General features: G+C 71.5%; 97 protein-coding genes, 1 tRNA gene and 2 pseudogenes (2 of these 100 running past the window's edge). 61 read left to right on the forward strand and 39 right to left on the reverse strand.

Going from position 1 to position 115,343, the window contains the following annotated elements; genetic code table 11:
• From QTQ03_RS23930 to QTQ03_RS23940, 3 genes are all read left to right on the forward strand, one after another.
• A protein-coding gene (locus tag QTQ03_RS23930) for an aggregation-promoting factor C-terminal-like domain-containing protein (RefSeq protein ID WP_289279996.1) crosses the window boundary here: on the forward strand, positions 1 to 226 show its 3' end. The gene continues 461 nt to the left of window position 1, outside the view; the window shows 226 of its 687 coding nt (coding positions 462–687); the start codon falls outside the window, past its left edge; the stop codon is at positions 224 to 226.
• 113 nt (positions 227 to 339) lie between these two features.
• Positions 340 to 990, forward strand: coding sequence for a rhomboid family intramembrane serine protease (locus QTQ03_RS23935; protein ID WP_289279997.1), 651 nt, complete (start codon positions 340 to 342; stop codon positions 988 to 990).
• Positions 991 to 1,106: 116 nt separating this feature from the next.
• Positions 1,107 to 2,075, forward strand: a complete 969-nt coding sequence (locus tag QTQ03_RS23940) for an NAD(P)/FAD-dependent oxidoreductase (RefSeq protein ID WP_289279998.1) — start codon at positions 1,107 to 1,109, stop codon at positions 2,073 to 2,075.
• Between the two features lie 103 nt (positions 2,076 to 2,178).
• On the opposite strand, the gene QTQ03_RS23945 is transcribed toward QTQ03_RS23940, so the two are convergent.
• Together QTQ03_RS23945 and glpX are read right to left on the reverse strand one after the other, a co-directional pair.
• Positions 2,179 to 3,138, reverse strand: a complete 960-nt coding sequence (locus QTQ03_RS23945; RefSeq protein ID WP_289279999.1) for a DMT family transporter — start codon at positions 3,136 to 3,138, stop codon at positions 2,179 to 2,181.
• A complete protein-coding gene (glpX, locus tag QTQ03_RS23950) occupies positions 3,135 to 4,166 on the reverse strand; it encodes a class II fructose-bisphosphatase (RefSeq protein ID WP_289280000.1) in 1,032 nt (343 codons plus the stop codon). The genes QTQ03_RS23945 and glpX overlap by 4 nt, the downstream gene beginning before the upstream one ends.
• Positions 4,167 to 4,324: 158 nt before the next feature.
• On the opposite strand from glpX, the gene QTQ03_RS23955 reads away from it, so the two are divergent.
• The gene (locus tag QTQ03_RS23955) at positions 4,325 to 5,059 is read left to right on the forward strand and encodes a DUF4245 domain-containing protein (RefSeq protein ID WP_289280001.1); all 735 of its coding nucleotides are present in this window, start codon (positions 4,325 to 4,327) and stop codon (positions 5,057 to 5,059) included.
• Positions 5,060 to 5,157: 98 nt separating this feature from the next.
• Complete coding sequence (locus QTQ03_RS23960) at positions 5,158 to 5,958, forward strand: hypothetical protein (RefSeq protein WP_289280002.1); 801 nt, start codon at positions 5,158 to 5,160, stop codon at positions 5,956 to 5,958.
• A 164-nt stretch (positions 5,959 to 6,122) separates the two neighbouring features.
• On the opposite strand, the gene QTQ03_RS23965 is transcribed toward QTQ03_RS23960, so the two are convergent.
• Positions 6,123 to 6,338: an exodeoxyribonuclease VII small subunit gene (locus QTQ03_RS23965; RefSeq protein ID WP_289280003.1), complete on the reverse strand. Its 216-nt coding sequence runs from the start codon at positions 6,336 to 6,338 to the stop codon at positions 6,123 to 6,125.
• A 116-nt stretch (positions 6,339 to 6,454) separates the two neighbouring features.
• Positions 6,455 to 7,621, reverse strand: a complete 1,167-nt coding sequence (gene xseA, locus QTQ03_RS23970; RefSeq protein ID WP_353890645.1) for an exodeoxyribonuclease VII large subunit — start codon at positions 7,619 to 7,621, stop codon at positions 6,455 to 6,457.
• 247 nt (positions 7,622 to 7,868) lie between these two features.
• Here xseA and QTQ03_RS23975 point away from each other — a divergent pair, with 247 nt between their 5' ends.
• Together QTQ03_RS23975 and QTQ03_RS23980 are read left to right on the forward strand one after the other, a co-directional pair.
• Entirely contained in the window at positions 7,869 to 8,855 is a 987-nt protein-coding gene (locus tag QTQ03_RS23975; RefSeq protein ID WP_289280005.1) for a 4-hydroxy-3-methylbut-2-enyl diphosphate reductase, read from the forward strand.
• 81 nt (positions 8,856 to 8,936) lie between these two features.
• Positions 8,937 to 9,395, forward strand: coding sequence for a hypothetical protein (locus QTQ03_RS23980; protein ID WP_289280006.1), 459 nt, complete (start codon positions 8,937 to 8,939; stop codon positions 9,393 to 9,395).
• Positions 9,396 to 9,538: 143 nt separating this feature from the next.
• On the opposite strand, the gene QTQ03_RS23985 is transcribed toward QTQ03_RS23980, so the two are convergent.
• The 3 genes from QTQ03_RS23985 to ppc all read right to left on the reverse strand — a co-directional run bounded on the left by QTQ03_RS23985 (position 9,539) and on the right by ppc (position 17,017).
• Positions 9,539 to 12,805, reverse strand: coding sequence for a S8 family serine peptidase (locus QTQ03_RS23985; RefSeq protein WP_289280007.1), 3,267 nt, complete (start codon positions 12,803 to 12,805; stop codon positions 9,539 to 9,541).
• Positions 12,806 to 12,979: 174 nt separating this feature from the next.
• Complete coding sequence (locus QTQ03_RS23990; RefSeq protein ID WP_289280008.1) at positions 12,980 to 14,125, reverse strand: DNA recombination protein RmuC; 1,146 nt, start codon at positions 14,123 to 14,125, stop codon at positions 12,980 to 12,982.
• Positions 14,126 to 14,230: 105 nt separating this feature from the next.
• Complete coding sequence (gene ppc / locus QTQ03_RS23995; RefSeq protein WP_289280009.1) at positions 14,231 to 17,017, reverse strand: phosphoenolpyruvate carboxylase; 2,787 nt, start codon at positions 17,015 to 17,017, stop codon at positions 14,231 to 14,233.
• 343 nt (positions 17,018 to 17,360) lie between these two features.
• On the opposite strand from ppc, the gene mfd reads away from it, so the two are divergent.
• The 9 genes from mfd (at position 17,361) to QTQ03_RS24040 (ending at position 28,896) form a co-directional block, all read left to right on the forward strand.
• Positions 17,361 to 21,023, forward strand: coding sequence for a transcription-repair coupling factor (gene mfd / locus QTQ03_RS24000; RefSeq protein WP_289280010.1), 3,663 nt, complete (start codon positions 17,361 to 17,363; stop codon positions 21,021 to 21,023).
• Between the two features lie 65 nt (positions 21,024 to 21,088).
• Entirely contained in the window at positions 21,089 to 21,886 is a 798-nt protein-coding gene (locus tag QTQ03_RS24005) for a hypothetical protein (RefSeq protein WP_289280011.1), read from the forward strand.
• Positions 21,887 to 21,888: 2 nt separating this feature from the next.
• A complete protein-coding gene (locus QTQ03_RS24010) occupies positions 21,889 to 22,878 on the forward strand; it encodes a nucleoside triphosphate pyrophosphohydrolase (RefSeq protein WP_289280012.1) in 990 nt (329 codons plus the stop codon).
• Between the two features lie 81 nt (positions 22,879 to 22,959).
• A complete protein-coding gene (locus QTQ03_RS24015; RefSeq protein WP_289280013.1) occupies positions 22,960 to 24,579 on the forward strand; it encodes a DUF885 domain-containing protein in 1,620 nt (539 codons plus the stop codon).
• A gap of 171 nt (positions 24,580 to 24,750) precedes the next feature.
• Positions 24,751 to 26,034 carry a phosphopyruvate hydratase gene (gene eno / locus QTQ03_RS24020; RefSeq protein ID WP_289280014.1) on the forward strand — a complete coding sequence of 428 codons (1,284 nt, stop codon included), beginning with the start codon at positions 24,751 to 24,753 and terminating at the stop codon, positions 26,032 to 26,034.
• A gap of 31 nt (positions 26,035 to 26,065) precedes the next feature.
• Positions 26,066 to 26,698, forward strand: coding sequence for an FtsB family cell division protein (locus QTQ03_RS24025; RefSeq protein WP_289280015.1), 633 nt, complete (start codon positions 26,066 to 26,068; stop codon positions 26,696 to 26,698).
• 37 nt (positions 26,699 to 26,735) lie between these two features.
• Positions 26,736 to 27,293: a DUF501 domain-containing protein gene (locus QTQ03_RS24030; protein WP_289280016.1), complete on the forward strand. Its 558-nt coding sequence runs from the start codon at positions 26,736 to 26,738 to the stop codon at positions 27,291 to 27,293.
• A gap of 1 nt (position 27,294) precedes the next feature.
• Positions 27,295 to 27,807: an amino-acid N-acetyltransferase gene (locus QTQ03_RS24035; RefSeq protein ID WP_289280017.1), complete on the forward strand. Its 513-nt coding sequence runs from the start codon at positions 27,295 to 27,297 to the stop codon at positions 27,805 to 27,807.
• A 159-nt stretch (positions 27,808 to 27,966) separates the two neighbouring features.
• Positions 27,967 to 28,896 carry a Ppx/GppA phosphatase family protein gene (locus QTQ03_RS24040; RefSeq protein ID WP_289280966.1) on the forward strand — a complete coding sequence of 310 codons (930 nt, stop codon included), beginning with the start codon at positions 27,967 to 27,969 and terminating at the stop codon, positions 28,894 to 28,896.
• 123 nt (positions 28,897 to 29,019) lie between these two features.
• On the opposite strand, the gene QTQ03_RS24045 is transcribed toward QTQ03_RS24040, so the two are convergent.
• Together QTQ03_RS24045 and QTQ03_RS24050 are read right to left on the reverse strand one after the other, a co-directional pair.
• On the reverse strand, positions 29,020 to 29,214 hold the full coding sequence (locus QTQ03_RS24045) for a DUF397 domain-containing protein (protein WP_289280018.1): 195 nt from the start codon (positions 29,212 to 29,214) through the stop codon (positions 29,020 to 29,022).
• Positions 29,202 to 29,948: a DUF5753 domain-containing protein gene (locus tag QTQ03_RS24050; protein ID WP_289280019.1), complete on the reverse strand. Its 747-nt coding sequence runs from the start codon at positions 29,946 to 29,948 to the stop codon at positions 29,202 to 29,204. The genes QTQ03_RS24045 and QTQ03_RS24050 overlap by 13 nt, the downstream gene beginning before the upstream one ends.
• 208 nt (positions 29,949 to 30,156) lie before the next feature.
• Here QTQ03_RS24050 and QTQ03_RS24055 point away from each other — a divergent pair, with 208 nt between their 5' ends.
• The 11 genes from QTQ03_RS24055 (at position 30,157) to QTQ03_RS24105 (ending at position 39,144) form a co-directional block, all read left to right on the forward strand.
• Positions 30,157 to 30,378 (forward strand): hypothetical protein, encoded by a 222-nt coding sequence (locus tag QTQ03_RS24055; RefSeq protein ID WP_289280020.1) that lies wholly within the window; start codon positions 30,157 to 30,159, stop codon positions 30,376 to 30,378.
• Positions 30,378 to 30,587, forward strand: coding sequence for a hypothetical protein (locus tag QTQ03_RS24060; protein WP_289280021.1), 210 nt, complete (start codon positions 30,378 to 30,380; stop codon positions 30,585 to 30,587). The genes QTQ03_RS24055 and QTQ03_RS24060 overlap by 1 nt, the downstream gene beginning before the upstream one ends.
• 407 nt (positions 30,588 to 30,994) lie before the next feature.
• Positions 30,995 to 31,471 (forward strand): LppU/SCO3897 family protein, encoded by a 477-nt coding sequence (locus QTQ03_RS24065; RefSeq protein WP_289280022.1) that lies wholly within the window; start codon positions 30,995 to 30,997, stop codon positions 31,469 to 31,471.
• A 200-nt stretch (positions 31,472 to 31,671) separates the two neighbouring features.
• The gene (locus QTQ03_RS24070) at positions 31,672 to 32,358 is read left to right on the forward strand and encodes a dienelactone hydrolase family protein (RefSeq protein ID WP_289280023.1); all 687 of its coding nucleotides are present in this window, start codon (positions 31,672 to 31,674) and stop codon (positions 32,356 to 32,358) included.
• Positions 32,351 to 33,091, forward strand: coding sequence for a uracil-DNA glycosylase (locus QTQ03_RS24075; protein WP_289280024.1), 741 nt, complete (start codon positions 32,351 to 32,353; stop codon positions 33,089 to 33,091). The genes QTQ03_RS24070 and QTQ03_RS24075 overlap by 8 nt, the downstream gene beginning before the upstream one ends.
• Positions 33,092 to 33,170: 79 nt before the next feature.
• On the forward strand, positions 33,171 to 33,911 hold the full coding sequence (locus QTQ03_RS24080) for a DUF4129 domain-containing protein (protein WP_289280025.1): 741 nt from the start codon (positions 33,171 to 33,173) through the stop codon (positions 33,909 to 33,911).
• A gap of 67 nt (positions 33,912 to 33,978) precedes the next feature.
• Complete coding sequence (locus QTQ03_RS24085) at positions 33,979 to 34,551, forward strand: DUF7269 family protein (protein ID WP_289280026.1); 573 nt, start codon at positions 33,979 to 33,981, stop codon at positions 34,549 to 34,551.
• Positions 34,548 to 35,558 (forward strand): AAA family ATPase, encoded by a 1,011-nt coding sequence (locus tag QTQ03_RS24090; RefSeq protein ID WP_289280027.1) that lies wholly within the window; start codon positions 34,548 to 34,550, stop codon positions 35,556 to 35,558. The genes QTQ03_RS24085 and QTQ03_RS24090 overlap by 4 nt, the downstream gene beginning before the upstream one ends.
• A complete protein-coding gene (locus QTQ03_RS24095) occupies positions 35,555 to 36,973 on the forward strand; it encodes a DUF58 domain-containing protein (RefSeq protein ID WP_289280028.1) in 1,419 nt (472 codons plus the stop codon). Before QTQ03_RS24090 ends, QTQ03_RS24095 begins: the two co-directional genes overlap by 4 nt.
• 176 nt (positions 36,974 to 37,149) lie before the next feature.
• Entirely contained in the window at positions 37,150 to 37,710 is a 561-nt protein-coding gene (locus QTQ03_RS24100; RefSeq protein ID WP_289280967.1) for a hypothetical protein, read from the forward strand.
• A 102-nt stretch (positions 37,711 to 37,812) separates the two neighbouring features.
• Complete coding sequence (locus QTQ03_RS24105) at positions 37,813 to 39,144, forward strand: NAD(P)/FAD-dependent oxidoreductase (RefSeq protein WP_289280029.1); 1,332 nt, start codon at positions 37,813 to 37,815, stop codon at positions 39,142 to 39,144.
• A gap of 91 nt (positions 39,145 to 39,235) precedes the next feature.
• Here QTQ03_RS24105 and QTQ03_RS24110 read toward each other — a convergent pair whose 3' ends face one another.
• Positions 39,236 to 41,119, reverse strand: a complete 1,884-nt coding sequence (locus QTQ03_RS24110) for a hypothetical protein (RefSeq protein WP_289280030.1) — start codon at positions 41,117 to 41,119, stop codon at positions 39,236 to 39,238.
• Between the two features lie 148 nt (positions 41,120 to 41,267).
• Here QTQ03_RS24110 and QTQ03_RS24115 point away from each other — a divergent pair.
• The 7 genes from QTQ03_RS24115 to QTQ03_RS24145 all read left to right on the forward strand — a co-directional run bounded on the left by QTQ03_RS24115 (position 41,268) and on the right by QTQ03_RS24145 (position 48,182).
• Positions 41,268 to 41,348 (forward strand) — tRNA-Leu (locus tag QTQ03_RS24115).
• A gap of 258 nt (positions 41,349 to 41,606) precedes the next feature.
• Complete coding sequence (locus QTQ03_RS24120) at positions 41,607 to 42,305, forward strand: response regulator transcription factor (RefSeq protein WP_289280031.1); 699 nt, start codon at positions 41,607 to 41,609, stop codon at positions 42,303 to 42,305.
• 6 nt (positions 42,306 to 42,311) lie between these two features.
• Positions 42,312 to 43,736, forward strand: coding sequence for a sensor histidine kinase (locus QTQ03_RS24125; protein ID WP_289280032.1), 1,425 nt, complete (start codon positions 42,312 to 42,314; stop codon positions 43,734 to 43,736).
• Positions 43,737 to 43,827: 91 nt separating this feature from the next.
• Positions 43,828 to 44,565 carry an LmeA family phospholipid-binding protein gene (locus QTQ03_RS24130; RefSeq protein ID WP_289280033.1) on the forward strand — a complete coding sequence of 246 codons (738 nt, stop codon included), beginning with the start codon at positions 43,828 to 43,830 and terminating at the stop codon, positions 44,563 to 44,565.
• A gap of 32 nt (positions 44,566 to 44,597) precedes the next feature.
• Positions 44,598 to 46,823, forward strand: a complete 2,226-nt coding sequence (locus QTQ03_RS24135) for an MMPL family transporter (RefSeq protein WP_289280034.1) — start codon at positions 44,598 to 44,600, stop codon at positions 46,821 to 46,823.
• A gap of 44 nt (positions 46,824 to 46,867) precedes the next feature.
• Entirely contained in the window at positions 46,868 to 47,683 is an 816-nt protein-coding gene (locus QTQ03_RS24140) for a Bax inhibitor-1/YccA family protein (RefSeq protein ID WP_289280035.1), read from the forward strand.
• Between the two features lie 178 nt (positions 47,684 to 47,861).
• A complete protein-coding gene (locus tag QTQ03_RS24145) occupies positions 47,862 to 48,182 on the forward strand; it encodes a hypothetical protein (protein WP_289280036.1) in 321 nt (106 codons plus the stop codon).
• 332 nt (positions 48,183 to 48,514) lie between these two features.
• Here the strand turns inward: QTQ03_RS24145 and QTQ03_RS24150 are convergent, their stop codons facing one another.
• From QTQ03_RS24150 to QTQ03_RS24160, 3 genes and pseudogenes are all read right to left on the reverse strand, one after another.
• On the reverse strand, positions 48,515 to 49,777 hold the full coding sequence (locus tag QTQ03_RS24150; protein WP_289280037.1) for an acetyl-CoA C-acetyltransferase: 1,263 nt from the start codon (positions 49,775 to 49,777) through the stop codon (positions 48,515 to 48,517).
• 276 nt (positions 49,778 to 50,053) lie between these two features.
• Positions 50,054 to 50,857, reverse strand: a complete 804-nt coding sequence (locus QTQ03_RS24155) for an SGNH/GDSL hydrolase family protein (protein WP_289280038.1) — start codon at positions 50,855 to 50,857, stop codon at positions 50,054 to 50,056.
• Positions 50,854 to 51,941 (reverse strand): annotated as a pseudogene (locus QTQ03_RS24160) (SGNH/GDSL hydrolase family protein). Before QTQ03_RS24160 ends, QTQ03_RS24155 begins: the two are co-directional and overlap by 4 nt.
• A 150-nt stretch (positions 51,942 to 52,091) precedes the next feature.
• On the opposite strand from QTQ03_RS24160, the pseudogene QTQ03_RS24165 reads away from it, so the two are divergent.
• Both QTQ03_RS24165 and QTQ03_RS24170 read left to right on the forward strand, forming a co-directional pair.
• Positions 52,092 to 52,447: pseudogene (locus QTQ03_RS24165) on the forward strand (YkvA family protein).
• Between the two features lie 77 nt (positions 52,448 to 52,524).
• The gene (locus QTQ03_RS24170; RefSeq protein WP_289280040.1) at positions 52,525 to 53,895 is read left to right on the forward strand and encodes a cystathionine beta-synthase; all 1,371 of its coding nucleotides are present in this window, start codon (positions 52,525 to 52,527) and stop codon (positions 53,893 to 53,895) included.
• 482 nt (positions 53,896 to 54,377) lie between these two features.
• On the opposite strand, the gene QTQ03_RS24175 is transcribed toward QTQ03_RS24170, so the two are convergent.
• The 7 genes from QTQ03_RS24175 to QTQ03_RS24205 all read right to left on the reverse strand — a co-directional run bounded on the left by QTQ03_RS24175 (position 54,378) and on the right by QTQ03_RS24205 (position 63,126).
• Complete coding sequence (locus QTQ03_RS24175) at positions 54,378 to 54,887, reverse strand: GNAT family N-acetyltransferase (RefSeq protein ID WP_289280041.1); 510 nt, start codon at positions 54,885 to 54,887, stop codon at positions 54,378 to 54,380.
• Complete coding sequence (locus QTQ03_RS24180; protein WP_289280042.1) at positions 54,884 to 55,813, reverse strand: ribonuclease Z; 930 nt, start codon at positions 55,811 to 55,813, stop codon at positions 54,884 to 54,886. The genes QTQ03_RS24175 and QTQ03_RS24180 overlap by 4 nt, the downstream gene beginning before the upstream one ends.
• A 599-nt stretch (positions 55,814 to 56,412) precedes the next feature.
• Positions 56,413 to 57,606, reverse strand: coding sequence for an osmoprotectant NAGGN system M42 family peptidase (locus tag QTQ03_RS24185; RefSeq protein ID WP_289280043.1), 1,194 nt, complete (start codon positions 57,604 to 57,606; stop codon positions 56,413 to 56,415).
• The gene (gene ngg / locus QTQ03_RS24190) at positions 57,603 to 59,429 is read right to left on the reverse strand and encodes an N-acetylglutaminylglutamine synthetase (protein WP_289280044.1); all 1,827 of its coding nucleotides are present in this window, start codon (positions 59,427 to 59,429) and stop codon (positions 57,603 to 57,605) included. The genes QTQ03_RS24185 and ngg overlap by 4 nt, the downstream gene beginning before the upstream one ends.
• A gap of 2 nt (positions 59,430 to 59,431) precedes the next feature.
• Positions 59,432 to 61,216 (reverse strand): N-acetylglutaminylglutamine amidotransferase, encoded by a 1,785-nt coding sequence (locus QTQ03_RS24195; RefSeq protein ID WP_289280045.1) that lies wholly within the window; start codon positions 61,214 to 61,216, stop codon positions 59,432 to 59,434.
• A gap of 627 nt (positions 61,217 to 61,843) precedes the next feature.
• Positions 61,844 to 62,770, reverse strand: coding sequence for an IS3 family transposase (locus tag QTQ03_RS24200; protein ID WP_289277269.1), 927 nt, complete (start codon positions 62,768 to 62,770; stop codon positions 61,844 to 61,846).
• Positions 62,767 to 63,126, reverse strand: a complete 360-nt coding sequence (locus QTQ03_RS24205; RefSeq protein WP_289277270.1) for a transposase — start codon at positions 63,124 to 63,126, stop codon at positions 62,767 to 62,769. The genes QTQ03_RS24200 and QTQ03_RS24205 overlap by 4 nt, the downstream gene beginning before the upstream one ends.
• Positions 63,127 to 64,075: 949 nt before the next feature.
• Here QTQ03_RS24205 and QTQ03_RS24210 point away from each other — a divergent pair.
• From QTQ03_RS24210 to QTQ03_RS24220, 3 genes are all read left to right on the forward strand, one after another.
• Positions 64,076 to 67,318 (forward strand): DNRLRE domain-containing protein, encoded by a 3,243-nt coding sequence (locus tag QTQ03_RS24210; protein ID WP_289280046.1) that lies wholly within the window; start codon positions 64,076 to 64,078, stop codon positions 67,316 to 67,318.
• Positions 67,319 to 67,408: 90 nt separating this feature from the next.
• Positions 67,409 to 69,295, forward strand: coding sequence for an RHS repeat-associated core domain-containing protein (locus QTQ03_RS24215; protein WP_289280047.1), 1,887 nt, complete (start codon positions 67,409 to 67,411; stop codon positions 69,293 to 69,295).
• A gap of 9 nt (positions 69,296 to 69,304) precedes the next feature.
• Complete coding sequence (locus tag QTQ03_RS24220; protein ID WP_289280048.1) at positions 69,305 to 69,490, forward strand: hypothetical protein; 186 nt, start codon at positions 69,305 to 69,307, stop codon at positions 69,488 to 69,490.
• A 276-nt stretch (positions 69,491 to 69,766) separates the two neighbouring features.
• On the opposite strand, the gene QTQ03_RS30775 is transcribed toward QTQ03_RS24220, so the two are convergent.
• From QTQ03_RS30775 to QTQ03_RS24235, 3 genes are all read right to left on the reverse strand, one after another.
• Positions 69,767 to 69,991, reverse strand: coding sequence for a hypothetical protein (locus QTQ03_RS30775; protein WP_502889816.1), 225 nt, complete (start codon positions 69,989 to 69,991; stop codon positions 69,767 to 69,769).
• Between the two features lie 268 nt (positions 69,992 to 70,259).
• The gene (locus tag QTQ03_RS24230; RefSeq protein ID WP_502889817.1) at positions 70,260 to 70,586 is read right to left on the reverse strand and encodes a transposase family protein; all 327 of its coding nucleotides are present in this window, start codon (positions 70,584 to 70,586) and stop codon (positions 70,260 to 70,262) included.
• A gap of 51 nt (positions 70,587 to 70,637) precedes the next feature.
• Positions 70,638 to 71,102 carry a transposase family protein gene (locus tag QTQ03_RS24235; RefSeq protein ID WP_289279197.1) on the reverse strand — a complete coding sequence of 155 codons (465 nt, stop codon included), beginning with the start codon at positions 71,100 to 71,102 and terminating at the stop codon, positions 70,638 to 70,640.
• A gap of 509 nt (positions 71,103 to 71,611) precedes the next feature.
• On the opposite strand from QTQ03_RS24235, the gene QTQ03_RS24240 reads away from it, so the two are divergent.
• Both QTQ03_RS24240 and ltrA read left to right on the forward strand, forming a co-directional pair.
• A complete protein-coding gene (locus QTQ03_RS24240; RefSeq protein WP_289280660.1) occupies positions 71,612 to 73,045 on the forward strand; it encodes an ISKra4 family transposase in 1,434 nt (477 codons plus the stop codon).
• 461 nt (positions 73,046 to 73,506) lie between these two features.
• Positions 73,507 to 74,751, forward strand: a complete 1,245-nt coding sequence (ltrA, locus tag QTQ03_RS24245; protein ID WP_289280049.1) for a group II intron reverse transcriptase/maturase — start codon at positions 73,507 to 73,509, stop codon at positions 74,749 to 74,751.
• Positions 74,752 to 74,786: 35 nt separating this feature from the next.
• Here the strand turns inward: ltrA and QTQ03_RS24250 are convergent, their stop codons facing one another.
• The 4 genes from QTQ03_RS24250 to QTQ03_RS24265 all read right to left on the reverse strand — a co-directional run bounded on the left by QTQ03_RS24250 (position 74,787) and on the right by QTQ03_RS24265 (position 77,129).
• On the reverse strand, positions 74,787 to 75,899 hold the full coding sequence (locus QTQ03_RS24250) for a reverse transcriptase/maturase family protein (RefSeq protein ID WP_289280050.1): 1,113 nt from the start codon (positions 75,897 to 75,899) through the stop codon (positions 74,787 to 74,789).
• 288 nt (positions 75,900 to 76,187) lie between these two features.
• Positions 76,188 to 76,787: a transposase gene (locus tag QTQ03_RS24255; RefSeq protein ID WP_353890613.1), complete on the reverse strand. Its 600-nt coding sequence runs from the start codon at positions 76,785 to 76,787 to the stop codon at positions 76,188 to 76,190.
• Positions 76,684 to 76,992, reverse strand: a complete 309-nt coding sequence (locus QTQ03_RS24260; RefSeq protein ID WP_289281040.1) for a hypothetical protein — start codon at positions 76,990 to 76,992, stop codon at positions 76,684 to 76,686. Before QTQ03_RS24260 ends, QTQ03_RS24255 begins: the two co-directional genes overlap by 104 nt.
• Positions 76,914 to 77,129, reverse strand: a complete 216-nt coding sequence (locus tag QTQ03_RS24265) for a transposase family protein (protein WP_289280052.1) — start codon at positions 77,127 to 77,129, stop codon at positions 76,914 to 76,916. Before QTQ03_RS24265 ends, QTQ03_RS24260 begins: the two co-directional genes overlap by 79 nt.
• Before the next feature lie 617 nt (positions 77,130 to 77,746).
• Between QTQ03_RS24265 and QTQ03_RS24270 the strand changes: the two genes are divergently transcribed.
• Complete coding sequence (locus tag QTQ03_RS24270; RefSeq protein WP_289277638.1) at positions 77,747 to 78,952, forward strand: IS110 family RNA-guided transposase; 1,206 nt, start codon at positions 77,747 to 77,749, stop codon at positions 78,950 to 78,952.
• Between the two features lie 110 nt (positions 78,953 to 79,062).
• Here the strand turns inward: QTQ03_RS24270 and QTQ03_RS24275 are convergent, their stop codons facing one another.
• Positions 79,063 to 80,130 carry a helix-turn-helix domain-containing protein gene (locus tag QTQ03_RS24275; RefSeq protein WP_289280053.1) on the reverse strand — a complete coding sequence of 356 codons (1,068 nt, stop codon included), beginning with the start codon at positions 80,128 to 80,130 and terminating at the stop codon, positions 79,063 to 79,065.
• A 191-nt stretch (positions 80,131 to 80,321) separates the two neighbouring features.
• On the opposite strand from QTQ03_RS24275, the gene QTQ03_RS24280 reads away from it, so the two are divergent.
• Genes QTQ03_RS24280 through QTQ03_RS24290 form a run of 3 tightly spaced genes read left to right on the forward strand, consistent with a single transcriptional unit; the run spans position 80,322 to position 80,931 of the window.
• Positions 80,322 to 80,543: a hypothetical protein gene (locus tag QTQ03_RS24280; protein WP_289280054.1), complete on the forward strand. Its 222-nt coding sequence runs from the start codon at positions 80,322 to 80,324 to the stop codon at positions 80,541 to 80,543.
• The gene (locus QTQ03_RS24285; protein ID WP_289280055.1) at positions 80,543 to 80,752 is read left to right on the forward strand and encodes a hypothetical protein; all 210 of its coding nucleotides are present in this window, start codon (positions 80,543 to 80,545) and stop codon (positions 80,750 to 80,752) included. The genes QTQ03_RS24280 and QTQ03_RS24285 overlap by 1 nt, the downstream gene beginning before the upstream one ends.
• Complete coding sequence (locus QTQ03_RS24290) at positions 80,749 to 80,931, forward strand: hypothetical protein (protein ID WP_289280056.1); 183 nt, start codon at positions 80,749 to 80,751, stop codon at positions 80,929 to 80,931. Before QTQ03_RS24285 ends, QTQ03_RS24290 begins: the two co-directional genes overlap by 4 nt.
• 281 nt (positions 80,932 to 81,212) lie before the next feature.
• Here QTQ03_RS24290 and msrA read toward each other — a convergent pair whose 3' ends face one another.
• Positions 81,213 to 81,875 (reverse strand): peptide-methionine (S)-S-oxide reductase MsrA, encoded by a 663-nt coding sequence (gene msrA, locus QTQ03_RS24295; RefSeq protein WP_289280057.1) that lies wholly within the window; start codon positions 81,873 to 81,875, stop codon positions 81,213 to 81,215.
• 212 nt (positions 81,876 to 82,087) lie between these two features.
• On the opposite strand from msrA, the gene QTQ03_RS24300 reads away from it, so the two are divergent.
• The gene (locus QTQ03_RS24300; RefSeq protein ID WP_289280058.1) at positions 82,088 to 82,606 is read left to right on the forward strand and encodes a GNAT family N-acetyltransferase; all 519 of its coding nucleotides are present in this window, start codon (positions 82,088 to 82,090) and stop codon (positions 82,604 to 82,606) included.
• 63 nt (positions 82,607 to 82,669) lie between these two features.
• On the opposite strand, the gene QTQ03_RS24305 is transcribed toward QTQ03_RS24300, so the two are convergent.
• Positions 82,670 to 83,080, reverse strand: coding sequence for an HIT family protein (locus QTQ03_RS24305; RefSeq protein WP_289280059.1), 411 nt, complete (start codon positions 83,078 to 83,080; stop codon positions 82,670 to 82,672).
• 111 nt (positions 83,081 to 83,191) lie between these two features.
• On the opposite strand from QTQ03_RS24305, the gene QTQ03_RS24310 reads away from it, so the two are divergent.
• From QTQ03_RS24310 to ilvA, 3 genes are all read left to right on the forward strand, one after another.
• Positions 83,192 to 84,334, forward strand: coding sequence for a cystathionine gamma-synthase (locus tag QTQ03_RS24310; protein WP_289280060.1), 1,143 nt, complete (start codon positions 83,192 to 83,194; stop codon positions 84,332 to 84,334).
• A 16-nt stretch (positions 84,335 to 84,350) separates the two neighbouring features.
• Positions 84,351 to 85,760, forward strand: coding sequence for an amidase (locus QTQ03_RS24315; RefSeq protein ID WP_289280061.1), 1,410 nt, complete (start codon positions 84,351 to 84,353; stop codon positions 85,758 to 85,760).
• 86 nt (positions 85,761 to 85,846) lie between these two features.
• Positions 85,847 to 87,067, forward strand: coding sequence for a threonine ammonia-lyase (gene ilvA / locus QTQ03_RS24320; RefSeq protein WP_289280968.1), 1,221 nt, complete (start codon positions 85,847 to 85,849; stop codon positions 87,065 to 87,067).
• A gap of 121 nt (positions 87,068 to 87,188) precedes the next feature.
• Here ilvA and greA read toward each other — a convergent pair whose 3' ends face one another.
• Together greA and QTQ03_RS24330 are read right to left on the reverse strand one after the other, a co-directional pair.
• Positions 87,189 to 87,686 (reverse strand): transcription elongation factor GreA, encoded by a 498-nt coding sequence (gene greA / locus QTQ03_RS24325; protein ID WP_289280062.1) that lies wholly within the window; start codon positions 87,684 to 87,686, stop codon positions 87,189 to 87,191.
• 138 nt (positions 87,687 to 87,824) lie between these two features.
• On the reverse strand, positions 87,825 to 88,259 hold the full coding sequence (locus QTQ03_RS24330) for a DUF4307 domain-containing protein (protein WP_289280063.1): 435 nt from the start codon (positions 88,257 to 88,259) through the stop codon (positions 87,825 to 87,827).
• Between the two features lie 214 nt (positions 88,260 to 88,473).
• Between QTQ03_RS24330 and mca the strand changes: the two genes are divergently transcribed.
• The 6 genes from mca to purE all read left to right on the forward strand — a co-directional run bounded on the left by mca (position 88,474) and on the right by purE (position 96,444).
• Positions 88,474 to 89,355 (forward strand): mycothiol conjugate amidase Mca, encoded by an 882-nt coding sequence (mca, locus tag QTQ03_RS24335; RefSeq protein ID WP_289280064.1) that lies wholly within the window; start codon positions 88,474 to 88,476, stop codon positions 89,353 to 89,355.
• A gap of 48 nt (positions 89,356 to 89,403) precedes the next feature.
• Positions 89,404 to 89,697 carry a hypothetical protein gene (locus tag QTQ03_RS24340; protein WP_289280065.1) on the forward strand — a complete coding sequence of 98 codons (294 nt, stop codon included), beginning with the start codon at positions 89,404 to 89,406 and terminating at the stop codon, positions 89,695 to 89,697.
• Positions 89,698 to 89,875: 178 nt separating this feature from the next.
• Positions 89,876 to 92,401, forward strand: a complete 2,526-nt coding sequence (locus tag QTQ03_RS24345; RefSeq protein WP_289280066.1) for a putative bifunctional diguanylate cyclase/phosphodiesterase — start codon at positions 89,876 to 89,878, stop codon at positions 92,399 to 92,401.
• Positions 92,402 to 92,588: 187 nt separating this feature from the next.
• On the forward strand, positions 92,589 to 94,643 hold the full coding sequence (locus tag QTQ03_RS24350; protein WP_289280067.1) for a thioredoxin domain-containing protein: 2,055 nt from the start codon (positions 92,589 to 92,591) through the stop codon (positions 94,641 to 94,643).
• 75 nt (positions 94,644 to 94,718) lie between these two features.
• A complete protein-coding gene (locus QTQ03_RS24355) occupies positions 94,719 to 95,912 on the forward strand; it encodes a 5-(carboxyamino)imidazole ribonucleotide synthase (protein WP_289280068.1) in 1,194 nt (397 codons plus the stop codon).
• Positions 95,913 to 95,952: 40 nt separating this feature from the next.
• Complete coding sequence (gene purE, locus QTQ03_RS24360) at positions 95,953 to 96,444, forward strand: 5-(carboxyamino)imidazole ribonucleotide mutase (protein WP_289280069.1); 492 nt, start codon at positions 95,953 to 95,955, stop codon at positions 96,442 to 96,444.
• A 113-nt stretch (positions 96,445 to 96,557) separates the two neighbouring features.
• Here purE and QTQ03_RS24365 read toward each other — a convergent pair whose 3' ends face one another.
• Positions 96,558 to 101,519 carry an SCO7613 C-terminal domain-containing membrane protein gene (locus tag QTQ03_RS24365; protein WP_289280070.1) on the reverse strand — a complete coding sequence of 1,654 codons (4,962 nt, stop codon included), beginning with the start codon at positions 101,517 to 101,519 and terminating at the stop codon, positions 96,558 to 96,560.
• 160 nt (positions 101,520 to 101,679) lie between these two features.
• Complete coding sequence (locus QTQ03_RS24370) at positions 101,680 to 103,107, reverse strand: UDP-glucose dehydrogenase family protein (RefSeq protein ID WP_289280071.1); 1,428 nt, start codon at positions 103,105 to 103,107, stop codon at positions 101,680 to 101,682.
• A gap of 246 nt (positions 103,108 to 103,353) precedes the next feature.
• Between QTQ03_RS24370 and QTQ03_RS24375 the strand changes: the two genes are divergently transcribed.
• On the forward strand, positions 103,354 to 104,517 hold the full coding sequence (locus tag QTQ03_RS24375) for an acyl-CoA dehydrogenase family protein (RefSeq protein WP_289280072.1): 1,164 nt from the start codon (positions 103,354 to 103,356) through the stop codon (positions 104,515 to 104,517).
• A 247-nt stretch (positions 104,518 to 104,764) separates the two neighbouring features.
• Here QTQ03_RS24375 and QTQ03_RS24380 read toward each other — a convergent pair whose 3' ends face one another.
• Positions 104,765 to 105,406: a hypothetical protein gene (locus tag QTQ03_RS24380; RefSeq protein WP_289280073.1), complete on the reverse strand. Its 642-nt coding sequence runs from the start codon at positions 105,404 to 105,406 to the stop codon at positions 104,765 to 104,767.
• Between the two features lie 337 nt (positions 105,407 to 105,743).
• Here QTQ03_RS24380 and QTQ03_RS24385 point away from each other — a divergent pair, with 337 nt between their 5' ends.
• Positions 105,744 to 107,732 (forward strand): acetoacetate--CoA ligase, encoded by a 1,989-nt coding sequence (locus QTQ03_RS24385; protein ID WP_289280074.1) that lies wholly within the window; start codon positions 105,744 to 105,746, stop codon positions 107,730 to 107,732.
• A gap of 92 nt (positions 107,733 to 107,824) precedes the next feature.
• On the opposite strand, the gene QTQ03_RS24390 is transcribed toward QTQ03_RS24385, so the two are convergent.
• On the reverse strand, positions 107,825 to 108,514 hold the full coding sequence (locus QTQ03_RS24390; protein WP_289280075.1) for a TIGR03089 family protein: 690 nt from the start codon (positions 108,512 to 108,514) through the stop codon (positions 107,825 to 107,827).
• 153 nt (positions 108,515 to 108,667) lie between these two features.
• Between QTQ03_RS24390 and QTQ03_RS24395 the strand changes: the two genes are divergently transcribed.
• Positions 108,668 to 109,813 carry a glycosyltransferase family 4 protein gene (locus QTQ03_RS24395; RefSeq protein WP_289280076.1) on the forward strand — a complete coding sequence of 382 codons (1,146 nt, stop codon included), beginning with the start codon at positions 108,668 to 108,670 and terminating at the stop codon, positions 109,811 to 109,813.
• A gap of 60 nt (positions 109,814 to 109,873) precedes the next feature.
• The gene (locus QTQ03_RS24400) at positions 109,874 to 110,965 is read left to right on the forward strand and encodes a mannose-1-phosphate guanylyltransferase (protein WP_289280077.1); all 1,092 of its coding nucleotides are present in this window, start codon (positions 109,874 to 109,876) and stop codon (positions 110,963 to 110,965) included.
• Here QTQ03_RS24400 and QTQ03_RS24405 read toward each other — a convergent pair.
• Complete coding sequence (locus QTQ03_RS24405) at positions 110,934 to 111,533, reverse strand: NUDIX hydrolase (protein ID WP_289280078.1); 600 nt, start codon at positions 111,531 to 111,533, stop codon at positions 110,934 to 110,936. The two genes, QTQ03_RS24400 and QTQ03_RS24405, sit on opposite strands and share 32 nt — an antisense overlap.
• A gap of 67 nt (positions 111,534 to 111,600) precedes the next feature.
• Between QTQ03_RS24405 and QTQ03_RS24410 the strand changes: the two genes are divergently transcribed.
• Positions 111,601 to 112,638, forward strand: coding sequence for a hypothetical protein (locus tag QTQ03_RS24410; RefSeq protein ID WP_289280079.1), 1,038 nt, complete (start codon positions 111,601 to 111,603; stop codon positions 112,636 to 112,638).
• Between the two features lie 157 nt (positions 112,639 to 112,795).
• Here QTQ03_RS24410 and QTQ03_RS24415 read toward each other — a convergent pair whose 3' ends face one another.
• Together QTQ03_RS24415 and cofD are read right to left on the reverse strand one after the other, a co-directional pair.
• On the reverse strand, positions 112,796 to 113,884 hold the full coding sequence (locus QTQ03_RS24415) for a coenzyme F420-0:L-glutamate ligase (protein WP_289280080.1): 1,089 nt from the start codon (positions 113,882 to 113,884) through the stop codon (positions 112,796 to 112,798).
• Positions 113,881 to 114,828: a 2-phospho-L-lactate transferase gene (cofD, locus tag QTQ03_RS24420; protein WP_289280081.1), complete on the reverse strand. Its 948-nt coding sequence runs from the start codon at positions 114,826 to 114,828 to the stop codon at positions 113,881 to 113,883. The genes QTQ03_RS24415 and cofD overlap by 4 nt, the downstream gene beginning before the upstream one ends.
• 98 nt (positions 114,829 to 114,926) lie before the next feature.
• Between cofD and QTQ03_RS24425 the strand changes: the two genes are divergently transcribed.
• Positions 114,927 to 115,343, forward strand: the beginning of a protein-coding gene (locus tag QTQ03_RS24425; protein ID WP_289280082.1) for a hypothetical protein. 504 nt of this gene lie beyond the right edge of the window; the window shows 417 of its 921 coding nt (coding positions 1–417); the start codon lies at positions 114,927 to 114,929; the stop codon falls past the right edge of the window.

Here is a 115,343-nt window from a genome sequence, read left to right on the forward strand (position 1 = left end):
CAAGCTCTGGACCAAGGAGAGCGGCTGGAACCACAAGGCCCGCAACTCGTCCTCCGGGGCGTACGGGATCCCGCAGGCGCTGCCCGGCAGCAAGATGGGCTCGGTGGCGGGCGACTGGCAGACCAATCCGGCCACCCAGATCGAGTGGGGCCTCGGATACATCAAGGGCCGGTACGGCACCCCGTGTAAAGCCTGGGGCCACTCGCAGAACGTCGGCTGGTACTGATCGGCAGTCGGTGATGGCGGGGTGGGATCGACCACACCCCGCCATCCGCTGTTTCGCCCAGTTGCACCGCCCTCGGGTGGCGGCTGTGGCTATCACCTGATAGCTGTTGACAGGTGACCCTGCTCCCGGGAGGCGGCGACCCGCACCGGTTCGGCACCGAGGCGTTCTACGCGGCACTCGGCCGGGCCTTCGTCGCCATGTGCGCGGTGGTGCCGTTTCTGTTCCTCATCGAGGCTGTCGACCAGGGCTTGGCGTTCGGGTTCGACCCGGCGGCCGGCATCATCCCGAGGCGGATCGAGGGTCTTGACGGGATCTTCTTCTCGCCGTTCCTGCACCACGGCTTCGACCACCTCTACAGCAACAGCGTCCCGCTGATCCTGCTCGGCACGTTCGTGCTCGCCGCGGGAGCCCGCCGGTTCCTCTGGTCCACGCTGGTCATCGTGCTGGTCAGTGGGCTCGGTGTCTGGTTCACCGGTTCACCCAACTCCGTGGTCGTCGGCGCGAGCGGGGTCATCTTCGGCTACCTGGGCATCCTGCTCACCCGCGGGATCGTCGAGCGGAGTTGGTGGAACTTCGCGGTCTTCCTGCTCGTCGGTCTGCTCTACGGCTGGCAGCTCATCGGCATCCTGCCCATCGACGAGCGGATCTCCTGGCAGGGGCACCTCTTCGGGCTGCTGGGCGGGGTCGTCGCCGCGATCGTCTTTCGGCGGCGGCCGGACGTCGGTGGCCCGTACCACTCCGAGTCGACACTCACCCTGCCCTGAACTGCCGCGACACCCCGCGGTGCCGGTGCGGGATGCCCTTGCCTGACCGCCGCTTCGCCTCTACCGTCAGAAGATCAGTACCCGTTGATCCGTGAACGGAAAGCGACGGTACGCTCATGCGCGAGGTCGATGTCGCGGTGATCGGGGCCGGGCCCACCGGCCTCTTCGCGGCGTACTATGCCGGGTTCCGTGGACTCTCGGTCGCGGTGGTCGACGCGTTGCCGGAGCCCGGTGGCCAGATCACCGCGATGTACCCGGAGAAGCTGATCCAGGATGTCGCCGGCCTCCCGGCGATCAAGGGGCGGGATCTGGTGGCCAACCTGGTCGCCCAGGCGGCCCCGTTCGACCCGCTTTACCTGCTCGGCACCCGGGCGGAGAAGCTCTCCTACGCCGACGGTCGGCCGGTGCTCGGCCTCGCCGGGGGTGAGCAGCTCGTCTGCGGAGCCGTCCTGATCACGGGCGGCCTGGGCAGCTTCACACCCCGTCCGCTGCCGGTCGCGGAGCACTTCGTCGGCGGCGGCATCGTCTACTTCGTCCCGCAGCCGGCCGATCTCGCCGACCGGGACGTCCTCATCGTCGGCGGTGGCGACTCCGCATTCGACTGGGCGCTGACCCTCCAGCCACTGGCCCGCTCGGTGACCCTCGTGCATCGCCGGGAGAAGTTCCGGGCACACGCCGCCACCGTCGCCCGGGTGCTGGATCTACCGGTTCGGGTCGTGGTGAACGCCGAGGTCACGAAGCTGCACGGCGACGGCGCGGTGTCCGGAGCCGAGATCACCGTGCGGGGTGCCGAGGCGGAGTTGCTGCCGGTCGACACCGTCGTCGCGGCGCTCGGCTTCACCGCTGACCTCGGCCCGATCGCTGAGTGGGGGCTGCGCCTGGATCGTCGGCACGTGGTGGTGGACAGCACGATGGCGACCAACCTGCGGCGGGTCTTCGCCGCAGGGGACATCACCGAGTACCCGGGCAAGGTCCGGCTGATCGCCACCGGCTTCGGCGAGGCCGCCACGGCGGTGAACAACGCGGCCGTGGTGATCGACCCGACGGCGCACCTGTTCCCGGGTCACTCCTCCGACGGCACCTGAGCTACGCCGGGTCGTGGCCGCGACGACACGCGCCGCGGGGACGGTACGGGGGGTGGGGAGCGACCCGTCCAGTGCGCGAGGCGTCAGTACGGGCCATTCCTGACTACTTCTTCCACGCGGTGACGAGGACGGCGACCAGGGCTAGCGCCGCACCCAGCAGGGTGGTCGGGCCCGGCTGCGAGGCCGCGGTCGGCAGCAGCACGTCCAGCAGGACCGCGCCGACCACCTGGCCGGCGATGGCGGCGAGCCCGAGCAGCAGGACACCGGTGAAGCGGACGATGGCGGCGGCGATCGCGATGAAGACGATCCCGATCGGGCCGCCCAGATAGAGCCACGGCTCGGTGGGTAGCGCCCCGGCGGGGAGCCCGCGGGCTGCCACGTCGACCGCGAACACGGCCAACAGGGCCAACGTACCTACCGTGAAGTTGACCAGTGTGGCGGTCAGGGCGGTGCCGGCGGCCCGGGCGACCCGCCCGTTGACTGCCTGCTGCCAGGCGACACCCATCCCGGCGAGCAGCGGTAGCAGGGCGAGCGCCAGGGCGCCCGGGTCGCCGAGCCGGCCGCTGACCGCCAGCACGACCGCGAGCACGGTGAGCATCGCCCCGCCCAGGCGCCGGAGCGTCACCGGCTGTCGACCCGTCGGACCGAGCCCGGCCCGGTCGACGGCGAGGCTGCTGCCGGACTGTCCGGCGACCACGGCCACGGTGAACACGGCGACGCCGAGGGTGCCGATCGTGAGCCCCTGCGTCGCCACCAGGAACGCCCCGCAGACCCCGCCGAGGCACTGCCAAGGGCGAAGGGTTCCCGTCGCGAGCGCCCGCCGCACCGCGACCAGGCCGCGCCGTCCGCGTGGGCTGGCGGGGACCAGCACCAGCAGCACCAGCAGGCCCACGCCGAACGAAACCACCGCGGCGGCGATCCCGTCGGCGAGGCGTACGCCCAGCTCACCGTTGATCCGGGACTGCACGGTCACGGCGACCCCGGAGGCGGTCGCGAGGCCCACGCCGGTGATCCGGCGGGTCGCCGACGAGGTCGGCCGGACCGTCGTCCCGGCGGCGCTCACTCCTGCTCGGCCAGAGGCCGGCCGTCGAAGTCAACCGCCGAGTAGAGTGCCAGCTTCTCCAGCCGGTGGTACGAGTCGATCACCCGGATCGTGCCACTCTTGGACCGCATCACGATCGACTGGGTGTAGGCCCCGCCGGCCCGGTAGCGCACCCCACGCAGCAGGTCGCCCGAGGTGATCCCGGTGGCGACGAAGAAGCAGTTGTCCCCGGTCACCAGGTCGTCGGTGGTGAGTACCCGGTCCAGGTCGTGCCCGGCCGCGAGGGCCCTTTCCCGCTCCTGGTCGTCCCGCGGCCAGAGCCTGGCCTGCATCATCCCGCCCATGCACTTGAGTGCGCACGCGGCGGTGATCCCCTCCGGGGTGCCGCCGATGCCCATCAGCACGTCGACGTCGGACTCGCCCCGCGCCGCGGCGATGGCGCCCGCGATGTCGCCGTCGGAGATGAAACGGATACCCGCCCCAGCGCGCCGGATCTGGGCGATCAGGTCGTCGTGCCGGGGCCGGTCCAGGACGCAGACCGTGATCTCGGACAGGTCCGTGCCCTTGACCTTGGCCATCCGCCGCAGGTTCTCGGCGACGCCGGCGGTGATGTCCACCACGTCGGCGTAGACCGGGCCGACCGCGAGCTTCTCCATGTAGAACACGGCGCTGGGGTCGAACATCGCCCCCCGCTCCGCCACCGCCAGCACGGCCAGGGCGTTCGGCATGCCCTTGCTCATCAGTGTGGTGCCGTCGATCGGGTCGACCGCCACGTCGACCTCCGGCCCGGTCCCGTCACCGACTCCTTCGCCGTTGAAGAGCATCGGGGCGTTGTCCTTCTCGCCTTCGCCGATCACCACGACGCCGCGCATCGGAATCGAGTTGATCAGCTTGCGCATGGCGTCGACGGCGGCCCCGTCGCCGCCCTCCTTGTCCCCCCGGCCGACCCACCGGCCGGCGGCCATCGCCGCGGCCTCGGTGACCCGGACGAGGTCGAGGGCGAGGTTGCGGTCCAGGTTCTGTGGGCTCCGTGTCCTGGTGTTCGTCATGACGGCTCCTCCTCGCGACGGTGCGGGGTGGCCCGGCAGGGCGTGGCGTCGCCGCTACCAGCTTCGGGACTGATCCTCACACGATCGTCGGGCGCGCGTGGTGGCGGGGCGGTGATGGGCCGGATACGGGCTGATCGGGCGGCTGCGAAGATGTCGGGGTGGAACCCGCACAGCCTGCTGACCGCGAACCCGCCCACCGGACACCGCCGGAAGGCCAGCCCCCGGTCGACCCGGTGCCTGCCGGGGCTGATCCGGCCGCACCGGTCCCCCCGGGGGAGCCGGCCCTGGTCGAGTCCGCTGACAGCGCGGCGAGGACGCCCGGCGAGGGGGGCGGGGCAGTGGAGACCGGCGAGCACCCCGCCCCTCCCCCCGCGGCCGACGCGGGTCGTTCGGAGCGCTCGCCGAAGGACATGGCGATCTCACTGCTCGTGCTCCTGGTCCCGATCGCCCTGCTGCTCGCCTTCTACCGGGGCTTCCTGGGCGGCGACCAGCCGGCCGTGGTCGACCCGGCGCCGGCGCTGGACTCGGCGCGGGCGGCGAACGCCTTCCCGGTGACTCAGCCGGAGGGTCTGGGCGACGGCTGGCGAGTCGTCAACGCCGGCTTCCGGACGACCGAGGGCGGGGCAACGTTGCGGCTGGGGTACCTGACCCCCGAGGGGCGGGGCGCCCAGGTGGTGCAGAGTGACGTGCCGGCGGAGCGGCTGCTGCCCGCCGAACTGACCGACGAGGGGCAGCCGCAGGGCCAGACGGATCTCGGCGGGCGCACCTGGCAGCTCTATACGGCCCGGGGCAACGAGCAGGCGTTGGTGCTGCTGGAACCGGACCGTACGGTGATCGTGGTCGGCGACGCACGGGACAACGAGCTACGGACACTGGCCGGATCGCTGCGCTGAGCGCGCCCACACGTGTCGGTGGCATCGGTTAGTCTGCCCCGGTCCGATGTCCGGCGGATCCGTCCGCCGTGCGACCTCTGTTCCGGAGAGAGACGACTGTGAACATTCGACGGTGGAGCGTCGGCGTCCTCGCCGCCACCCTGATCGTCCCCGGGCTCGCGGCCTGTGACTCCGGCTCCGGCGAGCCGGGCGTCGCCGCCAGTTCGGCCGCGTCCGCCGACCTCAAGGAGGTGCTGCTGGCCGCCACCAAGGAAATCGAGAAGGGTAACTTCGCCTACACTATCGCCGGGGATGGCCTGACCGGCAAGGGCCTGGTGCACAAGCCCAGCAACAGCGCCACGTTGAGCGTCAGTGTCGACGACGGCTCCGGTAACACGTTCGCCATGGACCTGATCCACATCGCGCCGGACAGCTGGGTGAGGGTGGACTTCGGCGAGCTGGCCGCGAGCGTCCCCGCCCTGGCTCAACTGAAGGACAAGTACCAGCACCTCGACCAGACCAAGATCAAAAATTCCGACTCGCTCGGTCTCAACCTGGACGAGGGCGTCGATCCGGCCGGCGCCGACGCGCTGCTCAGAGCGGTCGCCGACGTGCGGAAAACGGGCGAGGGAACGTACACCGGCACGCTGGACGCCTCCGGCGTGACCGAGTCGAGCGCTCTGGACAGCGACCTGGTCAAGGCCCTGGGCGACCAGGCCAAGGCGCTGTCGTTCACCGCGAAGCTGGACTCCGCGGGACGGCTCGTCGAGCTGGTTGTCCCGGTGCCGGCCGCCGGGGAGAGTAAGGCGCACGACGTCAAAATCACCTACGCCGACTACGGTGCTGCCACGGCGGCCCAGAAGCCGCCGGCGGACCAGGTCATCGACGCGTCCGACCAGACCTACGAGATGTTCCGGTAGGGAGGACCTCGCGGGGGCCGAGGGGCAGCCGGGGCGCTCCTCGGCCCGATTCCGCCCAACCGTCCGACGACGGCTGGACCGCCCGCGGCCCGACCTGCAGATCGCGGGGGCGGAACGGTCCTGGCGGTCCGGACGACGTGCCCGCCGACGGCTGGCTGACGGCGTCAGGAGTCCGTGGGGTCCTGTCGGGCGGCGTCGAGGCGGGCACGGGCGCCGTCCAGCCACGCCTGGCAGACCCTGGCCAGCTTCTCGCCGCGCTCCCAGAGCGCCAGCGACTCCTCCAACGTGGTTCCACCGGCCTCCAGCCGCTCGACCACCGACGCCAGCTCGGCGCGGGCCTGCTCGTAACTGAGCCGCTCGTCCTTCGTCTCGTCAATCATCGGCCCCCATCCCACCACACGCCGCGACCGGTCCGCCGCGCGCCGCCGGTGTCGCCGACACCCGGCCACGGTCGCGGCGACCGCAGCGCGAGGGTGGCCGGGTGTCGGCTCGGCGGTCAGCCGTCCACGGTGGCGGCCAGCTCGCCGTCGGTGAGGCGTACCCGCAGCGCGTCGCCCGTGACGACCTCCGACGCCGCGCGGACGACGTGGCCGTCGGCGCGCTGCACGATCGCGTATCCGCGGTCGAGGGTCGCGGCGGGGGAGAGGGCGCGCAAACGGGCCAGCGTGTGTCGCAGTTCGTCGCCGGCGGCGGCGAGCCGGTGGTCGAGACACCGGACGGCCCGCTGGCGTAACCCGGTCACCTCGGTGGACCGCTGCTCGACCAGCACCTGCGGCCGGGACAGCACCGGTCGGGACCGGAGCAGGTCGAGCCGGTGCGACTCCCGGTCGACCAGGTTGTGTACCGCCCGCTCCAGCCGGGACCGGGCCTGACCGATGAGTCGGACCTCCTCGGCGAGGTCGGGGACCACCCGCTTGGCCGCGTCGGTCGGGGTCGACGCACGGATGTCGGCGACATGGTCGAGCAGCGGTGCGTCGGTCTCGTGGCCGATCGCGCTGACCACGGGTGTGTGACAGGCGAACACCGCTCGGCACAGTGCCTCGTCCGAGAACGGCAGCAGGTCCTCGATGCCGCCGCCGCCCCGGGCGATGACGATCACGTCGACCGTCGGGTCGGCGTCCAGCACCCTGAGCGCGTCGACGATCTGCGGCACGGCGCTCGGCCCCTGCACCGCCACGTTGACCGTGCGAAACGCCACCGCCGGCCAGCGGCGGCGGGCGTTGGTGAGCACGTCCCGTTCGGCGGCGCTGGCGCGACCGGTGATCAGCCCGACCCGGCCCGGCAGGAACGGTGGTCGACGTTTGCGCGCCCGGTCGAAGAGCCCCTCGGCGGCGAGCAGCTTCTTCAGCTTCTCCAGCCGGGCCAGCAGCTCACCCAGGCCGACCTGGCGGATCTCGTCGGCACGCAGGCTCAGGGTGCCCCGGGCCGCGTAGAACTCGGGCCGGGCGCGCAGCACCACCCGGGCGCCCTCGCGCAGCTCCGGCGCGCCGGAGTCGAGGACGTCCCGATTGGTGGTGACGGTCAGGCTCAGGTCGGCCGACGGGTCGCGCAGCGTGAGGAAGACAGTGCTTGCCCCGGGCCGGCGGCTGATCTGCGTCACCTGCCCGTCCACCCACACCCAGCCCAGCCGCGCGATCCAGGCGCTGATCTTCTGGCTGACCACCCGGACCGGCCACGGCTCCTCGGACGTGCTCTTGCCGGCCGTCTCCCGCGCATCCACCCGCCCACCCTAGTCCCGCCCCCGCATTGATCATGATCGCACCGCGCTGGCCGAGCAGGAGCAGATCGTCGGGGCGGACCAAGGGCGCCGCCCTGATACCCGCCGCTGAGCCGGTTCCCCGGCGGCAGCCTCCGCGCTCGGGTGCGGTCACAGCCGCTGCCGACGCGGGACCGGCACGTACGATGGGCGGGTGACTGAGGCTGAAACGACGTCCCGGACCGGTAAGCGTGTGCTCCTGGCGAAGCCCCGCGGCTACTGCGCGGGTGTCGACCGGGCGGTGCAGACCGTCGAGGAGGCGCTCAAGCTCTACGGCACGCCGATCTACGTCCGCAAGCAGATCGTGCACAACAAGCACGTGGTGCGGACCCTGGAGGCCAAGGGCGCGATCTTCGTGGAGGAGAACGAGGAGGTGCCCGAGGGCGCAACCGTGGTCTTCTCCGCGCACGGCGTCGCCCCGGAGGTGTACGAGCAGGCGAAGGCGCGCTCGCTGAAAGCGATCGACGCGACGTGCCCGCTGGTCACGAAGGTGCATCAGGAGGCGAAGCGGTTCGCCGCCGAGGACTACGACATCCTGCTGATCGGCCACGAGGGGCACGAGGAGGTCATCGGCACCTCCGGCGAGGCACCCGAGCACATCCAGCTCGTCGACGGCCCGGAGGACGCTGACAAGATCACCGTTCGCGACCCGAACAGGGTGGTCTGGCTCTCCCAGACCACCCTGTCGGTGGACGAGACGCTGGAGACGGTGGCCCGGTTGAAGAAGCGGCTGCCGATGCTCCAGTCGCCGCCGAGCGACGACATCTGCTACGCCACCAGCAACCGGCAGCACGTGGTCAAGGAGATCGCGCCGGACTGCGACGTGATGATCGTCGTCGGTTCGCGGAACTCGTCGAACTCGGTGCGCCTGGTCGAGGTGGCCCTCGACGCGGGTGCCCGCGCCGGTTACCTGGTCGACTTCGCCGACGAGATCGACGACACCTGGCTCGAGGGTGCGCGTACCGTCGGCCTGACCTCGGGTGCCAGCGTCCCCGACGACCTGGTCCAGGACGTGCTCGCCCACCTCGCGGCCCGTGGCTTCACCGACGTCGAGGAGGTGGTGACCGCCAACGAGCGGCTGACCTTCTCGCTGCCGCAGGAGCTCAAGCGGGACATGAAGGCCGCGGCGGCCCGGGGCTGATTCGGTGGCGGGCGGAACGGGGACGTGCGCGGCTGGGGTTCGGTCGGGAACGCCGGGCGCGCGCGGTACGTCAAAGTCGCTATGAGGACCTTTCGGCTCGCCGTCCCGGCGCTGGCCGTCTGCCTGGCGCTCGGCGCCTGCGGCGGCCAGGGTACGGGTGACGGCTCTCTAGATCAGACGGGAGCGGCGCCGATGACCACTCCGTTCGACCCGGACCCGACCACCCCCGGCACCGTGCCGTCGACCGGCCCGGGTGATCCCATCGAGAAGACCGCTCCGGTGGCCCCGCCGCCGTCGAAGCGCACCGGCGGTCCCACCCTGCCACCACCGGTCGGGGCCGCCACCCTGAGCGGGCGGGTCGAAGCCGGAGTGGAGCCCGGTTGCCTGCTGCTCGACGGTCATCTGCTGGTTGGCGGTCCCCGCGACGTGCTGACCGCCGGCGCGACGGTAACCGTGACCGGCAAGATCGAGCCCGACATGGTGACCACCTGTCAGCAGGGTATCCCGTTCCTGGTGGAGACGGCGGCCCGGAAGGGCTGACGCGGTATCCGCCGGTTCGGCTCCCTCGCCGGCCGCGTCGTCGTGGGTTCCGCCGGAGCGCCGGGTGCGGCGTGCGGTGTCGAGTCGACGGACAGGAGCCCGCCCCCGCGGCCGGGGACGGGCTCCTGTCGTGCCGCGGATGGTCAGTTCACCGCGCCGATGGCAACGCCGCCACGGCCGACGACCGCACCCTCCGACGTCACCACGGTCAACTCACCGTAGAGCTCCCGGCCGGCGACCGAGGTGGACTGGGCGGTCACCGACCCCGTGAGGGAAGCGGTGGCGCCGTGCCCCAGCGTGAGCGGGGTCGACGACGTCGTCAGGGTGCCGAGCGCCGGGGCGGAGAACGAGTCCCGGTAGTCGTACGCCGTGCTGCCGCCGGCACCGTCCACCGCGTACCCGTCGACGACGACCCGGTAGGTGCCCGGTGTCGGGTTGTTCAGGGTCACCGCCTCTTCCGAGTCGCCGTCGGCGGAGTAACCGACCCGGTCGGCGCCCAGGAAGACGTACAGGTCCAGGTCGGCGGCCGCGTTCTCCGGGTTGCCGATCCGGGCCGTGAACTGGGTCGCGCCGGCCGGAACCTCCACCAGGAACTCCTCCGAGCCGCCCTCGGCGATGGTGGGCCGCTCGGTGTGGACGCTGGAGAGCGGGCCGCCCTGGCCGGTCACGGCGACCGGGCCGAAGGTGTTGGTCAGGTCCCAGCTGACCGGGGTCGGCACCCCGGAGTCGACTGCCGGCAGCTCGACCACGGCCGGCTCGACCGCGACGCCCTGCACCCGCGCCTGGAGCTGGAACGGGTTGTTCAGCGAGGGTGAGGTGCGCCGGGACTCCACCTCGATCTCCCAGACGCCCGGAATCGGGTTCTCGTAGTCCCGCTCCTGCGGCTTGCAGACGGCGGCGTCGGAGAAGTTGGTGTAGCAGTTTCGGCTGGAGGTGCTCTCCACCGGCACGCCGTACGGGTTGAAGGCGATGAACCGGGTCTGCGAGGCGGTGGCGATGCCGGCGAGGTTCACCTGCAGTGCCCCGGCTCCGGGCGGCACCGTGACGAAGTACGAGGTGGAGCCGTTCCGTTCGACCGAGCCCTCGGCGGAGAACGAGTACGCCGGCTTGCGGACGTCGTTGCCGGCCACCACGACGGCGGACACCTCGAAGTCGATGACGCGGGTGGCCGGGTCGTCGATCGTCACGATCGTGCCGTGCGCGCCGGCGCTCTTCGGCTTGGCGGTGACCCTGAGGGTGACCGTCTTGTTCAGCGGCAGCGCGATGGTCCTCGGTGCCTTGAAGGTCCCGTCGTTGCCGCGCAGACCGACGGTGTGCTTGACCTTGCCGGCCGGTCCGGTGGTGCGGGTCAGCTTGACCTGGTAGGTCTTCGACCGGCCGATCTTGTGACCGCCGTCGGCGGAGCCACAGCGGTTGTACACGCCGGTACCCCGGTTCGGGGTGGTGAGCTGGTCGGAGAGCACCGTGCAGACCGGGGCGTCGGAGACGTACGAGCGGGTCTCGACGCCCTTGCGCAGCAGCTTCCAGGCCCCCGCCACGTTGAACATGCCGTAGCCCTGGCCGTAGGTCGGGACGCCCTTGATCGGCTTGGCCGAGCTGTAGATCGCCCGACGCAGCATCGCCGGCGTGACGCCCTTGGCGGTCGCCTTGGCGGCCGACAGGAGCAGCGCGGCGGCGCCGGCGGCCTGTGGGGACGCCATCGAGGTGCCGTTGAACATCCCGTAGCCCGGCGGAAGGGCGTATCCGGCCTCGGCGACCGCGCTGCCGTCCTGCCAGACCGGCGTGGTGGAGATGGCCGAGCCCGGGGCGGCGATGTTGGGCTTGGCGCCGCCGTCCTCGCGCGGGCCGCGGGAGGAGAAGTTGAACAGGGCGTTCCTGGTCTTCACCGCCGAGCCGTAGTTCGCCAGCCAGGTGGCCTTGCTGACGCTGGCGGCGACGCTGACCACGTCGGACGAGGCCGACGGGTCGCCGATGGTGTTGACGCCGGGCCCACTGTTGCCGGCGGAGATGAACATCTGCACGCCGTAGGTGTTGATCAGGTTGTTGTACAGCTCGGCGCGGGCGTTGTTGCCGTCGTTGAGCGCAGGCAGGCCACCGATCGACATGTTGATCACGTCGACGCCACGGTTGATCACCAGGTCGGCCATGCCGGTGGTGAGTGCGGCGTAGGTGCAGCCGCCACCCCACGAGCAGGCGCGGGCGGAGACGATCTTGGCGCCGGGCGCCGCACCGTCGAACGCGTCGTTACCCAGCATGTCGTTGGCGGCGGTGATGCCGGCGACGTGGGTGCCGTGCGCGCCCTCGATGATCCCGATGTTGACGAAGTCGGCCGTCGTTCCGACGTAAGGACCGCCGTAGGGGCTCATGTCGACGTCTTCGCGGTACTCGACCACGAACGCCATCTGCTCGCGGACCGCGGTCGACGGGTTGTCGGTACCGAAGTGGCCGACGTCGAACTTCTCCCGGTACGGCCGCATCACGGTCTCGTCGGTGAAGTCCCGGTCCAGGTCGACGTCCACCAGGATGTCGTTGGTGGCGGGGTTGTAGAGCACGCCCCACACGTCGGACTGGTCGCCATCGCGGTTGACGTCACCGCCCGGCTCGCTGCCCGCGGTGATCGACTCACGGAAGGTGCTGAAGCGGTAGGTGCCCTCCGGGGCTGTCCACGACACGCCCGCAGCGCTGAAGGAGGGACCCGTCACCTCGGTCAGCATCGGGCGCCAGGTGGGGTCCTCGTACGGGCTGGTGGCGGTGACCCAGTCGACGATCTTCCGCTCGCCGGTGGTGGTCTGCTGGAGCGCCGGGTGGTCGAGGTCCACGCCGGAGTCCATGATACCGATGGTCACGCCACGGCCGTCCCACTCCGGGTGCTGGGAAACGAACTTGACCGCGCCGGTCTCGTGGGTCGGCATGTACGGGTTGGCGGCGCGGGTGTCCGCACCCGGACCGCTGAGGGTCGCGCCCTGCCGGGCCGACCTACGGCCGGACGGGGCCGCCTCCGGCCGCGGGTCGGGCCGCTGGATCGTCTCGTCCAGGTCGACCGCGGCGACACCGGGCAGGGTGGCGGCCTTGACCACCTTCTCGGTGGGTACCGTCGCCAGCACGTAGCCGATCGTGTCGTATCGCTCGGTGACCGCGGCGCCGAGACCCTTCAGGTCGTCGGCGACGTCCTTGGCCTCACCCTTTTCGGTTGCGACGATGAGGGTGACGGTGGGGCTCTTCTTCGCTTCCGCCTCGGCGAGCAGCTTGGCGTCGTGGGCGCCGAGCACTTCGACGGGGGTCGCGTCGGGTGCGGCAGGTGCGGCACTCGCCGTGGCGGCGCCGCCCGCGACGGTCACGGCACTGGCTGCCACGACCGACGCGAAGAGCGCGGCGGAGGTACGCCGGCTCAGCTTTCGGGTTTTACTCACGTTCTCTTCCTCCAGAGAACAGGGCCCTCAGATGCAGGGCACGCGTGAGCGAAATCCTTCGGTGTATCGATGGCCGGTGTCACTATCGGAGAGTTCGTTGTGACCACTTCGTGATGTGCCAGGACGCTTAGTGTCATAGGCAACCGCCGGTAGCGGACAGTGAGTGAACATTCGTCAACTCTCCGGCTCCAGCAGCTCCGGGGCCTGCGGCTGGCGGGGGGCCACCTCCACCTGCGCGGGCGCGGCCAACTGCTCGTCGGAGACGCCCAACTCGGCGAGCTTGCGCGCGCTGACCAGCACCCGCGCCTCCAACGAGCCCACCGCCCGGTTGTACGCGGTGACCGCCCCGCCGAGCGCCGACCCCAGCCGGCCGACGTGATCGCCCAACGTGGACAGCCGGCCGTACAGCTCCCGCGCGAGCGAGTGCACCGCCACCGCGTTGCGCGCCAACGCCTCCTGTCGCCATGAGTAGGCGACCGTGCGCAGCAGGGCGACCAGGGTCGCCGGCGTCGCGAGGACCACGTTGCGGGCGAACGCGTGCTCCAGCAGGGTCGGGTCGCGCTGCAACGCGACGTCGAGGAACGGGTCCGCCGGCACGAACAGCACCACGAACTCCGGTGCCTGGTCGAACGCCGCCCAGTACGACTTGGCGGCCAGCGCGTCGACGTGGGCGCGCAGGTGCTTCGCGTGCGCGTCCAGGTGGGCGTCCCGGCCACGCTCGTCGCGCGCCTCCATCGCCGTCAGGTAAGCCTCGAACGGTGCCTTCGCGTCGACCACCACCGACCGGCCGCCGTGCAGCCGCACCACCAGGTCGGGACGGACCACCTGGTGGTCGGTCGCGGCCGTGACCTGCTCCGCGAAGTCGCAGTGCGCCAACAGGCCGGCCGCCTCGACGATGCGGCGCAGCTGGTGTTCACCCCACCGGCCGCGGACCTGGGGCGCCCGCAGCGCCGCCACGAGCTGCTTGGTCTCGGTGCGCAACTCGCCCGAGACGGTGCTCATCGCGCGGACCTGCTCGCGCAGCTCGGCGTACGCGTCGACCCGGTCCCGTTCCAGCTCGGCGACCCGCTGCTCGTACCGTCGCAGGGTCTCGTGCAACGGCGCCACCGCGCGGGCGACCGCCTCCTGGGACTGGGCGGTGGCCTCGTAGCTGAGCGCCCGCATGGACTGCGCCAGCCGGCCCTCGCCCTCCCGGTTGGCGGCAATGGTGGCCGCCAACCGTGCGATCTCCGGGGCGGAGCGGACCCGGGCGGCGTACCACCCGACCGCGCCGCCCGCCGCGAGGCAGACAACCACCACGGCCAGTGTCGAGAAATCCACCGACCGAGCGTGCCAGAACCGGAGCGCGGGAGCGACCGGGCGCGGCCCGGTCGCCGGGGGAAAATCCGGAACAGCCAGGTCCCCGCCTGCCGCTGGCGACGCTGCTCAGCCGGTGTTGCGCATGCCGGCGGCGATGCCGTTGACCGTGGTGAGCAGCGCTCGCTCCAGCGCGGTACCGTCGCTCGGCGCGCGCCGAGCGCCCGGGGCGGTGGCCACCGCCCGGCCGGCCGCACCCGAGTCCCGGTACTGCCGTAGCAGCGCCACCTGAAGATGGTGCAGCGGCTCCAGGTAGGTGTCACGGACGGCGAGGGTGCGCTGGAGCACCGGGGAGTTCTCCAGCAGGTCCGGCGAGGCGGTCACCGCGAGGACCTCACGCCTGGTCAGCTCATACTCCTGCTCGATCTGGCGGAAGATCGGGTGCAGCTTCTTCGGCACCAGCGTCTCCACGTACCGGCGGGCGATCGTCAGATCGGTCTTGGTGAGCATCATCTCGACGTTCGACAGGAACGTCCGGAAGAAGTGCCAGCTACGGTGCATCTCGGCGAGCACGTCCGCGAGGCCGGCCTCGCGGGCGGCCGCCAGGCCGGACCCGACCCCGAACCAGCCGGGAATGATCTGCCGGGTCTGGGTCCAGCCGAAAACCCACGGGATGGCGCGCAGCCCGGCCAGGCCCGCTCCGGTGTTCGGTCGCTTCGCTGGCCGGGAGCCGATGTTCAGCGCGCCCAGCAGCTCGGTCGGGGTGGCGGCCCAGAAATACTCGGGCAGGTCCGGCTCCTCGACCAGCGACCGGTACGACCGGTACGCCGCCTCGCTGACCACGTCCATGGTCGCGTCCCAGCGCTCCAGCATCTCGGCGGGCTGCCGGGGCGCGGTGTGCAGCAGGGTCGACTGGAGCACCGCGGCGACGGTCAGCTCCAGGTTCTCCCGGGCCAGCGCCGGCAGGGTGTACTTGTCCGAGATCACCTCGCCCTGCTCGGTCACCTTGATCTCGCCGTCGAGCGTCCCGTACGGCTGGGCCAGGATCGCGTCGTGCGTCGGCCCACCACCCCGGCCGACCGTGCCGCCCCGGCCGTGGAAGAGCCGCAGGTGCACGCCGTGCCGGGCGGCCACGTCACGTAGCGCCCGCTGCGCCCGGTGGATGGACCACTGACTGGTGGTGATGCCGGCCTCCTTGTTGGAGTCGGAGTAGCCGAGCATCACCTCCTGCACGTCCCCGCGGGCCGCCACCAGCGCCCGGTACGCCGGCAGCGAGAGCAACTCGTCCAGCAGGTCGCCGCCGGCGTTCAGTTCGGCGGGGGTTTCCAGCAGCGGCACGAAGCCGATCCGGGCCCGGTCGGTGTGCACGTCGACCAGGCCGGCCTCACGGGCCAATACGACCGCGGCGAGCACGTCGTCCACGCCCAGGGTCATCGAGATGATGTACGACTCGACGACTTCCTGGCCGAACCGGTCCTGTGCCTCCCGGATCGTGCCGAAGACGTCGAATGTCCGGCGGGCCGACGCGGTCAGTGGGGTGTCCAGCGTGGACAACGGTCGACGGCCGGTCAGCTCGTCGGCGAGCAGCTTGGTGCGCTCCAGCCGGGTGAGCGCCGGGTAGTCGGCGACCTCGCCGACGGCGGCGAAGAGCTGGGCCAGCACCTCGTGGTGCTGGTCGGCATGCTCCCGGATGTCCATGGTGGCGAGGTGCAGGCCGAACGCGGAGACCGTGCGGATGGTCGACGCGAGCCGGCCCACAGCGGTGAGCTGGCCGGAGTTGCGGGCCAGTGAGGCGCGCAGCAGCTCCAGGTCGGCGATCAACTCGGCGGACCCGCGGTAGTCGCGCCCCGGCACGTGCGCGGTGCCCTGCCGCAGCCGCAGCCGGGTGTTGGCGAGCTTCGCCTTCACACAGCGGGCCTTGAGCCGGTACGGTTCCTCGGCGTTGACCCGGCGGAATCGGGGCGCCACCTCGGGCAACGCGTCGAGGTCGGTGGCGAGGCTGGCGGAGAGGTCCAGCGACACCCCGCGCAGCCGCCGGGAGACGGAGACCTCGTTGATCAGATGGTCCATCGCCTTCTCGGTGGCCGCGATGCCGTGCTCGTGCTGGATGGTCAGCACCTCGCGGGTCACCGTCGGGGTGACGAACGGGTTGCCGTCCCGGTCGCCGCCGATCCAGGTGCCGAAGGTCAGCGGCCGGGCGGTCGGCGAGGTTTCCACGCCGAGCATGCGCAGCGTTTCGGCGAGGTCGTCGAGCACCTGCGGCGCGGCCTCGGCGTACAGGTCCCGCAGGTAGTAGATGGCGTTGCGCGCCTCGTCGGTCGGATCCGGTCGGTCCAGCCGCAGCTCGTCGGTCTGCCACATCAGGTCGAGCAGCTCGGCGAGGCGGCGGTTGGCCGGGCCCTCGTCGCTCGCCCCGTACAGGATCGCGTTGGTCGTCTCGGCATCGAGTTCGTCGGCGATCGCGCGGAGCTTCGACAGGATCGAGCGGCGGGCGGCCTCGGTCGGGTGAGCGGTGAAGACCGGCCGGACCGCGAGGCGGCGGGCCGCCGTGGCGATCTCCTCGGCGGGCACGCCCCGCTCGGCGATCATTTTGGCGGCCTGGTCCAGCCAGCCGCCCTGGATCGCGCGGCGACGGCGTAGGTCCCGAGCGCGGTGGACCTGCTCGGTGATGTTGGCCAGGTGGAAGTATGTGGAAAACGCGCGGGCCAGCTTCGTGCCGGTGCTGACGTCCAGCCCGGCGAGCTGTTGCGCCGCCTTCGGCGCGTCCGCGCGGACCTGGGCGCGGATGTCCTCGACAAGGTCGAGCAGGGGCCGACCCTCCTGGCGCGCGAGGGTCTGCCCGAGCAGGGTGCCGAGCCGGCGGATGTCGGCGCGCAGGGCGGCGTCGGGGCCGTCATGGTCATGCTGGTCGGTCACGGTGCGCTCCTTACGTGAGTACGAAGGACAGCGCTGTCCGACTCCTGGATGATATCCGCGTGGCCCCGAATGTAAGGAGGGACCCGTGCTAACCCCCTGTGTTGTGTCCAGGTCCCTGTCCGACATCTTCAGACATCTGTGCTGCTCCCGCCGGTCGGGCGGCCCGGCGTCCTCGGCAGCCGGGAAAGGCGGTGGCGTTGATCACGCCGATCTGGCCGAACGCCCGTTCGGGCCACCGGGGCCGGCTTCGATCGTCTCCGGCGAGAGATAGTGTCGACCGGTGTACCCCTCGTCCAGCCGGAACGAGGGGTGATCGTCGTGCCGCCGCCCTGGAAGTGATCATATGCTCACCGGACTCTTCGCCGCCGCTCTGGCCGACCCGGCCCTCGCCCGGGCCCGGGACCTGGCGCGATCCGGTGCGGCCCAGGTCGACGGGCTCGACCTGACCGCCCCGCCGGCGCTGCGCCCGTTCGCGGTCGCGGCCGTGGCAGCCGACCCGGACAGCGGCGACGGCGGGCTCGGGGGCGGCGCGGGCCGGCCGGTGCTCGCGGTCACCGCCACCAGCCGGGAGGCCGACGACCTCGTCTCGGGGCTGGGTAACCTGCTCCCGCCGGAACAGGTGGCTGTCTTCCCCTCCTGGGAGACGCTGCCGCACGAGCGGCTCTCCCCACGCTCCGACACGGTCGGCCGACGGCTGGCCGTGCTGCGCCGGCTGGCCCACCCCGAGTCGACCGACGCGCACGGCCGCACCGGCCCGCTGCGGGTGGTCGTCGCCCCGGTCCGCTCGCTGCTGCAACCGCAGCTCAAGGGCCTCGGCGACCTGGAGCCGGTGCGGCTGGCCGCCGGTGTCGAGGCCGATCTCGAACAGGTCTCCCGCCGACTTGCCGACCTGGCGTACGCCCGGGTCGACCTGGTCACCAAGCGCGGCGAGTTCGCGGTGCGCGGCGGCATCCTCGACGTGTTTCCGCCCACCGACGAGCACCCTTCCCGGGTTGAGTTCTGGGGCGACGAAGTCGAGGAGATCCGTACCTTCGCCGTCGCCGACCAGCGCACCATCGAGCAGGTTCCGCAGCTCTGGGCGCCGCCGTGCCGGGAACTGCTGCTGACCCCGTCGGTGCGCGAGCGCGCCGCCGTCCTCGCGCAGGAGCACCCGGAGCTGGCCGAGATCCTCGACAAGCTCGCCGAGGGCATCCCGGTCGAGGGCATGGAGTCGCTCGCCCCGGCGCTGATCGGCGTGGACTCGATGGAGCTTCTGCTGGACACCATGCCGGCCGGCACCCACGTGCTGCTCTGCGACCCGGAGCGCATCCGCACCCGGGCGCACGACCTGGTCCGGACCTCGGAGGAGTTCCTTCAGGCCAGTTGGGCCGCGGCTGCCGTGGGTGGCGCGGCCCCGGTCGACCTCGGCGCCGCCGCGTTCCGGAGCCTCGCCAACATCCGCACCGCCGCCCGCGTCCTGGACCAGCCCTGGTGGACGGTGTCGCCGTTCGGGCTGGCCGAGCCGGTCGCCGCGCCGGCGCGGCAACCGTGGGAGGACGAGCCGGTCGAGGCCGACGTCACCCCGGACGACGCGATCGCGGTGACCCTGGCGGCCCAGCCCGCGCCGCTCTACCACGGCGAGACCGCCCGGGTGGTCGAGGACCTCAAGCGCTGGGCCGGCGAGGGTTGGTCGATCGCGTTGGTCTTCGCGGGGCACGGCCCCGCCCAGCGGGCTGTCGAGGTGCTGCGCGACGCCGGCCTGGGCGCGCGGATGAGCGAGGAGGTGCCCACCGCGCCCGCCCCCGGGGAGCTGCTGGTCACCTGCGGGTCGCTGACCGGCGGCTTCGTCGACGAGGCGTCCCGGTTCGTGCTGCTCACCGGGGACGACCTCACCGGTGGCCGGGGCACCTCGACCCGGGACATGCGCAAAATGCCGAGCCGGCGGCGCAACACCATCGACCCGCTTGAGCTGAGAGCCGGCGACCACGTGGTGCACGAGCAGCACGGCATCGGCCGCTACGTCGAGCTGGTGCAGCGCACCGTCAACGGTGCCAGCCGGGAGTACCTGGTCATCGAGTACGCCCCGAGTAAGCGCGGCCAGCCCGGCGACCGGCTCTTCGTCCCCACCGACCAGCTCGACCAGCTCTCCCGCTACGTCGGCGGTGAGCAGCCCGCCCTGCACAAGATGGGTGGCTCGGACTGGCAGAAGTCCAAGGCCCGCGCCCGCAAGGCGGTCAAGGAGATCGCCGCCCAGCTGATCCAGCTCTATGCCGCCCGCAGGGCGTCCAAGGGGCACACCTTCGGGCCGGACACCCCGTGGCAGCGGGAGCTGGAGGACGCCTTCCCCTGGCAGGAGACGCCCGACCAGCTTGCCGCCATCGAGGAGGTCAAGCGGGACATGGAGCAGACCGTCCCGATGGACCGGTTGATCTGCGGCGACGTCGGGTACGGCAAGACCGAGATCGCCGTTCGCGCGGCGTTCAAGGCGGTGCAGGACGGCAAGCAGGTGGCGGTGCTGGTGCCCACCACGTTGCTGGTGCAGCAGCACTACAACACGTTCGCCGAGCGGATGAGCCAGTTCCCGGTGACCATCCGGCAGCTGTCCCGGTTCCAGACGCCGAGGGAGGCCGAGCAGACCCTGGCGATGGTCGCCGACGGCACCGCCGACATCGTCATCGGCACCCACCGGCTGCTTCAGGCGGCCACCCGGTTCAAGTCCCTCGGCCTGGTCATCGTCGACGAGGAGCAGCGCTTCGGCGTCGAGCACAAGGAACACCTGAAGGCCATGCGGGCCGCCGTCGACGTGCTCAGCATGTCGGCCACCCCGATTCCCCGGACCCTGGAGATGGCGATCACCGGCATCCGGGAGATGTCCACCATCGCCACCCCGCCGGAGGAGCGGCACCCGGTGCTCACCGCGGTCGGGGCGTACGACGAGCGGCAGGTGGCCGCCGCCGTCCACCGTGAGCTGCTCCGCGACGGTCAGGTCTTCTACCTGCACAACCGGGTCGAGTCGATCGAGCGGGCGGCGCGGAAGCTGCGCGAGCTGGTGCCCGAGGCGCGGGTCGCGGTGGCGCACGGCCAGCTGGGCGAGGAGGCCCTGGAGAAGGTGATGGTCGGCTTCTGGGAGAAGGAGTTCGACGTCCTGGTCTGCACCACGATCGTGGAGTCCGGCATCGACATCCCGAACGCCAACACCCTGATCGTGGAACGCGCCGACCTGCTCGGCCTGGCACAGCTGCACCAGATCCGCGGACGGGTGGGCCGGGGCCGGGAGCGGGCGTACGCCTACTTCCTCTACCCGCCGGACAAGCCGCTCACCGAGCACGCGCACGAGCGGTTGGCCACCATCGCCCAGCACACCGAGTTGGGCGCCGGCATGTACGTGGCGATGAAGGACCTGGAGATCCGGGGCGCCGGCAACCTGCTCGGCGGCGAGCAGTCCGGCCACATCGAGGGGGTCGGCTTCGACCTGTACGTGCGGATGGTCGGCGAGGCGGTGCAGGCGTTCAAGGGCGAGCGCCCGGAGGAGGAGGCCGAGGTCAAGGTCGACCTGCCGGTGGACGCGCACCTGCCGCACGACTACGTCGGCGTGGAACGGCTGCGGCTGGAGATGTACCGCAAGCTCGCCGAGGCTCGCGACGAGGAGCGGCTGCGCGAGGTGGTCGCCGAAATGACCGACCGGTACGGCGAGCCGCCGGCCTCGGTGCAGAACCTGGTGGCGGTGGCCCGGTTCCGGCTGCTGGCCCGCCGCTACGGACTGACCGACGTTTCCATGCAGGGCAAGCACATCCGGTTCGGCCCGCTGCCGCTGCCCGACTCGAAGCAGCTGCGGCTCAAGCGCTACCACCCGGATTCGGTCTACAAGCAGGCGCTGGACCAGGTCAGCGTGCCCCGGCCGAGCACCCGGCGAGTCGGCGGCGAGCCGCTGCGCGACCAGGCGTTGCTGGAGTGGTGTGCCCAACTGCTCAAGGATGTGCTGGGGGACCCGGAGGTGGCTCAGCCGGCCGGGGCGGGTGCCCGGTGAGCCGGGGTTCGGCGAGGCGTGGGTGGCGTCACAGCCGGGCAGGGCGGCGTGAGAGAGTGACCGGCATGCGCGCTCGCCGTCTTGTCGCCGCCGCCAGCGTCGCGGCCCTCGCTGTCAGCTCTCTCGCCGGCTGCGGCCGGTCCGCGCCTGATGTCGCCGCGTACGTGGGTGAAACCACGTACCCGCTGAGCCGCGTCGATGCCATCTACGAGGACGCCCAGTCGACGTTCGAGGAGGTGGTGCGCCAGGAGGCGGTCCGGGCGGGGGGCACCCCGTCGCCGGAGCAACTGCGTGCCGACGTGACCCGGCAGGACGTGGTCAACCTGTTGGTCAGCCTCGAGCTGGGGCGGCGGATCGTCGCGGCGAAGAACATCCAGGTGCCCGACCAGATCAGCCCGGAACAGCTCCAGCAGCAGCTGCGGGTGCCGGCCGCCGCCGAGTACACCCGGCTGTGGGGCGAGTGGGCCGACATGTCGCAGGTGCTCAGCCAGCAGCTCCCGGCGGGGGAGCTGAGCGACGATGCGGTGATGGCCGTGTACCGGGCGCTGCAGCAGCCGGCGGGGCTGGAGCCGGGCATGAGCGTGGAGCAGGTCCGGCAGCTCTTCGGTGACGGTGGCTTCGTCCGCGCTGGTGCCGCGCTCAGCGTCGCCCTCCAGGAGGAGGCGGAACGGGCGAGTACGTCGATCAACCCGCGCTACCAGCCGATCGGCGTGCCGTCCGTGGTCAGCAACGGCCAAGCGCTGATCTTCTACTCGTTGCCGTACATCGACACGGATGGCCCGGTCACCGACATCTCCACCCCCGAGCCGCTGCCGTCGGTCGAGCCGACCGGCGCCGACGCGACCGAGCCGGTCGCCGGCTGACCATGTCGGCGCGGATCGTCCTGCTGGTCACCTCGCCCCGCCTGCCAGCCGGCCTGCTCACGGCGGCCGCCTGGGACGTCGTCCGTCGGCACCCGGTGCTGACCGGGGCGGAGAGCGAGCTGGCGACGGCGCTCCGCGCGGCGGGCGCCGAGGTGACCCTGGTCGACGGCCCGGCCACCCAGGCGTTGCTGGACACGGTCGCCGCCCACGGCACCGCGGTCTGGCTCGCCGGCCCGACCGGCGACGAGTCCCTCGCCCGGGAGCTGGGCCTGCGGTTGGCACGCCAGCCGGGGCTCGCCGAGCTGGAGCTGATGTACGGCTCGTGGGATCCGCCCGGTGCCCGGTTGCTCGACGCGGTGGCGGTGATGGACCGTCTGGCCTCACCCGGCGGTGACCCGTGGAAGCGGGCGCAGACCCACCGCAGCCTCGCCGGCTTCCTGCTGGAGGAGTGTTACGAGGCGTACGACGCGATCAGCGCCGGGGACACCGACGCGTTGCGTGAGGAACTGGGGGACGTGCTGCTCCAGGTGGTGCTCCACGCCCGGCTCGCCGAGGAACGTCCCGAGGGGGAGCGGTGGACCGTCGACGACGTGGCCGGTGGCCTGGTGGACAAGATGGTCCGGCGTAACCCGCACGTCTTCGCGGGTGAGCAGGCGGGCACGCTGGAGGAGATCGAGGCTAGCTGGGAGCGGATCAAGCGGGCCGAGAAGGCACGCGACTCGGTGCTGGACGGCATCGCCATGAGCCAGCCCGCTCTCGCCCTGGCCGCCAAGATTCTCGACCGGGCCGCCCGGGTCGGCTTGGCGGTCCCACCCCCGCTGGCCGATTCGCAGGTCGACCCGGAGGCCCGTCTCGGTGCCAGCCTCCTCGCCACGGTCGCGGCGGCCCGCGAGGCGGAACTCGACCCTGAGGCGGCCCTCCGCCGCGCCACCCTGGCCTACGCCGAAGCGGTCCGGGCCGCCGAACGCGCTGCCCTGTCCGACTCGCATTGATCATTATGTGACGGGTGGGCAGGGCCCGCCACCGGCTACCTGATCGGTCGGCGGCCGGGCGGTGATCGGTAGGGTTCTCCCATGCAGGAGTTCACGGGGTTGGCCGAACGGGTCGTCGAAGCGCTGCTTGCGTCGTGGCCGGGAGTGGCCACCGCGGCGGGGGACCATCGGTACGACGACCGGTTGCCGGACCTGTCTGCTGATGCTGTCGCCGCTGACCGGGCGATGTTGCGGGACGCCGCTGACGCGTTGTCCGAGGTGGACGATGATGCTCTCGACGTCGACGACCGGGTGGACCACGCCCTGCTGACCGCCCTGGTGGACCGGGGGCTGTTCGAGTCAGACGAGATCCGTTCGCACGAGTGGGATCCGCTGCGGCACAATCCGGGCGGGCTGCTGTACGCGCTCGTCGCCCGCCCGTACGCCCCGGTCGAGGTCCGGCTGGACAGCCTGGCCGGCCGGCTGGCGGCCGTACCGGACGCCCTCGCCACCGCGCGGGCGACCTTGCGGGACATGCCGCGGATCCACGCCGAGACGGCGGTCGTCCAGTTCACCGGCACCGCGGCGCTGATCCGGGACGAGGTGCCGGTGTTGCTCGACGCGGCGCCCACCCGGCACGACCGGGTCGCGCCGGCCGCCGCCGGGGCGATCGCCGCCGTCGAGGAGTTCGTGGCGTGGCTGCGCGCCGGCCTTGCCGCCGACGCCGGGCCCGGCCGGGACCCCCGCCTGGGGCGCCGTCGCTGGGAGGCCCGGCTGTGGCACACGCTCGACACCGAGCTGGGCGCCGCCGAGATTCAGCGCCGTGCCTGGGCGAACCTGGACCGCGTCACCGAGGAGATCCGAGCGGCGGCCGTCGAGCTGGTCGGCGGCCCGGCCGACGACGAGACGGTGCGCCGGGCACTGGATCTGCTCGCCGCCGAGCACCCGGACGACCACACGATCGTCGACCTCGCCTCGATCACGCTCGACGAGGCGGCGGGTTTCGTTCGTGCCCACGACCTGGTGAGCCTGGTCGACGACTCGTGCGTGATCCAGGTGATGCCGGAGTTCGCCCGGGGCGTGGCGGCGGCGTACTGCGACTCGCCGGGCGCCCTGGAGTCGGCGGACGTGCCGACCTTCTACTGCATCGCACCCACCCCGACGGACTGGCCGGCGCACCGGGTCGAGTCGTTCTACCGCGAGTACAACGACCACATGATCCGCAACCTCACCGTGCACGAGGCGATGCCCGGACACTTCCTTCAGCTCGCGCACGCCCGTCGGCATGTCGGCAACACCCGGGTCCGGGCGCTGGCCCGGTCCGGCCCGTTCATCGAGGGCTGGGCGGTCTACGCGGAGGAGCTGATGGCCGCCCGCGGCTTCGGTGGCGTGCCGGTGCGGTTGCAGCAGCTCAAGATGCAGCTGCGGATGACCATCAACGCCCTGCTCGACCAGCTCGTGCACGGCGACGGAGTCACCGAGGAGGACGCGATGGCGCTGATGACCGGGCGCGGCTTCCAGGAGGAGGGGGAGGCCGCCGGCAAGTGGCGTCGCGCGCTGCTCACCTCGACGCAACTGTCCACGTACTTCGTTGGCTACAGCGAGGTGGCTGAGATCGCCGCGGCTCGTCCTGACGGCGTGTCCGTCCGGGACTGGCACGACGCGATGCTCGCCCACGACTGCCCACCCCCGCGCCACCTGCGCGCTCTGCTGGGGGTGTAGGGAACGGATCGGCCGGTTCGGCCACGAGGCGGTGGGCGTGGCGGCCGGCCCCGGGCGCGCCGGGCGACGCGCCGCGACCTGCCGCCGCCCGATACGCTGCGTGCAACACCTGCCCCAGCCGCACCGTCGCGGCCCACACCGGACCGGCACACACAAACGAGGAGCGACTCAGTGGCAACCATCGAGGGAATCGTCGCCCGGGAGATCCTTGACTCGCGGGGCAACCCGACGGTCGAGGTCGAGGTCGGGCTCGACGACGGCACGATCGCCCGCGCCGCGGTGCCCTCCGGCGCCTCCACGGGCGCCTTCGAGGCAATCGAGCTGCGTGACGGTGACACCGACCGCTACCAGGGCAAGGGCGTCGAGAAGGCGGTCTCGAACATCGAGGACAAGATCGTCGACGAGCTGGTCGGGTACGAGGCCAGCGAGCAGCGGCTGATCGACCAGAAGATGCTCGACGTCGACGGCACCGACAACAAGAGCGAGTTGGGGGCGAACGCGATCCTGGGCGTCTCCCTGGCCGTGGCGAAGGCGGCCGCCGGCAGCGCCGAGCTGAGCCTCTTCCGCTACCTCGGCGGGCCGAACGCGCACCTACTGCCGGTGCCGATGATGAACATCCTCAACGGCGGCGCGCACGCCGACTCCAACGTCGACATCCAGGAGTTCATGATCGCGCCGATCGGAGCGCCCAGCTTCCGCGAGGCGCTCCGCTCCGGGGCGGAGGTCTACCAGGCGCTGAAGTCGGTGTTGAAGAAGAAGGACCTGTCCACCGGGCTCGGTGACGAGGGCGGCTTCGCACCGAACCTGCCGACCAACGCCGCCGCGCTGGACCTGATCGCCGAGGCGGTCGAGAAGGCCGGCTACCGGCTTGGCACGGACATCGTCTTCGCGCTGGACGTCGCCGCGACGGAGTTCTTCGAAAACGGTACCTACACCTTCGAGGGGGCCGCGAAGTCCGCCGAGGAGATGAGCAGCTACTACACCAAGCTCGCCGACGGGTACCCGATCGTGTCGATCGAGGACCCGCTGGCGGAGGACGACTGGTCTGGCTGGCAGACGCTCACCGCGTCCCTCGGCGACCGGATCCAGATCGTCGGCGACGACTTGTTCGTCACCAACCCGCAGCGCATCGCCCGGGGCATCGCCGAGAACGCCGCCAACGCCGTCCTGGTGAAGGTCAACCAGATCGGGTCGCTCACCGAGACCCTGGACGCGGTGGACCTCGCGCATCGGGCCGGCTTCACGTGCATGATGAGCCACCGCTCCGGCGAGACGGAGGACACCACCATCGCCGACCTGGCCGTCGCCACCGGCTGTGGCCAGATCAAGACCGGCGCGCCGGCTCGCTCCGACCGGGTCGCCAAGTACAACCAGCTGCTGCGGATCGAGGAGGAACTGGCCGACGCGGCGCGGTACGCCGGGGCGGGGGCCTTCCCGCGTTACCGTTCGGCCTGACCGACGCGAGGCCTTGGGGAGGGGTGTGAGGATGCAGCAGCGCCGCACGCCGGGTGGTCAGCGTCCCGCCCGTCGGCCGGCTCGGACCGGCCGGCCGGTCCGAGCCCGTGGTGCCCGGCCGGTCGGGGAGGGCAGCGGGCGCGCCGAGTCGCGGGCGACCGCCGGTCGCGCTCCGAGCGCGGCCCGGCCCACCGAGGGCGTCCGCTCGGCGAACCGGCCGGCCGCCCGGCGGGCGGCCGGCGGCGGTGTCAAGCGGCTCTCCGCACCCCACCCCCGACACTTCACCGGGCGTGCCACCGTGCTGTTCGCGGTGCTGATCGCGCTCGCCCTGGGTTACACCTACCCAGTCCGGGTGTACCTTGACCAGCAGGCCGACATCGCCCGGATGGAGGCCGCCCAGGCGGCCCAACGGGCGGAGATCGAGAAGCTGGCCGACAAGGCCGCCAAGTGGCAGGACGAGAAGTACATCGAGGCCAAGGCTCGGGAACGGTTCTTCATGGGTCGTCCCGGCGAAAAGATCATGGTGGTGCTGCGCGACCCGGACGGTGCCGCCCGGGACGCCGGCCGGCCCGCCGGCGCGGCCGATCCGGGCGCTTCCGATCCCTGGTACGACACGCTCTGGTCGAGCGTGGCGGCCGCCAACGGAGACCGGCCCGACGCCTGAATTCCGGATGAACCGCGCCGACCGAGGAATGAGCAGCGTGACAGTCGTACCACCGCAGGAGCCGGCGGCGGCCTCCGTGCCCCTGCCGCAGCGGGAGCCGTCCACCGAGGCCGACCTGGCCGCCGTGGCCGCCCAACTCGGACGTCCACCCAGGGGGACCCGGGCGGTGGCCCACCGGTGCCCGTGCGGCCTGCCCGACGTGGTGGAGACGACGCCGCGCCTGGCTGACGGCACGCCCTTCCCGACGTTGTTCTATCTGACCTGTCCCCGCGCGACGGCCGCGTGCAGCCGGCTGGAGTCGGCCGGGCTGATGAAGGAGATGGCGGATCGGCTCGCGGAGGATCCGGAGCTGGCCGCGCACTACCGGGCCGCGCACGAGGACTACCTGGCCCGGAGGGAGTCGATCGACCAGGTGCCGGAGATCGCCGGTATCTCGGCCGGTGGGATGCCGGGCCGGGTGAAGTGCCTGCACGTGCACCTCGGGCACGCGCTCGGCGCCGGACCGGGGGTCAACCCGTTCGGCGACGAGACGCTGGGGCTGGTCGAGCCGTGGTGGGCCGCCGGGCGGTGCGTGGACGTGCCGGCGGGCGAATGAGATGACCGCCGCTGACGAGATCGTGGTGCGGCGCGCCCGGACGACCGATGTCCGTGGCATCCGACGCCTGGTCGACACGTACACGGACGACCGGCGGCTGCTGGGCAAGGCGACCGTCACGCTCTACGAGGACGTGCAGGATTTCCGGGTCGCGGTCGCGCCGGACGGCACGGTGATCGGCTGCGGGGCGCTGCACGTCCTGTGGGAGGACCTGGCCGAGATCCGTACGGTCGCCGTCGACCCGGCCTGCCGTGGCCGCAAGATCGGCCAACGGATCGTCGGCGGCCTGATCGACGAGGCCCGGGAACTCGGCGTGGCGCGGATCTTCGTGCTCACCTTCGAGACGAGCTTCTTCGGCTCGTTCGGGTTCACGGAGATCGACGGGGCGCCGGTGCCGCAGCTGGTCTACGAGCAGTTGCTGCGCTCGTACGACGAGGGTGTCGCCGAGTTCCTCGACCTGGAACGGGTCAAGCCGAACACCCTCGGCAACACTCGGATGCTGCTGCGCCTCTGACCGCCTCGCCGCCCGTCCGGGTGTGTCTGATTCCCCCGTCCCGACGCGCCTGATGATCGTTTGCTGCCGTGCCGGTCGTGTCGGACCTTCGGGGCCGGCGCGCCGTCGTCTGATCGGGCGCATCCGGCCTGCCGTAGGGTTGCGGGCGTGACGACGCGCGTGGCCGCCATCGACTGCGGGACAAACTCGGTCCGCCTGCTGGTCGCCGACCTGCCCGACCCGGGCGCGGGCCCCAACGTCCCGCTGGTCGACGTGAGCCGCCGGATGGAGATCGTCCGGTTGGGCCAGGGCGTGGACCGCACCGGCCGGCTGGCCCCGGAGGCGATCGAGCGCACCCGGGTGGCGCTCGCCAGCTACGCCGTCGAGATCGAGAAGCTGGCTGCCGAGCGGGTCCGGATGTGTGCCACCTCGGCCACCCGGGACGCCGCGAACGCCACCGACTTCCGGGTCATGGTGGAGGAAACTCTCGGCGTCTCCCCGGAGGTGGTGACCGGGGAGGAGGAGGCGCGGCTCTCCTTCACGGGCGCGGTGCGCGGGCTGCCCGCTGACGCGCGGGAGCCGTACCTGGTGGTCGACATCGGCGGCGGCTCGACCGAGTTCGTCGTCGGCACCCGCGCCGGCGGCGTCCACGCCGCGATCTCCGTGGACATCGGGTGCGTCCGGATGACCGAGCGGCACCTGCACGGTGACCCGCCCGGCGTGGACGAGATCGCCGCCGCCCGGGCGGACATCGCGGTCGCGGTGGACCGCGCGCTCGACGCGGTGCCGGGCCGGGAGGCAGCCACGCTCGTCGGGCTCGCCGGGTCGGTCACCACCGTCGTCGCGATCGCCCAGGGCCTGACGGAGTACGACCCGGACCGCATCCACCACGCGAGGGTGTCCTACGACGCCGTGGCCGACGTGACGGCCGACCTGCTGGCGAAGACCCGGGACGAGCGGCTGGCGATCCCGGTGATGCACCCGGGCCGGGCCGACGTGATCGGCGCCGGCGCCCTGGTCCTCCGGGTGATCATGGAACGTGCCGGCATGGACTCGGTGGTCGCCTCCGAGCACGACATCCTCGACGGCATCTGCTACAGCATGCCGTAGCACGTCGGTCACCGTTGCCCCCGGTGCGGCTGGCTGTGCCGGCCCTGTGAACGCGACGAAACCCCCGACCTGCCTGTGAAGGAAGGTCGAGGGTTTCCGTCGTTCGGGTAGCGCCTCGGCGGGCTACTTGCCCGCCGCGGTGAACGTGACGAAGGCCTGCCACGCCGCCGGGCCGAACACCAGCGCCGGGCCGGCCGGGTCCTTCGAGTCCCGGACGCCCACGACGCCGGGCAGGTTGTCGGCAACTTCGACGCACGCCCCACCATTGGAGCTGCTGCGGGTGCTCTTGCGCCACTGGGCGCCGGTCAAGTTAGCCATGATCGCGCTCTCAGGAATCCGATGGTCTGGTTGCGCGGAAGCGCTACCGATCTCACGGTATCCCAGACAGCCCAGAGCGGAGCAACGTCATTCGTGATGCGCCCGGCCGCCTGATCGTCCAGGTAGCCGACGTCGTCGCCGTCCGCTGTCGTGGCGATCACGAACGGTCCTGCTTGGCCGGGGTGCAAGCCTGCGTCAAGCGGTAGCACGTGCACCATGACGTTAGGTCGTTCCGCCAACGCCACAAGGTGGTCGAGCTGGGGTCCCATGACCTTTGGGTCGCCGCGGCGCAGTGCGGCCTCGTCGATCACGAAGACTGACAGTGGCGGTCGGGGGCGGTCGAATACTGCCGCCTGCCGCTGTAGCCGGGTGCCGATGTGGTGCTCGACATCGGCCACCAAAGGACCGCTGCTGAGGACGGCTCGGGCGTACTCCTCGGTTTGCAGCAGCCCCGGCAGCACGGCCGATTCATACCACCGCAGCCCGGCGGCCTCCCGTTCGATCTCTGTCCACGGCCGGAACCAGGCGGGCTCCCTTCGTCTCTGTGCGTCCGGCCAGAGGTCCTCCATGTCCCGTTTGAGGATCTCGGCCACGTGGGCACGATGTCGCGTCTGTGGTACCCGGTCCTGGCTCACCCACCGCGCCACCGTCTTCGGGTCAACCCCTACCTGAGCGGCAAGACTGTCGGCGGTCTCTCCCACCTCAGCCATTGCGATCTGGACAGCTCGATTCATCCCGCTACCCCAAAGCGATGGTCCCGAATGTCTTAGGCGCATAGTGCTACGCGGTGTTACTGCTCCACAACCCCGACGACAGTGCTCTGTAGGCGGCGCGAGCCGGTCGCGGGACCCGAACCCCACCGGTCGCGCTGTCGGGGCCGCCCCCGTCCAGGGGTGCGAGCGGGGGCGGCCCTGTCCACGTCCACCGATCGGGAGTCACGCCATGCCAACAGCCGTAGTGCGGCTACCGCAGCGACAGCGCCGGGTGGCGCTGGCGGATGCGCTGAAACCGGGGCGCCAGGTGGCAGGCCGCCGGGTGTCCGAAGGGGAACTGGAGGGGCTGCTGTCTGGTGGGCGCGCTGTCGGCCGGGCACGCGTCGGCTGTCCGCCACAGCTCGACGATGACGTTCTCGTGGCTGTGCTGGCGGGACTGCGGGCGCTGTGATGGCCGACGACACCGAACCTGGTGAGGTGCGCGCCTACCACGACCCGCATGGCGCACCGCCGGTTCCGGACGGTGACCGGGTATGCCCGCCGGCGCGGCCGTCGGACCGGCCCACGGATGCGCCGCCGGTAACGGCCAGACAAAAGGTGTTGGCGACGGCCGTGGTGCTGATCGTTGTTGCCGCCATCGTGATCAGGGTCTTGCGGTGACAGACGGGCAGCCGGGGCCGGTGACGGTTGACCGGTGGTGGCGAACCCTCGAGGAGCACAGGTCGCGCGACGGCCGCTGTCCGACGTGTCGCACCGAGAAGCGGTGTCGGACCTGGGGGGAGGCGTTCGGGGAACTGGTCGCTCACGACCTGCTTCATCTCGGAGCGCCACCACCACCGGTAGACGACCGGTCGCACGCGACGGCAGGCGGACCACAAGAAGAGGACCATGGCACTGGTGGCATGGAAGAAGCCGGATCCTGCTCAGCTCCGCCCATGCAGGAGTTCCTCCCGGGACCTGGCTGGCTTCCTGGGAAATGGCTGAACGGATGAGGCTTCCGGGGCAGCGGGCGGTGCTGATGATCGTTACGGTGTCGTCCGCACCCCGACCCCTTGGAAGGAAATTTCGTGTCAGAGCAGGTCGCACCGCCCCCCACGCCGGACGCCGCCCAGCCCGGCATCCAGGCGCCACCGCCGGTCGAGCAGCCGGCGAAGAAGTCCGGTGGCAAGAAAGCGCTCGGCATCGTCGGCGCGATCGTCGCGTTCCTGGTGATCGCCGGTCTCAAGCTCGGCGTCGCTTCGGCGATCGGGAATTTCTTCGACACGGACGCGACGGCCGACGCGAAGGCCGGCGACTGCATCGCCGAGCTGCCTGAGGTGACCGGCGCCGAGCAGGAGCGGGTCGACGGCGCCAAGGTGGTCGAGTGCACCGCCACCGACGCCGCGTTTGCGGTGGTCGGCCGGGTCGACGGCCAGACCGAGGCGCAGGCCCGCGAAGGCACGGCGTGCGACCAGTTCTTCAAGGAGGGCGAGGAGGGGTACATCTTCTCCAGCATCGAACCGGGCAAGACCGGCTACGTGCTCTGCCTGACCAAGAAGGCCTGAGCGACCCCTCGGGCGAGATCGACGGCGGCGCGGTGACCACCCGCGCCGCCGTTGTCGTACCCGAATCGACCGAGGACCGAACAGGAGGTGAATGCCACTTCTCCGCTGTCTTCCCGGCGCGGTCACGGCGTGGGAGGCTACCGGCACGTAGGACCACTGGGCGACCAGCCAACGATGACTGACCGCTAGGAGGAAGACCGATGGGTGAGATGGTGACCTACCGGAGCAACGGTGGTACGGGCGAGGGATATCTCGCGATACCGTCCGGTGGTGCGGCCAGCCCGGCGGTCATCGTCATCCAGGACTGGTGGGGCCTGGTGCCCCACGTCCGGGCGGTCGTGGACCGGTTCGCCGAATCCGGCTTCGTCGCCCTCGCCCCGGACCTTCGGCACGGCGGGCCGGCCAGCAAGCCGGACGAGTCGTGGCAGATGGTGAACAGCGTCCAGCTGGACGAGGCCGCCGCGGACGTCGCCGGCGCGGCCGACTACCTGGCCAGCCGTCGCGAGGTCGCCGGCAAGATCGGCTGTGCCGGTTTCTCCGCCGGCGCCAGCCTGGCTCTCTGGGCCGCCACCCGCACAGAGCGGATCGTGGCGACCGCCGCCTTCTATCCCCGGTTGCCCTGGGAGGGGATGCGTCCGGAGTGGACCGACTACGCGGGCAAGGCCGCGGTCATCCACTGCTCGGAGGCGGACGGTACCTCGGCCGCCGAGGGCGTGCGGACGGTCCGCCGGGCCGTCGAGACGGCCGGCGGCAGCTGCCAGACGTACGACTACCCGGGCACCGCGCACGCCTTCTTCAACGAGGACCGGCCGGAGAGCTTCGACCAGCGCGCCGCCGCCACCGCCTGGGCCCGCACCCTCGAACTCTTCCGGGCCAGGCTTGGCTGAGCCCCGTACCCCCGCAGAGGTCGCCGCCCGCGCCGGTCGGGCGACCGACCTGGCCGACCTCGACGGCGTGGTGAGCGACTGCTTTGCCTGCGCCCGGCTGGTCGCCTGGCGGGAGCAGGTCGCCCGCACCCGCCGGGCAGCCTTCCGGGACCAGGAGTACTGGGGTCGCCCGGTGCCGGGCTTCGGCGACCCGGCGGCCCGTATCGCCGTCCTCGGCCTCGCTCCCGCCGCACACGGCGGAAACCGCACCGGCCGCATCTTCACCGGCGACCGCTCGGGCGACGTCCTCTTCGCCGCCCTGCATCGGGCCGGCCTGGCGAACCAGCCGACCAGCGTCGCCGCCGACGACGGGCTGACCCTGCGGGACACCCGGATCTTCGCGGCGGTGCGCTGCGCGCCGCCGGTCAACAAGCCCACCCCGGCCGAGCGGGACACCTGCGCGCCGTGGCTGCACCGCGAGGTCACGCTGATCCGACCGACCCTGCGCGTCGTGGTCGCGCTGGGCGCGTTCGCGTGGGCCGCTTGGTGGCCGGCCCTGAACCAGGTGTATAGTGTGCGCCCGCCCAGCCCGCGACCGGCATTCACGCATGGGGCACACTGGTCCGCAACGGCCGCACCGGAGCTGCTGGGTTGCTACCACGTCAGCCAGCAGAACACCTTCACCGGGCGGCTGACACCAGAGATGCTGGACGAGGTGTTCGCCCGGGCGAAGAGACTGGCCGGGGTGAAGTAGAGGCTGCGGGGCGGTGGCGATGACGAACGGGACGCACCGGCCCGTGCGGTTCGCCTTGGCGACGGCGAGGTAGGTCGGGATGGACCTCAGCGTGCTCCGCAGGTGGTGGCCGGTCACGGCGGTCGCTCTTCTGCTCGCCGTGGCCGCGGTCACGGCCGCGCACTCGTCGCTCGGCGCCAGCCGCATCCCACCGGCCGCGGAGAACGTGCCCTTCGTGCCCGAGTATCCGACGACCGAACCGAGACCATCGATCCCGGCCGAACCGCGGGACGCGGCGGACGCGACGCGGGCCCAGATCCCGTCGTGGATCGCCACGGCGGCGCTGGTGCTGCTCGGTCTCGCCCTGGTCGCCGCGTTCGGCTACCTCGCCGTGACCCTGGCCCGGGGCGCGGTGCGACGGGTCACCCGGCGGCTCCCCGCGCAGCGGCCCGCGCGCGCTCCGGCGGCAGACACCGCCCAAGAGGTGGTCGCCGCACTCGACGCCGGTCTGGTTGACCTGGACGACGCCGACACGGACCCGCGGACGGCGGTCATCGCCTGCTGGGTGCGCCTCGAGGAGGCCGCCGCTGGTGCCGGCGTGCCCCGGCTCGCCGGGGACACCCCCACCGACCTGGTGACCCGTCTGCTGCGCGGCGACCCGGCGGCGGATGTCCCGGCCATCGCCAGCGCCGACGTGCTGGCCGAGTTCGCCCACGTCTTCCGCGAGGCGCGGTACGCGACCCGGCCCGTGGACGAGCACACCCGAGATCAGGCCCGGGCCGCCCTGCGGCGGCTCCGGGGCGAACTGGCCGGCGTCGTGCCGGCGGGGGTGGGGGAATGAGCGAGCGGATCGTCGGTCCCGGTGTCCGGGCATCCGGTACCGGCGGCGAACGCGGCGAGGCGTCGGGATGAGCGGCACGAGCATCGACGACCTGCTCACCGCCGAGGAGGACGGGCCGTCCCGTCGGCCGCGCTCCGGCAGGCGGTCCGGGCAGGTGCTGCGGGCGGTTCTCGCGGTGGCCGCCGCCGTGGTCGTCCTGGCCGCCGGTCTCCGTGTGCTGGGTCTGCAGGTGTCGCCGCTGGTCCTGGTGGCCGCGGTGGCCGCCCTGATCGCGGTGCGCCGGGTCGTCAGTTCCCTGGCGCCGCCCCGGTCGGCCGCCCGAACGGCCCCGAAGGCAGGCCGAAGCGCCGGCGGCCCAGGCACCGGGGACGCGCTGCGCACCGCGATCAATGGGTGGGAACGGCCGCTGGACTGGGCGTCGGGCGACCGCGAGCGGTTCGCCGAGCGGATCCTGCCCCGCCTCGGTGAGTTGACCGACGAACGCCTGCGTCAGCGCCACGGCCTGACCCGCGACTCCGATCCGGCCCGGGCCCGGGCCTTGCTGGGGGAGCCGCTGTGGACGTTCCTCGCCGCACCGTCCCGCCGCACTCCGTCGCCGCGTGCCCTCGCGGCGATCGTCGCCGAACTGGAGAAAATATGAACGACGTGTCCCGGACCATGCCCCCCACCGAGGTCGGTCACCTCGCCCGGGCGGTGCTGGGCGCGGTCGGCGAGGTCGTGGTCGGCAAGCGGGAGGCGCTGGAGCTGGTGCTCGCCGGTATCCTGGCCGGCGGCCACGTACTGCTGGAGGATCTGCCCGGCCTGGGTAAGACGTTGACCGCCCGCACCTTCGCGCAGGCGCTCGGGCTGGACTTCCGCCGCCTTCAGTTCACCCCCGACCTGCTGCCGGCCGATGTGACCGGCTCCTTCCTGTACGACCAGCGCACCGGCGACTTCACGTTCCGGGCCGGCCCGGTCTTCACCAACCTCCTGCTCGCCGACGAGATCAACCGCACCCCGCCGAAGACCCAGTCGGCGCTGCTGGAGGCCATGCAGGAGAAGCAGGTCTCGGTCGAGGGCGTGACATACCGGCTGGACGAGCCCTTCCACGTGCTCGCCACGGCGAACCCGGTCGAGTACGAGGGCACCTACCCGCTGCCGGAGGCACAGCTGGACCGTTTCCTGCTCCGGGTCTCCTTCGGCTACCCCGAACACGAGGAGGAGTGGGAGGTGCTGCGCCGCCGGATGGCCCGTCGCCGCGAGGAGGCGGTGATCAAACCGGTCGTGGACGCCGCTACCCTGCGCGCCATGCAGGCCGCACTGGAAGACGTGGTGGTGGAGGACTCGGTGGGGCGGTACATGGTCGCCCTGACCGCGGCCACCCGGGAGCACCCGTCGGTGCTGGTCGGCGCCTCGCCGCGCGGGTCGCTGGCGCTGCTTCTGCTGGCCCGGGTCCGTGCCGTGACGGCGGGCCGCGACTTCGTCGTACCGGAGGACGTCAAGGACGTGGCGGTGCCGGCACTCGCCCACCGCATCACGCTACGCCCGGAGATGTGGCTGCGCCGGGTGGATCCGTCCTTCGTGGTTGGTGAGGTGCTGGCCGGCACCCCGGCCCCGACCAGCGGCGCCCTGCCCAGCTACGCCGCCGGCCGGTCCGGGCATCCATGAGCCGTTCCGCCCCGCCGCCGTCCTCGCTGGACCCGCCTGTCGTGCCGCCACCGGTGGAGCCGGAGTCCGGGTGGGCGCCGACGCCCGCGCTGGGCCGGGCCGTGCTGCTCACCGGGTTGCTGCTGGTCGCCGGTGTCCTGCTGGGCCGGGTCGACCTGATCGTGCTGGCCGCGCCGTTCGCGCTCGGCACCGCGTACGCGCTGCGCCGCCGGCCCGCTGCGGCGCCCCAAATCTGGATCTCCACCGACGACGATCATCTGGTCGAGGGCGGCGAGTGCGATGGCAGGGTCAGCGTCGGCAACCCGGACCTCGTCGGGTACGACGTGGCGGTGCTGCGCACCCGCGTGTCGCCCTGGCTGCGGGTCGAGCGGGCCATGTTCGCCGGCGTCACCGTCGCCACCGCCGGCGAGCGGATCGCGTCCGCGGTGGACCGCCCGTTCGTGACCTCGGTGTCGCCCGACTCGGCGGTCGACCTGGAGTTGACCGGCACCGCCCGGCGGTGGGGACGCCATCCGCTCGGCCCGGCCGGTGTTCGGGTGGCCGTCGCGCACGGTCTGCTGGTGTCCCGGGCGGTGATCGTGGAACCGGCCCGGGTCCGGGTCTACCCGGCGACCGAACCGTTCGACGCGGTCGAGGCGATGCCCCGGGCCGCCGGGCTGGTGGGGGCGCACCACTCCCGCCGGCCGGGCGAGGGCGGCGAGTTGGCGGGTGTCCGCGTCTTCGCCCCGGGGGACCGGCTCCGCCGGATCGACTGGCGGGTCTCGCTGCGGGCTCGGCAACTGCACGTGGCGGCGACGCTCTCCGACCGGGACGCCGAGGTGGTGGTGCTGCTGGACGTCCTGGCGGAGGCGGGCGCGTCCGGCGGGGTCGCCGGTGCGGCGTCGGTGCTGGACACCACCGTCCGGAGCGCCGCGGCGATCGCCGAGCACTACCTGCATCGGGGGGACCGGGTGGCTCTCCAGGAGTACGGTCCCGCCGCCCGCCGGCTTCGTCCCGGCACCGGTCGGCGGCACTACCTGACCGTGCTGGAGTGGCTGCTGGACGTCGAGGGGGGAAACTCACCGCACGAGCCGTACGAGTTCGCGTTCGGCACCCACATGATCTCGCCCGACGCGTTGGCGGTCGTCCTCACCCCGCTGCTCGACGAGCGGTCCGCGCAGATGCTCGCGCGGCTCGCCCGCTCCGGCCGGTTCGTGGTGGCGGTGGACACCCTGCCAGCCGAACTGCCGATGCCGAAGGATCGGGGCTGGGCCGAGGTGGCGTACCGGCTGTGGCGGTTGGACCGGGACACCATGATCGAGCAGTTGCGCGAGCACGGCGTGCCGGTGGTGCGCTGGGCCGGCGCGGGCAGCCTGGACCAGGTGCTGCGGGACGTGGCCCGGCTGGCGGTGGCCCCGCGGGCGGGGGCCAGGTGAGCGCGAGGAACGTAGCGCAGCGGAGTCCCGCAGTCGGGAACGACGGTGGGTTCGGGTGAGCGCGAGGAACGTAGCGCAGCGGAGTCCCGCAGTCGGGAACGACGGTGGGTTCGGGTGAGCGCGAGGAACGTAGCGCAGCGGAGTCCCGCAGTCGGGAACGAAGGTGGGTTCGGGTGATTGATACCGTGATCGGGCGGATTCGGGCGATCCGGTCGGCTGCGGCCCGGGTCGGGCCGGTGCCGCTGCTGGTGCGGGCCGGGATCTTTCTCACCGCCCTGCTCGGGCTGGTGCTCGCGTACCCGTCCGAGGTGCTGCTTGGGCGTCCCTTGGTGGCGTTGCTGCTGGTGGCGCTGTTGCCTGCGCTTTCGCCGCGGCGGATATGGCCGAGCTTCGCCGTGCTGGTCGCAGCTGCGGGCTGGCTGGTCGCCACCGACGGCTACGGCCGGCCGATCGCGCTGTGGCGGCTGCTCGCCGTGGCGACGCTGCTCTATCTCACGCACACGCTGTGCGCGCTCGCCGCGGTGTTGCCCTACGACGCGGTCGTCGACCCGGGGCTGGTCCTCCGGTGGCTGCTGCGGGCCGGTGCGGTGATCCTGGGCGCCGCGGTGCTGGGCGTCCTCCTGGTGGAGTTGTCCGGGGCCGGCGGTGCGCCGGGTATCCAGGCGGCGACGGTGGCCGGCCTGGTGGTCGCGGCCGCGGTGACGGCGTTGTTGGGGTGGCTGCTGCGTCGGCCCTGACCCGGGTGGATGCGGGGTTACGCAGGTCACAGCGGTTGTGCTCCGTCACATCGAAGGGCCGCGCCCGGGATTAGCCGAGCCGCCCGGGGAAAGATAGTTGATGTGAATCCGAAGCGGATCCTTGTGGTGGGTGCCGGACACGTCGGCCTGTATGCCGCGTTGCGCCTGTCGAAGAAGCTCAGCTCGCGTGAGGCTGAGGTCGTCGTGGTGGACCCTCAGCCTCACATGACCTACCAGCCCTTCCTGCCGGAAGCGGCGGCAGGCAACATCTCGCCCCGGCACTCCGTGGTGCCGCTGCGGCGTGAGTTGCGCAAGTGCAAGGTCCTCGCGGGCGCGGTGACCCGGATCGATCACGCCAACCGGACCGCGGTGGTGCAGCCGATCGTCGGCCCGACCCGCGAGATCCGGTACGACCACGTCGTGGTCGCCCCCGGTTCCGTCTCGCGGACGCTGCCGATTCCCGGCCTGCACGAGCACGGCATCGGCTTCAAGACCATCGGTGAGGCCATCTACCTCCGCAACCACGTGCTGGACCGGTTGGACGTGGCCGCAGCCACCGAGGACCCGCGGGTCCGCCGGAGCGCCCTGACGTTCGTCTTCGTCGGCGGCGGGTACGCCGGCATCGAGGCGCTCGCCGAGATGGAGGACATGGCCCGGGACGCCCTGCGCTACTACCCGGAGCTGGAGCCGACGGACATGCGCTGGGTGCTGGTCGAGGCCACCCAGCGGGTGTTGCCCGAGGTCGGTCGGGACATGGGTGCCTACACGGTGCAGCAGCTGCTCAAGCGGAACATGGACATCCGGCTGGACACGCGCCTGGAATCCTGCGTCGACGGGGTGGTGAAGCTGTCCGACGGCGACAGCTTCCGCGCGGACACCATTGTCTGGACGGCCGGCGTGAAGCCGTCGCCGATGTTGGACGCCACCGACTTCCCGCGCGACGCGCGGCGTCGGGTCACCTGCGTGCCGACTCTGCAGATCGTCGACGGTGACCGGGTCGTGGAGGGCGCGTGGAGCGCCGGTGACTGCGCCGCGGTGCCGGACCTGACCAAGGAACCGGGCAACTACTGCTCGCCGAGCGCCCAGCACGCGGTGCGCCAGGCGACCCGGATGGCCGACAACATCGTCAACGTCGTCCGCGGCCGGGAACCGGTGAACTATCAGCACAAGCACGCCGGCAGCGTGGCCAGCCTCGGGCTGTACAAGGGCGTCGCGCAGGTCTACGGCGTCAAGATGAAGGGCTGGCCCGCCTGGTTCATGCACCGGACGTACCACATGAGCCGGATTCCGTCGTTCAACCGGAAAGTCCGGGTTGTGGTCGACTGGTCGCTGGCGTTCTTCCTCAAGCGTGAGGTGGTCGCCCTGGGCCAGCTGCACGACCCACGGGAGGAGTTCGCCGAAGCCTCCCAGCCGGTCGGCGCCGGCTCGCGCTGAATGTGGGAAGGGTCCCGCTGAATCTGGGGAGGTCCCGCCAACCGCGGGCGTATCCGCGGGGAGGGGTTTTGTCCCGGTTCTCGGGGCGTTGTCAGACCCGCCAGATCCAGACGTCGTCGATCCGCGTCGACGGGCCGTAGAGCTGTTCCAGCGTCCCGCGCAGCTGGTCCGCGTGCCGGGTTTCGACGGCCAGTACCACGCACGACGCGCGCCAGAAGTGCACGTCCTCGGCGGCCTGCCGGCGCTCTCGCTCATCGACGACCGGCCGGAGTCCCCGCTTGGCCACCCCCTCCAGCAGGAGGGCGGTGGGCCGCCGGGCGGCTCCCATCACCGCCGACCCGTTCCGGCCGTACGGCCCGATGAAGAACCCTTCCGGCATGCCGAACGCGGCGTCGGCGGCGGTGGCCCAGCGCATCGGCCACGGCTCCCCGGGCGTGGCGAGCGGCACCGGCACCAGCACTCCGCCCGGTGGAACGCACTGGCGCCAGTGCCCGGCGGTGATGAACGCCGGGACCGACGGTCGCTCGGCGGTCGGCAGCGGGAGTGGGAACAGCGGCAACAGGGCTGCCCCGACCGTCGCGGGGACCCACCTCCGGGCCCGGCCGTCGACGCTCAGCGCCCGGTCGACCGCCAGCACCAGCACCGTGGCGATCAGCGGGAGCGCCGCGAGCGCGAACCGCGTCGGCAGCGCGCCGTCCACCACCGGCAGGCCGGCGAGCAGGGCGTACGGCGCGGGCAGCGCGGTGCGGTTCCCGTCGACGACCACCTGCGGACCGAGTGACAACGCGCCGGTCACGAGGGCGCCGACGACGCACGCCACCACCAGTCGGCGACGGCCCAGCCAGAGCGCGCAGGCAGCGGTGACCAGCAGCAGCGGCCAGCCGAGGAAGCTGTTGTACTCCGCCGGCCCGGTGGTTAGCCGCGCGGACCCCTCCGCGCCGAGCAGCGACAGCGGCGACACCGCCCACCAGCTGCGCAGATCCGCTGAGAAGTAGTGTGGGTCGAACATTCCGGCGGTGACCCCCTGCGGGCCGGCGAACTGGAACCACAGCGGCCAGGCGAGCAGGAGCAGGGCGGCGCCGCTGGCGAGTAGCATCCCGCCGACGAAGCCGGGCAACGCCCGGCGGGCCCGGTTCCGGTCGGTCACGGCGTACGTGATCGCGGTCACCAGCAGGGTGAGCGCGGTGAGGAAGAGCACCTCCTCGCCGACGAAGACCTGGACGCTCACCACCGCCGCGAGGCCCACCGCCGACGTGAGGATCCGCCGGTCCGGCCCCGGGCCCGATCCGTTGGTGGTGGGGACGGCGGTGCCGACTGCCGGGACGGTGGCGGTGGGGTCGGCGGTCGCAGGATCGGCGGCTCGGAGCAGGCGGACCACCAGCCAGACGATCACCGGGACCAGCCACTGCGCGGTCATGTGCAGGTGGCTGTTGGTCTGCGACACCATGCCGGGACCGAATCCGCACAGTGTGCCGCCCACCAGGGCGGCGGCCGACCGAACCCGCAGCGTTCGGGTGTAGAGCAGGTACCAGGCGACGGCGGTACCAGCGAGGTTCGCCCCGGCCAGCAGGGCAAAGGTGACCGGTGCGCCGAACAGGAGGGTGACCGGGGCCAGCGGCACCCCGAGGGCGATCACCGTCGTGTTGGTCATCAGGTTCACGCCGTCGGGCGCGTTCAACCGGTCGGTGAGCAGGCTGAAGTCACCGAGCAGCGCTCGGGCGTCGACGGCCAGGAACCACTCGTAGAGGGCCTGGTCCTCGGGGTTGAGCGACAGGACGCGCGCCCCGGGATCGGGCCAGAGTCCGTGGGTGAGCCAGCCGGCCAGCGCCAGGAACAACAGCGCGACGGCGAGATCGACGCGGCGGCGGGCGAGCGCGGTCGGCAGCCGGGCCAGCCGGTGTCGGAGCGAGCGCCGGAGACCGCGGCGAGCAGTGTGCTGGACGGCATCGGGGGCAGTAGGGGCTGCGCTGCTCACGGCCTCGACCCTAGTGCCGGCAGGGCGCCGGGGTACGCCCGGCCGCCGAGGACCCGCTACGGTGACACTGCACCAGATGTGTCGAGCGGGTCGGCGGCGCACGCCGCGCCGGAGCTCCGGTCCGTTGGCGGACGCGTCGGTGTCACCGGCCCGGGTGGTGGAACGGCAGACACGGCCGCCTTAAAAGCGGCTGCCGCAAGGCGTGCGGGTTCGATTCCCGCCCCGGGCACGCACCGCATCCGCAACGGAGACCACGGACGCCACAGCAGGATGGCCGGCAGTCCGGCGACGCCAAGAACGCCGTGACGGTGGCGCCGGCTCCGACGGCCGATCCCGGTACCCCGCGACCGGCGAGGGCACGGGCCGGCGTTCAGCGGGGGTGGCCGTGCCGGCCCGACGGCGTGCGAGGAGCGGCAGCGCGGCCACCCGCGGTGGATTCCCAGCCTGCTCTCATCCTTCTCCCATCCGCGGATGGTGTCATCGGTACGTGGGCAGGGCTGACCGGATCCTGGTCGTCGACGACCAGCCGAACATCGTCGACATGCTGACGACCGTGCTCGAGTTCCACGGTTTTCTGGTCAGCACGGCGGCGACGGCGGCGCAGGCACGAGCCCTGGTCGAGGCCGAGCGGCCCGATCTCGTCGTGCTCGACGTGCTGCTGCCGGACGGGGACGGATTCGAGCTGTGCCGCCAGCTGCGGGCGGACGGCCACCGATTCGGCATCGTGTTCCTGACCGCCCGCGACGCGCGCCGGGACATGGTGTCCGGGCTCACCTTCGGTGGCGACGACTACGTCACCAAGCCGTTCGCCATGGACGAGCTGCTGGCGCGGATCCGGGCGGTGCTACGACGCGTCGGCGCGGCCGAGCCCGGCAGCGCGTCCCCGGTGCTGCGCCACGCCGACCTCGAACTGGACGAGGACACCCTGATGGTGCACCGCGCCGGCCGGCCCGTTCCGTTGTCGCCGACCGAGTTCAAGTTGCTGCGTTACCTGATGAGCAACGCGGGACGGGTGCTGTCGCGTACCCAGATCCTGGAAGCGGTGTGGAGCTACGACTTCCGGGGTGAGTCGAACGTGGTGGACACCTACATCGGCTACCTCCGCCGTAAGCTCGACCCGCTCGGCGAACCGCTGATCGTCACGCACCGTGGGTTCGGCTACGCACTACGCGCACCGGGACGGTGACGGCCGGTGGCCGGGCGGCGGTGGGCTGGGCGGATGTCGCTACGCCGGTCGACCATGCTCAGCGTCGTGGCGCTCACCTGCGCCGCTCTCGTGGTGACCGGTGTGACCAGTGCGCTGGCGTTGCGGAGTAACCTGCTGGCGCGCCTCGACGCCCAGCTCCTCGCGGCGGCGGCCGTGATCGGGCAGCGGGGCCAACTCGTCGCCGGCGCTGGCTCCGATTGGACGCAGGTGGTGCGGTCGGCGGTGGCGCCGACGGAGTTCCTGGTGGAGGTCCGCCGCCCCGACGGCGGGCTGTCCCGGTTCGCCAGCACCACCGAGCTCCCGCCCCGCCCGCTGCTGGACCGGGCACCGGTGCCGCCCGGCGGCGGACGCTCGGCGTTGACGACGGTGACCACCGGCGCCGGCGAACGGTACCGGGTGGTAACGGTCGAGGTGAACGGCGCGGTGGCGCTGGTCGGCCTGCCGATGCGCCCGGTCGAGGAGACGGTGCTCCGGCTGGTCCGGATCGAGGTGGTGGTGTCGGCGGTTGTGGTGCTGCTGCTGGCGATCCTGGCCCGCTGGCTCGTCGCCTCCCGTCTGCGGCCGCTGGACCACATCGAGCGGACCGCGGCGGCGATCGCCGCTGGCGACCTGGACCGGCGGGTGCCGATCGAGGACGATCCGGACCGGTTGCGCCGGACCGAGGTGGGCCGGCTGACCCTGGCGGTCAACGGGATGCTGGCCCGCATCCATGTGGCGATGGCCGCTCGGGCTCGCTCGGAGGAGCGGATGCGGGCGTTCGTCGCCGACGCATCGCACGAGCTGCGGACACCGCTGACCTCGATCCGTGGCTACGCGCACCTGCTGCGGACCGGGGTGGTGGACCCGGCCGGTCGGCCCGACGTGCTCAACCGCGTCGACGACGAGGCCATCCGGATGAGCAGGATCGTCAACGACCTGCTGTTCCTGGCCCAGCTCGACGCCGAGCCGGCGCTGCGGCGTGAGCCGGTCGACCTCGCGGTGATCGCCCGCGACGCGGTCGCCGACGCGTTGGCCGTCGAACCGGACCGGCAGCTCGCGCTGGACGCGCCCGCGCACCTGGACGTGCTCGGGGACGGCGATGCCCTGCGTCAGGTGATGGCCAACCTGCTCGGTAACGTTCGGGCCCACACCCCCGCCGACTCGTCGGCCACTGTTTCGGTGCGCCGATCGGCGGGTGTGGTCCGGGTGGCGGTCGCCGACACCGGCCCGGGGATGTCGCCGGAGGCGGCAGGGCGGGCCTTCGACCGGTTCTTCCGCGCCGACACCGGTCGCAGCCGGACCGACGGTAGTGGTCTGGGCCTGGCCATCGTCGCCGAGGCCATCCGGGCGATGGGCGGAAAGGTCGGCGTCGACAGCGTCCTCGGCCGGGGCACCACGGTCTGGTTCACCATCCGCACACCGGATTCATGACGAACTCACATCCAGCTCTCGTCAAGCTCACGGCGTCGTCGAGTGGACTGGGCCGATGCGTTTGTGGCGACCCCGCTCACGGCGGGCATGGATGGTGACCCTCGCGGTGGCTGCCGGTGCCGCCGTACCGGTCGTGGCCGACCGGGGTGCGGCCGTGGCCGCCGAGCACCGGCTGGCGGCACGGATCGCGTGCGCCGTCGGGCTGACCGAGCGACCCGAGGTGTCGGTGCGGGGAGTGCCGTTCCTGACGCAGGCGCTGGCCGGGTCCTTCGAGAACGTCTCGGTGTCGGTGCGGGACCTGCGCCGGCCCGAGATCACCCTCACCGAGGTGGCGGCCGATCTGCGCGATGTCACCGCGCCGTCCGGTCTGCTGACCGGGGGAAGCGGGCCGCACGAGGTGCGCCTCGGTGCCGTCGAGGCTCAGGTGACGATCGGGTACGACCAGCTGCCCGCGGCCGACCGCGATCTCCGGCTGCGGGGCGGCGAGGCCGGGCTGGTCGTCGCCGACACCACGGCGCAGGTGTTCGGCCAGAACGTGCCGGTCACCGTGTACGCCGAGCCGGTGCTGACCGACGGGGTGCTGCGAATGGTCCCGGTCGAGGTCGAGCTGATGGGTCTGCGTACCTCCACCGACCGGCTGCCGCGTCAACTCGCCGGGCAGCGGCCGATCGAGCGCGAGCTGCCCGACCTGCCGGCGGGCCTACGCTGGACCCAGGCCGTCGCGACCGAGCACGGCCTGCGCCTCGAGCTGTCCGGTCAGGATCTCGCGGCGACCGTCGGTGCCGGCGGCCGACCGACAACCTCGTCCGACTGTGGGGGGAATGCGTGAGCAGCGTGGCAGAAGGACGCGTCCACCGGGCGATGACCCGGGTGGGTTCGCTGGCCGTCCGGCATCCGTGGGCGGTGATCGCGGCGTGGCTGGTGGCCGCCGCCCTCGTTGCTGCCGCGGTGGTCGGGTTCGGCCGACCGACAGCGGAGGACGTGGTCGTACCCGGCAGCGCCGGGCAGACCGGCCGGGAACTGTTGGACGAGCACTTCGCCGGTGCCGGTGACGCCACTGGAAGAATCATCCTGCGGGTCGACAGTGGTCGCCTGGACGACGCGGCCAACGCCGCGGCGATCAGCGCCGCCGCCGCTGACGTCACCGACGTCGCGCACGTGGTCGAGGTGACGCCGCCAGGCACCGGCACGATCAGCGCCGACGGCCGGACCGGCTATGTCACCGTGCGGTTCGACCTCGGCCCCCGCGACGTCACGCCCCAGCTGGCCGACGAGGTGATCGACGCCGCCGGTGACCTCCGCGACGCGGGCATCGAGACGGTTCCGGGCGGAGCTCTCGCCGTTCCGCGGGCTGAGACACGCACCAGCGAGCTGCTCGGCCTCGGTGTGGCGGCCATCGTCATGATCCTCGCCTTCGGCGGGCTGGTCGCCGCCGGCCTACCGCTGATCACCGCCTTGATCACCCTGGTGTGCGGGGTAGGGCTGATCGGTCTGGCCGGTCACCTCACCGGCATGCCGTCCGTCGCCGGCACGCTCGCGACCATGATCGGCCTCGGCGTCGGCATCGACTATGCGCTGTTCATCATCACCAGGTATCGAGACCTGCTCGCCGAGCGGAACGAGCCCGGACCGGCGATCGTGGCCGCGATCGGCACGTCCGGCAGCGCCGTGCTCTTCGCCGGCGGCACCGTCGTCGTCGCCCTCGGCGGCCTGGCCATCGCCGGCGTACCGATCCTGGCCACCCTGGGCTGGACGGCCGGCCTCGTCGTCCTGCTCGCCGTGGCGGCCGCCACCACCCTGCTGCCGGCGCTGCTGGCGGTGCTCGGGCACCGTGTCAACGCGCTACGGGTGGTCAGCCGGCGCGACCGCGGCCTGGACCGGTCCGGGTGGGGACGGCTAGCCGGCCGGGTCATTCGCCGTCCCGGGCGGTACGCGGTCGGCACCGCCGTGCTCCTCGCCGCCCTCGCCGCTCCGGCGGCCGGCCTGCAACTGGGCCAGACCGACCCAGGCGACGAGCCGCCCGGAAGTCCGGCCCGCACCGGATACGACCTGATGGCCGAGGGCTTCGGCCCCGGTGCCAACGGTCCCCTCACCGTCGTCGCCGAACTCGATCACCCCGCCGCTGGCCCGGATGACGCCCGGCTGACCGAGCTCAGCCAGCTGGTGACCGGCACGGCTGGCGTCGCGGTCGTGCAGCCGGTGCGCCTGTCGGCCGACGGGGAACTGGCATCGCTGCAGGTCCAGCCGGCCACCGCGCCGAGCGACCCGGCGACCGTCGACACGGTCCGGGCGCTGCGGTCGACCACCGTCGACGGGATGAGCGTGCACGTCACGGGCCAGACCGCCATCCGCGCCGATCTCGGCGACCGGGTGTCCGAGCGGATGCCGTGGGTCATCGCGACCGTCGTGGCGCTGTCGGCGGTGCTGCTGCTGTTCGCGTTCCGGGCGCCGGTCCTGGCGCTCAAGGCCGCCGTCATGAACCTGCTGTCGGTCGGCGCGGCATACGGCGCGTTGACCGCTGTGTTCAGCTGGGGTTGGGGGGTCGGCCTCACCGGCCTCGATGGTCCGGTGCCGGTCGAGGCGTACGTGCCGATGATGCTGTTCGCGCTGTTGTTCGGGCTGTCGATGGACTACGAGGTGTTTCTGCTCACCGCAGTGCGGGAGAGTTGGCTCGCCACCGGCGACAACCGACAGGCGGTGCGGACCGGGCTCGCCGCCACCGGCCGGGTCATCACGTCCGCCGCGCTGATCATGGTGTGCGTCTTCGCCAGCTTTGTGCTGAACCCCAACCCGGTGGTGAAGATGTTCGGCCTGGGTATGGCGGTCGCCATCGCCGTCGACGCCACAATCATTCGTGGCCTGCTGGTCCCGGCCACCATGGCCCTGCTCGGCCGGGCGAACTGGTGGATGCCGCGCCGACGCCGTGCCGGGGTCACGTCCGCGGCCGGGCTGACCGGTGGCGCCTTCTCCGACCGACCGGTGGAGTCGCGACGACCCCAAGATCACGATTCGGCCTCGGATCCTGAGGTTCTCAGCCATCACTCAGCGCTGCCATCTCCACCGGCTGCCCCGGACGTCTATCCTTGAGCCTGCACGGTGACGTGCAACGACCCCCTGAGGGAGGCCTGACAGTGAAGACCTCGAACCCGGTGCTCGCCCGGCTCGGCCAGGCGGCCGAGCGCGAGCGCGCCGCCGGGTACGCCCCGACCGGGCCGTATGGACAGCCCGGCTACCCCCAGCAATACCCGACGCAGGCTGGTTACCCGGCCGCCCCGCCGACCGTCAACACCATGTCCGTCGACGACGTGGTTGTGAAGACCGTCACCCTGCTCGGTGTCCTCGGCGTCACCGCGGCAGCCGCGTGGATGTTGATTCCGGACGCGCTGCTCGGCGTCGCCTGGATCGGTGCCGCGATGGTCGGCCTGGTGCTCGGCCTGATCATCTCGTTCTCCCGGATGGCGAATCCGGCATTGGTCGTCGCGTACGCCCTCGTCGAGGGCGTCCTCGTCGGAGCGGTCAGTAAATACTTCGAGACGCTGTACGAGGGCATCGTCCTGCAGGCCGTGGTGGCCAGCTTCGGCGTGTTCTTCCTGATGGCCATGCTCTACAAGGCGAAGGTCATCCGCGCCACACCGAAGTTCGTCAAGGGCATGATCGCCGTGATGGCCGGCCTCTTCGCGGTTATCATGATCAACCTGGTGCTGTCGCTCTTCGGCATCAACACCGGCCTGCGGGACGGCAGCCCGCTGGCGATCGGCTTCAGCCTGGTGGTGATCGTCGTGGCGGCGCTCAGCTTCGTGTTGAGCTTCAAGGAGGTCGAGGACGGCGTCCGGATGGGCCTGCCGCAGCGCTACTCCTGGGTCGCCGCGTTCGGCATCCTGGTGAGCCTCGTCTGGCTCTACATCGAGATCCTGCGCCTGCTCAGCTACTTCCAGGGCGACGACTGACCATCGCCCATCCCAACGGCAGACGCCCGGCTCCGCTCCGAGGGGCCGGGCGTCTGCCGTCCACCCCCGTCCACCCCGCGATCTTGCCGCACGGCCCGGGGCACGACCCGCCCCGACCGGGCAAACGGCGACCAGGACTGCGCGGTCGCGAGACGGGCGGCGGCGTAGACTCCGCCGGGTGAGTGAACCGGCGGAGCTGGCGCGGGCCGTGGAGCTGCTCGTGCGGCAGACAGGGCACTGGCAGCAGCCGCGGTGGGCCGCCGCCACCGGCGGCAACGCCTCCCGGGCGGACCTGGTGCACCGCCTGGTGCAAGAGATCGCCAATCTCGCCGCCGACGCCGAGGGCCAACCGCGCCGCACCGTTCCCCGCCTGGACAACGACCTCGTCCTGCCCGACCAGTTGTGCGTCGTCACCGCGGACCTCGTCGCCAACGACCCCCCGGCGCAGACGCTTGCCCGGGCCACCAGCGAGGTCAGCGCCATCCGCGCCGCGCTCTGAGCCCTGGGCCGCGGATCGTCGCGTCCCGCGGCGGACAGCCCGAGCCGGGCGCCCCGACAGGGCCGGTGGGGCGAGACGACTCCGGGTCTCCGGGACTGCCCGCCCCACGTCCGGCGAGGGCCCACACGTTTGGGTTTCGCGCTGCTGCTGTAGTTCTACACACGGTCGGGCCGGTTCCCGCGGCGGGCCCGGTCGCGTCGGTGGACATACCCGGCGCGACGTGACCGGATCGGGGACGACGACCTCCCGTGTCAGGGCCGGTCGGCGCCAGGAACCGGATTCCGGTGCGCCACGGCCCGCCGGCCCGGGCGGCAAGCCGTGGCGCGGGACGGTCAGCTCAGGCGTTCGAGAACCATGGCCATGCCCTGGCCGCCCCCGACGCACATCGTCTCCAGGCCGATGCTCTTGTCGTGCCAGTCGAGAGCGTTGAGCAGGGTGCCGGTGATCCGGGCACCGGTCATCCCGAACGGATGGCCGACGGCGATGGCGCCGCCCATCACGTTCAGCTTCTCCTCCGGGATGCCCAGTTGCCGGTACGAGGGGATCACCTGCGCGGCGAAGGCCTCGTTGATCTCCACCAGGTCGACGTCGTCGATGGTCATGCCGGCCCGCTTCAGAGCCTGCTTCGACGCCTCGACCGGGCCCAGCCCCATGATTTCCGGGGAGAGGGCGGTGACGCCGGTGGAGACGATCCGGGCCAGCGGGGTGAGCCCGAGGTCCTTCGCCCGCTGGGCGCTCATCACCACCACGGCGGCGGCACCGTCGTTGAGCGGGCAGCAGTTGCCCGCGGTGATCCGGCCGTCCGGCCGGAAGACCGGCTTCAGGGCGGAGACGGCCGCCAGGGTGACGCCGGCGCGGGGGCCGTCGTCGGTGCTGACCACGGTGCCGTCTGGCGTGGTGACCGGGGTGATCTCACGGGTCCAGAAGCCGTCGGAAATCGCCTTCTCGGCGAGGTTCTGGCTGCGTACGCCGAACTCGTCCATGTCAGCGCGGGTCACGTCGTGCACCTGGGCCAGGTTCTCGGCGGTCTGCCCCATGGCCAGGTAGATGTCCGGCAGCTCGCCGGACTCCCGCGGGTCGGTCCACACCTCGGCGCCGCCCTGCGCGCGGGTCTTCGAACGCTCCTGGGCGGCGGCGAAGCGCGGGTTCTCCCAGCCGCCGCCGACCAGCGCCTGCGCCTCCGAGGGCAGGCCGTCGGAGCTGCCCCGGGCATACCGGGAAACGGCCTCCACGCCGGCGGAGACGAAGACGTCCCCCTCGCCGGCCCGGATCGCGTGCATGGCCATCCGGGTCGTCTGGAGCGACGACGCACAGTACCGGGTCAGGGTGGCGCCGGGCAGACCGTCCAGCCCCATCAGAGTGGCGACCACGCGTGCCATGTTGAAGCCCTGCTCGCCGCCCGGCAGACCGCACCCCAGGTAGAGGTCGTCGATCTCGGTACGGTCGAGCTGTGGGATCTTGTCGAGAGCGGCCTGCACGATGGTCGCGGCGAGGTCGTCCGGGCGGACGTCGCGCAGGGATCCCTTGTGCGCCCGGCCGATGGGGGAGCGAGCGGTGGCGACGATGACGGCGTCGCGGGACGACTCAGTCGGCATGAACCAACGTTAACTTGTCAGAAACAACGCCCGGAAGGCGCGCCGGCGGCGGGAAATGTCACCCGGACCGGACCGGACCGGAGCGGACCGGACCGGAGCGGAGCGGACCGGACCGGAGCGGAGCGGACTGGAGCGGAGCGGACCGGGCCTGGCCGCGTCGACCGGCACGCCACGCCACGCGAAACCGCCGTCGACGGGCCCCACATCCCGTTGGTGACGGCGGATCGCCACGAGTCAGCCGTCGGCGCGCGGCGGGGCCGGCAGCGGCGTGCCGGGTCAGTGTCGGGTGGCGACCGCGGCGGCGGCCGCCACCGCGGGGAGCAGGGCGTGCGCCCACACCCGGTACCCGTCGGCGGACGGGTGGAAGCCATCGTGGCAGAGAGTGCCGGCGTCGGCCCGGAACACCGGGCCGGTCTCGGCCGCCAGGTCGACCACCGTGCCGCCGGCATCCAGCACCGCGCCCGTCTGCGCCCGGGCGAGCCGGCGCCCCGACCAACCGACCAGGTGCCGCAGCGGGGGCGCGATCGCGCGGACCGCACCGAGGTCGGGGCAGGTGCCCGCCACGACCTCCACCCTGGCCTCACGGAGCCGGTGCACGGCCGCGCCGAGGTAGGCGGCGGCGTCGGCTGGCCGACGCAGCGTGGTGGCATCGTTGGCACCGATCAGGATCACCGCCACATCGGGACGGTCGCCGAGCAGCGCGCGGGCGACCTGCGTGGCCAGGTCGGTCGAGCGTGAGCCGGAGACCCCCACGCTGGACAGGTGCACCAGCCGCCCGGTCGAGGCCGCGGCGATCAGGTGCGCCAGTTGACCGCCGATGGTGTCCTCGAGCCGGTCGACGCCGACACCGAGCGCCGACGAGTCACCGAGCAGCACGAGCCGCAACGGTGCCGCGCCGGCCCGGCCGACCGTGGCCCGCAGGGCCAGGCCCAACTCGGGCTGCGCGTACCGCCGGTGGCGTGCGGCGAAGGCCTGACCAGCCAGGACGGCCGCGCCGCTGACCGCCCCCGCGGCCAGGGAGAGCGCTGCCGTCCGCCCCAGCCGGCCAGCGAGACCCGAGGGGGCGAGACGACCGTTCACGGCGACACCGTCTCGGGGCGGACGATTCGCTCGGTCATGCGAGTCCCTCCACTGTGGGCACGTCCGCGGCTGGACCCGGTTGCGGTACGGCGCCGACACCGAAGAAGGCCCGCCGGCGCAGCTGCGCCCACCGACCGCCCGGCCCCCGCTCGTGCCCCCGGACCTGGGCGCCGCTGACCTCGGTCCCCGGGTGCCGCGCGGCCTCCTGGGCGGCCTCCGGCAGCGACCGTACGCCCTCGACGCGGGTCGGCGCGGGCCTGCGCTGCGAACCGCCGAGCGCGGAGAGGACCGTCGGCAGCAGCGCGGCGGCGGCCACGGCGTACCCTTCGGCGGACGGGTGGAACCGATCCCACGCGAACATCCGGCCCGGCTCGGCGACGAACCTCGGGCCGAGCAGGTCGCCGAGGGAGACCGTCCAACCGCCCGCCTCGACCACCGCCACCGTCTGGGCGGCGGCGAGCTGCCGGCTCCACCGGCGGGCCAGCCAGCGCAGCGGCGGCTGAATGGGCCGGATCGCGCCCAGGTCCGGACAGGTGCCGACGACCACCTCGCAACCGGCGGCCCGCAGCGCCGTGACCGCCTCGACCAGGTAGCGCACGGCCAGCACCGCTGGCGTGCGGTTGGTGACGTCGTTGCCGCCGATCAGGATCACGGCGATGTGGGGCTGGCTCTCGAGGGCCGCCTCGACCTGATGCCGCAACCCGGCCGAGAGGGCACCCACCACGGCGAACCGGTGCAGCCGGACCGGCCGTTGCAGCCGACGGGACAAGCCGGTGGCGAGCAGCGCGCCCGGCGTCTCGCGGCGGCGATGCACGCCGTACCCGGCGGCCGAGGAGTCACCGAGGACAACCATGGTGATCGCGGGATCGGGCAGCTTGGCGCCGTACACCCCGTCGCAGCGGGGCGGCGGGGCCTCCGCCATCGGGATCGTGCGGCGGGCCTGGCGAGCCTGGCCGATCAGCAACCCGCCGGTGGCGACGGCGGCAGCCGCGGTCGCGCCCGTGCCGATCGCGGCCAGCCGGGCGACGCGTCGGGCGGAGTGCCAACGCGGACCGGTCGGGACGGCGGAACCAGCGACCCCCATGAACCCGACACTATCGCGACCTCCGGACACGCCGCTGTCGCCGTGGCGGCAGGCCGGGGGCCTGGAAGTCGACGCGTCTGGGTATCTGTTCCGACTACCCGGTGGGGTTGCGCCGGGGCGGCACCCTGACATGTGGGAGGGAGCGACGAGATGGGGAAGACACTGCACCGACGCGCGGCGTTCACCGCGTTGGCCCGCGCGTTGGCGGCCGGCGCCCGAGGTGGGCCCTCGCTGGGGACGCGGCTGGCGGCGTTGCCCCGGATGATCGGGTCCACGGCCCGGGGGAGTACGACGGCGGGCTCCGGTTGGCCCTGATGACGGCCGCCACGGCGTATATCGTCTCGCCGATCGACCTGCTGCCGGAGATTCCGCTGGCGATCCTCGGCTTGGCCGACGACGCGGTCATGGTCACCTGGCTGGCCGGGAGCGTGCTCGCGGAGACCGAGCGCTTCCTGGAGTGGGAGGCGCGTCGCGTCTCGGTTGTCCCGGGCAAGGTGGTCCCCTGACGGCACGTAGGCTGGGCACGAACATTCGTCTGCCCGGCCGCCCATCCGGCGGCGTCGGAGGAGAAGGGCACAACCACGTGCAGTACTACGACAACGTCGTCGAGTTGATCGGCAACACCCCACTGGTACGGCTGCGCAGCGTCACCGAGGGTATCCAGGCGACTGTGCTGGCGAAGGTGGAGTACCTGAACCCCGGCGGGTCGGTCAAGGACCGGATCGCCCTGCGCATGGTGGAGGACGCCGAGCAGGCGGGCATCCTGCGGCCGGGCGGCACGATCGTCGAGCCGACCAGCGGTAACACCGGCGTCGGGCTGGCCCTGGTGGCCCAGCTCAAGGGCTATCGGTGTGTCTTTGTCTGCCCGGACAAGGTCAGCCAGGACAAGCAGGACGTGCTGCGAGCGTACGGCGCCGAGGTCGTGGTCTGCCCGACCGCCGTCGCCCCGGAGGACCCGCGCTCCTACTACAACGTCTCCGACCGGCTCGCCCGGGAGATTCCCGGCGCCTGGAAGCCCAACCAGTACGCGAACGCGGCGAACCCCCGCTCGCACTACGAGACCACCGGCCCCGAGCTGTGGAAGCAGACCGAGGGGCGGATCACCCACTTCGTCGCGGGTGTCGGCACCGGTGGCACGATCTCCGGCATCGGCCGCTACCTGAAGGAGGCGTCCGAGGGCCGCGTCAGGATCGTCGGCGCGGATCCGGAGGGCTCGGTCTACTCGGGCGGCACCGGCCGGCCGTACCTGGTCGAAGGCGTCGGCGAGGACTTCTGGCCGGAGACCTACGACCGGGACGTCGCCGACGAGATCGTCGAGGTCTCCGACAAGGCGTCGTTCGAGATGACTCGCCGCCTGGCCCGCGAGGAGGGGCTGCTGGTAGGAGGCTCCTGCGGCATGGCGGTCGTCGCGGCGCTGGAGGTGGCCCGCGGGGCCGGCCCGGACGACGTGGTCGTGGTGCTGCTGCCGGACGGCGGCCGCGGCTACCTTTCCAAGATTTTCAACGACGTCTGGATGGCCCGGTACGGCTTCCTGGACAACTCCGGCTCCGAGCCGACCGTCGCCGGCGCGCTCACCGGCAAGCCCGGCGGGCTGCCCGAGCTGGTGCACGTCCACCCCACCGAGACCGTGCGCGACGCGATCGACTACATGCGCGAGTACGGCGTCTCCCAGCTGCCGGTGCTCAAGGCCGAGCCGCCGGTCGTGACCGGTGAGGTGGCCGGGTCGATCGCCGAGAGGGACCTGCTCGACGCGCTCTTCACCGGGCAGGCCCAGCTGCACGACACCATCGAGCGGCACATGGCCGAGCCGCTGCCGATGATCGGTGGCGGTCAGCCGGTCAGCGAGGCGATGGCCCTGCTGGAAAAGTCCGACGCCGCACTGGTGCTGGTGGACGGCAAGCCCAAGGGTGTTCTCACCCGTCAGGACCTGCTCGCCCACCTCGGCGCCCGCTGAGGGTGGTGTGGAGAGGGCCCTTGTGACGCCCCTGGTACAAGGGCCCTCATCTACTCCGGCCGCCGCCGCCCGCCGACCGGTCAGGCCCCAACTCCGCCGGCACGGCTACCACGTCGACGAGGGCGCCCTTGCACAGCACGGTGACCGGTGGCCGGCGCCGCCGCCACGCGCGGTCCGGACCGACAACGCCGCCACGCTCGGCAGCACGCGGGCCGCGACCGTCGTGACGACCTGGGAGTACGCGTCCCGCGCGGTCTCCTCGGCCGGGCCGGACGCGGTGCGACCGGTGTCCATGTCTCCGGCAACGCCACCGGATCGACGCCCATGCCCGATCCGCTCACAGCGAACGCCGTATGGCGGGAGCGCTGATGTCAGGAAGGGGTCTCGCTCCGCTACCCGTGGGCGCTGACCGGTACCCGCTGTGCGCTCCAGGTGCCCGCTGTGCGCTGATCGGGTGCCACGCGGGCGTTGGCAGGGCCTCGTTACACCCGTCGGGCGTAGCGGAGCTGGGGGGTGAGGGTGGGGCCGATCCAGTCGTCGCGTTCGGTGCCGGTCGCCGCCCAGCCGCCGCGCTCGTAGAAGCGCCGCGCGTGGGTGTTCCCGCGCAGCACCCAGAGCACCGCGCGACGCCAGCCTCGAACACGCATGCCCGCCAGCGCGTCGATCATCAGCTCGCGGCCGACTCCGCGGCCCTGCTCGGTCGGCTCCAGGTGGATCGCGTGGAGTAGCCCGGTCACCGGATCACCCCCGTCGTCCGGGCCGACGTAGCTGAAGCCGACCAGCTCGCCCGCGCGTTCGGCGAGGGTCATCCGGTGGTTGCCCCGTTCCCACTCCCAGCGTTCGACCCAGTACCGCCCCATTGCCTCGGGTGCGGGATCGGCGAGGGTCGCGGGCGGCAGGAATGACGAGTACGCGGCGACCCGGGACCGCTGGTGCAGCATTCCCACCGCCATCAGGTCCTCGGCGGCAGCGGGACGCAGTGTGACGGTCACCCGGCCGAGGGTACCCGTCGCGGCGGTACCGGCACGGTCATCAGGTCCTGTGCGATCACCAGGTCGCCGCCGAAGTGCTCCCGGGCCTCGTCCGCGAAGCGCGCCGCGTCGCCGTACCGCTGGGAGAAGTGGGTGAGCACGAGCCGGCGCACCCCCGACTCGCTGGCGACCCGCGCGGCCTGCGCCGCCGTGAGGTGGCCGACGTCGGCGGCGAGCGCGGCCTCCGACTCCAGGAAGGTCGACTCGATCACCAGCAGGTCGGCCTGTTCGGCCAGGGCGTACACCTCGTCGCAGAGGCCGGTGTCCATCACGAAGGCGAACCGCTGCCCCGGCCGGGGGACACTCACCTCGTCGCGGGTGACGCGGCGCCCGCCGGTGTCCAGGTGACCGGTGCGCTGCAGCTCCCCGACGGCCGGGCCGGCGATACCGTACGCGGCGAGCCGCTCCGGCAGCATCCGGCACCCGTCCGGCTCGATCAGGCGGTATCCGTACGTCTCGATCGGGTGTCGCAACCGGCGGGCCTCCAGCGTGCCGGACCGCACCACGACCCGCTGCCCGTCGGCCATGATCGGCTGGACGTTCAGCTCCGCGGTCTCGTGGTAGCTCGACGCGTGCCGGAGCCGCGCGAAGTACTCCGCGCCACCCGCCGGGAAGTGCACCGCCACCGGGCGGGACACCCGGTCGAGCGAGAGCCGTTGGATCGTACCGGGCAGTCCGAGGCAGTGATCGCCGTGGAAGTGGGTGACGCAGATCCGGGTCAGGTCGGTGGCGGTGACCGTGGTGTGTAGCAGCTGCCGCTGGCTGCCCTCGCCGGGGTCGAAAAGGATCACCTCGTTGTCCCAGCGCAGCACGTACCCGTTGTGGTTGCGTACCCGGGTTGGTGCCTGGCTCGCAGTCCCGAGCACCACCAGCTCACGCATGGACATCAGCGGCCTCCGGCTGAGCTGACCGGTCCGGCTCCGCCGGAGTCGAAGCGACCCCCGGGGTCTCCGCGCTGACGCGCGGGCCGGCTGGACTGGACCGGCACCCCGGGGGTCGGGTGGCTGTCGTGGTTTCGCCGCACCGCTGCCACACGGTCTCGACGATGATGCCTGAGCCCACCCCTGCGGGTGGACGGGATTACTGTCGAGGACAGCGGCTAGCGGACAGCCACCTCACGAGCCCGATTGCTATACAAGTCTGGACCACCTCCTTTCCCGTGTACCGTCACGCTATCCAGAGCGGAGTGCCCAGGCAACGGATTTCGATCACACGCCCGTCGGGAATGCGTCCTCGGCTTCCACTGTCGGGTTGGCTCCCGTCACGCGAACGGGCTGCGCGACGGCCTGGCCGCGGTCGCCGCGCCGCCGGTCCTCGCCCGTGGCGGCCGACGGCCGGCCGAACCGTCGCGCAAGCTCGGGTGCGTTCCGGCGGCGGTGTTGCCGACCGGTCCCTCGGGCGGCTCGTCATCGCTGCCCGGCTGACCCGCCGACGGCGGCAGGCAGCCGACCAGGCCGGCCCGCCGATCCTCGGCACCCGCTCTCGGTCAGGAGGCGGCGACGATGCCGATCGGTCCGTTGCGGGGCCCGTCCTCGTTGGCCGGCTGAACCGCCAGCGACGGGAAGTCAGCGAGGTCGCCCTCCGGTTCCGCGTCCCACTCGGGAAAGACCAGGTCGCTCTGGAGGTAGAGGCAGAGCAACTGGGTCAGGTGGCGTAGCCCGTCGACGTGGGTGCGCTCGTGGCCGTGCGTGGCGTCCACCCCGAAGCCGAGCAACGCCACCCGGGCGTGCGCGCCCGCTTCGACGGCCGCAGCCACGTCGGAGCGGTAGTAGTCGAAGACGTCCCGGACCAGGTCGACGTGGTGCTCGCGGGCGATCGACGCCAGGTTGCGGGTCAGGTGGTAGTCGAATGGGCCGACGCCGTCGCCCATGGCCAGCGTGGCGATGTGCTCGCGGGACTGCTGCCCCGGCGCGACCACCGCCGCGTCGACCGAGACGATCTCCGCCACGTCCGGGTCCAGCCCGTGCGAGGCGCCGTGGCCGATCTCCTCGGTGGCGGTGACCAACAGGTGCGCGCTGACCGGCGGGGTGATGCCCGCGTCGACCATGGCCTTCAGCGCGGTCAACACCGCCGCCACACCCGCCTTGTCGTCCAGGTGCCGGGACTTCACATAGCCGCTGGGGGTGATCTGCGGGTTGGGCAGAAACGCCACGAAATCCCCCACGTCGATACCCAGCGCGCGTAGCCCGGCGATGTCGTCGACCGGTTCGTCCACCCGCACCTCGACCAGTTCCCAACCGACGCCCTGGGAATCGACGGCCTCGTTGTAGCGGTGTCCGCTGGCTTTGAGCGGCAGCACCTGCCCCGTGATCACCCGGTCCAGGTCGTCGGTGAAGATCCGGACATGGGCACCCTCGGCGAAACGGGCGCTGTGCGTCCCGATCGTCTTCAGCTCCAGCCGACCGTTCTCCTTGAGCCGCTTGACCATGCCGCCGATGGTGTCGGTGTGCACCACGATCGCCCGGTCCGCGCCGGTGGACCGGGGACCGGGCAGGCAGGCGCTGAGCGCGCCGCGCCGGGTCAGCGTCGACGGGATGCCCAGCGCCGCCAGCCGCTCGCCCACGTACTGCTGTACGTGGTCGGTACGCCCCGACGGGCTCGGGATCTCCAGCAGCTCCACCAGCACCTGGCGCAGGTAGTCGAGGTCGAGCGGGAGGGGTGCGGGCTTGTTCGAGGTCATGCCCCAGAGCTTGCCGCACCCGCCGGAGACCACAACCGCTGAGGGCCCCGGGTCCCCGGGAAGAGAAGGTCGACGAAACGTTCGGCGGTCGGCTGCGGCTCGTGGTTGGCCAGCCCCGGTCGCTCGTTCGCCTCGATGAAAACGTGCTCGGGTTGGTCCGGGGCGGGCACCAACAGGTCCAACCCGGTCACCGGGATGTCCAGCGCCCGGCTCGCGGCCACGCACGCCTCGGCGGTCGTCGGGTGCAGCTCGGCCGTCACGTCGTGGATCGTGCCCCCGGTGTGCAGGTTGGCGGTCCGCCGAACGGCGAGCACCTGCCCCTCCGGCAGCACGTCGTGCAGCTCGTATCCGGCCTCGGAGACCACCTCACGGGTCATGGAGTCCAGCGGGATGGTGGACTCGCCGCCGGTCGCGGCGGCCCGGCGGCGACTCTGCCGCTCGATCAGCTCGGCGATGTCGTGCACGCCGTCACCCGTGATCGACGCCGGGCGGCGCACCGCCGCAGCCACCACCTCGTGATCGATCATGACGACCCGCAGGTCCTCGCCGGTACACAGCTCCTCGAGCAGGACCTCCGGGCAGAACCGAGCCGCCAGCTCCACCGCAGCCCGCAGTGCCTGCGGCGTCCTGACCCCGACGGTGATGCCCTTGCCCTGCTCACCCCGGGCCGGCTTGACCACCAACTCACCGACCTTGGCGAGGAATGCCGCGTCGTCGACGTCGCCGGTGGCGGTCCGGCCACGTGGCACCGACAGCCCGGCCTGGGCGAGGATCCGCCGGGTGACGCGCTTGTCGTCGCAGCGGCTCATCGCCACCGCCGAGGTCAACTCGGACAGCGACTCGCGGGTGAGGATGGTCCGGCCGCCACTGGTCAGCCGCAGCTCACCCCAGGTGGGGTCGGTCACCTCGACCCGGATGCCACGCCGCATCGCCTCGTCCGCGACGATCTGCGCGTACGGGTTGAGCTCGTCGTACCCCTCCGGCATGGCGGGCAGGAAGAGGCGCTCGTTGATCGGATTCTTCCGCTTCACACAGAGCGTGGCGGTCCGGTAGAAGCCGAGCCGCTCATAGAGCCGGATCGCCCCGGAGTTCTCGGCGAGCACCGACAGGTCCACGTACGCCCGGCCCCGCTCGACCAGCCGGGCCGCCAGTTCGGTGATCAGCGCCTGGCCGGTGCCGGGTGGCGCGGCGTTGAAGTCGACGGTCAGGCACCAGAGGCTGGCGCCCTGCTCCGGGTCGTCGAAGACCGCCACGTGGTCCACGCCGGTGATGGTGCCGACGACCTCACCGGTCGCGTTCTCGGCCACCAGGTGCAGGAACCGGTCGGTGGCGGCGTTGGCGACCAGCACGTCCACCGGGGCGGTGACCATGCCGTTGGCCGCGTAGATCCGGTTCACGTCTTCCGCGTCGTCCGCGTCGCGCAACGGCCGGATCCGCAGCCCGGGGATCTCCGGGTCGGGGAGCCGCTCGCCGTCCAACGGCAGTCGGTAGGTCAGCGACGGATCGATGAACAGCTCGTCCGGCAGGCGGGAGACCAGTACGTGCGGATCCCACAGGTAGATGCAGATGTCCCGGGCCCCGGCGGCCTCCGAACGCAGCACGTCGGCGACGGCCGACTGGTCGGCGAAGGTCTGGCCGAACACCAGCCGGCCCCAGCCGCAGTCCAGCACCACGCCGTCGGTGCGATCGTCGCCCGCTCCGTCCGCCTCCGGGCCGGGCGTCGCCGCAACCGGGTCGCCGCCCGGCCCGACCCGTTCGAACCGTCGGCTCCGGCCGCGCACCTGGTCCGCCACAGCCACCCCGGTCGCGAGGGTGCCTGACACGGTCAGTCGATTCCGTGGCTCTGGAGCCACATTTCCAGGAGTCCGAGTTGCCACAGCTTGTTTCCGTTCAACGGGGTCAGTTCGGCATTCGGGTCGGCGAGCAGAGCGTCGACGTAGTCGGTGCGGTAGAGGGCGCGGCGGCGGGCCTCCGGTGCGGTGAGGGCGTCCCGCACCCGGTCGAGGAGCTTGCCTTCCAGGTGGGTGAGGCCCGGGACGGGGAAGTACCCCTTCGGCCGGTCGATGACCTCGTGCGGGAGGACCCGCCGGCCGATCTCCTTGAGTACGCCCTTGCCCCCCTGCGCCAGCTTCAGCTCCGGCGGGCAGCCCGCGGCAAGCTCCACGAACTCGTGGTCCAGGAACGGCACCCGGGCCTCCAACCCGTGCGCCATGGTCATGTTGTCGACCCGCTTCACCGGATCGTCGGTCAGCATCACCTGGGTGTCGATCCGCAGGCCGGCGTCGACCGCGGTCTCGGCGCCGCGCTTGGCGAGGTGCCCGGCCACGAAGTCCCGCGCCGGGTCGCCGTCGGCCAGCCAGTCGGAGTTGAGTACGCCGGCCAGCCCGGCCGCGTCCCGGTCGAAGAACGCGCGCGCGTACGTGTCGAGGGCGTCGGGGCGGGCAACCCGCGCCAGCGGCGGATACCAGTGGTAGCCGCCGAGGATCTCGTCCGCGCCCTGGCCCGACTGCACCACCTTGACGTGCCGGGCGACCTCCTGGCTGAGCAGGTAGAACGCGACGCAGTCGTGGCTGACCATCGGCTCGCTCATCGCGGCGACGGCGGCCTCCAGCGGCGGCACCAGGTCGCCGGTGGGCACCCTGATCTGGTGGTGGTCGGTGTCGAACGTCTCGGCGACCACGTCGGAGTAGCGGAACTCGTCGCCCTCCCGGCCGCCGACGGAGTCGAAGCCGATGGAGAAGGTCGACAGCCCGCGTTGCCCCTCGCCGGCGAGCAGGGCCACCACCAGGCTGGAGTCCAGGCCGCCGGAGAGCAACACACCCACCGGCACGTCGGCGACCATCCGCCGGCGGACGGCGGTGGTCAGCGACTCCAGCAGGGCGTCCTGCCAGTCTTTCCCGGACCAGCCGGCGCGTGCGGCGTCCCGGGTGAAGGACGGATCCCAGTACACCCGCTCGTGCCGGCGGCCGTCCGGTTCGTAGACGCGCACGGTGGCCGGGGGCAGCTTGGTCACGCCGCGCAGGATGGTGCGCGGCGGCGGCACGATGCTGTGGAAGCTCAGGTAGTGCGCGAGCGCGACCGGGTCGATGGTCGTGTCGATCCCGCCGCCGGCCAGCAGCGCCGGCAGGGTGCTGGCGAAGCGGACCATGCTCGGCGACTCGGCCAGGTAGAGCGGTTTGATGCCGAGCCGGTCCCGGGCCAGTACGAGTCGGCCGGTGTCCCGCTCGCTGATCGCGACGGCGAACATGCCGATCAGGTGGTCGACGAAGTCGAGTCCCCACTCGGCGTACGCCTTGAGTACGACCTCGCTGTCGCCGGACGAGAAGAAGTGGTGCCCCTTGGACTGGAGTTCGGTGCGCAGTTCGCGGTAGTTGTAGATGCAGCCGTTGAAGACGCCGGCCAGCCCGGCGGAGGCGTCCACGAGAGGCTGCCCGCTCGCGGCGGAGAGGTCGATGATTTTCAGACGGCGGTGCCCCAGGGCGGTGGGCCCTTGCGCCCACACTCCGCTGTCGTCCGGCCCTCGGTCACTCATCGTGGCTGCCATGCGCTCCACCGCAGCCACATCGGCCCGGGAACCGTCACGGCGCAATTCGCCCGCAAGTCCGCACATGTCAGCCCATGCTGCCAGAGGATGTTGCGATTAGCCTGTTGAGACTATGACGGTCGCGTAAAAGCGTTGCTAGAATTCTCGCCCCCGACTGCGGAGCGTGACGTCGGGAGGGGTGACGGTGGCGGATTGTGTCCTCGGCGGTCACGCTGCGAGGATCTGCTTACCTCACCGTCTGTGACAATCAACGCATCCGCGGATTTCGTTGTCCCGCGTGTCCGGCGTCCCCGCGTGTCCGGCGTCCCGCGGGGAGCTGCGTCGACGGATCGATGTCCAACTGGCGTGGTTGATGCCAGATCTCACCCCGACATGTCCCCGAGCGGTAAATCAGGCGTTTGGCGGGTGGGCCGCCACCGCTGCAATCCGCGTCACACCAAGGCGCGGGTGTGTGCACGTTTGCCCAGCTCGAGGCGCAGTCATCGGTGTCGTTGCAAGTTGCATCGGCGGTGCAATGGCTATCCGGGTTGATCATCAGCCGGAACGGTTGATGATCGCCACCCTCCCTCCGTGTTCTCTGATGACACTGTCCGTCAAGGAGGATCAGTGCGACCAGGAAGAACGCTGTGGGGGAGCAGATCGGGGATCCCCCGACTGTCGCGTTGAGCTTCCCCCGCTTTGCTGGAGCGGTGGTTACCTGCTGCCGGCTGGCGCAGGGGTGGCGATAGGTGGTTCGGCTGGTTGCCTCTGGTGGGTGTGCCAGGCGGTCTCGTACTCGTTCGGGCTGAGGTAGCCCAGTTCCTTCTGGATGCGGCGGGTGTTGTACCAGCCGTCGATGTAGGCGAAGATCGCGTTCTCGGCCTCGTCGCGGGTCCGCCAGCTCGTGCGGTAGACGAGTTCGATCTTCAGCGTCGACCAGAAATTCTCCATCAGGGCGTTGTCGTAGCTGTCGCCGACGGAGCCCATCGAGGGCAGGATCCCGTTGTCCTGTAAGCGTTCCGCGAACCGGAACGATGTGTAGTTCGACCCGCGATCTGAGTGGTGGATCAACTGGCCGTCGCGGACGTCGCGCGACCAGATGCCGTATTCGAGGGCGGCGAGGATCAGGTCGGTGTCGCAGCGGTTGGAGGTCTTCCAGCCGACGATTCGGCGGGAGAAGACGTCGCGGACCGCGGCGAGCCAGAACACGCCTTCGCCGCAGGGGATGCGGGTGGCGTCGGCGACCCAGAGCCGGTTCGGCCCGGTGGCGGTGAACTGCCGCCCGACAAGGTCCGGCGCCGGTGTGTGCCGTGGGTCCTGCCGCGTGGAGCCGCCGCGCCAGCCGCGGCGCAGGAACGCGCCCTGCCAGCCCTGCTGCGTCATCAGCCGCTCGACGCGTTTGCGACCCACGTAGATGCCGTCGCGGCGTAGCTGGCGGTGGACCCGGTCCGCGCCGTAGGTGCGCCCGGAGGTCTCCCAGATCTCGTGAATGTTGGAGATCAGGCCCAGGTCGACCACGTCGCGGTCGCAGGGCGCCTCGGCCTGCTTGACCCACGCGTAGTAGGTCGAAGCGCCGATGTTCAGGACCCGTAGCAGGAGCGCGACCGCGAACTGGTCACGGTGTTCATCAATGAACGTCATGACCGTCGCCGGGTCGGGTCGAGCTCCGCCGCGAAATACGCGCTCGCCGCTTTCAGGATCTCGTTGGCCCGCCGCAGCTCGGTGACCTCCCTGCGCAGCCGGCGGTTCTCCTCGACCATCTCGCTGGTCGGCCGGTCGTGACGCTCACCCGTGTCAGCCTCGGCCTGACGGATCCAGTTCCTGAGCGCCTCGTGATGCACGCCGAGCTGCTCGGCCAAGCGCCGGATCACCGGCTTCGGGTCCGATTCGCGGTACAAGCGCACAGCGCGCTGACGGAGCTCATCGGGGTACTTCTTCGGTGCTGCCACGGATACTTCCTCCCCCACGGCCATCAGACCATGGTCAAGAAACTCCATGAAAGCGGGGGTGGCTCACGTGGCCCGCTGGGTCGTGCGGTGGCGGCTGGCATGTCGGCCGTGCTGGCCGTGACGATGGCCGACTGGGTGACGGCCGAGCCGGCGTCGGCGGCACCGGCGAATCCGCCGCGGCAGACGACGCCTGCCGGCCCGGCGGTGTTGGAACGCCCGGACGAGGCGGCGGCCCTGGTGACGGCGCGGTCGACAGGCAAGAAGGTCCGGATCAGCGGGATGACGTCGGAGACGTCGGAGTTCTGGGCTTTTCCGGATGGTCGGGTGGAGGCGGAGGTTCACCTCGGCCCGGTGCGGCTGCGGGACGAAAAGGCCGGCGGGTGGCGGCCGGTGGACTTCTCGCTCGTGCCGCAGGCCGATGGGTCGGTGGCGGCGAAAGCCCATCCGGCGGGCCTGCGGTTGTCCGGGCCCGCCGCTGCCGGTGAGCACGACCTGGTGACGGTGGACGGTGACGGTGGGACGGTGTCGCTCGGGTGGTCCGGCCGGTTGCCTGCGCCGACGGTGGAGGGGACGAAGGCGACCTATGCCGAGGTGCGTCCCGGCGTGGACCTGGTGGTGGAGTCGACCCGTACCGGGTTCGAGCAGTTCCTGGTGGTGAAGAACCGGGCGGCGGTCGCCCACGTTCGCGACATCTCGTTGCCGCTGCGGGGCAAGGGGCTGACGCTCGCCGGCGACAAGCGCGGGGGATTCGAGGTCCGCAACGCGCGTGGTGCCGTCGTAGGTGTCTCGCCAGAGCCGCAGATGTGGGACGCCCAGGTCGATTCGCAGTCGGGTGAGCGGCTGCGGCGGGCGAAGGTCGCCAAACAGGTCGGTGCGGCGAAGGCCGGTCGGGTGGCGATGACGTTGACGCCGGACGAGCGGTGGTTGACCGATCCGGAGACGGTGTTCCCGGTGACGATCGACCCGGCGGTCACGTTGAACCCGAACTTCGACGTTCGTGCAGTCGGACTACACGTCCGACCAGTCGGCGGCCACCGAGTTGAAGGTGGGCACCTTCGACGGTGGTGCGACGAAGGCGCGGTCGTTCGTGCGGTTCACCGATCTGGACTGGTTGAAGGGCAAGCACGTCCAGGCGGCGACGATCTACCTGTGGAACTTCCACTCGTGGTCGTGTACGCCGCGGCAGTGGGAGACCTGGCAGACGTTGTACGTGAGCCCGGCGACGCGGTGGACGAGCCAGCCGGAGTGGCGCAAACGGCTGGGCTACACGTCGACGACGAAGGGCTACAGCTCATCCTGCGCGGACGGCTGGGTCAACTCGTCGGTGACCGGAGCGTTCGCCGACCACGCCAACGGTGCGACGTGCTGCACGGTGAACATCGGCCTGCGGGCGACGTCGGAGACCGACAACCTGGCGTGGAAGAAGTTCGACTCGATGGAGGGAGCACACGACCCCTACGTCACGTTGACCTACCAGACTCCGCCGACCGTGACGGCACGGGCCACCGTTCCGTCCTCGCCGTGCGCGACCAACCCGAACACGCCGTACGTCAACACGAAGACGCCGCAGTTGCGGGCGCAGGTCAGCGACCCCGAGGGGTCACAGGTGAAGGCCGAGTTCGAGTGGCTGACCGGCGGTGGCACGCGCATCGGCAGCACGATCGTCGGGCCGGGCGCGTCGGGTTCCTGGCTGTCGGCTTCGGTGCCGGCCGGCGCGTTCAGCGAGGGTGGCACCTACTCTTGGCACGTGCGGGGCAACGACGGCCTGGTCAACGGGACGTGGAGCACCTACTGCGCCATGATCGTCGACACGATCGCACCGTCAGCGATGCCGACGGTGTCCTCGTCGAACTACCCGGCGGGCGGCTGGGCGGGCGGGGCTGGCACGGCGGCGAGCTTCACGTTCGGTGCCTCCGGCGTCAGCGATGTGACCTCCTACCAGTACGGGCTGGATGCCAATCCGCCGAACCAGAGCGTGTCCGCGTCGGGCCTCGGTGGCGGGGCGTCGGTGTCGGTGCCGGTCAGCAACGATGGACCGCACACCCTGTACGTGCGGTCGGTCGACCGGGCGGGTAACCAGTCCGCGAGCAAGTCATACCAGTTCAACGTCGGTTCGGCCGGAGTGACCGCGCCGAAGACGGGTGATGTGACCGCGGCCAAGACGGCGATCACCGCGGTCGCCTCGTCGGGGATCACCTCGGTGACCTACCAGTGGCGGCGTGGTGACGCCGACGCGTGGGTGAACATTCCCGCAACCGACGTGACGAAGGCCGTTGGCGGGGGCGCGGTGACCTGGCCGCTGGCCTCCAGCGGCGGTGGACAGTTCCAGAAGGTGAACTGGGACGTGGCCAAGACCCTCAACGACGCCGAAGCCGGCCCGGACCCGTTGGACGGGCCGGTGCAGCTGCGGGGATCGTTCAACGGCGGGGCGACGTCGAACCCGGTCACGATCACGTTCGACAAGAACAACGCGACGGCGGCGACGACGAGCGTGGGGCCGTGCACGGTCAACCTGATCACCGGTAACTGCACTCTGTCCGACTCGGACGTGTCGGTGGACTCGTACGGCTCGGACCTGACGGTGACCCGCTCCTTCAACACCCGTCGGGCGGGCCAGACGGACACGGCGAACATGTTCGGTCCGGGCTGGGTCTCCGGCGTTGCCGTCGAGGAGGCCGACGCCCCGTACACGAGCCTGACACGGACCGGGTCGCTGGCGCAGGTGGGGCTGCCCGAGGGCGACACGATCGGGTTCGCGAAGAAGGCGAACGTCACCGGTGGCGAGTCCTTCCACCCCGAGATCGGGATGGAGGACCTGAAGCTGACCTACACCACCAGCTCGGATTCGTACACGTTGACTGATCTGGACGGCAACACCGTCACGTTCACCCGCGTCTCCGGCTCCCCGGCCGGGTTGTACAACCCGACGGCGGTCACGGTGCCCGGATCGGGGCAGACCACCACGATCTCGTGGGAGTCAGCCATCGCTGGCGGGGCGACGGTGGTGCGTCCGACCCGGATGCTGGCACCGGTGCCGGACGGGGTGAACTGCGCGACCATGACCCGTGGCTGCCGGGCGTTGACCTTCAGCTACGCCACCGGCACCACCGCCACGGGCACCGCGGAGGCCGGCTGGGGAGATTACCTCGGCCGGGTCAAGGAGATCTCGTTCACCGCGTGGGACCCGGACCTGCCGACCCCGGCGATGCGGACCCTGGTGCTGGCCCGCTACGCCTACGACAACGGCGGCCGACTCCGCGCCACCTGGGACCCACGGCTCGACTGGACCGACGGGAACGGTGTCCATCACCTGCGGGACCGGTACTCCTACGACGCTGACGGCATCATCACCGCGGTGACCCCGACCGCGCAGGAACCGTGGCAGTTGTCCTACACCACGCTGCCCGCCGACTCGGGCAAGGGCCGGTTCCGGGCGGCGACCCGCTCCGCGTTGAGCGCGGGCACGGCCACCACCACGGTGGTCTACCGGGTGCCCACCTCCGGCACCGGAGCCCCGTACGACATGTCCGGGGCACAGACGGCCCGCTGGTACCAGAACGAACCACCCACGGACGCCGTCGCCGTCTTCCCGGCCACGCAGGTACCGAATGGTGACCAGGCCGCCGGCATGCTGCCGTCGTCGTACGAGCGGGCCACCGTCAGCTACCTCGACGCGAACGCTCGCGAGGTGAACACCGCGCAGCCCGGCGGGTCCATCTCCACCACCTGGTATGACCAGTGGGGCAACGTCACCCGCACCCTGACCGCCGGCAACCGCACGCTCGCCCTGACCGAGTCGGCGACGGACAGCGCCGACCAGGAGGCCGGCCTGGCCAGGGACCGGTCCACGCTGAACACGTACTCCCCGGACGGGCAGCGGCTGATGGACACGTGGGGGCCGGGGCACGATGTGACGCTCCCGGACGGGAGCGTGGTCCGCGGTCGGGCCTACACGGCCAACACCTACGACGAGGGCGCCCCCACCACAGGTGCCCCATACAACCTGGTGACCACCGAGGTGCGGCAGGTGCGGGTCTGGGACAGCACCACCGGCGGCTGGGTGGAACACGACCCGCGTACCACCAAGACCGAGTACGACTGGACGCTGCGGCAGCCCACCGCGACGATCGCCGACCCCGCCGGGTTGGCGTACAAGACGCGCACCAGCTACGACCCGGTCACCGGCCTGGTGGCGGCGACCACCAACCCGGCCGGCGGGGCCACCGACACCACCCCGTAGACCCGCAGGACCATCTACTACCGGGCGACGGCCGGTTCGGGGTACGCCGAGTGCGACCTGAAACCGGAGTGGGCGAACCTGCCGTGCCGGGTGCAGCCGGGCGGGCAGGCCGCCAGCGGGCCGGAGCTGCAGGCCACGGTGACCACCTACGACATGTTCAACCAGTCGCGGGTGGTGACGGAGAAGACCAGTGCCGGGACGCTGCGCACGACCACCACGACGTACGACGGCGCCGGTCGGGCGTACGAGACCAGCGTGGCGGCGTCGGGGCTGGGCACGGCGGTCCCGATCTCGCGGAACGTCTACGAGCCGGCGACCGGGCGGCTGCTGCGCGTGCAGTCGATGGTCGGCGGGCTGTCGACCGCGCAGGTGGTGACCGGCTACGACAGCCTGGGTCGGCAGACGTCCTACACCGACGCCGACGGGGTCACCTCCACCTCCACCTACGACCTGCTCGGTCGGGTGGCGACCAGCACCGACGGCAAGGCCACCCGGACGTACACCTACGACGGTGGCGCCGAGCGGCGGGGTCTGCTGACCTCGGTCGACGACTCGCAGGCCGGCACGTTCACCGGCAGCTACGACGCCGACGGGAGCCTGACCTCGGAGACGTGGCCGAACGGGGTGCGGGTCGCCACGGAGACCGACGAGACCGGTACCCAGACCGGGCTGACCTACACGAAGCCGGGTTGCGGGTTGCCCGACTGCACCCTCTACACCGAGTCCGTCGGGGAGTCGGCGCACGGTCAGTGGCGGCAACGGTCGTCGAGCCTGTCGGAGCAGAGCTACACCTACGACCGGGCGGGCCGGCTCACCTCGATCCGGGACACCATCGGCGGGCAGTGCACCACCCGGTCGTACGGGTTCAGCGCGTCGTCGAACCGGACCTCGGCGTCCGTGTACGGCCCGGGTACGGACGGTGCGTGCCAGACCGCGACGGCGGCATCGTCGCGGACGTGGACGTACGACACGGCCGACCGGGTGAACACCGCCGGCTACGTGTACGACGCGTTGGGCCGGACGACAACGGTGCCGGCGGTCGACACCGCCAACGCCGCTGGTGGGAACGTGACGGTCACGTACCACTCGACGAACCTGGTGAACACGATCACCCAGGGCGGCCGGACCACCGACTACGTGTTGGACGTGACCGGCGAGCGGATTCGGTCGTGGACGGACAACGCCAGCGGCAGCGTCGTGCAGTCGGTGCACCACTACGACGGGGGCGAGGACAGCCCGTCGTGGACGCAGGAGACAGCCGACCGGTTCACCCGGCCGGTGTCAGGCCTGTCGGCGATGGCGGGCATCTTCGACAGTGACAGCGGGCAGGTCGACTGGCAGCTCACCAACCTGCACGGCGACCTGGTCGCGGCCATCCACGGCGACGACGAGGGCCTGTCCCGCACCAGCGAGGCCGACGAGTACGGCACCCCACGCAACCCCGCCGACATCGGGACGCAGCGGTACGGCTGGCTCGGTGCCAAGCAGCGGGCGGCGGACACCCCGTCAGGCATCATCCTCATGGGCGTCCGCCTCTACAACACGGTCACCGGCCGCTTCCTCCAAACCGACCCCGTCTACGGCGGCAGCTGCAACGCCTACGAATACACCTGCGCCGACCCCGCAAACAAGTTCGATGTGGACGGCAAGAGGTGGTGCAGCAAGTGGCGTTGGAGTTGTCGGAAGTTCAAGAAGTACTACAACTCCAGCCGCAAGTACTACAGAGGGGCGAAGTCTGGCCTCAGGTGGCATTGGAGGTCTGGGGAATGCCAGCGGCTCCGCTGCATACACGGCAGTCCTCATTCCTACAAGCGACAGCGGCAAGGCTGGCGTCGTTACGAGAACTGGTATTGCTCGCGCGGTGCTCGTACCAGATTCTGGATCGGGGTAGTTGGCTTCGTCGCCGGCTTTTGGGCAGGCGGAGTACCAGTCGCCGGGCACATCGTCGGCATGGAAGGTAGATGTGCGTATCGGTGAGGAGGACTCTTGATTAAGCGACCGCATTTGTCGCGGAACCTCTTGATGGGCGTCGGCCTGTTGATCTGGCTTGTCCTTGGGGTGATGGCGCAGCTCAGTGTCATTTCCTGGGAACTCGCCACTTCTGTGGGGATCGTCCTCAGCCTGCTGCTTCTCGGCGTCTTCTATTTAGCCAAGATGACCAAGAGTAGTTAGCGAACAGATGGAGGGCTGCTGCCTCTCACTAAGACAGCAGCCCTCCGGCCGTTGCGGAAGCGTGTGGCGCTGGGGGCCGAGGCCGCTCGGTCTCGGCCCCCAGCGGGTTTCCTGGTCGGCCGGCGGCGACTGGGCAGCTCAGCCTGTTGGGGCCGTGGTTGCGGTAGCCGTTGGGGTTCTTGGCTCCTAGCGGACAATGACGTACTCTTCCGCTGCGACTGACGCCCCGCCCGCCACGTACGTTCGTCAGTCAACCGCCCGCCGTAACAAGCAGGGCTATTGCGTAGTCGGGTCGCCGCTGGTCACGATCGGTTTTCCGGTGGTCACGGCGTCGATGAGTTCGTGTGGGCGGTGGTTGGCGCGTCGGGTGGCTTCGGCGATGTTGGTAGCACCGTCAGTGTGGTGGTAGCCGATTGCGGTGTTACGGAGGGTGGCGAACACGGCGGGACCGTGGCCGGTCCGGGCCTGATGGGCATCCTCACGGAACGTGACATCCCGCACGTAATGGAGGCGATTTTCGATATGCCATTTCAGAACGCGCCCAGGTGCCGAGATCGGCGGGTTGGGCCTGGCCGGCGGGTAGCGAGATGGTCAGGTACGCGGTTTCGCGGGTGGTCTTGCCCTTGATCGTGCGGGTCCGGGTGATCGGGACGGCCTGCTCGGCGTTCGGGAAGCCCAGCCCGCCCGGGGTCTGGACGGTCAGTGCTTTGACGGTGCGGGTCTCCTTACGGCCGCGACCGGTGTCGCGGGTCTGCGCACCGAGGTGATCTCAGCAACTTTGCGGTAGGTATTTGTATTCGACGTGGGTCAGGTGCAGAGCGGCGGCGACGATGTCGCCGATTCGGCGTGGGCTGGCGGTGGTGTGGCGAAGTGTTCTCCACCGTCCGATCAGGATCGCGAAGCCGCGTTCGCCCTGCCAGCGCAGGCCGCGTAGTAGCCGGTTGTAGGCGCGGTTGTCGGACGCGAGCCGGCTGCCGTCGGCGGGCTGTTTGATCGGGGTCTTGATGCCGTGGCCTGCGCTTTCGTAGCCGGAGTCGGCCAGCGTGGGAAGATCAAGCTCGGCTGCGGACCAGTTCAGCGCGGCGGTGATGCCCAACTCACGGGCGCAACTGGTGTCGTGCAGGTGCCCGGGTAGCGCCTCGGATGTTCAGATCGGCAGACCGTCGGGGCGCATGACCGCTTGAATGTTCGCGCCGAAGTCGCGGTGCTTCCCGGAATACCAGGCGTCGATCACCTCGCCCTTCACCGACAAAGTGGTCTCGGTGAGCCGGTCACAGTCGAAGAGTTTCCCGTCCAGGATGACGTGCGACCAGCCGTCGTCGGCCACCCGCCGCAGAGCCGTGTGCAGATCCTGCGCCTGGGCCGTGAGCACGGCGATGCCCTCGTCGCGGTAGCGGTACGCGGTCGCCCGAGACACGCCGAACCCAGCGCCGAGCAAGGCCACGTCCTCGGCCTTACGGAACCAGACCAGCACCATCAACGCCTGGTAGAAGCAGGTCAACGCCCGCGTGCCGGTACGGGTTCCCCGAGCCCGGCGTTCGGCGGCAAGAAGCCGACCGAGGTGCTGCACAAGTTCCCTGGGGACGTCGACCATGGCACGATAGGCAATCACGTGGAGCCCTCTCGAAGACGCGGATCTGTCGCAAGGACGTGTCTATCGATGGCTCCACGCCTGTTTCCAAGACCGCCCGACTCGCTGCCTTCGCCCGTGTCGCACCAATCAACCCTTATGCGGTGCTGAGATCACCTCTTGCGAACACGAACGTGGAAAGCGAGGCAGAGACGGATGGCGGCCTCGTGGACTGCGGTGCTGTACGAGAGATGGAGGTTGTTTGGCCCTCCGGAGCCGGCGTGCGGAAGCAGGCTTCAAACCACCACGAGGGGCGTTGGCTGAAGACCGTCGTCCTGAGCGTCGTTGGAAAAGGGTGCGGCTCTGGTGAGGTGCGGCGACACGCTGTGTGGCCTGGGGATGTGTTACTGGTTGTGATGGTGAAAGGGATCCTCCCGCTATGTTCGTCGGTTGCGAGACACGAACATCAGCAAAGAGGGAGCCCGGTGCAAGAGTACGCATCCGAGACGGCGGACGATGCTTTCGCCGGCTCATCCGTGCGGTTCGGCGCGATGGTGGACTTCCTGTCCGGTGAGCATGCGGCGGGGATGACTCACGCCGAACTGGAGGAGCGGCTGCATACCGATGGCATGCGGTTGCTGTGTCAGTTGTTGCAGGACAGTCTGGATCTTCGTGCCAGTCGGGAGGAACGGCTCGACGAGGTGACCGACGCCGATAGCCATCTGCGGGGGTGGGCCGAGCGGGGGCGGCAGCGGACGCTGGCCACCCGGTTCGGTGAGGTGGTGGTGACGCGTATCGCCTACCGGGCGCGGGCGCGGGCCGATCTGAACCCGGCGGACGCGGTGTTGAACCTGCCCGTGGAGAAGCACTCGCATGGACTGCGCCGGTTGGCCGCGGCCGAGGCGGCCCGCGGCTCGTTCACCGACGCGGCGGCCGCGATTGAGCGGGCCACCACGGTGCGTATCGGGAAACGGCAGGTCGAGGCGTTGGCCGCCGCAGCGGCGATAGATGTGGATGCCTTCTACACCGCCCACGCCCCGGACTGGTCGGCCGATGATGATGTGCTGGCGTTGTCCTTCGACGCCAAAGGGGTGGTGATGCGCCCCGACGGGCTCCGCGCGGGCACCGCCAAGGCCGCGGTCAGCCAGAAACTGGCCGGCCGCCGGTCCAAGGGCGAGAAACGCAACCGCAAGCGGATGTGCGAGGTCGCCGCGGTCTTCGACGTGACCGGCAAGCCGCGCACCATCGCCGACATCCTGCCCGAGGACCCCGAAGCGGCCCAAACTGCTACCCCGGCGCCGGTCACCTCCGGCAAGTGGCTGCACGCCAGCGTGACCGACGACGCCGCGGCGGTGATCGCCGCCGGGTTCGCCGAGGCCGACCGCCGCGACCCCGACCACGCTCGGACCTGGATCGCCCTGGTCGACGGCAACACCCACCAGATCGACCGGATCCACGCCGAGGCCAAAACCCGCAAGATCACCTTGCCGGTTGTTGTGGACTTCATCCACGTCATCGAGTACCTCTGGAAGGCCACCTGGTGTTTCCACCCGGAGGGCGACCCGAACGCCGAACGGTGGGTCCGCGCCCAGGCCCGGCAGGTGTTGGCCGGACGGGCCGGCATAGTCGCCGCAGCCATCCGACGCAAGGCCACCTACCACGGCCTGGACCCCGGCAAACGCAAACCCGCCGATGTCGCCGCCGCCTACCTGCTGGCCAAAAAACCGTACCTGGACTACCCGACCGCGCTGGCCAACGGGTGGCCGATCGCCACCGGGGTGATCGAAGGCGCCTGCCGCCACCTGGTCAAAGATCGTATGGACGTCACCGGCGCTCGCTGGGGCCTCGACGGCGCCGAAGCAATCCTCAAACTCCGCACCCTGATCAGCAACGGCGACTTCGACCAGTACTGGACCTGGCACCTGGCCCAGGAACAACAACGCATCCACAACAGCCGCTACCTCGGCGGTGCCATCCCACAATAGACGATCACCTCAGAGGAGCCGCACCCGTTGGAAAAGGCGCGGCATGATCGCGTCAGGTGTGGACCGGGAAGATGAGCGATGAACGTCGAGTTCTCTGCCGTTGACGTGTCGAAACTCAGTCAGATGACATCAAAACCGAGGCCGGAGGTGAGTCTCGGGAAGAGCCTGGGGGATAGCCGCTTACTGCCCAGGTGGTGTCCGGCATATAGGCAGCATGAGCCCGGTCCAGGCTCTCGTATGGAACGTGTGAAGGCGGACCCCGATACCGCCCGTTGGGTGACCGGCGGCGAGAGGGAGAACTCCAAGCGGCGGAAACCGCGAGGAGCGGAGTACCGATGCGGGGACGCTGGCGGACTCGCCCGTAGTAGCTGTGAACCGCCTGCGTATCGCAGTGGGTCGGGGAGCGAAGGGGCGGGGTCGTTCAGGCTGGCGCGGGCGGTCAACCGTGAGGGAGGAACCGCGTGAGTCAGTCAGGGTTGACAGGTAAGTCGCACGACATCCCCAAGCGGCTGATCTGGGCCGCGTGGTTGAAGGTGAAGGGTAACGGCGGAGCGGCCGGGGCCGACGGCGTGACGATCGAACAGTTCGAGGAGCGGTTGACTGACAACCTCTACCGGCTGTGGAACCGCATGTCGTCGGGCAGCTACTTTCCCGGCCCGGTCCGGGCGGTGGAGATCCCCAAGAAGGGTGGAACCAGGATTCTGGGCATACCCAACGTGGTCGACCGGGTGGTGCAGACGGCGGCGGTGCTGGTGCTGGAGCCGGAGGTGGAGAAGGTGTTCCACGACGACTCCTACGGCTATCGTCCCGGACGGTCCCCGGTGGATGCGGTGCGGGTGTGCCGGCAGCGGTGTTTCAAGAAGGACTGGGTCGTCGACCTGGACGTCAAAGCCTTCTTCGATTCGGTGCCGTGGGAGCTGATGCTCAAGGCGGTGGCACGACACGCGGCCCAGCCGTGGGTCATGCTGTATGTGCAGCGCTGGTTGAAGGCGCCGATGCTGATGCCCGACGGAACCTTGGCCTGCCGGACGAAGGGGACACCGCAGGGTGGCCCGATCTCCCCGTTGATCGCCAACATCTTCCTGCACTACGGCTTCGACACCTGGATGTCCCGGGAGTTTCCCGGGGTCGGGTTCGAGCGGTTCGCAGACGATGTGGTGGTCCACTGCGTGACCGAACGTCAGGCGCACCAGATGCGGCAGGCGATCGATCGCCGGTTCGCGGACATCGGGTTGCAGGTGCATCCCGACAAGACGCGCATCGTGTACTGCAAGGACGACCGGCGTCGCCTGGACTACGGCCAGGTGACGTTCACGTTCTGCGGATACGCGTTTCGTCCCCGCAAGACCTTCGTCCGGGGGAAGTCCCGAACGGGGTTCCTGCCAGCGGTGGCTCCGGGGAAGCTGGCCGACATGAGCCGCAAGGTCGCGTCCTGGCGGCTACATCGGCGCACGACCGAAAACCTGGCCGACCTCGCGGAAGAGATCAACCCGGACCTACGGGGCTGGTTGAACTACTTCACCGTGTTCTACCCGAGCGCGGTGAACCCGATCGGCAAGCGTGTCGACCGCCATCTGATGCGCTGGGGGAAGTGGAAGTACAAGCGACTCAAACGCAGTGACGACCGGGCGCGGGCATGGTTGATGGGAGTCCGACAACGGACACCGAACCTATTCGCTCACTGGACACTGCGGTACACGACCTGATAACCGAACGGCACGAGCCGGATAAGCCGAGAGGCTTACGTCCGGATCTGTGGGGGACGGCGGGTGAGACTCCCGCCGTCTACCCGGCATTTGGCGTTGACGGCTTCCGGTGGGGCACCGAGGGCGATGGAGCCGTTGAGTGAGCGCTTGCCCTTGGTGTGCCAATTGTCGGCCTGCCGTGTCCAGATGTCGTAGCCGAGGAACCGCTCCTTGTGGGTGCGGGCGTGGGTGATCAAGGTTTTCTCGGTGGAGAAAGCGAGCTTCAGATCCTTGCGCAGGAACGCGGCCAGCTCATTCTTGATCTGTTCGGCTTCGGCTTTGGTGCCGGCGAATCCTAGGAGGTGATCGTCGGCGTAGCGGATATAGCGCAGCCGGCGGTAGTCCGGGTCGTGAACGTCGCGAGTGGGAATCGACTGCTGGATCTTGCGGAAGGCTTTGACCTTGTCGCGGTCGCCCCTCATTTTCCAGTAGCCGACTCTCGCCGTCGCGTTGTAGTACGCCCGATTCTGCCGTCGGACTGTTCCGCGGGTCCAGGCCGGGACCAGCTCCTGTTCCACGAATTTATCGAGACGGTCGAGATAGATGTTCGACAGGATCGGCGATATGACACCGCCTTGCGGCGCACCGGAGTACGTGGCATACCATTTCCAGTCTTCCAGATATCCCGCCCGCAGCGTTCCTCCTACCAGGTTCAAGAACCGATTGTCGTGGATCTGCTCGGCTAGGATCGCGAGCATGACCTCGTGGTCGAGGCTCCCGAAGCAGTCGGCGATGTCGCCTTCGATGAACCAGGTCGTGCCCGTCCATGTCGAGGCGATCTCGTCGAGTGCGGTGTGGCAGCCCCGACCGGCGCGGAACCCGTGCGACCTGGCCGAGAACTGCGGTTCGTAGTACGCCTCCAACAGCAGGTGCACCACCTCACCGATCAGTTTGTCAGTCCAGGACGGCAGCCCGAGGGGCCGTCGGGTTCCGTTCTTTTTCGGGATGTATATCCGGCGGACCGGTGTGAACCGGTAGCGTTCGGCGCGAAGCCGGTCGACGATGTCCCGGATGGTTTCCAGGCTCATCCCGTCGGGCGTTTTCCCGTCGACTCCGGGTGTCATCGCGCCGTCGTTGGCGTAAATCCTCCCGTAGGCGATCAGAAACAACTGTTCGTTGAACAGTTGCCGATCAGCCGTTCCAGGGGCAGTTTTCGTTGTCCCCTGTCACGCAGGACTTTGAGTACCGTGTCAGCGCTTTGCATTACGCATGCCTCCACCGTTTCCCATAGTCCGCATCACCTGCGCTCCTTCGCCCTGTGAACGGCTTTCCCGTTCTCCTTGGCCGGGCGTGACTCCGGCGACTACTATGAGCGCTCCGACACCGCCAGCCGGACTGGGACGGTGATCCCACGTTCGTCTCTGACACACGAAATGGCGCGGCTGCAGGCGCCCCACTCATCTCCTTGAATGCCCTCGTTGGGTATCGCTTCCGCCGCGAAGGTTGTCCAGAGTGAACCAGTACACCCCGGACACGACGGACACCGGTTTCGGATGCCTTTCCGGTCGCAGTAAATTGCTGCCGCTGGAGGTTGGGTTCAAACAATCAAGTCTTCGCCATACCGCGCGGGTCTCCCGGCACGCCGTCTCGGGCATCTGAACCCGGCCGCCGGTTTCCTGGCATGCTCTTGTTCCCTTCACCTTTCGGATCCAGGTGAGCCATCGGACCCAGCAGACCTCCCTTCGAGTCTGTCCCGCCTGAAGCGGGGATGTGTCAGAGCGCCTCGTGGCGCACTGGTTGGCCTTGGCCGCGACCATCAGATGAGCGTCGTCGGCGGCGAGCAGGTCGGCGTGCCCGGTCTGGGCGTGCAGCGCGTCCGCGACCACCAGGACATCCTTCAACGATCCCAACACAGCCGCGACCAGGCGCAGCAGCGGCGTGAACGCCGGAATCTCATTCGACTTCGCCGTGATCTGCACCTGGGCGAGCACGATCCTGGTGCTGGTGTCGTACGCCGAGAGCCAGATGCACCTGCCGCCCGTCCGGTAGCCGGGCACCCCGGGCGACCTTCCCGTCCACGGCGATGACCAGCCGCCACCGCCGTGCGCCGATCACGACCGGCCCGGCCCGCTCCCGCAACCAACACGCGAGGACCTGCGACAACACCTCGGCGTCGAGCCGGATCAGCAACCGCCACACCGTCGTCGCGGCCGATACCTGGCCGTCGAACCCGAGCCGAGCCCACACCGACTCGTCCTCCAAAGCGCATCCAGTCCGCGACCGCCGCGAACGTGCACGCCCCGGGCGAGCACCGCGCACACCGCCGCCGCCAGGATACTGACCAGCGGATACCGCCGGCCCCGCGGATCGCGCGGGTCGTTGATGACCGCCAACGCCACGAACAGGCTGCGACGGTCGCCGTCACGGTCACTACCGGTGACCGCAGCCGGTGACGGCAGATTGGGGGGGCCGGTGTGGCAGCACGATCTCGGTCAGTGCTGATGACATCAGCGGGTGCGGTCCTATTCTCGATCACGGTTGTCTTCGCAAACACCATGATCACCAACGGGCCGTACCCGTCCCACATGGACCCCGGACCTCGCCGAACCCCCTACGAAACCCCAGTTCGACCGCCCCTTGATCGACTACGCAACAGACCTGCCGTAACAAGTCGGAGGCCAGCCCACCTACGCCGCCGCGTACCGCGTACCGCGCCGGTCGCCGAGCTGGGCGACGTCCTCTGAGACGACGGCGAGCGCGATCCTAGACCGGAGTACCCGTTACCTTTTTGATCGTCCCCAGCCGGGGACTGCTCGGTCGCCCGGCTCGGTATGACTAACCGCCCCTGTCGTACGCATGATCCGGGGGGTGTTGTCGCCGGGCCGGGTGGCGTCGGCGGACCGCTGATAGGGACCCGGCCGCCCCGCGTGCGGGGTAGGTCTCTTCGTAACGTGGATGCCGGCAGTCCGACGCTGACCAGCGGCCGAGCCACGGTAGCAGTTGGGGAGGCACAGCGTTGTACGACGAGTACGGCGTCTTTATCGGACTGGATGTCGGCAAGGAAGGACACCATGCGGTCGCGCTAACCCCGGAAGGGAAGCGGCTGCACGACGCTACGCTGCCCAATACCGAGGCCGGCCTGCGGAAACTGTTCGACAAGCTCGCCCGGCACGGCCGGGTCCTGATGGTGGTCGACCAGCCCGCATCGATCGGCGCGCTGCCCGTGGCGGTGGCCCGCGTGTGTGGGCATCAGGTGGCCTACCTGCCCGGCCTGGTCATGCGCCGACTGGCCGACCTGCACCCCGGCACCGCGAAGACCGACGCCCGCGACGCCTACGTGATCGCCGACGCCGCCCGCACCCTGCCGCACACGCTGCGCCGCGTCGACGCCGGCGACGACGCCCTCGCTGAGCTGGAAGTCCTGGTCGGCTACGACGACGACCTCGCCGGCGAGGTCACCCGGATCTCCAACCGGATTCGTGGTCTGCTCACCCAGATCCACCCGCCGCTGGAGCGGGTCCTGGGCCCGAAACTGCAGCATCCAGCCGTGCTGGAGCTGCTGTCGCAGTGCGGTGGACCAGCCGGGCTGCGCAAGGCCGGCCGGACGAAACTGGTCGAGATGGTCAAGAAGCGTGCGCCACGCATAGGCGTACGCCTGGTCGCGCAGATCCTCACCGCGCTCGACGCGCAGACCGTCGTCGTGCCTGGCACCGCGGCGGCCGAGACCGTCCTGCCGCGACTGGCTGACAACCTGCGTGACCTGCTGCACCAGCGTGACCAAGTCGCCGAACAGGTTGAGGGGATGCTTGATGCGCACCCTCTTGCCGGGGTCCTGACCTCGATGCCCGGCATCGGCGTCAGGACCGCAGCCCGCATCCTGCTCGAAGTCGGCGACGGCACCACCTTCCCCACCTCCGGCCACCTCGCCGCCTACGCCGGCCTGGCCCCAGTCACCCGCCGCTCCGGCACCAGCATCCGCGGCGAGCACCCACCCAAGGGCGGCAACAAGCAGCTCAAACGCGCGTTCTTCCTGTCCGCGTTCGCCGCCCTGACCGACCCGACCAGCCGCACCTACTACGACCGGAAACGCGCCGAGGGCAAGAAACACAACGCCGCCCTCATCTGCCTCGCCCGACGCCGCGTCGACGTCCTACACGCCATGCTGCGCACCAAGACCCCATACCAGCCGAAACCGGCGGACGAACCCCGCCTCGCGGCTTGACAAAACCCATAGGGACACCCCCCGAGCGGTCTACGGCCGTCCTGGACACAGGCGTCCCGCCCGCCCGCCGGCCGTGGGGACCGCCTGAGGACCCGCCGGGGTCGGCCGGGTCACGCCCGGTCGACCTCGCGGAGCATGAGCGCCAGGCTCTGCGAGCGCCGCTCGGCGGGTAGCGCGTCCCACGCTCGTCGGGCGTAGGCGACGCCGCCGGCCTTGTCGCCGGCCTTCGCCATCGTCAGGCCCCGATGCAGCTCGATATGGGTAGCAAAGCGCGGGAGGCCCGCCGGTCGCGTCCGGTCGGCTTCCTCCTGGGCCTCGCCGCCGGGGCCCGGCATCCCGAGGCGGGCGTACAACATGCTGCGGAATGTCGCCATTCGCCACGGAGGGACAGCCGTGTCGGAAACTTCGCCGTCGGGCGACGCGGCGTGATCGAAGACGCGCCGCGCTTCGGTGTCGAGCGCGACCGCCCCGGCCTGGTCGCCGCGACCGGCCGCGACGTGTGCCCGCGCCATGAGCGCCTGGACGCGACCGAGTGAGAGGCGATCGGACAGTGCGACCGCCTGATCCGCGTACCGCCGCGCCGTCGACAGCGCCGCTCCTTCGTAGGCAAGCGCGATAGCCGCTCGGCCCCGGACCCACACGCGCACGCCGCGATCGTCGGAGCGGTCAGCCGCCGTCGCCGCCAGGTCGTACCAACGGATCGCCTCGGCCGGATTCGGCGTGGTCTTGCCGTAGGTGACCAACGCCCGCGCGGCGTGCGACCACATGGCAGGCGTGTCTAGGTGCTGCTGAAGGATCACGAGATCACTCGCGAGGCGGGTCTGAAGGACCGCCGCGCCTACGGCCATGTAATCGCGGCCGTACTGGTCGACACGCTCGCGCCAGTCGTCCTCGGCGGTCCGGCCGTGGAGCGCCGCGCTGAAGCCGGCTCGGATCAGCTCGCCGGCAACGACCGGGCCGACGACGCCGGCCGCCAAGCCGAGCACCTGTCGACGGTTCACGTCACCCTCCCCAAGCGCTCGCGCGTAGGCGAGCACGATGTCAGGGGTCGCCGCTCGCCGTCCAGCCTCGACGTTGCTCAGGTGCGACGCCGAGTAGCAAGTACGCGCGGCCACCGAGGCGAGCGTGACGCCGGCCTCGGTACGAGCCTGCCGGAGCTGCGCGCCGAGATCCTCCACGGGTCCCCCTGATGAAAGCCTCCGAAAGCATCGACCTCCTTCCGAGCGTAGTCCCCTGATCGCAGGCTGAAAGCACACGGCGCGGTCGGTGGAGGCGACCCGAAGGCCCGGCGGCCCGTGCCGGTAGTGGGCCCCCCTCGGGTGAAGGCGGGGGCGGCCCTGTCCACGTCCCACCGATCGGGAGTCCAGTCATGCCATCAGCCGTAGCGCAACTACCGCAGCGACAGCGCCGGGTGGCGCTGGCTGGCGTGATCAAACCCGAGTACCGGGCGGTGACCGCCCCGGTGTCCGAGGGGGAGCTTGAGCGGCTGCTGTCCGGTGGGCGCGCTGTCGGCCGAGCCCGCGTCGTCTATCCGCCTCAGTTCAACGATGACGTGTTGGAGGCTGTACTAGCGGGACTGCGGGCGCTGTGATGGCCGACGACGCCAGCCCCGCCGAGGTGCGCGCGTACCCCGATCCGCATGGCGCACCCCCGGTGCCGGACGGTGACCGGGTGCGCCGGCCAGCGCGGCCGTCGGACGATTCCCCGGAGCCCCTGCCGGTCGCGGTCAGGCACAAGGTGCTGGCGACGGTCATGGTGTTGATCGTTGTTGCCGCCATCGTGATCCGGGTTATGCGGTGACGGGCGGGCGGCCGGTGCAGGTGACGGTTGACCGGTGGTGGCGGACCCTCGCCGAGCGCCGTCAGCGCGACGGCCGCTGTCCGGTCTGCGGCACCGCGAAGCGGTGTTGGCCGTGGGCGGACGCGTACGGCGAACTGGTCGCCCACGACCTTCTCCACCTCAGCCAACCACCCCGGTAGGAGACCGGTCGCGGACGGCGGCCGGCGAACGAAAGAAAGAGGATCATCGAATTCATGATACAGAAGAAGCCGAACCGGTGTGCCAGCTCAAGTCCGAACTGTGTTGAGGTCCTGTCCGACGGCGACGGGAACTGAATTGTCCGCAACTCTCCGTGGTCGCTAGGGCGAGGGCCTGTCCCGCACCACCGATGCCAACGAGGCACCGACCAGTTCTGATCTCCACAACGGTCGGTAGTGGATGGCGGAGGGTCTGCGACGGTAGGTCGCAGACCCTCCGCTTCTCAACTGCCGGTGCGGGCGATGCCGACGGGGCAGCTCAGGCCGTTGGGGCCGTGGTTGCAGTAGCCGTTCGGGTTCTTGGTCGGGGCGAGGTACTGCTGGTGGTAGTCCTCGGCGAAGTAGTAGTCGCCGAGCCGGTCGACCTCCGTGGTGATCTCGCCCCTGCCGGCGCGGGCCACGATCGGCGCGAACGCGTCGCGGGACGCCTGGGCGGTGGCGAGCTGGTCGTCGGTGGTCGCGTAGATCGCCGACCGGTACTGGGTGCCCACGTCGTTGCCCTGGCGCATCCCCTGGGTCGGGTCGTGGTTCTCCCAGAAGACCTTGAGCAGGTCCTCGTAGCTGATGGTCGTCGGGTCGTACACCACCTGGACGACCTCGGCGTGCCCGGTGCGGCCTGAGCAGACCTCCTCGTACGTCGGGTTCGGCGTGTAGCCGCCCGCGTAGCCCGCGGAGGTGGTGATCACGCCGGGCAGGGTCCAGAACAGCCGCTCGGCGCCCCAGAAGCAGCCCATCCCGAACACGGCGACCTGCGCGCCCTCGGGGAACGGGCCCTTCAGCGGGCTACCCAGCACCTCGTGCCGGTCGGCGACCGGCATCGCGATGAGTCGGCCGGGCAGGGCCTGCTCTGCGGAGATCATCTCGGCCTTCATGCGGCGCAGGAACACGGTGGGACTCCTTTCGTACCCTCACCGGCTTGCAACGCCGGCAAGACCGTCTTCCTTACCCGCCGCCTCCACATTCAGGCGGGCTCGTCGCCACCCGGGCAGGTCGAGAGACCCAGCGGACGTACTATCGCCGCTGCGGACCTGGGAGTCGGTGCGCGCCGAGGCGCCGTCACCCGGCAGGGCGCCGAGCTGTTCGAGGAGGTGGCGCAGGCATGGACCGGACCGGGGGTGTGCCGGTGATCGTCGAGGTCCGGCCGGACCTCGACGAGGCGCTGGCCCGGTCACTGCTCGCGGTGCAGCGCGCCGCGTACGCTCTCGAGGCCGCCCTGATCGGCGACGACCGTATCCCGCCGTTGCACGAGACCCTGGCCGACCTGCGCGCGGCATCCCTGCACTGGCTTGCCGCGTTCACCCGTCAGCCAGCGGGAGGCGACGCCGCCGGGCGGGCCGATGTTCGACCGGTGCTCGTCGGGGCGATCGCCTGGGCCGAGGACGGCACGACCCTGGACATCGACCGGTTGGTGGTCGACCCGGCCGCTCACCGGCGTGGCGTCGGACGGGCTCTGGTGGGCGCGGCGCTGACCCGGGCCGGTGCCCGTCGCGTCCTCGTCGCCACCGGCCGGACCAACGAGCCGGCCCGCCGGCTCTACGAATCCCTGAACTTCACATCGCTCGGAGACGAGGAGGTGATTCCGCACCTCTGGATCACACGCTACGCCCGACCCGCTTGACGATCTTGGCAAGAAGCTCCCACCGAGCCGGAGATATCAAGATTACCAAGAAGGGTCGCCCGATCAGAGCGCCGCGCGGATCTGGTCGGCGTAGGCGGTCGCCTCGTCGTCGTCGGCGTAGCGGGTGCGGGGCCAGAAGAAGCCGCGCAGGCCGTCGCCCTTCGTGCGCGGCACCACGTGGGTGTGCAGGTGCGGCACGGACTGGGAGACCCGGTTGTTGATCGCCACGAACGTGCCGCCGGCGCCCAGGCCGGCCTCCACCGCCGTCGCCAGCCGCCGGACCAGCCCGAAGTATCCGGCCAGTGCCTCCGGCGGCAGGTCCGCCAACGTGACCAGGTGGGGGCGCGGCACCACCAGCAGGTGCCCCCTGAACACCGGCCGGGTGTCCAGGAACGCCACCCCGCTTGGCTCGTCGACCACCCGGAACGCCGGCAGCTCGCCGGCCACGATCCCGCAGAACACGCACCCCGCCACCGCACCAGGCTAGGGCCGGGCGCGCCGTTGAAACCAGTGGCCCGGAGTGCGCTGCGATCCGCAGGGTGGGTTCCATCCGACGGGAAGGGCACGACGACTAACGTTCCGGGAATGAGTCACGGCTTCGAGACGCTCGCCATCCACGCCGGTCAGGAACCCGAGGCCCGCACCGGCGCGGTGATCCCACCCATATACCAGACCAGCACGTACGCCCAGGATTCCGTCGGCGCGCCCCGCCAGGGCTACGAGTACAGCCGCTCCGGCAACCCGACCCGGGACGCACTCCAGGAGTGCCTCGCCGCGCTGGAGGGTGGCGCCGTCGGGCTCGCCTTCGCCAGCGGCCTCGCCGCCGAGGACGCCCTGCTGCGGACCGTCTGCAAACCGGGCGACCACGTGGTCATCCCCGACGACGCGTACGGCGGCACCTACCGGCTCTTCGCCCGGGTCGCCGAGCGGTGGGGGCTGGACTACACCCCGGCGAAGGTGTCCGACCCGGCCGCGATCCGGGCCGCCATCCAGCCCGGCCGGACCCGGATCGTCTGGCTGGAGACCCCCACCAACCCGCTGCTCGGCATCGCCGACATCGCCGCCTGCGCGGCGCTCGCGCACGACGCCGGCGCGCTGCTGGTGGTGGACAACACCTTCGCCTCGCCGTACCTTCAGCAGCCGATCGCGTTCGGTGCGGACGTCGTCGTCCACTCGACGACCAAGTACCTCGGCGGACATTCCGACGTGGTCGGTGGCGCGCTGATCGCCGCCGACGCCGGGCTCGGCGAGGAACTGCGGTACCACCAGAACGCGATGGGCGCGATCAACGGCCCGTTCGACGCCTGGCTCACCCTGCGCGGCATCAAGACCCTCGGCGTGCGGATGGACCGGCACTGCGACAACGCCGAGCGAATCGTCGGGTACCTCGACGCGCACCCGAAGGTCGGTCAGGTCAGCTACCCCGGCCTGCCGTCGCACCCGGGCCACGAGGTGGCCGCGAAGCAGATGCGCCGGTTCGGCGGGATGATCTCCTTCCGGGCGGTGGGGGGCGAGGACCATGCCGTGCGGATCTGCAACCAGGCGAAGCTTTTCGTGCTCGCCGAGTCGCTCGGCGGGGTCGAGTCCCTGATCGAGCATCCGGGCCGGATGACACACGCAAGTGCCGCCGGCTCGCCGCTTGAAGTTCCCGGCGATCTCGTGCGACTGTCTGTCGGCATCGAGACGGTCGACGACCTGCTAGCCGATCTGGAGCAGGCGCTGGGCTGACCGCGGGCTGGGGAGGGTGGCCGTGCAGGACATCATGCCGACCTGGGTGGGAGCGACTGCCAAGCAGATCGCCCGGGGCGTACGTCGCGGCGACGTGTCCGCCACCCAGGTGATCGCCGACCACCTCGACCACGTCGCCCGCGTCGACCCCGAGATGGCCGCCTTCCGCGCGGTCCGGGGTGGCGAGGCGGTCACCGAGGCGGAGAAGGTCGACGAGCAGGAGGACCTGGCGAACCTGCCGCTCGCCGGGGTGCCGGTCGCGGTCAAGGAGAACACCGCCGTCGCCGGGCTGTCCAGCTGGAACGGGTCGGCTGCCGCGCGTACCCCGGTGGCCGAGGCCGACCACGAGGTGGTCCGCCGGCTGCGGGGCGCCGGCGCGGTGATTCTCGGGGTGACCCGGATGCCCGAGCTCGGGTTGTGGGCGGTCACCGACGACGAGACCGCGGTCACCCGCAACCCCTGGGACCTCGGGCGTACCCCCGGCGGCTCCTCCGGCGGCTCTGCGGCGGCCGTGGCCGCCGGGCTGGTGCCGATCGCCCACGGCAACGACGGCCTCGGATCGATCCGGATCCCGGCCGCCTGCTGCGGACTGGTCGGCCTCAAGCCCGGCCGCGGCGTGGTGCCCTGCCGACTCGGCGCGGACGACTGGTTCGGCCTCACCGAGCACGGCATGCTGTCCACGACAGTCGCCGACGCGGCGGTCGGCTTCCAGGTGCTCGCCGGCCGGCCGCAGGAGAAGCTGGTGCCACCGCAGCGGCTGCGCGTCGGGGTGTCGCTGCGCTCGCCGCTTCGGGGCGTCGCGCCGGACGCACCGAACCGGGACGCCGTCGCCGCGGCCGGCCGGCTGCTCGCCGCCGCCGGACACGACACCGTGCCGGCCGACCCGGTCTACCCGACCGCGCTGGGCCTGCGGGGCGCCGCGACCTGGTTCGCCGCGGCCGCCGCCGACGTCCGGTCCGCCGGCAGGGACCGGCGGGGCCTGCAGAAGCGCACCCGCCGGCACGTCGCGTTCGGGGAGTGGGCGCAGCGCCGGGGGTACGTGCGGGAAGCCGACCGGGCCGCCTGGCGCGAGCGTTCGATCGGCTTCTTCACCGACCGCTCGGTGGACCTGCTGCTCACCCCGGCCCTGGCCACCGTTCCACCGGAGGCGACGAGTTGGTCGGCCCGCTCCTGGCGGGCGAACATGGTGGCCAACATCCGGTACGCCCCGTACGCCGCCCCGTGGAACATCGCCGGGCTGCCCGCGATCGTGGTCCCCGTCGGCCGCCGTCCCGACGGCCTGCCGGTGGCCGTGCAGCTCGTCGGCCCGCCCGGCAGCGAGCTGCTGCTGCTCGGGGTGGCCGGCCAGTTCGAGATGCAGGCCCCGTGGAGCCGGCACGCCCCCGGCTACCCCCGCGTCGGAACAGGCTCGCCGACCGCCGCATGATCGTCCAACCTGCCGCCACCCCAAACGACCTGGTCTCCGGTGACGTCGCCGCCGATGCCGGCCGCGCCGAATGGCACGATCGGGGTATGACGGAACTGGTCAGCCTGGACGACGTACGAGCCGCGCGGGAACTGCTCGCCGGGGTCGTCCGCACCACCCCGCTCGAACCCTCCCGCCCGCTCACCGCGGGCCTCGGCGGGCCGGTCTGGCTGAAGTGCGAGAACATGCAGCGCGCCGGCTCGTTCAAGGTGCGCGGGGCCTATGTGCGGATCTCTCGGCTGTCCGCGGCGGAACGGGCCAACGGAGTGGTCGCGGCCAGCGCCGGCAACCACGCCCAGGGCGTCGCCCTCGCCGCCGGGCTGGTCGGCACGCATGCCACCGTCTTCATGCCGGTGAACGCGCCACTGCCCAAGGTGGCGGCCACCAAGGGGTACGGCGCTCAGGTCGAACTCGTCGGCAACACCGTCGACGAGTCGTTGGTGGCCGCGCAGGCCTTCGCCGAGCGGACCGGGACGACGCTGATCCATCCATTCGATCACCCGGACGTGATCGCCGGGCAGGGCACGGTGGCGTTGGAGATCCTCGAACAGTGCCCGGAGGTGAGGACGATCGTCACCGGTCTGGGCGGCGGTGGCCTGGTCTCCGGGATGGCGGTCGCGGTGAAGGCGCTCCGGCCTGCCGTCCGGGTGATCGGCGTGCAGGCCGCCAGCGCCGCCGCGTTTCCGCCCTCGCTGGTGGCCGGCGAACCGGTCCGCCTGCCGTCGTTCAGCACGATCGCGGACGGCATCGCCGTCGGCCGGCCGGGTGAGCTGACCTTCCCGCATGTGCACAAGCTCGTCGACGAGGTCGTGACGGTCGCCGAGGAGGACATCTCCCGCGCGCTGTTGATGCTGCTGGAGCGGGGGAAGCAGGTGGTCGAGCCGGCCGGCGCGGTGGGGGTGGCCGCGCTGCTGGCCAACGCGGTCGAGGTGGAAGCCCCGGTGGTGGCGGTGCTCTCCGGCGGCAACATCGACCCACTGCTGATGCTGCGGGTGATCGAGCACGGCTTGGCGGCGGCCGGCCGCTACCTGCGGATCACCGTTCGCTGCACGGACCGGCCCGGTCAACTCGCCTCGCTGCTCAGCGAGATCGCCGAACACCGGGCGAACGTGGTGGACGTCGAGCACCAGCGGGCCAACCCACACCTGCGACTCGGCGAGGTCGAGGTGGCGCTGAGCGTGGAGATCCGGGGCGTGGAACACTCGGACATGTTGATCAGCGCACTGCGAACCAGCGGCTACCAGGTGGTCGTCGCCTGTGCGGCGTGACGCCGGGGCGGTGTGGCGCGCCGCCGGTGGGGCGCCAGGCGGCCATGCCGCGTCGACGCCCGGAAACGCCGACGCGTCGCCGCCCGGGTGGGGCGCCGACGCGTCGGAAGGACGGGCGTGTTCAGCCGGAGAACGGCTCGAAGGCGACCACGGTCACCTTGATGTCGGCGCCGCTCGGAGCGGTGTAGGTGCAGGTCTGGCCGGTGCGGCAGCCCAGGATGGCCTTGCCGATGGCGGACTCCGGGCTGTATACCGTCAGGTCGGTCGTCGACGAGATCTCGCGCGAGCCGAGCAGGAAGCGCTCGGTGTCGTCCTTGTCGTCATCGAAGTAGATCGTCACGACCATGCCGGGTGCGACCGTGTCTGCGGTCGGCGCTTCGCCCACCTGCGCGGTGCGGAGCAGCTCCTTCAGATAGAGGATGCGCCCCTCCGCCTTACCCTGCTCCTCGCGGGCGGCGTGATACCCGCCGTTCTCCCGCAGGTCGCCTTCCTCGCGCCGGGCGTTGATCTCGGCGGCGATGACCGGCCGGTTGGCGATCAGCTCGTCGAGTTCCGCCTGGAGGCGGTCGTACGCCTCCTCGGACAGCCAGGTGGCGGGCGCCTCGTTTCCAGTGGACACAGGCGGTCTCCTCAGTAGTGCGTGCTGGCTGACAAGTGAACTTCCAAGTTACCAGTGCCCACCGACACCGTGTGTCAGTGATCACCTACTCGGCGCCGACTCGGGTTGGCCGACCCGGGACCCGGCGGTCGTGGCAGGTCAGGCCACAGGCCGACAGCGCAGGACCTCGCCGATGAAGGGGCGACCGCTGGTGGCCAGCCGATGCTGCGTGGTCACCTGCCGTTCACCCGGGCGGGCGGAGACCCTGACCTGTTCCCGGGCCACCTCGGCGCCGGCCCGGTCCCGGGCGCGCAGCACGCAGACCGCGGACCCGCCCGGCGGCACGGTGACCCGGAAGTCGACCAGTATCTGCGTGTCGGTGATTCCGGTGTAGGTGATCACCGTGGCGTCGTACTCCGGGCCGCCGTGCTGTCCGTAGAGCCGGACCGTGACCAGGCCCAGGACCGCCACCAGGCCGAGCGCCAGCAGCCCGGCCAGCACCGGACGGCGACGGCCGGGCGCGCGGCGCCGCCCGTACCGGCCGGGCGGGAAGACCGGCGCGTCGGACGGAACTGTGGTGTGCGTCTCGCTCACCGGCGGGTATCTCCTGGCGTCGTTGTCGGGGGCATCGGCAAGAATGGCAGAGTCCATTCTCCCAGCCGCCCGGGAGCGGCACACATGGCGGGGTAGACACATGGCGGGTAGACACATGGCGCGTGTGTGCCGGTAGGTTCCGGCACGGGGGAAGTATTCCGGCACGTCAGCCGGGCGGCCCGCGGGCCCGGGGCAGAGACTAGGAGCGCCGACGTTGGCAGACCGACTGCGACTCATGGCCGTCCACGCACACCCGGACGACGAGTCGAGCAAGGGTGCGGCGACCACCGCGAAATATGTGGCCGAGGGGGTGGACGTCGTGGTCGTGACGTGCACCGGCGGCGAGCGCGGCAGCGTGCTCAACCCGAAGATGGACCGGCCGGACGTCTGGGCGAACATCGGCGAGATCCGTCGCGCCGAGATGGACGCGGCCCGGGCTGTCCTCGGCGTCGAGCAGGCCTGGCTCGGGTTCGTGGACTCGGGCCTCCCCGAGGGAGACCCGCCGCCGCCGCTGCCGGAGGGCTGCTTCGCCCGCCTGGACGTGACCGAGGCCGCGGGGCCGCTCGTGCGCCTGATGCGCGAGTTCCGCCCGCACGTCGTGACCACGTACGACGAGGAGGGCGGCTACCCGCACCCCGACCACATCATGACCCACAAGATCAGCATGGCCGCCTTCGAAGCCGCCGGTGACCCGGGTCGGTACCCGGAACTCGGCGATCCCTGGCAGCCGCTCAAGCTCTACTACGACATCGGCTTCTCGAAGGGCAAGATCATGGCCCTGCACGAGGCGATGCTCGCCACCGGCAGCGAATCGCCGTACGGGGAGTGGCTCAAGCGGTGGGAGGACCGGCCGGACAAAGGTCCTAGGATCACCACCCGGGTCGAGTGCGCGGACTACTTTCCGGTCCGCGATGACGCGCTGCGCGCCCACGCGACCCAGATCGACCCGGACGGATTCTGGTTCCACGTCCCGATGGAGTTGCAACGGCGGGCCTGGCCGACGGAAGATTTCCAGCTCGTCCGGTCGCTGGTCGACAGTCCGCTGCCCGAGTCGGACCTCTTCGCCGGAGTGCGGGAGACGGCCGATGCCCGCTGATCCGCCGCCGGACTACGCTGGTCATCAACCACTCATCGGAGGAACGCCATGTTGACCGCTGCCCAGGTGCTCGCCCAAAACAACTTCGGGGACACCCGCACGGGCGGCCTGGCCGGCCCGATGGGCCTCTTCCTGATCCTGGTGCTCGCCACCGCCACCGTCCTGCTGATCCGCAACATGAACACCCGACTGCGCCGGCTGCCCGACCGGTTCCCTGGGCAGGCCGGGCCGGCCGGCGTCAAGCAGGCTGACTCGGCGGTCGTTGATCCGACAGACGGCACGGGGGTGCATGATTCCTCGCCGAACCCGCCCAACAGGCTCCAGCAGCACCGAAACGGTTAGTCACCGCATGATTCACGTCCGAGCAGGTCGTCACCCCCTGTTGCGGTCACCGGTATTGGCTTAGCCTTCCGCCGGGGAGCGAAAGTCTCTTCGACCGTGCGCGGGAGGGGGCGCCGATGACCAGCACCGCGGCGGCTGCCCTTCGTACCCTCGCCCGGCCCGCCGGCGGAGCGGGTCGGTGACGTCCGTCCCGGCCGGGGAGCCGCGGGTCGACCCCCGCGACTCGTCCGGACGGCTGCTCGTGCTCACCGCGGCGGTGGCGGTGACCGCCCTGGTCTCGGCCGTGGTGGGGCTCACCCTTCCGACCGGCCTACCGGCTGACGATCCCTTCGGCGGACCGGCGCGCTTCGGGCTCGCCGTCGCCGCCTTCGCGTTCGCCCAACTGGCCCGGCTCCGCTTCCGGGCCGCCGCCGGCACAGTCAGCATCACCTGGGGCGAAGCCGCGCTCATCATCTGCCTCCACCAGGTGCCGGCCGGCTGGCTCCCGGCGGCCACCCTGCTCGGCGTCGGGCTCGCCTGGACCGGGATGTCCCTGTTCGGGGAGCGCCGGCCGGCGCTGGAGATCGTCCGGATCGCCGCCTCACTGACTGCGGCGACCGCCCTGGCCGTGTCGGTTACCCGGGCCCTCGGCCGGCCGCTGCTGGCCGCGCCGACGCCCGCCCTCGCGGTCGCCGTGATCGCGGGCGCGATGACATACCTGTTCGTCAGCGTCTGGCTCGGTAGCGTCGGCCGCACGCTGCGCCACGGCATTGGGCTCGGGACGGTGCTGGTCCCCGCGCTGCGCGGCAAGCTGCTCATGTTCGTCGGGAACGTCGTGGTGGGGCTGGTCATGGCCGCCCTGGTGGAGCTGGATCCGCGTTGGCTGCTGCTGCTGCCACCACCGCTGTGGCTGCTCCAGCAGACCTATCGGCACCGGCTGCACGTCGATCAGGAGCGGCGCACCTGGCGCGTCTTCGCCGAGGCGACGGCCGCACTCAACCAGCTCGACGAGCGGGGCGTGGCGGCCGCGGCGGTGAGCGGCGCGCTGACGCTCTTCCACGCCGAACGGGTCGACGTGACCGTAGCCCGTGGTGACGGCCGGTGGTGGCGCTACCGGGGCGACGCAGGCGGCCGGGTGGTCGACCGGGAGGTCGGCCCGCCCGACTCCGCCACGGCGGACGAACACGAGCTGACCCGCACCCTCACCGTCGGAGCCGTCCAGGTCGGCCACCTCCGGATCCGGCTCCCCCGCTCGGCGCCTCCGGACGACCGCGAGCGGGACACGGTCGCCGCGTTCGGTGACGCCCTGGCGGCCGCTTTGCACGACGCGGCGACCTACCGTGAGCTGCGCCTGGTTACGGCGCGCTCGTCGTACGAGTCGGTGCACGACGCGCTGACCGGCCTGGTGAACCGGGCGGCCATGCTGAGCAGGGGCGACCAGGCGCTGCGGCAGCTCGCGCACGATCACCCGGTTGCGCTGCTGCTGCTGGATGTCAACCAGTTCAAGGAGGTCAACGACACTCTCGGGCACGCCGCCGGCGATCAACTGCTGCGGCTGACCGCCAGCCGGCTGGGCGGGTTGACCGGCGGCGGGGACCTGCTCGGCCGGCTCGGTGGCGACGAGTTCGCGCTCCTGTTGACATCGGTCCCGGAGATCGGGGACCGCACCGCGCCGATGGCGCACGCGTTGCGCCGGGCCCGAAAGATCGCCGAGCTGCTCGCCACGCCTACCGAGGTGGCCGGCGTACGGATGTCGGTGGAGGTCTCGGTCGGGGTGGTGGTCGCCGATGCCGGCACCGCCGACATGACCGAGCTGCTGCGTCGCTCCGACATCGCGATGTACCAGGCCAAGGAGGGCGGCGGCAGCGTCGCCGCGTACGACTCGACGCGGGACGCGGCCAGCACCGACCAGCTTGCCCTGCTGGCGGAGCTGCGCGAGGCGCTCGCGGCCGACGACCAACTGGTGCTGGCCCTGCAACCGGCGGTCGACCTGGCGACCGGGGCGCCGACCGGTGTCGAGGCGCTGATCCGCTGGCGGCACCCACGTCGGGGCTGGCTGAACCCGCACGACTTCATCCGCCCGGTGGAGAACAGCGAGCAGCTGGGGAGCTTCACCCGGTACGTGCTGGACAAGGCGCTTGCCGTGGCGGCCCAGTGGAACCGGGCGGGGCTGGACGTGCCGATCTCGGTGAACCTTTCGGCCCGCAGTCTGCTCGACGCCCGGCTGCCGGCGGAGGTCGCGGACGCGCTGTGCCGGCACGAGGTGCCGGCGCACCGCCTGGTGCTGGAGATCACCGAGACCGTGGTGATGAGCGAGCTGAAGGTCATCGACGACGTGCTCACCACCCTGCGCGCGATGGGCGTGCAGCTCGCGGTGGACGACTTCGGCACCGGCTTCTCGTCGCTGACCTTTCTCACCCGGATCACGGTCGATGAGTTGAAGGTGGATCGGTCCTTCGTGATCCGAATGGCGGATTCGCCGGAGGCGGCGGCGATCGTCCGGACCACCGTCGGACTGGCCCACGAACTGGGGCTGCGTGTGGTCGCCGAGGGTGTGGAGACTGCCGAGCAGCGGGCGGCGCTGGCCGAGTTGGGCTGCACCGCCGCGCAGGGTTACCACTTCTTCAAGCCGATGCCCGCCGACAGGATCGGCGCCGTCCTCGGCAGGCTCCTCGACGGCGCCCGCCCGAATGTCCTTCCCCTTCGCGCCGACGACGCCTCCTGATCCGTGTCGGCCACGCTGCCAGTGGCGATCCGCGGCGGGAACCGGCGTGGCGGGGGCGGACCGGAGCGGAAGTCGACACATCGGCGGTGTCGCCGCGAATCGGAAACGCCCACCCCGATCCAGATGGGCGCATACGAACGCCGCCGGCGGCCGGGCGGGCACGGTCGGGGCTGGTTATGGTCATCGGGTGAACCGACTCGCTGACGCCACCAGTCCCTACCTGCTCCAGCACAAGGACAACCCGGTCGACTGGTGGCCGTGGTGCGCGGAGGCATTCGCCGAGGCGAAGCGGCGGGACGTGCCGGTGTTCATCTCGGTCGGCTATGCGGCCTGCCACTGGTGCCACGTGATGGCCCACGAGTCGTTCGAGGACGAGCAGGTGGGCGCCCTGATGGACGAGCGCTTCGTTGCCGTCAAGGTGGACCGGGAGGAGCGCCCGGACGTCGACTCCGTCTACCTGACCGCCACCCAGGCGATGACCGGGCAGGGCGGCTGGCCGACGACCGTTTTTGCCACCCCGGACGGCACCCCCTTCTTCTGCGGCACGTACTTCCCGAAGCCCAACCTCGTCCGCCTGCTCGAGTCGGTCAGCACGGCCTGGCGGGACCAGCGGGACGCGGTACTCCGCCAGGGGGCCGCGGTGGTCGAGGCGATCGGCGGCGCCCAGGCCGTCGGCGGCCCATCCGCCCCGCTCACCGCCGCGCTGCTCGACTCCGCCGCCGGCCAGCTCGCCAAGGAGTACGACGAGGCCCATGGCGGCTTCGGCGGTGCGCCCAAGTTCCCGCCGCACATGAGCCTGCTCTTCCTCCTCCGACACCACCAACGCACCAGCTCGGAACGGAGCCTGGAGATCGTCCGGCACACCTGCGAGGCGATGGCCCGCGGCGGCATCCACGACCAGCTCGCCGGGGGCTTCGCCCGCTACTGCGTCGATGAGCACTGGACAGTGCCACACTTCGAAAAGATGCTCTACGACAACGCGCTGCTGCTGCGGGTCTACACGGACCTGTGGCGGCTCACCGGTGACCCGGTGGCCCGGCGGGTGGCCCGGGACACGGCCCGCTTCCTCGCCGATGAGCTGCACCGGCCCGGCGGGGGCTTCGCGTCGGCCCTGGACGCGGACACCGAGGGGGTCGAGGGGCTCACCTACGTCTGGACGCGCGCCCAACTGGTCGAGGTGCTCGGCGAGGACGACGGCGCGTGGGCCGCCGACCTGTTCGACGTTACCGAGACGGGCTCGTTCGAGCGTGGCACGAGCGTCCTGCGGCTGGCCCGGGACGTCGACGACGCCGATCCGGCGATTCGGGGGCGCTGGCAGACAGCGGTGAGCCGGCTGCTGGCCGCCCGCGATGGGCGTCCCCAGCCGGCCCGCGACGACAAGGTGGTGGCCGCGTGGAACGGCCTCGCGATCACTGCTATCGCCGAGTTCCAGCAGGTCGCTGCCGGGTACGCGCAGGACGCGCCGGGCGACGACGCCAACCTGATGGAGGGCGTCACGATCGTCGCCGACGGGGCGATGCGGGACGCGGCCGAGCACCTGGCGCAGGTTCACCTGGTGGACGGGCGGCTTCGGCGTACCTCACGCGACGGCCGGGCCGGCGAGTCCGCCGGCGTCCTGGAGGACTACGGCTGCGTCGCAGAGGCGTTCTGCGCGATGCATCAGCTCACCGGGGAGGGGCGGTGGCTCACCCTGGCCGGGCAGCTCGTCGATGTGGCGCTGGAGCGGTTCACCGCCCCCGACGGCGCCTTCTACGACACCGCCGACGACGCGGAGCAACTGGTGACCCGGCCGGCCGACCCGACCGACAACGCCACCCCGTCCGGTCGGTCGGCGATCGTCGCGGCGCTGGTCGCGTACGCGGCGCTGACCGGTCAGAACCGCTACCGGGAGGCGGCGGAGTCGGCGCTGGCCACCGTGGCGCCGCTCGTGGCCCGGCACGCCCGCTTCACCGGGTACGCGGCCGGCGTCGGCGAGGCGCTCCTCTCCGGGCCGTTCGAGGTGGCGGTAGCCACCGGCGACCCGACCGGGGATCCGCTGGTCAGTGCCGCGCATCGGCACGCCCCGCCCGGTGCTGTGGTCGTGGCGGGCCAGCCGGACCAGCCGGGTGTGCCGCTGCTCGCCGACCGGAGAATGGTCGGGGGACGGCCCACCGCGTACGCCTGCCGGGGGTTCGTCTGCGAACGTCCGGTGACCGAGGTCGACGACCTGGTGGCGCAGCTCACCGGCCGGTCGGCAGGCTGACCGGCGACGGGCGACTCCCGACGGGGCTGGCCGGCGGCGGGACGGTACCGCAGGCCGGATAGGCTTGGCGCCGCTATGGATTCCCGTACCGGTCTGCCCATCGTCGGTATGGTGGGCGGCGGCCAGCTGGCCCGGATGACCCACCAGGCCGCGATCGCCCTCGGCCAGTCGCTGCGCGTGCTCGCGCTCACCCCCGACGACGGTGCCGCCCTGGTGGCCGCCGACGTCCAGTTCGGCGACCACACCGACCTCGCCGCACTGCGCACCTTCGCCAAGGGCTGCGACGTGGTCACCTTCGACCACGAACACGTCCCGACCGAGCACATCACCGCCCTGGCCCGGGAGGGCGTGAAGCTCTTCCCGCCGGCGGAGGCGCTGGTGCACGCGCAGGACAAGCAGGCGATGCGCGAACGCCTCGGGGCGCTGGGCGCGCCGAACCCCGCCTGGCGGCCGATCACGGCCCCCGCCGATCTGGTGGCCTTCGGTGACAAGGTCGGCTGGCCGGTGATGGTGAAGGCGGCGCGCGGCGGGTACGACGGCCGGGGCGTGTGGCCGGTGGAGGGCGCGTCGCAGGCCGCCGAGCTGGCTGCCACGCTGCTCGCCGGCGGGACCGGGCTCATCGTCGAGGAACGGGTGGCGCTGCGCCGGGAAGTTGCCGTGCAGGTCGCCCGCTCACCGTTCGGGCAGGTCGCAGCGTATCCGGTGGTCGAGACCGTGCAGCGGGACGGCATCTGCGTCGAGGTGTTGGCGCCCGCGCCGGGCCTGCCGCAGGATCTGGCCGTCGCCGCCCAGCAACTCGCCATCGACATCGCCACCGCCCTCGGCGTGGTTGGTGTGCTGGCGGTCGAGTTGTTCGAGGTCGCCGACCCGTCGGCCGCCACGGGCAGCCGGCTCGTCGTCAACGAGCTGGCGATGCGTCCGCACAACTCGGGGCACTGGACGATCGAGGGCGCCCGCACGTCGCAGTTCGAGCAGCACCTGCGGGCGGTGCTCGACTACCCGATGGGTGACACGTCGTTGACCGCGCCGGTCGTGGTGATGGCGAACGTGCTCGGTGGCGAGTCGGGTGGCATGTCGATCGACGAGCGGCTGCACCACCTCTTCGCGGCCGAGCCCGGCGTCAAGGTGCACCTGTACGGCAAGCAGGTGCGACCGGGCCGCAAGATTGGGCATGTCACGGCGCTCGGCGACGACCTGGAGGAGGTGCGGGCGCGAGCGGCTCGGGCGGCCCGCTGGCTGCGAGAGGGCACCGGTGGGCGTGAGGAGTGAGCTTGCGAGCCCCGCGGTCGCGAACGAGGAGGCGGGTTCGGTGGCGACGGTCGGTTTGATCATGGGAAGCGACTCGGACTGGCCGACAATGAGGGCCGCCGCCGAGGCGCTCGACGAGTTCGGAGTGCCGTACGAGGTCGGCGTCGTTTCCGCGCACCGTACCCCAACAAAGATGATCGATTACGCGCGCGCCGCTGCCGATCGGGGCCTGAAGGTGATTATCGCCGGGGCGGGCGGTGCCGCGCATCTGCCGGGCATGGTCGCCTCGGTCACCCCGCTGCCGGTGGTCGGTGTCCCGGTGCCGCTGAAGTACCTGGACGGGATGGACTCGCTGCTCTCCATCGTGCAGATGCCGGCCGGGGTGCCGGTGGCGACGGTGTCGATCGGCAACGCCCGCAACGCGGGTCTGCTCGCCGTTCGCATCCTCGCCGCGAACGATCGCGCCCTGCTTGACCGCATGTCGGCCTACCAGGCCGCCCTGGAACAGCTCGTCGCCGAGAAGGAAGCCGCACTCCGCGCCTCGCTCTCCTGATTCCGGCCCCGAACCATCCCGACTGCCGATCTTGCACTTTCGGTCTGTGGTTCGTGCCTGCTGGCTCCTGTCCGGGCAGGAAGTGCACGACCGGCGAGTGGTCGGGCGGGTGTCTATCGCATGCTGCGCAGGGCGGATTGGAGGCGTTCCTGGGCGCGGCGGCGGCGTTCGTTGCTGGCGCCGAGGACCAGCAGCAGGATCCCGACGGGGATCAGCGCGAGCCAAGGGCCGAGGCTGAACAGCGCGTAGACCGCCGTAACGGCGGTGATCACCGCACCGACGATCACGGGCGCCTGCTGCTGGCTCATCGAACCGAAGACCAGCACCGCCACCGCACCGAGCAGGAGCAGGACCTGCCGCAGTGTGCTGGAGTCGGTGGTCAGCACGATCGCCAGCGTCGGGATGAAGGCGGTCACGAGCGCCGGCCCGTACGCCACCCAGCTGCTCAGTTCGGCGCGCTGGCGCAACTCCGACACGCCGACCAGCAGGGCTAGCGCGGCGAGTGGCAGCGTGTACGCCTCAAGCAGCGCCACCTCGGCCGCCCGCATGAGGATCCACCAGGCGGTGACCTCGCAGCCCACCACCGCCCACAGCAGGATCCGGCGTTCCACCGCCCGGCGGCCGGGTCTGGCCGCCGCCAGCCCGAGGACGGCGCCCCAGACGGCGAGCAACGTGGCCATGTGCCGGGGCGAGTCGTAGGCCAGAGCCAGGGCGATCAGCGCGGCGGCGTGCCCGCTCCACTCCACGGTGGCTGCCTCGCGCTGTGCCTGTGGGCGGCGTAGGCGGGGCAGGGCGGCGGCGAACACCTGCAGGGCCGCGCCGACGGCCAGAACGCCGAAGGCGGACCAGACCGGGGCGAGGCCGGCGACCAGACCGGCGGTGAGCGCGAGGAGCTGCGCCATGAGCGACGCGAACAGCCAGCCGAGGATGCGGGCCCGCTGGGTGGTGCCGACGAGCGCGGCGACCGTGCCGACACCAACGGCGCCGCCGAGGGTGAACAGGGTCATCTCCCGGGTGGCGAGGCCGCCGGCCAACCCGGCGCCGCCGGCAGCCATGCCGATGACGAAGACGAGTATCCGGGCCAGTCGGAGCGAACGGGCACGCTCGACCAGCGCCGGTGGCGGGGTGAGCGCCAGTCCGAGCATCGAGATGGTGAAAACCGCCAGGGCGGCCAGGGTGCTCGCCGGCCAACCCACGTCCAGCGCCACAGGGGTGATGAGCAGCGTGACCGCCGCGCCGGGCAACACCACCGGTACCGCCCGGCTGCGCCGGCCGGCGCTGAATCCGACGGCCGCGAGTGCGGCGGTCGCGGTCAACAGCAGCGCGGTGAACACGTGCGTCGGATCCACCGCCCCGGGCGGCGGGGCGAGCAGCTCCGCCGTCGGCCCCTGCCAGATCCGGCCGAGGGTGCGCTGCGGCTCGACCAGCGCCACGTAGAGGGTGGGCCCGAGGGAGACCAGCGCCAGCACCGTGGGCACTGCGGCAGCGGCGAGCGCTCCGGCGGCCGGGCTGACCCGCCAGCGGCGGGTAGCCCGTTCCGGCAGCCGGCGGCGGGCACCGTCGAGCAGCACCGACCACCGACGCGTCGGCGCCGCCGAACCAGCGGGCGGTTCGGTGGCGTTGCGGACCAGCTCGGCGAGGACACCGAGCAGCGCGGCGGCGGCGGCGTAGGCGCCGACCGGAAGGCCGGTGGGGACGGCGGACAGGGCGCTCACCATGGCGCCGCCGACCAGCGCGGCGCTCGCCCACGGCAGGTACTGCGACACCTGCTGCCGGGCGGCGGCAACGGCGGTCAGGCCGATGCTGGACGCGAGCAGCGCGGCGGTCAGCACCACCTGCGGCGAGCGATCGAATTCGGCGGCCAGGGCGGCCACCGCGCCGGGGAGCGCGAACAGCGCGGCACCCGCCGCGGCGCCACCGATCTGGGCTAGGTGGGGTGGCATCCCCTCGGTGCCGACCTGGTCCACCGGCGGTGGCATCCCCTCGGCGCCTATCTGGTCGGCCTGCGGTGTGGCGAGTGTGCGGGCCAGCGCCGCCACGACGACGCCGATCAGCGCGATGCCGCCCAGAGCCAGCGCGGTCGTCCACGGCCGCACCAGACCGGCCCCGGCCGCGTGCAGCGCCACCACACCGGCGACGACGGCCCGGGAGCTCGCGGCCCGCGGCTCGACGGAGGCCACGGCCGCCATGCCGTAGGTGGCGGCAACCATCGCGCCGACCAGTACCGGCGACCACCACGGCAGCGCGAACGCGGCGGGCGCGCCGATCGTGGCCAGGGCCACGGCGGCGCCGGACACGTCGTACCGCCAAGGCGGGGGCAGCAGAACCGCGGCGGCGGCGGCCAACAGCACCAGCGCGACCGGCGCCTGCCAGGTCGAGCCACCGGTCGGCGCGGCCGGCCATTCGGTCAAGTCGCCGAACCAGATCGGCCCGGGCGTGGCAAGGACGCCGATGCCGCCGCGTAGCGCCGACCAGCCGGCCAGCGCCCCGATCAGCAGGCCACCCACGGCGAGACCGGCTGTCGGCCCGCGCCGCCACTGCTCGGGCAGGGCCCGAGTGGCCACGGCGACGACCAGCACCAGTCCGGCCGCCACCGCCAGCGGCCGGCCTGGCGCGATCACGGCGGCGTTCCGGACCAGGGTGGCGATCAGCGCGGCGGCCACCGCCGCGGCGGCCAGGTCGGACCCGTCCAGGGTGACGTCGGAGCGTCGGCCGGAGTCGATGGATGGTGCGAGGAGCAACAGCACCGCGGCGACCAGTAGCAGCGCGCCCACCCAGGCGTCGGCGGTGGTGGTGCCGGGCGCCCCGAAAGCGGCAGCGGCGACCGCCAGGGCGCCCAGTCCCGCGCCGACCGCCAGCGGGGCCGGCAGGTGCCGTTGCGAGACCTGCACGATGGCCGCGTACCCGAGCGTGACGCAGACCGCGAGGAAGCCCGCGGCCAGCACCGGAACAGTCACCTCGCGCAGATCGGCCGGGGTGAGCACCGGGCTGGTGGGTGCGGTGGCCGCGACGAAGGCGACCACCGCCCCCGGCAGCGCGAATGCCGCACCCCCGGCAGCCCAGGCCGACACGGTGTCCGCTGGGGCGGGGACGAGCCGGATCCGGGGCGCCACGGCGACCAGCACACCCACCACGGACAGCGTGAGCAGGACCGCGGCGGTCAGCGCGGGCCGGGTCAGCCCGGCACCCGCGCCGACGAGGCCCACCGCGGTGGCGGTCGCGGCGTGCGCCAGTGCCGCCCGCTCGGTCTGTGCCGACAGGCCGAGCAAGCCGATGCCGACCGCGGCGAGCACCATCGGCCACGGCGCCACCGCCCAGCCGAGCCCGAACGAGGCTGGTACGGCCAGCGCGGTCAACGCCGCCGCCACCACCGCGAACTCCCGGCGGATCTCCGGCGGCAGGGCTACCAGGGCGGCCACCGTGAGTAGGAGGGTGCTCGCGGCCAGCTGCCCGGTGACGGGGCCGGCCGCGGCCGCCAGTTCCCCGGGGTAGCGGTCGAGGTCGGCCGCCCAGGCGGGCAGCGCGGCCCGGACCGGGGCCACGCCGGCACGCAAAGCGCCGCCGGCCACCATCACGCCGCTGACCGCCAGCGCGATGGCGGAGGCGAACTGCGGGCCGCGCCGGGCCGGCTCCGGCACCGCGCGCACGGCCAGGCCGGTGACCGCGATGACGGCGGCGATCAGCACCAGCGACCGTCCGGGCAGGGCCGCGGACGCGACCCGGCCCAGTGCACCGATCACGGCGAGGGTGAAGATGCCGGCTGCGACGTCGGGCAGCGGGGGCCGGCGCAGCACCAGCGTCCCGGCGAGGCCGACCGTGGCGGCGAACAGCAGCGCGAGGCCGGCCCCGGTCGCGGCTGGTACGGCCGTCGCCGGCAGCAGCGCGGTGACGGCGAACGCGAGGGCGACCGTGACCGCGACGCAGTGCAGCCCGAAGGTCAACTCGCGCAGCCACGGCACCGGACCGGCAGCAGGGACGCCGCGACCCGGAACCGGGCCGGTGAGCACCTCGTCCGTCTCCTCCGGGGCCCCCTCGGGCCGGCCCTCGCCCTGGCGCTGGCGCGGCGCGATGCCCTCCGGCCGTCCCTGGTCGAGCGTGCCCGGCGGGTCCGATGCCGCGGGCGGTGCGGACCGGCTCCGTCGGACCGGCTGTCCGACGGTGACCGGCGAGCCGGCCAGCCAGAGGTCGAGAAGGGCGACCAGGGCCAGCACCACCGCCCAGCCGGTCGAGCCGGTGACTCGGTCGTAGGCGAGCAGCGGCAGCACGGGTTGGGCGGCCAACACGGTGGCGAACCGCGGAGCGCGCAGCCCGGTCCAGCCGGCGTACCCGAACGACACCACGGCGGTCACCGCGAAGATCACCCCGGCAACCACGGCGCCCGAGGCGCCGCCGTTGCCGATTCGGTCCACCGTCCACAGTGCGTATCCGGCGAGCGGCACCAGGAGCAGGCCCACGGCGGAGACGGTCTCCGCGGTGGAGGTCAGCCCACGGCGGGCCAACACCGGCGGAGCGAGCAGCATCAGCACGGTCGCGAGAATCAGCACGCCCAACCGCGCGAGCGCGTCCATGGAACTGGTGGCGACCGCGGCGAAGACCACCGCGGCAACGCCGAGCAGCAGCGCGCCGAGCCCGAGCGGGATGTTCTGCACCTCGCGGCTGGACGCCTCCGGCGGGTGCTCCGGGTCGTCCACATCGAGCCAGATGCCGGTGCTCGGTGGTGGCGGCTCGGCCGGCCCGGCCGGGGTACCCTGGCGCGGCACCCAGGGCGGCGCGGCGGTGGTCGGTTGGCGACGGCCGGGGCGGCGGCGCAGCACCCGGTGCGGGCGGGGGGCCTGCCTGCCCCGCTCCTCGCCGGCGTGGGCGAGGATGTCCCGCTGAAAGAGCGCGGCCTGCATCTTGGCGGCGATCTGCCGCTGTTCGCGGACAATTTCCGCATCGCGTGCCTTCATGTCCGCGATGGATCGCTCGATGCCGGCCAGGTCTTCGAGCCACTGTGGCTGTTCCGTCCCGCAGTGCGGGCAGCGGACGGCCGGGTTGATTTCCCGGTCGCACGAGGAGCACCGAAAGCTCGCCACGACAAACCCTCCGCCCGCACTGTGGACTCCCACTGTCGCAGCATGCCCAAAGCTGGCGCGGATTTCGACCGTTGTCGGCGGGTCCGGGGCGCCCTAGCCAACGTGTGCTAGGAGGGCCGGTCGCGCAGCCCGCTGCGCGACCGGCCGTCCGACGCCTCGGTCAGGGGCGACCCATGCCGCGATACTCCCAGCCGGCCTGAGTCCACAGTGCCGAGTCCAGGCAGTTGCGGCCGTCCACCACCTTGCGGCCGGCGGCCAGCTGGCCGAGGGCGACCGGATCGGCGTTGCGGAAATCGGCCCACTCGGTCAGGACGCAGACCAGGTCGGCGCCGGTCACCGCCTCGGTGATGCCAGGCTCGTAGGTCAGCTCCGGCGCCACCGCCCGGGCGCGCTCCATGCCCTGCGGGTCGTACACGTGCACGTCCGCGCCGGCCTTGCGGAGCAGCGTCGCCACGGCGAGTGCCGGAGCGTCGCGGACGTCGTCGGTGTTCGGCTTGAAGGTCGCCCCCAGCACGGCGATCCGCGTGCCGGACAGGTCCGGGCCGGCGGGCCCGGAACGGCGGCCGAGTAGCTCGGCGGCGAGCTGAACCACCCGGGTCCGGCGGCGCAGGTTGATCAGGTCGACCTCGTGCAGGAAACGCAGCGCCTCGCCGGCACCCAGCTCCTGCGCCCGGGCCTGGAACGCCCGGATGTCCTTGGGCAGGCAGGCGCCGCCGAAGCCGAGCCCGGCCTGGAGGAACCGGTTGCCGATGCGCGGGTCGAAGCCGATCGCGCGGGCAAGGTGGGTGACGTCGCCACCGGCGGCCTCGCAGACCTCGGCCATCGCGTTGATGAAGGAGATCTTGGTGGCCAAGAACGCGTTCGCCGCGACCTTCACCAGCTCCGCGGTGGCGAAGTCGGTGACCACCATGGGGACCTCGCGGTCCTCGGTGGCGGCCAGGTCGAAGACGCCCTTGTGGGCGGCGTAGAGCATGCCGTTGGCCCACTCGCTCTTGACGCCCACCACGATCCGGTTCGGCCGCAGCACGTCGTCGACGGCGAAGCCCTCTTGGAGGAACTCCGGGCTCCACGCCACCTCGACGCCCAGGTCCGCCGGTGTGTGCTTGCTCACCAGCTGCTCGACCCACTCGGCCGTGCCGACCGGCACGGTCGACTTGCCGACGATCAGCGCCTTGCGGGTGAGCTGTGCGGCCAGGCCGGTGACGGCGGCCTCGACGTACGAGAGGTCGGCGCCCATGGCCTCCGCCCGCTGCGGAGTGCCGACACAGATGAAGTGCACGTCGCCAAAGTCGGCTGTCTCGGCCATGTCCGTGCTGAACCGAAGTCGACCGGCGGCCAGGTTGCGCTTGAGCAGCTCGTCCAGGCCCGGCTCGTGGATCGGCACCTCGCCGGCGTTGAGCATCGCGATCTTGTCAGCGTCGACGTCGAAGCCGAGCACCTCGTACCCCAGCTCCGCGTAGCAGATGGCGTACGTAGCGCCGAGGTAGCCGGTGCCGATGAAGGTAACCCGCGGTCGGGCCGCGCCCGAGGGGGGCGTCACCGGGCCGATCGGAGGTGTCGGCTGAGTGTTCGGGTACGGAATCGTCACGCCTGTCTTCTCCGCTCGCGCTGGCGCCGCTCGTCGCGTCGCATCCTGCTGCGGCCCCGTCGGGGCATCAGAGGGATTATTCGTCCTGGGGTCGTGCTGGCCGCCGGGCGGGTCGGAGTCGCGGACGCTACCCACCCTACGCGGCGGCACCATCGCCTGAACCGTGGTGGCTATCCTTCAGTCTGCGCGGTCGCGGCCAGGCGAGGTACAGACTGCGGATGATAGTCGTGAAGGGGAGGGGCCGACATGGCCGCAGAGCAATCGTTCGACGTCTACCGGTTGACCGAGGAGCACCAGGCGGTCCGGGAAGCGGTCCGTGAGGTCTGTGCGGCCAAGGTGGCTCCGCATGCCGCCGAGGCGGACGAGACCGGCGAGTTCCCGAAGGCGTCCTACGACGCGTTACGGGCGGCCGACTTCCACGCCCCGCACATTCCGGTCGAGTACGGCGGCGCCGGCGCGGACGCCCTGGCCACCGCCATCGTGATCGAGGAGGTGGCCCGTGCCTGCGCCTCTTCCTCACTGATCCCGGCGGTCAACAAGCTCGGCACCATGCCGCTGGTCCTGGCTGGGTCGGACGATCTCAAGCGGACGTATCTGACCCGGGTGGCCTCCGGCGACGCGATGTTCTCGTACTGCCTGTCCGAGCCGGAGGCAGGCAGCGACGCCGTGTCGATGACCACCCGTGCGGTCCGTGACGGCGACCACTGGGTGCTCAACGGCGTGAAGCGCTGGATCACCAACGCCGGGGTGTCCGAGTTCTACACCGTCTTCGCCGTGACTGACCCGTCCGCCCGGTCCAAGGGGATCTCCGCCTTCGTGGTCGACAAGTCCGACCCCGGGGTCAGCTTCGGCGCGCCGGAGCGGAAGCTGGGCATCAAGGGGTCGCCGACCCGCGAGGTGTACCTGGACAACGTCCGAATCCCGGCCGACCGCATGATCGGCGCGGAGGGCACGGGCTTCGCCACCGCGATGCGGACGTTGGACCACACCCGGGTCACGATCGCCGCGCAGGCCGTCGGTATCGCGCAGGGCGCGCTCGACTATGCCCTGGGGTATGTGCAGGAACGCCGGCAGTTCGGCAAGCCGGTCGCCGACTTCCAGGGCATCCAGTTCATGCTGGCCGACATGGGCATGAAGGTGGAGGCGGCGCGCCAGTTGACGTACGCGGCGGCCGGCCGGTCCGAGCGGGGTGACGCGGACCTCACCTACTTCGGTGCGGCGGCCAAGTGCTTCGCGTCCGACGCCGCTATGGAGATCACCACCGACGCCGTGCAACTGCTCGGCGGCTACGGCTACACCCGGGACTACCCGGTCGAGCGGATGATGCGGGACGCCAAGATCACCCAGATCTACGAGGGCACCAACCAGGTGCAGCGCGTCGTGATGGCCCGCCAGTTGCTCAAGGGCTGACGTCGGCGGGGCTGCCACAGGGGCTGGCGGAACCCGAGCCTGGCGAAAGCCAGACGGTGGCTCCGCCACGGCGGGACGCGTTCCCACCCGGGGTAAGCAGCAGGCAGACGTCCCGACCGCGACTCAAGAGTTCGTGGACGTTCTCGTCCACGCCGCCGACGGTGCGGCAGGTCGACGGCGTGGACGCCCGGCCGGTCGAGGAAGGCCAGCTGGGCCGAGCCCAGCGCCGTGTCCGGACCTCGTGCGGTCAGCGCAGCTCGGTGGTGGTCTCCTCCGGACCTTTCGTGCCGCGCGGCGGCGCGGACCAGGGCGACTCGCCGCCCATTCGCCGGGGCAGCGGCTCGGTCGGGCCCGGGTAGCCCAGGGTCATCGGGGCGGTGTCCTGGTCGGGCGCGGCCGCCCAGTCGACGACCGGGACGTCGCTCCGCTCCGGGGTCTCCGCCAGCCCCACCCCGGCCACCGGCTGTGGCCACCGCCGCCAGCGCTGCCCGCTGAAGGTGGCCATCACCAGCAGCAGACCGATCAGGAAGAGGGTCCCGTTGTCCACCGGCAGGCGCAGTGGAAGCGGGTCACCGAGGAACTCCAACCCGTCGGGGATCCAGTCGCGCACCCTGAACGGTGCGACGAACAGTCCCACGTACGGGCTCACCAGCAGCAGCCCGGCGACCAGCGGGCCGAGCGGCGAGACCCGCAGCGTGGCCAGCAGCCCGAGCAGGATGCCAGCCACAGCGAGCCAGACCGCCGGCTCGATGAGGTTGGCTGTGTTGAACCTGTCGATCTCCACCCAACGGTCGACGGTGCGGGCCGAACCGTCCTGCCCGAGGGTGACCAGGACCCAGGTGACGGGTGCCAGCACCAACCCCGCGAGGAAGCTCCAGAGATGTCGCATCCGCGCACCGTACCGCCTCCGTTGTGACCGAGCTGCCAGCCACCGCCTGGTGCGCTTGTCCGCCCAGGTCAACCAGCCCGGCCGAGGGTCGATGGAGTCGAGGTGCGGGGTCGAGGTGAGGCGTCCTTCCGCACGCCTGCGGGTGGAGCGGGTGCACCATGTGTTGACGCCGCTGGACCTCCCACCCGGCGCCGCCCACCCGGGGCGCCGCCGGGCACGGTGGTCCGCGCACGTGCACCGGTCCCGGCCGGGTGCGGAGAATGGTGCCAGCGGGTAGGGCAAGATGGCGCCACGGCCCGTGCACAGTGTCGTGCCGGGCCGGAGAGAGGGTGGAACGATGGGTGACATGCTGTGGGCGCCGCCGGCGGACGTCCGTGAGCGGTCCCGGATCGGGGCCTACCTGCGCTGGCTGCGCGAGCACCGGGGGCTCGACTTCGCCGACTACGACGCCCTGTGGCGATGGTCGGTCACCGACCTGGATGCCTTCTGGCGGTCGATCTGGGACCACTTCGACGTGCTGAGCCACACTCCGCCGACGGCCACTCTCACCCGGCGGGAGATGCCGGGCGCCCGTTGGTTCCCCGGCGCCACCCTCAACTACGCCGAGAACGTGCTGCGCATGCCCGGCCGGGGCGACGACGAGCCGGTGGTGATCGCCCAGGGGCAGACCCGGCCACCGGTGGTGCTCACCGCCGCAGGGTTGCGGGAGCAGGTCCGCCGGGTCGCCGCCGGTCTGCGCCGGCTCGGGGTCCGCGCGGGCGACCGGGTGGCCGCGTACGCGCCGAACATCCCCGAGACGTACGTGCTGATGCTGGCCACCGCCAGCCTCGGCGCCGTCTTCTCGTCGTGCGCGCCCGAATTCGGCACCCGCAGCGTCACCGACCGTTGGCAGCAGATCGAGCCGAGTGTCCTGGTCGCTGTCGACGGCTACCGCTACGGCGACAAGCCGGTGGACCGCCGGGCCGAGGTCGCCGCGATCCGAGCCGCCCTGCCGTCGCTTCGGCACACGGTCGGCATCGCGTACCTGGACCCGGCCGGCGCGCCGCCGCAGGGGGCGATCTCCTGGCCCGACCTGGCGGCGGCCACCGACGAGCCGCTGACCTTCACTCCGGTCCCGTTCGACCACCCGCTCTACGTGCTCTACTCCTCCGGCACCACCGGCCTGCCCAAGCCGATCGTGCACGGTCACGGGGGCATCCTGCTGGAGCACCTGAAGATGCTCGCCCTGCACCACGACCTCGGTCCGGCCGACCGGTTCTTCTGGTTCACCACGACTGGCTGGATGATGTGGAACTTCCTGGCCTCCGGGCCGGCCGTGGGCGCGACGATCGTGCTCTTCGACGGCAACCCGGGACACCCCGACCTCGGGGTGCTGTGGCGGCTCGCGGCGGAGACGGGCACCACATACCTGGGTACCTCCGCGCCGTTCCTGCTGGCCTGCCGCAAGGCTGGCCTGGTCCCCCGGGAGATCGCCGACCTGTCCGCGCTGCGCGGCGTCGGTTCGACCGGTGCGCCACTGCCGGCCGAGGGCTTCACCTGGGTGTACGAGAACGTCGGTGACGCTCTCCAGCTCCAGTCGCTCTCCGGCGGCACCGACGTCTGCACCGGGTTCGTCGGCGGGGTGCCGCTGCTTGCGGTGTACGCAGGCGAGATCGCCTGCCGGGCGCTCGGGGCGAAGGTGGAGGCCCGCTCGGCAGACGGCACCCCGGTCATCGGCCACCTGGGCGAGCTGGTGATCACCGAGCCGATGCCGAGTATGCCGGTGGGCTTCTGGAACGACCCGGATGGCAGCCGCTACCGGGAGGCGTACTTCGACGTCTACCCGGGCGTCTGGCGGCACGGCGACTGGATCACGGTCAACGAGCGCGGCGGGTGTGTGATCACCGGCCGCTCCGATGCCACCCTCAACCGGGGCGGGGTCCGGCTCGGCACCGCCGAGTTCTACTCCGTGGTGGAAGGGCTGGACGACGTCGTCGACTCGGTGGTCGTGCATCTGGAGGACGACCATGGCGGCGCCGGCGAGTTGCTGCTCTTCGTGGTGCTCGCCGAGGGTCGGGAGCTGGATGACGACCTGCGGAGGAAGATCTGCCGAGAGCTGCGGACCGCCCTGTCGCCCCGGCACGTGCCCGATGAGATCCACCAGGTCCGGGCCGTTCCGCGCACCCTCTCGGCGAAGAAGTTGGAGGTCCCGGTCAAGAAGATCCTCACCGGCACCCCGGTCGAGTCGGCGGCGGCTCAGGGCGCTATGGCCAACCCGGACTCGCTGTCGGCGTTCGCGGCCCTGGCCCAACGCCGCGCCGCGCACGACCAGCCCGCGTCCGCATGACCGATCCGGCGCCGCCCGTGTGGGGTCGACGTCGCGGGTCTGGCGGAACGGCGGCTCGCGGGGGGGCAGAGGGGGTGGAACGGCGGCGTGGGTCAGGTCAACGGCCGGGTGACCTTCTCGGTGGCGAACCGGTCGGGCATCCGGGCCGGGTCGGGGTGGGCGCAGAGGACCACGGTGGCGCCGGCGGCCAGCGGGGCGAGGAGCCAGTCGACCGGGTCCGGGTGCCGGTCGACGTCGATCAGGATACGGTCGCCGGCGGTGACGCCCAGCTCCGTCGCCCGGGCCGTCGCACGGGCCAGCAGGTCCGCGTCGTCGGGCCCACCGTCGGGGTACGGCCTGAAGTGGTCGCCGTGCACCCGGACCTCCGACACGAAGTCCGCGAAGCCCGGCGGGACCTGCCGCATCGGCAGGGCGAAGGGATCCAGACCGAGCACGTAGCGGTCCCCGACCGACCATCCGTCCGGCTCGGTGAGCCGCCCGGCCACGACGAACAGGACGTCCGATACGCCTGGCTGGTCCGTCACCGCCAACCCCGCCGACCAGCAGCCGAGCAGCAGGGTGGCGGTCTGCCAGTGCGGCGGGAGCAGCACCCCCGCGGTGTCCCCCGGCCCGAGGCCGAGCCCGTCGACGATCAGGTTGGCGGTTTTGGCCACCCAGTTCGCGCAGGTCGCGCCGGAGAGCTCGGTGCGTTCGCCGGTGGCGTCGTCGTACCAGGTCAGCAGCGGGCGGGTCGGGTCGGGCGCGATCGCGTCAGCGAAGACCCGGGCAATGTTGTCGGCCATCGGCGCGAACGATACGCCCCCGTGAACCGTAGAAGATGACGACGACAAGTCGGCGAACCGTCGGGTCGCGGTCACCGCCCACCCCGGCGCCCGGCGTAGGCTTGCCCCGGAGTGTTGTTCCCCACAGATCCGTCAGTTTCAAGGAGTCGCCCCGTGACCGCCGGTCGCCCGCCCCGCGTGCTCATCGACGCCACGAGTGTCCCCGCCGACCGCGGCGGCGTCGGTAGATACGTCGACGGCCTGCTCGGTGCGCTCGGCAAGGTGTGCGGGTCGGGGGTGGAGTTGGCCGTGGTCAGCCTCCGCACCGATCTGGAGCGTTACACCCGCATGCTGCCCGGCGCGGAGATCATCCCGGCGCCTGCCGCCGTCGCGCACCGTCCCGCACGGCTGGCCTGGGAGCAGACCGGCCTGCCGCTGCTCGCCCAGCAGGTGGGTGCGCAGGTGCTGCACTCGCCCTTCTACACCTGTCCGCTGCGCGCCGGCTGCCCGGTCACCGTGACCGTGCACGACGCGACCTTCTTCACCGAGCCGGAGCACTACGACAAGAGCCGTCGCACGTTCTTCCGCAGCGCCATCAAGACGTCGCTGCGCCGGGCTGACCGGGTGATCGTGCCGAGCAAGGCCACCCGGGACGAGCTGATCCGACTGCTGGACGCCGACCCCACTCGCATCGACGTCGCCTACCACGGCGTGGACCACTCGGCGTTCCACGCGCCGAGTGAGGAGGAGAAGGCCCGGGTGCGTGCCCGGCTGGGCCTGGGTAGCCAGCACTACGTGGCTTTCCTCGGGGCGAAGGAGCCCCGCAAGAACGTCCCCAACCTGATCCGGGGCTGGGCCAGCGCCGTCGCGGACCGAGAGAATCCGCCCGCCCTGGTGATCGCCGGCGGCCAGGGCCACGACGACGACATCGACCGCGCGGTGGCCGAGGTCCCGACGCACCTGCGGCTGCTGCGCCCCGGCTACCTGCGGTACGCGGACCTGCCCGGCTTTCTGGGCGGGGCGCTCGTCGCCGCCTACCCGTCGTACGGCGAGGGCTTCGGTCTGCCGATCCTGGAAGCGATGGCCTGCGCCGCGCCGGTGCTGACCACCCCCCGGCTCTCGCTGCCTGAGGTGGGCGGCGACGCGGTCGCGTACACCAGTGAGGCGCCGGACCAGATCGCCGCCGATTTGACCGCGCTGCTCGACGACGAGCAGCGCCGACTGACACTCGCCAAGGCCGGTTTCGACCGGGCAAAGGAGTTCACCTGGGGATCCAGCGCCGAGGTGCACATCGCGGCCTGGTCCCGGGCCCGGTCGTGAGGTGACACCGATCGGGCCGACCACTCAGCCCCACCGGTCGGGGTCGGGCATGATGGCCGGGTGATTTACGCCGTCATTCCGGCGGGCGGCAGCGGCACCAGGTTGTGGCCGTTGTCCCGTGCCGGGCACCCGAAGTTCCTGCACCCGCTCACCGGCACCGCCGCGTCACTGCTTCAGGCGACCGTCGAGCGGCTCGGCCCGCTCACCACGCCGGAGCGCACACTCGTGGTGACCGGCGCGGCGCACGTTGCCGCGGTCGCGCGCCAGCTGGCCGGGCTGCCGGAGGAGAACATCCTGGTGGAGCCGTCGCCGCGGGACTCGTGCGCGGCGATCGCCCTGGCCGCGGCGGTGATCGCGCGACGGGAGCCGACGGCGGTGATGGGCTCGTTCGCGGCCGACCACCTGATCGGTGACCCGCAGCGCTGGCGGGAGACCGTCCGTCGGGCGGTCCGCGGCGCCCAACAGGGACTGCTGATGACGGTGGGAATCACCCCGACCCGGGCCGAGACGGGCTACGGCTACCTGGAGACCGGTGACCCGGTCGGGGACGGGCCGCTGCGGCCGGTGGCCGAGTTCAAGGAGAAGCCGAGCGCTGACGTGGCCGAGGCGTACCTGCGGTCCGGGCGGCACCTCTGGAACGCCAGCATGTTCCTCTGGCGTGTTGACGTGTTCCTCGCGGAGCTGGCCCGCCAGCAGCCGACGTTGCACGCCGGCATCGCCGCGATCGCCGCGGCGTGGGGCACCGCCGAGCAGGACGATGCGCTCCGCACCGTGTGGCCGACGCTGCCGAAGATCTCGGTGGACTACGCGGTGATGGAGGGCGCGGCGACCGCCGGCAAGGTGGCGACCGTCCCCGGCGACTTCGGGTGGAACGACGTCGGCGATTTCCACACGCTCGGCGAGGTGCTGCCGATGGACACGGACGGCAACGTGGTGCTCGGCGGTGACGCGAAGCCGGGCGTGATCCTGCGGGACAGCGCGAGCCTGGTGGTTGTCGCGCACTCCGGGCGGCTCGTCGCGACCGTCGGCGTGCGCGACCTGATCGTGGTCGACACCCCGGACGCGTTGCTGGTGTGCCCGCGGGACCGGGCCCAGGACGTCAAGAAGATCGTCGACGAGCTCAAGGAGCAAGGCGAAGAGGGGCTCGTCTGAGGGCCGCGAGCGCGGGCGCGATCAACTGGGTGGTCCCGCCGGCCAGCGGTTCCGGCAGCCGGTCCGACGGGAACCAGCCGAGTTCCTCCGACTCCTCGCTGACTCGCACCGCCGCGCCGGATGGGGCGAGGGCAGCGAAGCGTACGTCGTGATGGAACGAGCCACCCTGGCAGCCGACCGGGTGGATGTCCACGTCGATCGGCACCGGGTCGATCCGTAGGCCGGCGACCCCGGACTCCTCGGTCGCCTCGCGTAGCGCGGCGGCGGCCAGTGTGGGGTCGCCGGGCTCGCAGTGTCCGCCGAGCTGTACCCACTGGTGGAACTTGCCGTGCAGGCAGAGCAGCACCCGCTCGCCGGTGGCGTCGAGCACCAGCGCGCTGGCCGTGACGTGGCCAACCCGGTGCGCACGGTTCATCGTCACCGGTCCGGCGGACAGTAGGTCGAGGGTGCGGTCCCGTGCTTCGGCGGCGGCGGCCGAGGTGGGCGTCCAACGACGTAGCACGCTCACGGCGTCGGCGTGCAGCCGGGTGTCGGGAAGGGAGCCTTGTCCTACACGAGGCGTTGACAAGCGGCCCTTCCTTTCCTCGGTGCGCACCCAGTCCACCCCATGTGCGACGTGTTCGTACGCTGGCCCGGTGACACTGCGACTCCTGGAATTCGTGATCGGCTGCAACGAGGCCAGCGACCTCCTCCCGGTGCGTTCCGCGACCCTGCTGCGCGCCCACGGCGCGCGGCGCGGTTTCTGGACAGTACTCGACGAGGGGCCGGTCGAGCACTGCCTCGTCTTGCTCCTCGAACTCGACGACGGCACCTGGACGGCGCACCACGTGGCCGCCGACGCCGGCACGGAGAACGGCCGTACCGAGGACGGCGAAGCGCTCGCCCACCACGACGGCTGGGTGTACGTCTTCGGGTCGCACTTCGGCTCCAAGGCCGGTCCGCTACGCCCGCGCCGGGCGTTCGTGGCGCGGTTCCGGGAGGACGACGCGATGCGCGGCGGAGCGCTGCCGGTGCAGGTGGTGCGCAACCGGTTCCGGATCCACCGGGCGGTCAATGACGCCCTGCTCAAGGCACCGTTCACCCCGCTGCCGCCGGGGGACCGGGTGCGGTCGGTGTTCATCGGCGAGACCGTGGCGCGGGGGACCGCCCGGTCCAAGGGCTGGGTCGACCGACTGGTCCCCGACGACCTGCCGCTGAACGTGGAGACGGTCGCCTTCACCCCGGCCGGCACGGCGCTGCTCGGGTTGCGGTTCCCGGTCACCGCCGACGGCGAGCCGATCCTTGTCGAGCTGGCCGGGGTGCCGGGCATGTTCGAGGCCTCGCCGGCCTGGCCAGAGGCGCTGGGCACGTACGTCCTCACCGGGGTGACCCAACCCGGCGAGCTGGCCGGATTCCGGGCGTTCGCGGCCGGCGCGGACGGCGGCTACGCGGCGGTGATCGGCTCCATCGACGCGCTGGGCAAGGGGTCGGTGCTGCTGGAGGACCACCCGGCCGGCGGGGATGTCACCTCCCGACACGTCCGCTTCCGGCTGCCCGACGCGGGCCACCTGATCTGCGGTGAGTTGGTCGCCGACCTTGCCCCGTTCCATCACGTGGAGGGGCTTGCCGAGCTGGACGGAAGCTGCTTCTACGTGACCGACGAGGACCATCGGGTGGCGCTCTGGGTGCGGTGACGGGGCGCCGCCGGGCGGACGACCGGCGAGTGGGCGGCGTCGCACCGAACTCAGCGGCGACCGGCCGGCGGCCGGCCCATTCTGGCCCCGGATCCAGGCCGCACCTGCCGCGTGTCGCGGCGATGTCGCAGCACAATGTGCGAGATCGGCGGGGTGCTCAGAGGGCGAGCGCGGCGGCGGCGGGGGTACCAGGCGGTGGCGGTAGCAGGGTCGAGGCAAGGTTCTCGGCGGCCAGGGCGGCGCGGAGACGGTGCAGGTCCGCCCCGAACCGGACCAGACCGAACGGGTCGACCGGGGTGGCCGGGGAGCCGAGCACCAGCGTCTTGGCCCCGGTCGGCCAGTCGGGCACCGCGGCGATCAGCCGTCCGCGCGCCTCCGGGTCGGTGACGTGGGTGAAGACCGTGCCGGGCTGGACCGTCTCGGCCACCGAGGCGATCGCCCGGTCGACCGCCTCGGTGCTGACCGCTGTGGTCGCCGGACCGTCGGGGAGGGTGGCGGCGGTGGCCAGCCCGGCGGCTCGGGCCTCGGCGGTGCCGAGCGAGAAGAGGTCCAGCGAGGAGTCCCGGACCAGAGCCTTCGCTCCGGCGCCGTCGTCCGGCCCGGTGGTGCTGAGGTAACCGCGCACCACTGCGACCGGCACCTGGTCGCACTTGCCCTTGATCAGTTCACCGGCGCCGGCCAGCTCGTCGACCACCGCCATCTGGGTGAGTTCCAGCTCGTTGCCGTACGGGTCGACCTCGCCCCGGTGGTCCCGGATCGCCGCCATCCCGGCCACCCCGAGCGCCACGTCCGTCAGCCCGTTGCGCCAGGGTCGGCCCATCGTGTCTGTGATGATCACCGCCACGTCGAGTCCGTGTCGCTCGCGAAGCGTGGTACGCAGCACCCGGGCGGACGCGTCCGGGTCGACTGGTAGTAGCACCAGTCGGGTTTTGTCCACGTTGGATGCATCGATCCCGGCGGAGGCCAGCACGAAGCCGTGGTGCGTCTGCACGATCCGGGTCGAGCCCCGGGCCGCGACGACCCGGGCGGTCTCCGCGGCGAGCACCTCCGCGCGGGCCGCGAGTCGTTCCGGCCCGTCCGCCGGGACGTCGACGAGGCGGCCCTCCGCCTTCGAGACGATCTTGCTGGTTACCACCAGCACGTCACCGTCGCGCAGCCACGGTGCGGCGGTAGTGATCATGGAAGCGAGGTCGTCGCCTTCGGACACGTGGCCGATGCCCTGCACCGGCAGGATCTCCAGCCTCACGTCAGCTCCACCGCGGCGCGAACCATGGCCGCCGTCGCTGCCTCGTCTACCATCCGTAGCGGCACCGCGCGCACCGTCACTCCCGGAACCGTTGCCTCCGCGTCCTCCGGTGCGACCAGCCAGCCGTCGAGCAGGCCACCCCCGGTGCGCCCACCATAGAGCCGGCCGACCCCGGCGGCGCTGCACTCGACGTCGAGGACGGCCAGGCAACGGTCGGCCATCCCGCGGACCGGGGCGGCGCCGATGATCGGTGACACACCGACCACCGGGGCGGGGCCGTCGGCGACCGCCTCCCGCAACCCCGGCACGGCCAGGATCGGCGCGATGCTCACCACCGGGTTGCTGGGCGCGATCAGCAACACGTCGGCTCGGGCGATCGCCTCGGCCACGCCCGGCGCGGGCTTTGCGATCTCCGCGCCGACGAAGACGAACCGGTGCGTGGGAAGTTCCGCCCGGTACCGGATCCACCACTCCTGAAAGTGGATGGCCCGCTGACCGTCGTCGAGGTCGACCACCGCATGGGTCTCCAGGCGGTCGTCGGTCGCCGGCAGCAGACGCACGCCGGGCTGCCAGCGGCTGGCCAGCGCCTCGGTGACCTGGTGCAGCGGGTACCCGCCGTTGATCATGTTGGTGCGGACCAGGTGCGTGGCGGTGTCCTTGTCGCCGAGACCGAACCAGGTGGGCTCCGCTCCGTACGCGGCCAGCTCCTCCTTGACCGCCCAGCTCTCCCCGACGCGGCCCCAGCCGCGTTCCGGGTCGGCCCCGCGGCCCAGGGTGTACATGACGCTGTCCAGGTCGGGACAGACCTTGAGCCCGTGCAGGTAAAGGTCGTCGCCCACGTTGACCACGGCGGTCACCTCGGCGCCCACCTCCCGGGCGTACGCCCGGACGCCGAGCAGGAACCGGGCGCCGCCGATGCCCCCGGTCAGAACCACGATGCGCATGCTGTCCATCCTCGCGTACACCCCGGCTCCGGGCTGCCGCCCACCCGGGAGACTAGGCTCACGTCGGCATCCGTTCAATTCCACCCCAGGGGGACTCCGTGAGCAGCCCCGCCGAGCCGGCGTCCACCGACCCGACGCCGGCCAGCCAGCTGACCCGGCCGCTGCGTGAACCGGCCGCGTTCGTGCTTCTCGGCGCGAACGCCGTCCTGGTGTTCGTCGGCCTGATCCGGCTGTTGACGCCCACCGGGTATGGCACCTTCACCTCGCGCGCGGGCAGCGGGTTCTCCGCGTTCGTCGGCGTCGAGGCGGTGGCCCTCCCGCTGCTGGCGGTACTGCTCGCCACCCATCTGCGGCCGGTCGTGCCGCGGGCGAAGCTGGTCGTCCAGGTGGCCGCCGGCGAGTACGCCGCCAGTGCCGTCCTCGGCGGGCTGACCTTCCTGATCTGGTCTCTCGGCCGCCTCGCCGGGGGAGAGGTGGTGGACGCCTTCCTCGGCACGCTCACGCGCCTGGCCTGG

Source organism: Micromonospora sp. WMMA1363, assembly GCF_030345795.1.
In the GTDB taxonomy this organism is placed as follows: domain Bacteria; phylum Actinomycetota; class Actinomycetes; order Mycobacteriales; family Micromonosporaceae; genus Micromonospora.

What these genes read in the sequence shown, in the direction of transcription:
- QTQ03_RS24340 (WP_289280065.1), top strand. Translation starts at nt 89,404, where the DNA reads ATGTTGACCGCTGCCCAGGTGCTCGCCCAAAACAACTTCGGGGACACC.
- QTQ03_RS24355 (WP_289280068.1), top strand. Translation starts at nt 94,719, where the DNA reads ATGGATTCCCGTACCGGTCTGCCCATCGTCGGTATGGTGGGCGGCGGC.
- QTQ03_RS24185 (WP_289280043.1), bottom strand. Translation starts at nt 57,606, where the DNA reads ATGACCTCGAACAAGCCCGCACCCCTCCCGCTCGACCTCGACTACCTG.
- QTQ03_RS24150 (WP_289280037.1), bottom strand. Translation starts at nt 49,777, where the DNA reads ATGCCGACTGAGTCGTCCCGCGACGCCGTCATCGTCGCCACCGCTCGC.
- QTQ03_RS24005 (WP_289280011.1), top strand. Translation starts at nt 21,089, where the DNA reads ATGCGCGCTCGCCGTCTTGTCGCCGCCGCCAGCGTCGCGGCCCTCGCT.
- QTQ03_RS24200 (WP_289277269.1), bottom strand. Translation starts at nt 62,770, where the DNA reads ATGACGTTCATTGATGAACACCGTGACCAGTTCGCGGTCGCGCTCCTG.
- QTQ03_RS24375 (WP_289280072.1), top strand. Translation starts at nt 103,354, where the DNA reads ATGGCCGCAGAGCAATCGTTCGACGTCTACCGGTTGACCGAGGAGCAC.
- QTQ03_RS24205 (WP_289277270.1), bottom strand. Translation starts at nt 63,126, where the DNA reads ATGGAGTTTCTTGACCATGGTCTGATGGCCGTGGGGGAGGAAGTATCC.
- QTQ03_RS23965 (WP_289280003.1), bottom strand. Translation starts at nt 6,338, where the DNA reads ATGATTGACGAGACGAAGGACGAGCGGCTCAGTTACGAGCAGGCCCGC.
- QTQ03_RS24045 (WP_289280018.1), bottom strand. Translation starts at nt 29,214, where the DNA reads ATGGCTAACTTGACCGGCGCCCAGTGGCGCAAGAGCACCCGCAGCAGC.
- QTQ03_RS24130 (WP_289280033.1), top strand. Translation starts at nt 43,828, where the DNA reads ATGGTGACCCTCGCGGTGGCTGCCGGTGCCGCCGTACCGGTCGTGGCC.
- QTQ03_RS24240 (WP_289280660.1), top strand. Translation starts at nt 71,612, where the DNA reads ATGGTGGACTTCCTGTCCGGTGAGCATGCGGCGGGGATGACTCACGCC.
- QTQ03_RS24025 (WP_289280015.1), top strand. Translation starts at nt 26,066, where the DNA reads ATGCAGCAGCGCCGCACGCCGGGTGGTCAGCGTCCCGCCCGTCGGCCG.
- QTQ03_RS24010 (WP_289280012.1), top strand. Translation starts at nt 21,889, where the DNA reads ATGTCGGCGCGGATCGTCCTGCTGGTCACCTCGCCCCGCCTGCCAGCC.
- QTQ03_RS24380 (WP_289280073.1), bottom strand. Translation starts at nt 105,406, where the DNA reads ATGCGACATCTCTGGAGCTTCCTCGCGGGGTTGGTGCTGGCACCCGTC.
- QTQ03_RS24015 (WP_289280013.1), top strand. Translation starts at nt 22,960, where the DNA reads ATGCAGGAGTTCACGGGGTTGGCCGAACGGGTCGTCGAAGCGCTGCTT.
- ilvA (WP_289280968.1), top strand. Translation starts at nt 85,847, where the DNA reads ATGACGGAACTGGTCAGCCTGGACGACGTACGAGCCGCGCGGGAACTG.
- QTQ03_RS24135 (WP_289280034.1), top strand. Translation starts at nt 44,598, where the DNA reads ATGACCCGGGTGGGTTCGCTGGCCGTCCGGCATCCGTGGGCGGTGATC.
- QTQ03_RS23980 (WP_289280006.1), top strand. Translation starts at nt 8,937, where the DNA reads ATGAGGACCTTTCGGCTCGCCGTCCCGGCGCTGGCCGTCTGCCTGGCG.
- QTQ03_RS24280 (WP_289280054.1), top strand. Translation starts at nt 80,322, where the DNA reads ATGCCATCAGCCGTAGCGCAACTACCGCAGCGACAGCGCCGGGTGGCG.
- QTQ03_RS24050 (WP_289280019.1), bottom strand. Translation starts at nt 29,948, where the DNA reads ATGAATCGAGCTGTCCAGATCGCAATGGCTGAGGTGGGAGAGACCGCC.
- QTQ03_RS24095 (WP_289280028.1), top strand. Translation starts at nt 35,555, where the DNA reads ATGAGCCGTTCCGCCCCGCCGCCGTCCTCGCTGGACCCGCCTGTCGTG.
- QTQ03_RS24035 (WP_289280017.1), top strand. Translation starts at nt 27,295, where the DNA reads ATGACCGCCGCTGACGAGATCGTGGTGCGGCGCGCCCGGACGACCGAT.
- QTQ03_RS24085 (WP_289280026.1), top strand. Translation starts at nt 33,979, where the DNA reads ATGAGCGGCACGAGCATCGACGACCTGCTCACCGCCGAGGAGGACGGG.
- QTQ03_RS24060 (WP_289280021.1), top strand. Translation starts at nt 30,378, where the DNA reads ATGGCCGACGACACCGAACCTGGTGAGGTGCGCGCCTACCACGACCCG.
- QTQ03_RS23940 (WP_289279998.1), top strand. Translation starts at nt 1,107, where the DNA reads ATGCGCGAGGTCGATGTCGCGGTGATCGGGGCCGGGCCCACCGGCCTC.
- QTQ03_RS24090 (WP_289280027.1), top strand. Translation starts at nt 34,548, where the DNA reads ATGAACGACGTGTCCCGGACCATGCCCCCCACCGAGGTCGGTCACCTC.
- cofD (WP_289280081.1), bottom strand. Translation starts at nt 114,828, where the DNA reads ATGCGCATCGTGGTTCTGACCGGGGGCATCGGCGGCGCCCGGTTCCTG.
- QTQ03_RS24285 (WP_289280055.1), top strand. Translation starts at nt 80,543, where the DNA reads ATGGCCGACGACGCCAGCCCCGCCGAGGTGCGCGCGTACCCCGATCCG.
- QTQ03_RS24195 (WP_289280045.1), bottom strand. Translation starts at nt 61,216, where the DNA reads ATGTGCGGACTTGCGGGCGAATTGCGCCGTGACGGTTCCCGGGCCGAT.
- QTQ03_RS24070 (WP_289280023.1), top strand. Translation starts at nt 31,672, where the DNA reads ATGGGTGAGATGGTGACCTACCGGAGCAACGGTGGTACGGGCGAGGGA.
- QTQ03_RS24080 (WP_289280025.1), top strand. Translation starts at nt 33,171, where the DNA reads ATGGACCTCAGCGTGCTCCGCAGGTGGTGGCCGGTCACGGCGGTCGCT.
- QTQ03_RS24310 (WP_289280060.1), top strand. Translation starts at nt 83,192, where the DNA reads ATGAGTCACGGCTTCGAGACGCTCGCCATCCACGCCGGTCAGGAACCC.
- QTQ03_RS24390 (WP_289280075.1), bottom strand. Translation starts at nt 108,514, where the DNA reads ATGGCCGACAACATTGCCCGGGTCTTCGCTGACGCGATCGCGCCCGAC.
- mfd (WP_289280010.1), top strand. Translation starts at nt 17,361, where the DNA reads ATGCTCACCGGACTCTTCGCCGCCGCTCTGGCCGACCCGGCCCTCGCC.
- glpX (WP_289280000.1), bottom strand. Translation starts at nt 4,166, where the DNA reads ATGACGAACACCAGGACACGGAGCCCACAGAACCTGGACCGCAACCTC.
- QTQ03_RS24180 (WP_289280042.1), bottom strand. Translation starts at nt 55,813, where the DNA reads ATGTCCATGCGTGAGCTGGTGGTGCTCGGGACTGCGAGCCAGGCACCA.
- QTQ03_RS24055 (WP_289280020.1), top strand. Translation starts at nt 30,157, where the DNA reads ATGCCAACAGCCGTAGTGCGGCTACCGCAGCGACAGCGCCGGGTGGCG.
- QTQ03_RS24385 (WP_289280074.1), top strand. Translation starts at nt 105,744, where the DNA reads ATGGGTGACATGCTGTGGGCGCCGCCGGCGGACGTCCGTGAGCGGTCC.
- QTQ03_RS24300 (WP_289280058.1), top strand. Translation starts at nt 82,088, where the DNA reads ATGGACCGGACCGGGGGTGTGCCGGTGATCGTCGAGGTCCGGCCGGAC.